At 62.1% G+C, this 115,343-nt stretch carries 66 protein-coding genes (2 of these 66 only partly in view); 40 read left to right on the top strand and 26 right to left on the bottom strand.

Features of this window, described 5'->3' with window-relative positions:
• The 7 genes from H3U89_RS01705 to H3U89_RS01675 form a co-directional block, all read left to right on the top strand.
• Positions 1-1,049, top strand: the 3' portion of a protein-coding gene (locus H3U89_RS01705; protein WP_198178794.1) for an NADH:flavin oxidoreductase/NADH oxidase. Its footprint begins 313 nt before the window's first position; the window shows 1,049 of its 1,362 coding nt (coding positions 314-1,362); its start codon lies beyond the left edge, outside the window; its stop codon occupies positions 1,047-1,049.
• An 8-nt stretch (positions 1,050-1,057) separates the two neighbouring features.
• Positions 1,058-1,801: a polyprenol monophosphomannose synthase gene (locus H3U89_RS01700; RefSeq protein WP_198178796.1), complete on the top strand. Its 744-nt coding sequence runs from the start codon at positions 1,058-1,060 to the stop codon at positions 1,799-1,801.
• 218 nt (positions 1,802-2,019) lie between these two features.
• Entirely contained in the window at positions 2,020-2,877 is an 858-nt protein-coding gene (locus tag H3U89_RS01695) for a DeoR/GlpR family DNA-binding transcription regulator (protein WP_044097693.1), read from the top strand.
• 82 nt (positions 2,878-2,959) lie between these two features.
• Complete coding sequence (gene galT / locus H3U89_RS01690) at positions 2,960-4,243, top strand: galactose-1-phosphate uridylyltransferase (protein ID WP_198178798.1); 1,284 nt, start codon at positions 2,960-2,962, stop codon at positions 4,241-4,243.
• Positions 4,240-5,502, top strand: a complete 1,263-nt coding sequence (gene galK, locus H3U89_RS01685) for a galactokinase (protein WP_198178800.1) — start codon at positions 4,240-4,242, stop codon at positions 5,500-5,502. Before galT ends, galK begins: the two co-directional genes overlap by 4 nt.
• Before the next feature lie 117 nt (positions 5,503-5,619).
• Positions 5,620-5,892, top strand: coding sequence for an ACT domain-containing protein (locus H3U89_RS01680; protein ID WP_015021435.1), 273 nt, complete (start codon positions 5,620-5,622; stop codon positions 5,890-5,892).
• Positions 5,893-5,902: 10 nt separating this feature from the next.
• Positions 5,903-7,267, top strand: coding sequence for a PFL family protein (locus H3U89_RS01675; protein WP_198178802.1), 1,365 nt, complete (start codon positions 5,903-5,905; stop codon positions 7,265-7,267).
• A 15-nt stretch (positions 7,268-7,282) separates the two neighbouring features.
• On the opposite strand, the gene H3U89_RS01670 is transcribed toward H3U89_RS01675, so the two are convergent.
• Positions 7,283-7,936, bottom strand: a complete 654-nt coding sequence (locus tag H3U89_RS01670) for a tRNA (cytidine(34)-2'-O)-methyltransferase (protein ID WP_198176798.1) — start codon at positions 7,934-7,936, stop codon at positions 7,283-7,285.
• A gap of 111 nt (positions 7,937-8,047) precedes the next feature.
• Here H3U89_RS01670 and H3U89_RS01665 point away from each other — a divergent pair, with 111 nt between their 5' ends.
• The 4 genes from H3U89_RS01665 to H3U89_RS01650 all read left to right on the top strand — a co-directional run bounded on the left by H3U89_RS01665 (position 8,048) and on the right by H3U89_RS01650 (position 17,785).
• Entirely contained in the window at positions 8,048-9,082 is a 1,035-nt protein-coding gene (locus H3U89_RS01665; protein WP_415873553.1) for an A/G-specific adenine glycosylase, read from the top strand.
• Positions 9,083-9,112: 30 nt separating this feature from the next.
• Positions 9,113-9,775, top strand: coding sequence for a hypothetical protein (locus tag H3U89_RS01660; protein ID WP_198176797.1), 663 nt, complete (start codon positions 9,113-9,115; stop codon positions 9,773-9,775).
• 194 nt (positions 9,776-9,969) lie between these two features.
• Complete coding sequence (gene rpoB / locus H3U89_RS01655; RefSeq protein WP_198178806.1) at positions 9,970-13,536, top strand: DNA-directed RNA polymerase subunit beta; 3,567 nt, start codon at positions 9,970-9,972, stop codon at positions 13,534-13,536.
• An 88-nt stretch (positions 13,537-13,624) separates the two neighbouring features.
• Positions 13,625-17,785, top strand: coding sequence for a DNA-directed RNA polymerase subunit beta' (locus H3U89_RS01650; RefSeq protein WP_198178808.1), 4,161 nt, complete (start codon positions 13,625-13,627; stop codon positions 17,783-17,785).
• A gap of 171 nt (positions 17,786-17,956) precedes the next feature.
• Here H3U89_RS01650 and H3U89_RS01645 read toward each other — a convergent pair whose 3' ends face one another.
• The 5 genes from H3U89_RS01645 to H3U89_RS01625 form a co-directional block, all read right to left on the bottom strand.
• On the bottom strand, positions 17,957-20,368 hold the full coding sequence (locus tag H3U89_RS01645; RefSeq protein WP_198178809.1) for a transglutaminase-like domain-containing protein: 2,412 nt from the start codon (positions 20,366-20,368) through the stop codon (positions 17,957-17,959).
• Complete coding sequence (locus H3U89_RS01640) at positions 20,365-21,612, bottom strand: DUF58 domain-containing protein (protein WP_198178811.1); 1,248 nt, start codon at positions 21,610-21,612, stop codon at positions 20,365-20,367. The genes H3U89_RS01645 and H3U89_RS01640 overlap by 4 nt, the downstream gene beginning before the upstream one ends.
• Before the next feature lie 3 nt (positions 21,613-21,615).
• On the bottom strand, positions 21,616-23,166 hold the full coding sequence (locus H3U89_RS01635) for an AAA family ATPase (protein ID WP_232345424.1): 1,551 nt from the start codon (positions 23,164-23,166) through the stop codon (positions 21,616-21,618).
• 2 nt (positions 23,167-23,168) lie between these two features.
• Complete coding sequence (locus H3U89_RS01630) at positions 23,169-28,601, bottom strand: Ig-like domain-containing protein (RefSeq protein WP_198178814.1); 5,433 nt, start codon at positions 28,599-28,601, stop codon at positions 23,169-23,171.
• Positions 28,602-28,810: 209 nt separating this feature from the next.
• Positions 28,811-30,397 (bottom strand): serine/threonine-protein kinase, encoded by a 1,587-nt coding sequence (locus H3U89_RS01625; protein WP_198178816.1) that lies wholly within the window; start codon positions 30,395-30,397, stop codon positions 28,811-28,813.
• 155 nt (positions 30,398-30,552) lie between these two features.
• Here H3U89_RS01625 and H3U89_RS01620 point away from each other — a divergent pair, with 155 nt between their 5' ends.
• The 11 genes from H3U89_RS01620 (at position 30,553) to H3U89_RS01570 (ending at position 49,182) form a co-directional block, all read left to right on the top strand.
• Positions 30,553-35,172 (top strand): PD-(D/E)XK nuclease family protein, encoded by a 4,620-nt coding sequence (locus tag H3U89_RS01620; protein ID WP_198178817.1) that lies wholly within the window; start codon positions 30,553-30,555, stop codon positions 35,170-35,172.
• Positions 35,169-39,209, top strand: a complete 4,041-nt coding sequence (locus tag H3U89_RS01615) for an ATP-dependent DNA helicase (protein WP_198178819.1) — start codon at positions 35,169-35,171, stop codon at positions 39,207-39,209. The genes H3U89_RS01620 and H3U89_RS01615 overlap by 4 nt, the downstream gene beginning before the upstream one ends.
• A 128-nt stretch (positions 39,210-39,337) precedes the next feature.
• Positions 39,338-40,078, top strand: coding sequence for a GNAT family N-acetyltransferase (locus H3U89_RS01610; protein WP_198178821.1), 741 nt, complete (start codon positions 39,338-39,340; stop codon positions 40,076-40,078).
• On the top strand, positions 40,065-41,375 hold the full coding sequence (locus tag H3U89_RS01605) for an MFS transporter (RefSeq protein WP_198178824.1): 1,311 nt from the start codon (positions 40,065-40,067) through the stop codon (positions 41,373-41,375). The genes H3U89_RS01610 and H3U89_RS01605 overlap by 14 nt, the downstream gene beginning before the upstream one ends.
• A 28-nt stretch (positions 41,376-41,403) precedes the next feature.
• Positions 41,404-42,141, top strand: coding sequence for a 4-hydroxy-tetrahydrodipicolinate reductase (gene dapB, locus H3U89_RS01600; RefSeq protein ID WP_198176787.1), 738 nt, complete (start codon positions 41,404-41,406; stop codon positions 42,139-42,141).
• A 514-nt stretch (positions 42,142-42,655) separates the two neighbouring features.
• The gene (locus H3U89_RS01595; RefSeq protein ID WP_198178825.1) at positions 42,656-43,486 is read left to right on the top strand and encodes a hypothetical protein; all 831 of its coding nucleotides are present in this window, start codon (positions 42,656-42,658) and stop codon (positions 43,484-43,486) included.
• A gap of 110 nt (positions 43,487-43,596) precedes the next feature.
• Positions 43,597-44,166 (top strand): DUF805 domain-containing protein, encoded by a 570-nt coding sequence (locus H3U89_RS01590; protein WP_198178827.1) that lies wholly within the window; start codon positions 43,597-43,599, stop codon positions 44,164-44,166.
• 42 nt (positions 44,167-44,208) lie between these two features.
• Complete coding sequence (locus H3U89_RS01585) at positions 44,209-45,012, top strand: hypothetical protein (protein WP_198178829.1); 804 nt, start codon at positions 44,209-44,211, stop codon at positions 45,010-45,012.
• Between the two features lie 457 nt (positions 45,013-45,469).
• Complete coding sequence (locus H3U89_RS01580) at positions 45,470-46,114, top strand: hypothetical protein (RefSeq protein ID WP_198178831.1); 645 nt, start codon at positions 45,470-45,472, stop codon at positions 46,112-46,114.
• A 240-nt stretch (positions 46,115-46,354) separates the two neighbouring features.
• The gene (dapA, locus tag H3U89_RS01575; protein WP_154313112.1) at positions 46,355-47,266 is read left to right on the top strand and encodes a 4-hydroxy-tetrahydrodipicolinate synthase; all 912 of its coding nucleotides are present in this window, start codon (positions 46,355-46,357) and stop codon (positions 47,264-47,266) included.
• Positions 47,267-47,328: 62 nt separating this feature from the next.
• A complete protein-coding gene (locus tag H3U89_RS01570) occupies positions 47,329-49,182 on the top strand; it encodes a ribonuclease J (RefSeq protein WP_198178832.1) in 1,854 nt (617 codons plus the stop codon).
• 89 nt (positions 49,183-49,271) lie between these two features.
• Here H3U89_RS01570 and H3U89_RS01565 read toward each other — a convergent pair whose 3' ends face one another.
• Together H3U89_RS01565 and H3U89_RS01560 are read right to left on the bottom strand one after the other, a co-directional pair.
• Complete coding sequence (locus H3U89_RS01565; RefSeq protein ID WP_045935109.1) at positions 49,272-50,336, bottom strand: 2,3-butanediol dehydrogenase; 1,065 nt, start codon at positions 50,334-50,336, stop codon at positions 49,272-49,274.
• A 116-nt stretch (positions 50,337-50,452) separates the two neighbouring features.
• Positions 50,453-51,250 carry a hypothetical protein gene (locus tag H3U89_RS01560; protein ID WP_198178834.1) on the bottom strand — a complete coding sequence of 266 codons (798 nt, stop codon included), beginning with the start codon at positions 51,248-51,250 and terminating at the stop codon, positions 50,453-50,455.
• A 174-nt stretch (positions 51,251-51,424) separates the two neighbouring features.
• On the opposite strand from H3U89_RS01560, the gene pepN reads away from it, so the two are divergent.
• The 3 genes from pepN to H3U89_RS01545 all read left to right on the top strand — a co-directional run bounded on the left by pepN (position 51,425) and on the right by H3U89_RS01545 (position 56,200).
• Positions 51,425-54,040, top strand: a complete 2,616-nt coding sequence (gene pepN, locus H3U89_RS01555) for an aminopeptidase N (RefSeq protein WP_198178836.1) — start codon at positions 51,425-51,427, stop codon at positions 54,038-54,040.
• A 99-nt stretch (positions 54,041-54,139) separates the two neighbouring features.
• Positions 54,140-55,516, top strand: a complete 1,377-nt coding sequence (gene glmM, locus H3U89_RS01550; RefSeq protein ID WP_029677825.1) for a phosphoglucosamine mutase — start codon at positions 54,140-54,142, stop codon at positions 55,514-55,516.
• Between the two features lie 30 nt (positions 55,517-55,546).
• Entirely contained in the window at positions 55,547-56,200 is a 654-nt protein-coding gene (locus tag H3U89_RS01545; RefSeq protein WP_198178838.1) for a peptide deformylase, read from the top strand.
• Between the two features lie 14 nt (positions 56,201-56,214).
• Here the strand turns inward: H3U89_RS01545 and H3U89_RS01540 are convergent, their stop codons facing one another.
• Positions 56,215-56,898: an SOS response-associated peptidase gene (locus H3U89_RS01540; RefSeq protein ID WP_198178840.1), complete on the bottom strand. Its 684-nt coding sequence runs from the start codon at positions 56,896-56,898 to the stop codon at positions 56,215-56,217.
• Between the two features lie 225 nt (positions 56,899-57,123).
• Here H3U89_RS01540 and H3U89_RS01535 point away from each other — a divergent pair, with 225 nt between their 5' ends.
• Positions 57,124-58,242, top strand: coding sequence for a zinc-binding dehydrogenase (locus tag H3U89_RS01535; RefSeq protein WP_052323105.1), 1,119 nt, complete (start codon positions 57,124-57,126; stop codon positions 58,240-58,242).
• 613 nt (positions 58,243-58,855) lie between these two features.
• Here H3U89_RS01535 and H3U89_RS01530 read toward each other — a convergent pair.
• On the bottom strand, positions 58,856-59,848 hold the full coding sequence (locus H3U89_RS01530) for a LacI family DNA-binding transcriptional regulator (RefSeq protein WP_198178842.1): 993 nt from the start codon (positions 59,846-59,848) through the stop codon (positions 58,856-58,858).
• Positions 59,849-60,093: 245 nt separating this feature from the next.
• Between H3U89_RS01530 and H3U89_RS01525 the strand changes: the two genes are divergently transcribed.
• From H3U89_RS01525 to H3U89_RS01515, 3 genes are all read left to right on the top strand, one after another.
• A complete protein-coding gene (locus tag H3U89_RS01525) occupies positions 60,094-61,377 on the top strand; it encodes an enolase C-terminal domain-like protein (RefSeq protein WP_198178844.1) in 1,284 nt (427 codons plus the stop codon).
• Positions 61,378-61,563: 186 nt separating this feature from the next.
• Complete coding sequence (locus tag H3U89_RS01520) at positions 61,564-63,000, top strand: GntP family permease (protein WP_154313104.1); 1,437 nt, start codon at positions 61,564-61,566, stop codon at positions 62,998-63,000.
• Between the two features lie 95 nt (positions 63,001-63,095).
• On the top strand, positions 63,096-63,989 hold the full coding sequence (locus tag H3U89_RS01515; RefSeq protein WP_232345422.1) for a dihydrodipicolinate synthase family protein: 894 nt from the start codon (positions 63,096-63,098) through the stop codon (positions 63,987-63,989).
• A gap of 328 nt (positions 63,990-64,317) precedes the next feature.
• On the opposite strand, the gene H3U89_RS01510 is transcribed toward H3U89_RS01515, so the two are convergent.
• Positions 64,318-65,040, bottom strand: coding sequence for a DUF4391 domain-containing protein (locus H3U89_RS01510; RefSeq protein ID WP_198178848.1), 723 nt, complete (start codon positions 65,038-65,040; stop codon positions 64,318-64,320).
• A 150-nt stretch (positions 65,041-65,190) separates the two neighbouring features.
• Here H3U89_RS01510 and H3U89_RS01505 point away from each other — a divergent pair, with 150 nt between their 5' ends.
• Together H3U89_RS01505 and H3U89_RS01500 are read left to right on the top strand one after the other, a co-directional pair.
• Positions 65,191-66,225 (top strand): alpha/beta hydrolase, encoded by a 1,035-nt coding sequence (locus H3U89_RS01505; protein ID WP_232345420.1) that lies wholly within the window; start codon positions 65,191-65,193, stop codon positions 66,223-66,225.
• Positions 66,226-66,338: 113 nt separating this feature from the next.
• Positions 66,339-66,542, top strand: coding sequence for a hypothetical protein (locus H3U89_RS01500; protein ID WP_015021464.1), 204 nt, complete (start codon positions 66,339-66,341; stop codon positions 66,540-66,542).
• Between the two features lie 74 nt (positions 66,543-66,616).
• Here H3U89_RS01500 and H3U89_RS01495 read toward each other — a convergent pair whose 3' ends face one another.
• On the bottom strand, positions 66,617-67,987 hold the full coding sequence (locus tag H3U89_RS01495) for a sugar porter family MFS transporter (protein ID WP_198178852.1): 1,371 nt from the start codon (positions 67,985-67,987) through the stop codon (positions 66,617-66,619).
• A 321-nt stretch (positions 67,988-68,308) separates the two neighbouring features.
• On the opposite strand from H3U89_RS01495, the gene H3U89_RS01490 reads away from it, so the two are divergent.
• On the top strand, positions 68,309-69,265 hold the full coding sequence (locus H3U89_RS01490; RefSeq protein ID WP_154313098.1) for a nucleoside hydrolase: 957 nt from the start codon (positions 68,309-68,311) through the stop codon (positions 69,263-69,265).
• Between the two features lie 51 nt (positions 69,266-69,316).
• Positions 69,317-70,705, top strand: a complete 1,389-nt coding sequence (locus H3U89_RS01485) for an MFS transporter (RefSeq protein ID WP_198178854.1) — start codon at positions 69,317-69,319, stop codon at positions 70,703-70,705.
• A gap of 198 nt (positions 70,706-70,903) precedes the next feature.
• Here the strand turns inward: H3U89_RS01485 and H3U89_RS01480 are convergent, their stop codons facing one another.
• The gene (locus tag H3U89_RS01480) at positions 70,904-73,936 is read right to left on the bottom strand and encodes an InlB B-repeat-containing protein (protein ID WP_198202395.1); all 3,033 of its coding nucleotides are present in this window, start codon (positions 73,934-73,936) and stop codon (positions 70,904-70,906) included.
• Between the two features lie 435 nt (positions 73,937-74,371).
• Between H3U89_RS01480 and H3U89_RS01475 the strand changes: the two genes are divergently transcribed.
• Positions 74,372-75,382 carry a LacI family DNA-binding transcriptional regulator gene (locus tag H3U89_RS01475; RefSeq protein ID WP_332460517.1) on the top strand — a complete coding sequence of 337 codons (1,011 nt, stop codon included), beginning with the start codon at positions 74,372-74,374 and terminating at the stop codon, positions 75,380-75,382.
• Positions 75,383-75,387: 5 nt separating this feature from the next.
• Here the strand turns inward: H3U89_RS01475 and H3U89_RS01470 are convergent, their stop codons facing one another.
• The 12 genes from H3U89_RS01470 to H3U89_RS01415 all read right to left on the bottom strand — a co-directional run bounded on the left by H3U89_RS01470 (position 75,388) and on the right by H3U89_RS01415 (position 105,708).
• Positions 75,388-77,811, bottom strand: a complete 2,424-nt coding sequence (locus H3U89_RS01470) for a beta-L-arabinofuranosidase domain-containing protein (RefSeq protein WP_198178858.1) — start codon at positions 77,809-77,811, stop codon at positions 75,388-75,390.
• A gap of 240 nt (positions 77,812-78,051) precedes the next feature.
• Positions 78,052-81,489: an RCC1 domain-containing protein gene (locus H3U89_RS01465; protein WP_198178859.1), complete on the bottom strand. Its 3,438-nt coding sequence runs from the start codon at positions 81,487-81,489 to the stop codon at positions 78,052-78,054.
• A gap of 375 nt (positions 81,490-81,864) precedes the next feature.
• A complete protein-coding gene (locus H3U89_RS01460) occupies positions 81,865-85,506 on the bottom strand; it encodes an RCC1 domain-containing protein (protein ID WP_232345418.1) in 3,642 nt (1,213 codons plus the stop codon).
• Between the two features lie 341 nt (positions 85,507-85,847).
• Positions 85,848-89,525, bottom strand: a complete 3,678-nt coding sequence (locus H3U89_RS01455) for an RCC1 domain-containing protein (protein ID WP_332460518.1) — start codon at positions 89,523-89,525, stop codon at positions 85,848-85,850.
• Between the two features lie 464 nt (positions 89,526-89,989).
• Positions 89,990-93,520, bottom strand: coding sequence for an RCC1 domain-containing protein (locus H3U89_RS01450; protein WP_198178871.1), 3,531 nt, complete (start codon positions 93,518-93,520; stop codon positions 89,990-89,992).
• 516 nt (positions 93,521-94,036) lie between these two features.
• Complete coding sequence (locus H3U89_RS01445; RefSeq protein WP_198178873.1) at positions 94,037-94,702, bottom strand: TetR/AcrR family transcriptional regulator; 666 nt, start codon at positions 94,700-94,702, stop codon at positions 94,037-94,039.
• A gap of 6 nt (positions 94,703-94,708) precedes the next feature.
• Positions 94,709-95,476 carry an ABC transporter permease gene (locus H3U89_RS01440; protein WP_232345676.1) on the bottom strand — a complete coding sequence of 256 codons (768 nt, stop codon included), beginning with the start codon at positions 95,474-95,476 and terminating at the stop codon, positions 94,709-94,711.
• A gap of 5 nt (positions 95,477-95,481) precedes the next feature.
• Positions 95,482-96,453 (bottom strand): ABC transporter ATP-binding protein, encoded by a 972-nt coding sequence (locus H3U89_RS01435; protein ID WP_198178877.1) that lies wholly within the window; start codon positions 96,451-96,453, stop codon positions 95,482-95,484.
• Between the two features lie 449 nt (positions 96,454-96,902).
• Entirely contained in the window at positions 96,903-100,736 is a 3,834-nt protein-coding gene (locus H3U89_RS01430) for an RCC1 domain-containing protein (protein ID WP_198178879.1), read from the bottom strand.
• Positions 100,737-101,852: 1,116 nt separating this feature from the next.
• Positions 101,853-102,926 carry a hypothetical protein gene (locus H3U89_RS01425; protein ID WP_198178881.1) on the bottom strand — a complete coding sequence of 358 codons (1,074 nt, stop codon included), beginning with the start codon at positions 102,924-102,926 and terminating at the stop codon, positions 101,853-101,855.
• Between the two features lie 339 nt (positions 102,927-103,265).
• Complete coding sequence (locus H3U89_RS01420; RefSeq protein ID WP_198178883.1) at positions 103,266-104,270, bottom strand: hypothetical protein; 1,005 nt, start codon at positions 104,268-104,270, stop codon at positions 103,266-103,268.
• Positions 104,271-104,637: 367 nt separating this feature from the next.
• Complete coding sequence (locus tag H3U89_RS01415; RefSeq protein WP_198178885.1) at positions 104,638-105,708, bottom strand: hypothetical protein; 1,071 nt, start codon at positions 105,706-105,708, stop codon at positions 104,638-104,640.
• 874 nt (positions 105,709-106,582) lie between these two features.
• On the opposite strand from H3U89_RS01415, the gene H3U89_RS01410 reads away from it, so the two are divergent.
• From H3U89_RS01410 to H3U89_RS01385, 6 genes are all read left to right on the top strand, one after another.
• A complete protein-coding gene (locus tag H3U89_RS01410) occupies positions 106,583-107,623 on the top strand; it encodes a hypothetical protein (RefSeq protein WP_198178887.1) in 1,041 nt (346 codons plus the stop codon).
• Between the two features lie 682 nt (positions 107,624-108,305).
• The gene (locus H3U89_RS01405; RefSeq protein ID WP_198178888.1) at positions 108,306-109,169 is read left to right on the top strand and encodes a hypothetical protein; all 864 of its coding nucleotides are present in this window, start codon (positions 108,306-108,308) and stop codon (positions 109,167-109,169) included.
• Positions 109,170-109,767: 598 nt separating this feature from the next.
• Positions 109,768-110,787 (top strand): hypothetical protein, encoded by a 1,020-nt coding sequence (locus H3U89_RS01400; RefSeq protein ID WP_198178890.1) that lies wholly within the window; start codon positions 109,768-109,770, stop codon positions 110,785-110,787.
• Positions 110,788-111,172: 385 nt separating this feature from the next.
• A complete protein-coding gene (locus H3U89_RS01395; RefSeq protein ID WP_198178892.1) occupies positions 111,173-112,246 on the top strand; it encodes a hypothetical protein in 1,074 nt (357 codons plus the stop codon).
• A 510-nt stretch (positions 112,247-112,756) separates the two neighbouring features.
• The gene (locus H3U89_RS01390; protein ID WP_232345412.1) at positions 112,757-113,809 is read left to right on the top strand and encodes a hypothetical protein; all 1,053 of its coding nucleotides are present in this window, start codon (positions 112,757-112,759) and stop codon (positions 113,807-113,809) included.
• Between the two features lie 7 nt (positions 113,810-113,816).
• Positions 113,817-114,884: a hypothetical protein gene (locus H3U89_RS01385; protein ID WP_198178894.1), complete on the top strand. Its 1,068-nt coding sequence runs from the start codon at positions 113,817-113,819 to the stop codon at positions 114,882-114,884.
• 428 nt (positions 114,885-115,312) lie between these two features.
• Here the strand turns inward: H3U89_RS01385 and H3U89_RS01380 are convergent, their stop codons facing one another.
• On the bottom strand, positions 115,313-115,343 hold the 3' portion of the coding sequence (locus tag H3U89_RS01380; protein WP_198178896.1) for a hypothetical protein. Its footprint extends 548 nt past the window's final position; 31 of the gene's 579 nt are visible here — the last part of the coding sequence; its start codon lies beyond the right edge, outside the window; its stop codon occupies positions 115,313-115,315.

Genomic DNA, 115,343 nt, shown 5'->3' with positions numbered 1-115,343 from the left:
GCAACAGGATCTGGATGCCGCCCATGGACACCTATTCGGCCCTGCGGCACGACGGGGTTCCTACCAACTTCCACTACCAGCACTATGTGTCCCGGGCCCTGGGCGGCTTCGGAGTCGTCATCGGGGAGGCCACTGCCGTCAATCCCCAGGGGCGGATCTCGCCCTGCGATGTGGGACTGTGGAACGACGAGCAGACCAGGGCCTGGCAGGGCATCGTCCGTGATGTCAAGGCCGCTGGGGCGGTGCCCATCGTTCAGCTCAACCACTCGGGGCGCAAGGGTTCCTCCGGGTGCTCCTCCATGGGCTACATCAACGCCACCGTGCCTGTGGCCGAGGGCGGCTGGCAGCCTGTGGGCCCCAGCCCCATCGCCTTTGGCAGGATGGCGGTCCCGGTCCAGCTCTCACGCGCTCAGATAGCCTCCATTGTGGCCGACTTCCGCTCTGCTGCCGTGCGAGCCGTTCAAGCTGGCTTCCTGGGAGTGGAGCTGCACGCCGCCCACGGCTACCTGCTCTCCCAATTCCTCGATCCCCTGATCAACCGACGAAACGACGAGTACGGGGGCGACCTGTCCGGCAGGATGCGCCTGCTGATCCAGGTGACCGATGCCGTGCGCGAGGTCATTCCTTCGGGGATGCCCCTGCTGGTGCGCATGTCCGCCACCGACTGGGCCACTGGCGGATGGGGCCTGGACGAGACCATCCGCACTGCCAAGGTGCTCAAGCTGCACGGGGTGGACCTGATTGACGTTTCCACCGGGGGTCTGGTCCCAGGTGTGAAGATTCCAGCCGCCCCCAACTACCAGGTGCCCTTCTCCTACCAGGTTCGCAGCCAGGTGCTGATTCCCACCACGGCGGTGGGACTGATCACCAAGCCCAGGCAGGCCGACCGGATCGTGCGCAAGGGCCTGGCCGATGCGGTCGAGATCGGTCGAGCCAGCCTGCGCGACCCCTACTGGCCGCTCAGGGCCGCCTACAAACTGGGGCTGTCCGCTCAGCAGGCCCCCTACCCTGAGCCTTACCGGCGCGGGGCCTACGGCATCGCACGCTGAGAGCGGCCATGGACGTTGTTCGCGGCGGAGCGGGGACCGTTGTGGTCATGCCCACCTACCAGGAGGCCGACAACATTGGGGTGACCCTCCCTCAGATCTTGGATTGCTGCCCCGAGGTCGATGTCCTGGTCGTCGACGACAACTCACCGGACGGCACCGGTGCCCTGGCCGAGGATGTGGCCAGTCGCAATCCTCGCGTGCACGTCATCCATCGGCATGCCCGTCGTGGGTTGGGTCCAGCCTACGTGCAGGGGTTCCGTTGGTCGCTGGATCAAGGCTATGACCTGATCTGCGAGATGGACATGGATGGATCCCATCGGCCCCAGGATCTGGCCAGGATGCTGGCAGTGGCCCGAGGCCATGCACATCCGGGCCTGGTCATCGGTTCGCGCCGGGTGCGCGGAGGCCGCACCCAACATTGGCCCTGGTATCGGGATCTGATCTCCCGTGCGGGATCCTGGTATGCCCGCACCGCCCTGGGGTCCTCGGTAAGGGACATGACCGCCGGCCTGCGGGTCTATCGAGCGGACGTGCTGAGACGGATCGATCTGGGAAGGGTTCGATCCAGCGGATACGTCTTCCAGGTGGATATGCTGCGTCGAGTCCAGGCCATGGGTGTCAGCGTAGTCGAAGTGCCGATAGTCTTTGTGGAGCGGGTTCGCGGCAGTTCGAAGATGGATGCCGGGATTGTGCTGGAGGCCATGGCCCAGGTGACCTTGTGGGGACTTGCACGGTTGACCCGTCGAAACTGACATGGGCTCACATTCGTGTTCGCTTTCATAAGCGACCCAGCAGCGTTATTTGAGCCCTGAAGGATAAACTGCGCCTTGATGGATGGATTCCTGCAAGAGCTCCGGCAGGCCTCAGATGTATGGAAGAATGGTTCCAGCACCTGAAAAATGTCGATTTTTCGCCCCTGCTTCGTGATGGCGACCGCAGTCCGATAGCCGGCTTGCCAATTTGGGCGAATGTGTGCGATAATGTTCGAATGATATCGTCACAACGCCAACACCTGATATTGAACCGGTTGCGTACTCGTGGCGCAGTCCGTATAACCGCCCTCTCCAAGGAGCTGGGGGTCTCCGCCATGACCATCCGCCGTGACATTGCCGACCTGGCGGACAAGGGCCTGCTCAAGAGGGTCCACGGAGGGGCCGTCACCACCAGCTCGCTTCTGGCTGAGCCGCTTTTCTCGGTCAAGTCGCAGATGGACATGGGCCTCAAGGACACCATCGCCCGTCATGCCATCGACTACGTCTCCCCGGGCGACGTCATCGCCATCGGGGGAGGGACCACGGCTTATGTCTTTGCCCAGCACCTGCTGGAGAGTCGCCAGTGCGCGGGCGTGACCCTGTTGACCAATTCCATACCCGTGGCCGAACTGGTCCAGGCCATGGAGAGCAAGGATGTGGAGGTCATCGTCACCGGCGGTGTAATTACCCGGTCCAACTCCCTGGTAGGTCCCATTGCAGACAAGGTCATCGCCTCCCTGCGGGTCAACACGGTTTTCCTGGGGACCCACTCGGTCTCCATACCCCGCGGCTTCCTGATGCCTAACTCCCTGGAGGCGGCCACGGATATGGCCCTGATGGACATCGCCGACCGGACCATCATCCTGACCGACCACACCAAGTGGAGCTGCACCTCCCTGTCCCTGTTCGCCTCCTTCGACCAGGTGGACACAGTCATCACCGACGACCAGCTGGACCAGGAGTCGGCCGAGGCCACAAGGTCCCTGGTCAAGCGACTGGTTCTGGTGCCGGTCAACCCCGAGGAAGGCCAGGCTCAAGAGGGGTCCTCCGACGGGACCGAGGCCCAGGTTCAATGATCGACCAGTTGCTCAAGGGTGCGCAGGTTGTCATAGCGGGTTGCCATGGATTGTCAATCATCACGGACGATGAAGGAGCAGCATGAAGTCAGAGCAGTATGTCCCCCAACGGTATGTTCCCGGCGACTACGCCAGGGAGCACATCCGCATCACCCCCACCAGGCTGGCCGACGGGCGTCGGTTCTTCTACCTGGACGATGATCCTGAGTACGTCTCCGGCCGCAGGACCAGGCGTCTGGACGATCCTCGTCCGCTGACCGACCGGTTCGCCCCCCATCAGGATCAGGAGGGCAGGACGGTGCCCTTCCAGCCGCCGCAGATGCGCCGGGACCCTCTGACCGGAGACTGGATCCCCATGGCCACAGCCCGGATGAACCGGCCCATCACCGCCGGTCCACAGGCCACCGCCAAGGGCAACCCCCTGGCCGCCAGAAAGCTCGGAGACCCCTACCAGGATGGGGAGATCCCCGATGTGGACTACAACGTGGCCGTCTTCGAGAACCGCTTCCCCTCCATGATGCAGGTGCCCAATACGCAGGCGGCCAACCAGTCCTCCCTGGTGGATGGCAACCCTCTATGGCCGGTACGCGAGGCCAACGGACGCTGTGAGGTGGTCTGCTTCGACCCTGACGAGCACGCCCTCCCTGCCGATCTGCCGGTCTCCCGTCTGCGGACGGTGGTGGAGGCCTGGGCTTTCCGCACTGCTGAGATCTCGACCATGGAGGGCATCGAACAGATCTTCCCCTTCGAGAACCACGGCCAGGAGATCGGCGTCTCCCTGGCCCACCCCCACGGACAGATCTACTGCTACCCCTTCATCGCCCCCCGGCTGGAGCAGGAGTTGAGGCAGTGCGCCGCCTACAAGGAACGCACCGGCGGCAACCTGCTGGCGGACATCCTCAAGGCCGAGCTGGACTCCGGTACACGTGTCGTCTTCCGCAACGCCACATGGGTTGCCTATGTGCCCGCCGCTGCCCGCTGGCCCCTGGAGGTCCACATGGCCCCCGTCCGTGACGGAATCCTGAGCCTGGACCAGCTCAACGACCAGGAGCGCTGGGATCTGGCCGTCATGTATTCCACCCTGCTCAAGCGGGGCAATGCCTTCTTCGACAAGGGAGACGGCAAGGGTATGGATCTGCCCTACATCGCCGCCTGGCACCAGGCTCCGCTGCACGATCCGCGGCGTGAGGACTACCGACTCAACCTGCAGTTCTTCTCCTTCCGTCGTGCCGTGGACAAAATCAAGTATCTTGCCGGGTCCGAGTCAGGCATGGCTGCCTGGGTGTCGGATACCACCCCCGAGCGGATCGCCGATCGTTTCCGCCAGCTGGGGTCCCTGGATCTGGGGAATGGAGAGAATAAATGACGACGACAGTTCAATTCATACAGGCCTGGACCCAGGGCGCTGACGGCCAAGGGGCGACCAAGGCCCGCGAGCTCTTCCAAAAGGTCTATGGCCAGGATCCCCAGGGTGTCTGGAGCGCCCCCGGCCGGGTCAATCTGATCGGTGAGCACACGGATTACAACGCCGGGCTCTGCCTGCCCATCGCCCTGCCCACCCGTACCTATGTGGCCGCCAGCCCCAGGACGGACAGTCGGGTCCGCCTGGTCTCCACCATGGATCCGGAGCATCCGGTCCAGGCTGACCTGGATGGGCTTCAGGCCCGGGGGGTGAGCGGCTGGGCGGCCTATCCGGTCGGAGTGGCCTGGGCCCTGCAGCGGGATGGCTTCCCCCAGGTCCGTGGGTTCGACCTGGCCCTGGCCTCCTGTGTGCCCGTGGGGTCCGGGTTGAGCTCCTCGGCGGCCATGACCTGTGCCGTGGCCCTGGCCCTGGATGACCTGTTCGCTCTGGGGCTGGGCGGTGACGAGGCTGGCCGGGTCAGGTTGATCCAGGCTGCCGTCACGGCTGAGAACGATATGGCCGGCGCATCCACCGGCGGTATGGATCAGAGCGCCGCCATGCGTTGTCGATCCGGCTGCGCCCTGCGGCTGGACTGCCGGCCGGAACTGGATGCCATGAGCAACGTGCGGCAGGTTCCCTTCGATCTGCAGGCTGCCGGCCTGGAGCTGCTGGTCGTCGACACCAGGGCCCAGCACCAGCTCAACGATGGTCAATACGATCAGCGGCGGGCCACCTGCGAGCAGGCCGCCCGTCTGCTGGGGGTGGCCAACCTGCGCCAGGCGGCTGACAAGGTCAATGGCGCCGCTGATCCGCCATCCGCCCTGGCTGCCCTGCTGGAGCAGCTGCCCGATGAGACCATGCGTCGGCGGGTCCGTCACGTCGTCAGCGAGATAGGAAGGGTGGACCGCTTCATCGAGGCCTTCGGCAGGGGCGATTACGTCCTGGCCGGCCGCCTGTTCAACGCCTCCCATGACTCCTTGAGGGACGACTACGAGGTCACCTGCCCGGAGCTGGACGAGGCCGTGGACGCGGCAAGGCAGGGCGGGGCCTACGGGGCTCGCATGACCGGCGGCGGGTTCGGCGGATCCATCATCGCCCTGGCTGAATCCGGCAAGGGCTCCGATCTTGCCTGCGACATCGCCGAACGATTCGGCTCCAGGGGATTCAAGGCCCCCAGAGCCCTGATCGCCCTGCCCTCCTCGGCGGCCGCGCGCGAATCCTGAATCAGGCTGCAGACCTCTACGACCCCGCTTCTCCCGGCGCTCCTCTAAGCTGGGGGAGCGGGGTCCCGATTTTCAGGGGGGGTCCGGTCAAGGGTGAGGTGGATGAGGAGGACGGTCATGGACAAGGCAATCATCACGGTGGTGGGCAAGGATGCCATCGGCATCATCGGCAAGGTCTGCACAGACCTCTCCCAGCAGGGTGTCAACGTGCTGGACATTTCGCAGACCATTCTGGACGGCTTCTTCACCATGATGATGATCGTGGACTGCACGGCCTGCCGGGATGATTTCGATGCACTGAGCCAGCGGATGGAATCCCTGGGAGAGGACATCGGAGTCTCCATCCGCTGCCAGCGCGAGGAGATCTTCACCAGGATGCACCGGGTCTGAGGAGGCAGCCATGATCACACGTGACGAGGTCCTGGAGACCAACGACATGATCGACCGGGAGCGCCTGGACGTGCGCACCATCACCATGGGCATCAGCCTGTTGGACTGCGCCAGCCAGGATGTGGACATGCTCTGCCGGAACATTCATCGCAAAATCGTCTCCCTGGCCGGCGACCTGGTGTCCACCGGGGACTCCATCGCCCGCGAATACGGCATTCCCATCGTCAACAAGCGCATCACCGTCACCCCCATCTCCCTGGTGGCCGCCGGAGCCTGCCACACGGTGGAGGACTATGTGGCTGTGGCCAAGGCCCTGGACCGCTCGGCCCAGGAGGTCGGGGTCAACCTGATTGGCGGCTACTCGGCGCTGGTCGGCAAGGGCATGACCCCGGCCGAGCGGCTGTTGATCAAGTCCCTGCCCAGGGCGCTGAGCCAGACGGAACGTGTCTGCGCCAGTGTCAACGTGGGCTCCACCAGAACGGGCATCGATATGGACGCCGTGGCCCTGATGGGCCGGGTCGTCAAGGCCACTGCCGAGGGCACCGCCGACTCGGACAGCTCCGGCTGCACCAAGCTGGTGGTCTTCTGCAACGCCCCGGATGACAACCCCTTCATGGCCGGCGGTTTCCATGGGGTCAGCCAGGGGTCGGCCGTCATCAACGTGGGGGTCTCCGGGCCCGGCGTGGTCAAGACCGCCCTGGAATCCGCCAAGGGAGCGGATTTCGGGCAGCTCTGCGAGACCATCAAGCGCACGGCCTTCAAGATCACCCGGGTGGGGCAGCTGGTGGCCCAGGAGGCCAGCCGCCGCTTGGACGTGCCCTTCGGGATCATCGACCTGTCCCTGGCGCCCACCCCGGCTGTCGGAGACTCGGTGGGCGAGGTCCTGCAGACCATGGGCCTGGAGCAGGTGGGCGCCCCGGGAACTACCGCCGCACTCGCCATCCTCAACGATCAGGTCAAGAAGGGCGGCATCATGGCGTCTAGCTCGGTGGGTGGGCTGTCCGGGGCCTTCATCCCCGTGTCCGAGGACGCCGCCATGATCCAGGCTGCGCAAGAGGGGAGCCTGACCCTGGAGAAGCTTGAGGCCATGACCTGCGTCTGCTCGGTGGGGCTGGACATGATTCCCATTCCCGGGGACACTTCCGCGGAGTCCATCTCCGGCCTGATCGCCGACGAGGCGGCCATCGGCATGATCAATCAGAAGACCACCGCAGTCAGGGTCATTCCTGTCATCGGCAAGGAGGTGGGCGAATGGGCCGAGTTCGGCGGGCTCATGGGCGGCGGCCCGGTCGTGCCCGTCAATACCCGCTCCTGCGCGGACTTCGTCAATCGGGGTGGACACATCCCGGCGCCCATCCACAGTTTCAAGAACTGAGCGCGTTCGCGGTGTTCAGCGGCCGCCTTGGAATCCCAGCTGCCGCCAGGCTTCGTAGATGGCTATGGAGGCGCAGTTGGTCAGGTTCAGGCTGCGCAGGCTGGGCCGCATGGGCAGCCTGACCTGTTCGGCCACGTGGGGGCCGGCCATGATGTCCATTGGGTCGGGGATGTCGCCGGGCTCGGGGCCGAATAGGAGGATGTCGTCCGGCCGGTAGTCGACCTCGGTGTAGAGCTTGTCGGCGTGGGCGGTGAAGGCGATGATCCGGCTGTCGGGCATGGAGCGGACCAGGTCGTCGAAGTCCGGGTGCAGGACCACGTGGGCCATGTCGTGGTAGTCCAGGCCTGCCCGGCGCAGCTTGGTGTCTTTGAGGTTGAAGCCCAGGGGCTCTATCAGGTGCAGGATGGTGCCGGTCACGGCGCACAGGCGGATGGCTGAGCCGGTGTTGCCGGGGATTCGTGGCGAGTAGTAGCACAGGTGGGGCGTGGAGGTCTTGACCCGGCTGGCCTGATCGGCCTTCATCATGGCGTCCACCACGGAGATGGGGTTGCCGTGGGCGTCGGTGACCAGCTCGTCGGGACCATAGTTCGATTTGCGGTATCCATACTCGTACATGCTTTCGACGGCCTTCGAGGGGTCGCCGGGCCGCACCTGCTCCTGCCTGTTCATGAGGCCAACCTACCGTCGCCAACCGACAGGCCGGGCAGTGCCGGTCGGCACCGTCGGGCAGAATACGGCGGTTGAATGAGGCAGAGTCGGATGGCGAAGGGTGGTGTGACCATGGTGAACGCGGATACGGTCTTGGCGGAGACGGAGCCCATCCGCCTGCGGCTGTTCGACTGGTGGAGCCGATACGCCCGCGATCTGCCCTGGCGCTTCGGACGAACCACGCCCTGGGGGGTTCTGGTCTCCGAGGTTATGAGCCAGCAGACCCAGATGAGCCGGGTGGTGCCCTACTGGACGGCCTGGATGAAGGTATGGCCGGATGCGGCCTCCCTGGCCGCTGCACCCAAGGCCGAGGTCATCACGGCCTGGGGTCGGCTGGGCTACCCGCGCCGGGCCCTGCGCCTTCAGGAGTGCGCGAAGCAGGTGGCCGGCCGGTACGCAGACCGGCTGCCCCGTGACTACGACCGGCTTGTGGCCCTGCCCGGCATCGGCGACTACACGGCCAGCGCTGTCATGAGCTTTGCCTACGGCGAGAGGATCGCCGTCATCGACACCAATATCCGCAGGGTGCTCTCCAGGGTCTTTCTGGGGCGCGAATCCACGGGGGGCGCTGCCAGCCGAGAGGAGCGCCGGCTGGCCTGGCAGGTCCTGCCCGAGGACGAAGGGCAGGAGAGTGCTGGTACCGGCGACGGAGGGCAGGAGGATGTCGATGCCGAGGACAGCGGTGCCCAGGGGGATAGTGGTCGTCTGGGGCTGGCTGATCCGAAGGTCAGGTCGGCAGCCTGGCGGGAGTCGCCCTCTGCCCGATGGAACCAGGCCGTCATGGAGCTGGGCGCCACGGTCTGCATGGCCCGCAAGCCGGCCTGCGACATCTGCCCTTTGGCCGGCCATTGCCGCTTTCTCAAGGCTGGACTGCCTGGTTTGGGCGCAGGCAGGACCAGGCCCCGGCAGCGCTTCGTAGGCACCGACCGGCAGGTCCGCGGTGCCATCCTTCAGGCCCTGCGGCGGGCTTCGGGCGCACCCGTCTCCAGAAAGGACCTGAAATCCCTGTGCGAGGACGAAATCCGACTTGATCGGTGCATCGCCTCCCTGGACGAGGACGGCCTTCTGGAGATCGGCCAGGACGGCCGCCTGAGTCTGCCGCAGTGAAGGCCGCCCCGGCGATTAGACTGGACAAGTATGGCCAAGCGACGCATGAGCGAGAAGAAGCGGCGGATGTACCGTCGCCGGAGGATTGCGGCAGCCCTGCTGGCGGTGCTCTTCCTACTGGTCTGTGCTGGTCTGGTCTGGGGCGTGGGGGCCGGCATCAGAGCCCTGCGGGGAGGCGATGGGGGGCAGGGAGCCTCGACCAGCGCCCAGCAGGAAGCAAAGACCAAATCCAAGGACAAGGACAAGCAGGGCAAGGATGAGAAGAAGGACGCGGGCAAGAAGCGTTCCTCCGGAGCTCCTGACTGCGACAAGGGGGATCTGGCTCTGGAGCTGGCTGCGCCCGATCCCAGCACTGGGGTCGGTGGATCCATCGACTTCACGGTGACCATCCGGCACAAGGGAACGGGTTCATGCTTGGTGGACGGTTCCGACGGCGGCCGGGTGCTGGTCATCACCAGCGGTCAGGATACCGTCTGGCGCTCCGATGCCTGCCCGGTGGGGGCCCGCACCCTGCTCATGGCCACCGGCGACAAGGACGTGCAGACCATCACCTGGCATGCCGACAGGAGCCAGGAGAGCTGTCAGCCCGACCAGAAGCTGCCTCGGGTCAAGGCCGGCTCCTACCAGGCCAAGCTGGTGCTCAAGGCCGATTCGCACGTGGTCTCCCAGCCAGTGCCGGTAATGGTCCAATAGCAGCTTTTTCAAAACGACACGCCGATTGCGTTCAGAGTCCTTGTCTGCTATAGTTTTGTCTTTGCATGAGGTGTGTCATATAGCGGGCATGCATCATCGAGGAGATGCCCGCGAATAGGCATATGGCGGCCATTCGGCATCTCCCTGGGGTAACAGGAATGATCGAGTACGGCGAGCGATAAGGAACGTCCATTTTGGCTGCCAATAAAGCTGTAAGTAGTACCACCGCCACGCAGGCACGCGCTGACGAACACGACATCAAACTGCACAAGGCCACCGATCGTGTCAATTTCGGATCCATCCGCGAACCCATCGAGGTGCCCTACCTCCTGGGCGTGCAGACCGATAGCTTCGACTGGCTGGTCGGCAATGACCGCTGGAAGAAGCGGGTTGAACAGGATCAGGTCAACGGGACCCATACCGTGGCCCCCGTCTCCGGCCTGGATGAGGTTTTCCAGGAGATCTCTCCAATTGAGAACTTCGCCCAGACCATGAGCCTGACCTTCTCGGATCCTTACTTCGAGGAGCCCCGGCACACGGTCCAGGAGTGCAAGGAGAAGGACTACACCTACTCCGCCCCCTTGTACGTGAACGCCGAGTTCGAGAACGGGGACACCGGCGAGATCAAGTCGCAGACCGTCTTCATGGGCGACTTCCCGCTGCAGACCCCCCACGGCACCTTCATCATCGGCGGCTCGGAGCGCGTCATCGTCTCCCAGCTGGTCCGCTCCCCGGGCGTCTACTTCGACCGTACCCAGGACCGCAACTCCGACAAGGAGATCTTCGGGGCCAAAATCATCCCCAGCCGGGGCGCTTGGCTGGAGTTCGAGATCGACAAGCGCGATGTGCTGGGCGTGCGCGTGGACCGCAAGCGCAAGCAGTCCGCCATCGTCTTCCTCATGGCCATCGGCATGACCAAGCCGCAGATCCGCAAGGCCTTCAAGGGCTACCCGCTGGTTCTGGATGCCCTGGAGAAGGAGACCATCGAGACCCAGGACGAGGCCCTGACCGACCTCTACCGCAAGATCCGTCCTGCTGACACCGCCTCGCCCGAGGCCGGCCGCAACCTGCTGGACTCCTTCTACTTCAACACAAAGCGCTACGACCTGGCCCGGGTCGGTCGTTACAAGATCAACCGCAAGCTTGGGCTTGAGGCCGACTTCAACGATCGCAGCCTGCATCCCGAGGACATCATCGCCACCCTGAAGTACCTGGTGACCCTGCATGCCGGCGGGCAGACCTTCCCCGGCCGCCGCGACGGCAAGGACATCGAGCTGCGGGTGGACGTGGACGACATCGACCACTTCGGCAACCGCCGCATCCGTCAGGTGGGCGAGCTGATCCAGAACCAGCTGCGCACCGGCCTGAGCCGTATGGAGCGTGTGGTCCGCGAGAGGATGACCACCCAGGACGCGGAGGCCATCACCCCGCAGTCCCTGATCAACATCCGCCCGGTCAATGCCACCATCAAGGAGTTCTTCGGAACCTCCCAGCTGAGCCAGTTCATGGATCAGAACAACCCGCTGGCCGGCGTGACCAACAAGCGTCGTCTCTCGGCCCTGGGCCCCGGCGGCCTGTCCCGCGACCGCGCCTCCATGGAGGTGCGCGATGTGCACCCCTCCCACTACGGACGCATGTGCCCCATCGAGTCCCCTGAAGGCCCCAACATCGGTCTGATCGGCTCCCTGGCCACCTTCGCCCGGGTCAACCCCTTCGGCTTCATCGAGACCCCCTACCGCAAGGTCATCGATGGCCAGGTGACCGACGACGTGGTCTACATGACCGCCGACCAGGAGTCCGAGCACACCATCGCCCAGGCCAACCAGGAGATAGACGAGACCGGACACTTCGTCGAGGACGAGGCCCTGGTCCGTGATGCCGAGGCCGAGGCCAAGGATGTGCCCGTCTCCCAGGTGGATCTGATGGATGTCTCCCCCCGGCAGATGGTTTCGGTGGGTGCCTCCCTGATCCCCTTCCTGGAGCACGACGAGGGCCACCGAGCACTGATGGGCACCAACATGCAGCGTCAGGCCGTCCCCCTGGTCAAGTCCGAGCGTCCCCTGGTGGGCACCGGTTCCGAGTGGCGCTCCGCCATCGACTCGGGCGATGTCATCCTGGCCGAGAAGCCGGGCGTGGTCACCTACGTCTCCGCCGACATCATCCGCGTCATGAACGACGACGGCACCCAGTCCTCCTACAAGCTGGCCAAGTTCCAGCGGTCCAACCAGACCACCTGCTACAACCAGGTCCCCCTGATCGAGGACGGGGAGCGGGTCGAGGCCGGCACGGTCCTGGCTGACGGACCCGCCACCGAGAAGGGCGAGATGGCCCTGGGCAAGAACGTCCTGGTGGCCTTCATGCCTTGGAACGGCTACAACTACGAGGACGCCGTCATCATCTCCCAGCGGCTGGTCCAGGACGACACCCTGAGCTCCATCCACATCGAGGAGTACGAGACCGACGCCCGCGAGACCAAGCTGGGCGCCGAGGAGATCACCCGCGACCTGCCCAACGTGGGCGAGGACGCTGTGGCCAACCTGGACGAACGTGGCATCATCCGCATCGGCGCCGAGGTCGAGGCCGGGGACATCCTGGTCGGCAAGGTCACCCCCAAGGGCGAGACCGAGCTGACTCCCGAGGAGCGGCTCCTGCGGGCCATCTTTGGCGAGAAGAGCCGCGAGGTGCGCGACACCAGCCTGCGGGTGCCCCACGGTGAGACCGGTACGGTCATCGAGGTCAAGGAGGTCACCCGCGAGGATGCCGAGGAGGACGGCGACGAGCTACCCAACGGCGTCAACCGGATGATCCGGGTCTACATAGCCCAGCACCGCAAGATCACCCAGGGCGACAAGCTCTCGGGCCGCCACGGCAACAAGGGCGTCATCTCGAGGATCCTGCCCGAGGAGGATATGCCCTTCATGGCCGATGGCACCCCCATCGACATCATGCTCAACCCGCTGGGCGTGCCCTCCCGTATGAACCTGGGACAGGTCCTGGAACTCCACCTGGGGTGGATCGCCCACTCCGGCTGGGACATCAGTCTGGATCCCGACCTGGAGGCCGAGTGGAAGAAGCACATCCCGGCAGGTGCCGAGAAGGCCGAGCCCGGCACCGCCGTGGCCACCCCGGTCTTCGACGGCGTGCGTGAGGACGCCCTGAACGGTCTGCTCAAGACCACCCTGCCCAACCGTGACGGCGAGCGCCTGGTGGGCGACGACGGCAAGGCCGTGCTCTACGACGGCCGCACCGGCGAGCCCTTCACCAAGCCCATCTCCGTGGGCTACATGTACATGCTCAAGCTCCACCACCTGGTCGACGACAAGATTCACGCCCGGTCCACCGGTCCCTACTCCATGATCACCCAGCAGCCCCTGGGCGGCAAGGCCCAGTTCGGCGGCCAGCGCTTCGGCGAGATGGAGGTCTGGGCCCTGGAGGCCTACGGCGCCGCCTACACCCTGCACGAGATGATGACCACCAAGTCCGACGACGTGGACGGCCGCGTCCGGGCCTATGGAGCCATCGTGCGCGGGGAGAACCTGCCGGCGGCCGGCATCCCCGAATCCTTCAAGGTGCTGCTCAAGGAGATGCAGTCGCTCTCCTTGAACGTGGAGGTGCTCAACGCGGAAGGCAACGTCATCGAGATGAAGGACGAGGACGACGACCCCAGTGCCGCCTCCGACGACCTGGGCTTCAACATCGGTGCCCGTCCGGACGCCGCCGCCAAGGCCGACCAGTCCGCTCCCGAGCCGGAGTACCGCTGAACCACCAGTCACAGGGATGCCCGCCTGAAGGGCATCCCGCCAAGAGGCAAACTTCAGAGCAGTTACAAGATCAGAGACAGGACACAGAGTGCTGGACGTCAATGCATTTGACAAACTGAGAATCGGACTGGCCACGGCCGACGACATCCGCGGCTGGAGCTATGGCGAGGTCAAGAAACCCGAAACCATCAACTACCGTACCTTGAAGCCCGAGAAGGACGGCCTGTTCGGCGAGCAGATCTTCGGACCCACCCGCGACTGGGAATGCGCCTGCGGCAAATACAAGCGCGTGCGCTTCAAGGGGATCGTCTGCGAACGCTGCGGCGTTGAGGTCACCCGCTCCCGCGTCCGCCGCGAACGTATGGGCCACATCGAGCTGGCCGCCCCCGTCACCCACATCTGGTTCTTCAAGGGCGTGCCCTCCCGGCTGGGATACCTGCTGGACATCGCGCCCAAGGACCTGGAGAAGGTCATCTACTTCGCGGCCTACATGGTCACCAAGGTGGATGAGGAGCAGCGCCACAAGGATCTGCCTGACCTGCAGGACGAGTTCGACAACGAAATCAACCAGCTGGAGAAGAAGCGCGACCTGGAGATCGACAAGCGCGCCAAGAAGCTGGAGGAGGACCTGGCCGAGCTGGAGAAGACCGACGAGGTCAAGGGCTCCATGAAGGCACGTCTGCGCAACGGGGCCGAGCGGGACATGACCGCCATCCGCAAGCGCTACGACGACCAGATCCAGCGGATCACCGCCGTCTTCGACCGCTTCAAGACCCTGAAGCCCGGCGACATGGAAGGCGATGTGGATCTGTGGCGGGAGATGCAGGACCGCTATGGTGACTACTTCGAGGGCTGCATGGGTGCCGAGGCCATCAAGAAGCGCCTGCAGGACTTCGACCTGGAGGCTGCCGCCAAGGAGCTCCGCCACGAGATCGACACCGGCTCGGGCCAGCGCAAGGCCCGTGCCCTGAAGCGGCTCAAGGTGGTCTCCGCCTTCCTGAACACCGGCAACAAGCCCGAGGCCATGGTCCTGGATGTCGTCCCGGTCATTCCGCCCGACCTGCGCCCCATGGTGCAGCTGGACGGCGGCCGTTTCGCCACCTCCGACCTGAACGACCTCTACCGGCGCGTCATCAACCGCAACAACAGGCTCAAGCGTCTGATCGAGCTGGGCGCCCCCGAGATCATGCTCAACAACGAGAAGCGCATGCTCCAGGAGGCTGTGGACTCCCTCTTCGACAACGGCCGTCGTGGCCGCCCCGTCACAGGAGCCTCCAACCGTCCCCTGAAGTCCCTGGCAGATATGCTCAAGGGCAAGCAGGGCCGCTTTCGTCAGAACCTGCTGGGCAAGCGTGTGGACTACTCCGGCCGTTCCGTGATCGTGGTCGGGCCCTCCCTGCGCATGCACCAGTGCGGCCTGCCCAAGCCCATGGCCCTGGAGCTCTTCAAGCCCTTCGTCATCAAGCGGCTGGTGGACCTCAACTACGCGCAGAACATGAAGAGCGCCAAGCGTCTGGTCGACCGCGGCGACCCCGAGGTCTGGGGCGTGCTGGAGGAGGTCATCTCCGAGCACCCCGTCCTGCTCAACCGTGCGCCTACGCTGCACCGTCTGGGCATCCAGGCCTTCGAGCCCATCCTGGTCGAGGGCAAGGCCATCCACCTGCCCCCGCTGGCTTGCGCGGCCTTCAACGCCGACTTCGACGGCGACCAGATGGCAGTCCACCTGCCCCTGTCGGCAGAGGCCCAGGCTGAGGCCCGTTCGCTCATGCTGGCCTCCGACAACATCCTCAAGCCCGCCGACGGCCATACGGTCACCATGCCCTCCCAGGACATGATTCTGGGTCTGTACTACCTGACCACCGTGGTTGACGGTGCCAAGGGCCAGGGCCGGATCTTCTCCAGCCTGGCCGAGGCCCGGATGGCTCTGGATCTGGGAGAGATCGACATGCAGGCCAAGATCCTGCTTCGGGTGCCCGCCGACTTCGTCATGCCCAAGGACTGGAAGCCCGGTGACCTCAAGGTCGTCGACCCTGAGCCCGGCAGCCCTGACGTGGTCAAGGAGGAGGTCTTCAAGGACGGTTCCAGGCTCTTCGCCACCAACTATGGGCGGGTCCTGTTCAACCGGACGCTGCCTGTGGACTACCCCTTCATCAACGAGCAGGTACCCAAGGGCAAGCTGTCCGGCATCGTGGACGACATCGCCACCCGGTACTCGACCGCCCAGGTGGCGGCCACCCTGGATGCCCTGAAGGATCTGGGCTTCACCCGGGCCCAGTGGTCCGGCGTGACCATGGCCTTCTCCGACATCGTGGTGCCGCCCGAGCGCGGCGAGATCGTCAACGAGTACCAGGGGCAGGCCGCCAAGGTCAACTCCCAGTACGACATGGGTCTGCTGACCGACGAGGAGCGCCGTCAGGAGCTGATCAACCTGTGGACCGAATGCACCGACAAGGTGGCTGACGCCATGCAGAAGCACTTCACTCCGGACAACAACGTGAACATCATGGTCCAGTCCGGGGCACGAGGCAACTGGATGCAGATCCGCCAGATCGCCGGTATGCGAGGCCTGGTGGCCAACCCCAAGGGCGAGATCATTCCTCGACCGGTCAAGTCCAACTACCACGACGGTCTGTCGGTGCTGGAGTACTTCATCTCCCAGCACGGTGCCCGCAAGGGTCTGGCCGACACCGCACTGCGTACCGCCGAGTCGGGCTACCTGACCCGTCGTCTGGTCGATGTCTCCCAGGACGTGATCGTGCGCGAGGAGGACTGCGGCACCATGCGCGGTCTGACCATGAAGGTGGCCGAGCGCGACGAGCAGGGCAACCTGGTCCTGGTCAAGGCCGCCGACGGCGGACCCTACTCCAGGCTCTTGGCAGCTGATGTCATCGACCCCAAGGACGGCAAGACCGTGCTCTACAAGCGCGGCGATGCCCTGTCCATGGATGTGCTTCGCGACATGGTCGCCCACGGCGTGGAGGAGGTCAAGGCCCGTTCGGTCCTGACCTGCGAGTCCACCCGCGGGGTGTGCGCCAAGTGCTACGGCTGGTCCTTGGCCACCAACAAGCTGGTGGACGTCGGCGAGGCCGTGGGTATTGTGGCCGCCCAGTCCATCGGCGAGCCCGGCACCCAGCTGACGCTGCGTTCCTTCCACTCCGGCGGTGTGGCTTCGGCCTCCGACATCACCCAGGGTCTTCCCCGTGTCACCGAGCTCTTCGAGGCCCGTACCCCCAAGGGCGAGGCTCCCATCGCGGAGTTCCCCGGCACCGTCAAGGTGGAGGATACCGACCGCGGCCGTCAGGTGACCCTGACCCCCGACGACACCTCCGTGGAGGCGCTGACCTACCCGGTCACCCGCCGTGCGCCCATGATGGTCAAGGATGGACAGCACGTCGAGGCAGGCACCCAGCTGATCGAGGGCTCCGTGGATCCCAAGAAGATCCTGCGCATCCTCGGCCCGCGCGCCGCCCAGGTGAACATCGTCAACGAGGTGCACACGGTCTACCGCTCCCAGGGCGTGGACATCCACGACAAGCACATCGAGGTCATCGTCCACCAGATGCTCCGCCGTGTGACGGTCATCGACTCGGGCGACACCGACCTGCTGCCCGGCGAGCTGGTCGACCAGGCCAAGTTCAAGGCCGCCAATATGAAGGCCGTCAAGGCCGGAGGCAAGCCGGCCGCAGGACGCCCCGAGCTCATGGGCATCACCAAGGCCTCCCTGGCCACCGACTCCTGGCTGTCGGCCGCCTCCTTCCAGGAGACGACCCGCGTGCTCACCGAGGCCGCCCTGAACCAGAAGGTCGACGACCTGAAGGGCCTCAAGGAGAACGTGATCATCGGCAAGCTGATCCCTGCCGGCACCGGCCTGGCCAGGTACCGCAACGCCACCGTGGAGCCCGACAAGGCAATCCGCGACACCATCTATCCCAACTTTGGCCTGGGTGGCGGCGACGTGGATCTGAGCGACGCCGACCTGAACGATGTGGACTTCTCCAACATCGACTTCGGGGACCTGAAGCTGGGCGACGACTTCAACCCGGACGACTTCCTCAACGACCAGGGTGGCCAGAGCCATCTGGACACCCCCAACGTACAGGATCCGTCAGCCGGGGCCGGCGATCAGACGGCTGCCACAGGCACGGGATTCCCGGATGCCGCCGATGGCAGTGACTCCGATCAGAAGCCGTCCCAGCAGCCTGGTTCAGCCACCTTCTCCTCCTCGGAGGACCAGCACTCCAACCAGTGAGCGCATGCAAGGCCAGTAGCCGCAGATCCGCTTGGGCCGGATGACCCGGCCTGGCGGATTCGGCTGCAGGTTACTGCAGGTTACGTGATACCAGATGAGGGCCCGTGTGATCTCAACGATTGCACGGGCCCTCGTTTTGTTTTTCTCGGGGTCCAGGTTATTGGCAGCAGGTCAGCGCAGGTGCCTAGGGGAAAGCAGAGCCCGCCAGCGTCGGGTCCGTGGCAGGGATGTCAGGATGGCGGATCGAAGCTTGTCCACCAGCTGCCAGCAGTCCTCGGCCTCCTGCTCATCCGAAGGGTGCTGGTCGAAGGAGGCCTGATCGGCCATGCTCCGCAGTCGATCCAGATCGCCGCACAGTCCGGCCGACGAAGACCCTGTGGGGTCGGTCAGCAGGTTCCGGGTGATCAGAGCCTCCTGCTCGCTACGGGTGCCGTCCAGGGAAAGACCGGTCTGCCTGCCTAGGTTGCTGATTTGTCGCCAGCCGGCACGGATACGTGTCTTCGGGTCGCCGGTCGACCGGGCCCGTCGGCGCAGCCAGGACTTGACCGCCAGCAGGAGCAAAACCAGCAGAGCAGGCAACCAGAGCGGCATGGTCCAGAGCGTCACTTTGGCTATCAGGGGTCCGTACCGCTTCCAGAAGGAGGGCGAAGACTGCCGGGATGCGTCCTGCCCGCCAACGGTGGTTCGACCCTGGGTGGTCCGGTCGTCACGGGGAGGATCGACCAGCGGGGGAGGCGGCTGGCGGACCAGGGTGCGCGGATCGGGCGGGGTGGAATCCAGTGACTTGTCCGGGGTCTTGGTCTCCGGTGGCGTGGGGTAGAAGGGGACCCACCCGAGTCCCTTCAGATTGACCTCCACCCAGGCCTGGGCATCGCGTCCTGTGAAGTCGATTCGGGTGCTCCCGTCCGCCTGGGTCCTGGTCCTTGCCCGGCTGATGGAGCCATCGCGGTTCTTGGGCACGAATCCCAGGACCACCCGGGATGGCAGACCCATCTGCCGGGCCAGGAGGGCCATGGCCGAGGCGTATTGTTCGCTGTCACCAACCATTGCCTGGCCCTGCAGGAGCTGATTGATCCGATAGTCGCCATGCCCGGAGGGCGAGGGATAGTCGCCGGCCAGACCGTGGGAGAACCATCCCTCCCGGTGCAGCCGCTCCTCGATGGCCAGCGCTCTGGCACCGCCGCGCGCCTGCATAGAGGTCATGGAGGCCGCCGCCTTGGGCAGACTCTCAGGGGCATCTGCCAGGGGAGGCACCTGTGCATCCCCCGGATCGCTGTCGGCTATGCGGCGGGTTGCGGGTCGGTCTTCGGCCACGCCGTGCACTACATACTCGGCACCGGCCTGCAGGGCCTGATCGGCCAGTGCGGTGTCTGTGGCCTTGTTGAAGTAGATGTTCTTCCGTTGCAGGCCCTGATCCGTATCGATGCTGTCGACCTGTCCGGCGGAGGGCAGCCAAGCGTGATCGAATCCCTTCCGAATCAGAAAGGTCGCGGTAAAAGAGCGTCCGGTCTGTTCGCCGTCTTTGGTCTTCCCCTGCTGGGTTTCTGTGCGGATCTGGGCGCCGATGCGCCGGTAGTCGGCGGCTCCTGCGCCTGAGGAATCGGACAGGTTCCAGACCTTGCCGTCATAACGGTCCATGACGGCCATTCGGACCGGCGTGCCGGCGGGCAGGTTGCGAACTGTGACCAGGGTTTCGTCCCGGTGGTGTTTGATATAGGCGCGGTAATCGCTCAAGGGGCTGGTGAACTGGTAGGGGTCCATAGGGGGCTGATAGTGGTCACGAATGACCAGCCGCGGCGGGGCGGGCAGGAGTCCAGCGGAGAAAATCAGTCCGGCTGCCAATGTCAGGGTCACAAGAGTGGATGCGAGTCCTTGCAGACGCAGCAGACCCAGTCCGCTGGCGCACCAGATCAGCAGGAGCAGCCAGAGGATGCCGCCCGTCAACGCCGGGTGGAGGCCGCTGCTGGTTCCTAGGGCGGCTGAGACGGCCATGGTGGCCAGGATGGGTAGGGTGGCTGTCAGGACGGCTACGGGATGCTCCGGCCGTCCCGGATTGCGGCCCAGGCCCTGACGGGCCAGCAGCACGGCCAGATAACAGGTCCAGAGCATCAACGTCCATAGGGCCATCAGCCCGCCGGCTTCCTGACCAAGTGGTGGATCGATGGCTGCCAGGGTCTTGAAAGCGCCGAAGGTGGCTGACCACCCTTGTGTCAGGGTCGTCCAGGTGGGCAGGACATGGGCCAGGGTGGTTCCGTTCAGAGCGAGGATGGGGCCCAGCAGGAATTGGGCCGCAATCAGCAGCAGAGGTTGCAGGAGGGCTGTGACAATGCCGCGGCGGGGGAGCAGGGCGATCAGCAGTCCGGTCAGGCAGGCTGCGGCTCCCACTGTCAGCCAGAAGGGCAGACTGCCGTAGACCGGCAGCAGCTGTAGTCCTGCCAGCAGATCGAGGGGTGCCAATGCGGCGACCAGAATGATTGGGGAGTGTCGCCTGGTCGGGTCGACAGTGGATTGCAGACCTACCCTGTCAATCAGGCGAATCGGCTCCCTCTGGGCTTGCTCCATCCATGATGCAGATGTGCTCATGGCTGGGTCTCCAAGAGGATGGGAAGGTCCCTCATGTTGCCCAGAACGGCGTTGACCAGGCCCGGCTGCGTCTGCAGACTTGGACGGGCATCCAGGTCGGCAGCCAGCAGCATGACATGGGAGGCGCTCTGGGCCGAATCGCCCATCAAGGTAGAGGGCTGACGGTCGCCCAGCGAACCGGTCACCAGAATGGTCAGGCTGATGCGCTCGGGAGCGTCAGCCAGGTCAGGCTTGCCATAACTGTTCTGGCTGGGGCGGATGGCACTGCAGGCATCGAGAAAGCTCCGGGGATCCTCCGTGGGCAGGATGGTTCCATGGGCATCGGAATCGTCAGGTTCCGGGGCCAGCGCTTGCAGACGACGGCCATCAAGCAGGCATCGGCAGCCCAGGGAGGCGAAGAGTTCAACTGCCAGCTCGAACTCATCCGCATTCCGGTAGGAGGCAGCCTGGCCATCCAGGATCAGTTCGGTTTTGGTGCGCAGGGTGGGCTCGTACTGGCGGACCATCAGGGTGCCGGCCCGGGCAGTGGACAGCCAGTGGACCCGTTTCACATCGTCGCCCGGCGCATAGGGGCGGAGGGCATGGAATTCCAGGTCGTCGTCGACAATGCCGGGACCAGGATCCCCCTCCAGGTCGCGTTCCAGTCCGGCTTCAAGGGGCGGCAGGGCCACCGTGCGGGGATGGATGTAGAGTTTTCGGGCGCCGGTCAGGATCCGACGGCGTCGGATGAGTCCCAGCGGATCCCCCGCCTCCATGGTCACCGGACCCAGGTCAATCACCCCACGGGACCTGGCTTCCAGTTTCAAGCGGATCTGGTGACTCTGGCCGGGAGCCAGGGCCGGCAGCGACGCCATGATGGTTCCTTGGCCTAGAGCCAGACCGATTCGGCCGCTGCGGGTGGAGCGGCTGCCCGGATTGGTCAGAATCAGGACCAGCTCGGCCTGGCCGCCTACCTCCAGATGTCCCTGGTCCAGACTCGTCACAGCGCTACAGGACAGGTTGCCCAGGCTCATCAGCAACCCCAGCAGCAGCATGCCCGCACCCAGCAGGGTGCCCGCCAGCAGTTCACGCCAGCCTGTAGGGACGAAGGCCAGAGCGCACAGGAGCGCGGCCAGAGCCATGGCCCGGCCCAGGGCAGTGATCGACTGCCACAGGTCAGCGGCCAGGGTTCGCAAGATCGGTCTGGATTCTGTCGAGGATGCCGGTCTTGCCTCCGGGGCAGGTCGGCGGGCGAAGGCGGTCATGGCTCACTGCTCTCCTGTGGGGACGGGGACTTTGGCCAGGGCTTCGGCCAGCGCCTGGTGTTCATCCATGTCCGCCAGCCTGCTCTGGGCGGTCAGAATCAGCCGGTGGGCCAGAACGGGATCGACCAGGTCCTTGACATCGTCGGGGATCACGTAGTCGCGGCCCTGAGCGCAGGCCCGAATCCTGGCGCAACGGACCAGAGCCAGTCCGCCTCTGATGGAGGAGCCGACCCGGATGGCGGAGCTGTGTCGTGTGGCTTCGATGATGTGAATGACGTATTCCATGATGGAGGAATCGCAGAAGACCTTGGAGACGCAGGCGGCCATGGCCTCCACCTGATCGGCATCGACCACCGGTTCGACCAGGCCGGCCCGGTCGCGGATGTCGGCCTCTTGAAGAATGCGCATGCTGGCATCGTGCCCCGGTGCCCCAAGCGAGGTTCGGATCAGAAAGCGGTCCATCTGAGCTTCGGGCAGGGCATAGGTGCCCAGCTGCTCGATAGGATTCTGGGTGGCCATAACCATGAATGGCCGGGGGAGGCGGTAGGTACGGCCATCCACGGTCACCTGGCCCTCCTCCATGACCTCCAGCAGGGCCGACTGGGTCTTGGGGGAGGCTCGGTTGATCTCGTCAGCCAGAACCAGGGAGGCGAAGACCGGCCCGGGCCGGAAGGAGAATCGTCCTTGAGACTGGTCGTAGAAGGTCACGCCCAGCAGATCGGAGGGCAGCAGGTCGGGGGTGAACTGGATCCGCTTGCAGTCCACGGCGATTGAGGCGGCCAGTGCCCGTGACAGCTGGGTCTTGCCGGTGCCCGGATTGTCCTCCAGGAGCACATGGCCTCCTGCGATCAGGGCGGTGACGCACAGGGCGATGGTCTCCTCCTTGCCCAGCACCGCCTGGCCGACGTTGTCGACTATGGAGCGGAAGAGGCTGGCGAAGGTCGACACATCCACGGCGGCTTGGCTGCGGTCTACTGCCTGGCTGCTGCCTCCTGCTTGGTCTGATCGTCTCTTCCGCCTGGCCTCTTCTGCCTGATCTCCTGCTTCGGTGAAAGACCGTTGGTTCTGACCGGTCTTTTCTGCTCCCCTGGGTTCGTCGGTCCTGACTTCGTATCTGGGAGCCGAGATCCGCTCCAGTTGGGGGTGTCGGGACTGATCGGTGACATCGACGAGGTCGGGCCTGGCAGGGGTTGATGAGGACCGGGTGAACAGGTCACGGACCGGCTGGTGGACGGGGATGGTCCCGTCTTCCACCATGGTGCGATCCGATGGGACGGATTCCGCCTCGGACTCCTGAGTCCTTTCCTGCCTGGCAGCCACAGGGATGCGGCCGGGGCGGGTCCGGTCGTCGCTCATCGCCTGGGAGGATTCCTGCTGGCCCAGACCGGCCATGAGGGCCTGGCGCTGTCGCTTCAGTACATCCAGTCGGTCGGCAGGGATCCGTCGGCCTTTGCTGCCTGCTTCGCGGGCGGCCTTGGGGGTACTCCTCCTGGTCGCGTCATCGGGGATGGTGCCGTCCTGCTGGATGGGTTCCTGTGCGTTTCGTTCATCCATGGTCATTCATCCTTGTCTGCTGAGGGGACCACTGACGGGTTAAGGGTCTTGTCGCTTGGCTTGTCGGCATCCTTGGGCAGGGTCAGCTCCTTGGTGGCGGCGGGCGAATGGCCTTCGGATCCCACCCCACGGATGCGGGCGACCGCCCGGAAGTTCAGCGTGTCGCCCGGTTTGGTTGACCCGGCGGGCAGGGTGATGACTTCACTGACCTCCGGCTGGTTGCAGGGCAGGGTCCAGGAAGCCTTGTCGGTGTCGAGGCCATCGATGCTCACCTGGATATCTGCGCAGGGTCGGCCGTGTTCGGAACCGGGGTTCAGGACCAGCTTGACCTGGTCCTTGCCCTGGTACTCCAAAGTCTGGAATGCAGGCGGATCCGGATGCGACCAGGTGGCTCCAGAGGCTGAGGCCACAGGTCCTGATCCGGCCATATTGGCGGGGGTCACACTCACTGTGCAGGTGCCTCCTGCCTCGTCATGGTCCACGTCGAAGACCGCCTTGGTGGCGGTGGCCGACCGCCATCGCTGCGAACCGCATCCGGAACCCTCGCCGTGGACCGTATAGCCCTGGATGGGTGAGCCATGATTCTCCGGCGGACGCCAGGTGACGGTCAGGGTTTCCTTGCTGCCGCCGTCCACGGTCAGTGCCTGCACGCCTCCGGGAAGCGCATCAGGTCTGGCTGCCGCCGGCGAGGAGGCGGGGGACCAGCCGACCTGGTTGTGGGCTTGGACTGTGAATGAGTAGTCATGGCCGTTGGCCAGTCCGTCGATTCGACAGGTGACTGCATTGCCGCAGGAGCGTTGTCCGGAGCCTGCCGATGAGGTGTAGGTGACCCGGTACTCGTCCACCGGACTGCCGTTGACTGCGCCCGGCTCCCAGGACAGGAGAACCGTTCCGTCGCCTGCCTGGGCGGCGCCTGCCAGCATTCTGGGGGCCTGCGGGCGGTCGATGATGCCCACGGTGATGGTGGCGCTGACCCGGCGTCCCGGATCCCGGCTGCCATCCTCGATCGTGGCCAGAATGGTGTTGGTGGAGGCGCCGATGTCGCGATCGGCTTTGATGGCGATTCTTCCGTCGCCCAGGCTGGTGGCTGTCAGTCGTGAGGTGTCGTCGCTGACCAGGCCGACCAAGCGTAGCGGAGTGTCAGGGAAGGGGTTGAGGGCGCCGTCGAACAGGTCCAGTTCCAGACTCTGCCCGGCCTTGAGCCCTAGCTGACGCGAGGGGACCGAAGCCAGGGGTCGGGTGGTGGCGACGATGCGGAAGACCAGGACCGTATGCACATCGCCGGAGGAACTGGTGATGGTCACCGGCAGTGTGGCCTTGGTGCCGGGCGTCGCGGTCTTGTCGGCGGCTACGTTCAGTTGGCCCCGAGGACTCAGCTTGGCATGGATCGGCCCCTGTGGGTCCCCGGAGGAGAAGGTGCTGTCGGCCGGGTCGCTTCCCTGGGGCCAGCGGATCATGGCGGTCAGGGAGATGGTCTGTGCCGGCTCCCCGGCCTCCAGATCGATGACCGGTGCAGAAAGGACCGGCGGGGAGGCTCTGCCGCCTACCACGGTGATGGGCAGGGTCAGTACCGACTCGTTGACGATGGCCTGGCCCCCTGGATCCCCGTCACGGACGGCAAAGGTCAGTGAGGCTGGGCCGGCATAGTTCCTGGCGGCGGTGAACTTCAGGGTGTGCTCGTCTACGTAGGGGTCGGATCCGTCGGACTTGGTGGCCGAGACGGACTGGCGGGAGGCGATCCGTGCGGTCTTGCCTGCGCCCACCCTGACTTGGTCGGCGATGTCGATGGTGATGCTCTGCCCGGCCCGCACTTTCAGAGCCGGAGCCCGGGGTCTTAGCATCGGGGGGAATACCCCGTAGGCGGGGACCTTCACAAAGGCCATTGAAGTGATCTTGTACCGGGTGTTGGTCACGGTGTAGGGCACCGCCCTGGCCTGGTCGGTCAGGTCGATGACCAGCTTGGTGGAGCCGGCTTCGCCCACGATCCTGGCATGGGCACGGGCGCTGGGATGAATCCCAAGGCGCAGGTCATCGAGGGTGCCGGACGGGTTACTGATGGAGTCGGCCAGATTGACTTCCACACTGCGCTTATCCACCGTGTCCTCGGGAGCCACCTGGTAATCCTGGGCTATGGGCGGCTGGATGGGGGCCTGGGGATCCGAGACCACGGTCAGGGTGGCCTGGTCGCTCAGCCCTGCCCGGTTTCGTGCCCCGTAGACCAGATAGGAGGTGCCTGGCTGCGAAGGAGCAGTCAGCCGGATCATGTCGTCCTCTGTACTGGCCTGGTCCAGCCCCTGGCGCTCCAGGTGGGGGTCCAGGCTCAGGGGGTCGTCGTCCCCGGAGATGTCGTTGAGCAGGACCGGTACGTCGGCGACGGTCCCAGGCCGCAGCCTGACCTTGTCGTCCCGGGCGAAGACTCCGGTCACTGACGAGTCGGGGAAGACACCGATACGGACGCGCGCCTGGGCACGCTGCCCCACCCAGTCCTCCACGGCGTAGGTGAACTCGTCGGTGCCGTGCGAGTCGGGATAGGCCTCATAGATCAGGTAGTCGGCCCCGGCTTTGACAATCCTTCCCAGCCTGGGCGCCTGGTTGCCCAAGCCGGACAGGGTGTCACAGTCTCCATCCGGATCGATGCCGGTCAGCGGGACGGGGATGCGTACCTTGGTCCCGGCAGCCACCTGGGCCCGCAGGTCCTTGGGGGTGGGTGCGGGCTTGCTGGCGGGGTCGGAGGCATGCACCCGGAAGGTGATGGTGCCAGAGGCTGCGTTGCCCAGATCATCCCTGACCGTATAGGTGACCGGGAAGTCCCCGGTGCGCTCGCTGGCCTGATACCTGACCGTATCCCCGGACACGAAGGTCAGGCCTGCAAAGGTCCGTTGGTCCGTTGTCAGCTGCTGGTCCAGGGTGACGCTGGTCCCGTCAGCGTGGGCGACCTTGTCCATGACCGGAACCGTGACCAGGCCCGATGATCGGACCCCAACCGTCAGATTCGGGGCTTTGGGAGCCGAGGCTGCCCTGCTCAGGGAAGGGGGCTGCAGGACGATGGTCCCCTGAGCGCTGCCCTCTGCGTTGGCGACAGTGTAGGCGATGCTCAGTGGGCGTGTGGGAATTTTTCTGGCTGACAGATAGACCCGACGGTGGTCCACGATGCCGACCTTGATGCCGGAGTCCGGGTCCACGCGCACATCGGTCAGGGCCAGCACTCCACCCATGGGATCCAGGTCGTTGTCGAGCGGATCGACGATGGCGGTCTGGTCGGCCCCAAGCAGGGCCACGTCGTTGACAGGAACCGGCGGCGCGGATCCGCCCTGGTCGTGTTCCACCTCCAGCCTGACCAGCCCCTGGGCCTCCTGGTCGCCTTGGGCCACCCGGTAGGGCACATAATAGGTGCCCGGGTTGGCGGCGGTGGCGGTGAAGGAAAGGCTCTCGGCGTTGACCTCCACCTGGATCCCATCGGGCTTGTCGACCCGGACCAGGCGGAGGGGCTGAGCGGCATTGGCATGCACGCTCCTGCTCAGGTCCACGGTTACCTCTCGGCCGGGAGTGGCCTGGCGGATGACCGGATCGACCAGTGGGGCCAGGGTGTTGACGGGTCGGACGGTGAAATAGATGAGTCCCTGGCCACTCATGAGTCCGTCCGAAACGGTGACTTTGACAGCCAGCCGAGCGGAAGTGGCCGACCCAGCGCTCATGGTCAGCTGCCCATCAGCCCTGGTGGAAAGGGATATTCGATCGGAGTTCACGGATTCGGCACCGACCAGTGTCAGCGGGTCTCCGTCGGGATCCTCGAAGCCGGCCAGAGCGTTGACGGTTGTCGTGGCGCCCTGCTCCACCTCATACTCGGGTGGGGTATCGTTCTGGACCGGTGCTTGGTCGCCTCGATCCATCTTGGCCGGGGCGATGTTCAGGTCGATGCCAGCCGAGGAGACCTGGCCGCGGCCGTCGGTGATGGAGTAGTTGATTCGAGCCCGGCCGGCAGGTGCGTCGCTGGCATCCACCTGCAGGTAGCGGCCGTTCATGACCGGAGTCAGGCGCAGATTGCCCTGCGAGCTGCGCGCATCCTCGATTCGCAGAACCGAGCAGTCGGTCTGCCGATCGTTGCGCAAGGGATCCAGCAGGGCTCTGGAACCGGCACGAATGCCCAGGCTGTCGTCCTCGGCCTGGATGGGTTGGGAGCCTGATCGACAGGTGGCCGCGAACCGCTGGCGATTGTCGGCCGAGTCCTGGCGCTGATCGGTTTTGTCTGTGTGTTTGACCTCCATGGTCTGCCACTGTGGCCGGATCACCTTGGTGGAGGATTGCGGGTTCCAAACATCACCGGTCAGCACGTCGTTGAGGATGACCCTCCGGTGGTTGGCCCGAAAGACCAGATCCGAGGTTGGGCTGATGGCCTCCAGGGTGGTGGGGCGCGGCTGGGGTGACCGAACCTGGGGCACGGCTGTCCCTGTCGAGCACAGGCGCAGGAAATTGCTTCCCGAGGAGGCCCAGGCCGTCCAAAGGCATCCGCCCGAGGAGACCGGCTGGGCGGGTTGGCCGCTGCCTCCGGTGCGTACGGTTTCGACCTGATTCCGGGGGTGGTCCAGATCAACCAGGTGGACGCTTTCCTGATCGGTCAGCCCCACCCAGGGTCCCTGGCGGTCCATATCCACAGGAGTGGACTGGAGCTGCAGGTCTCCCCGGTGCGGTATCCGGACGGATCCCTGGGGCCAGTAAAGCCGATCGCCGGCCAGGAGGACGGGTCTTCCACCAATGACGCTGAATGCATTGGCCCGGACGGGGGTGTGGTCCGTCAGGGAGTCCAACTCACGATGGGCCCTGGAGTCGGGTCCGTCGATTTTCAGCACGACCCCGTCCGAGGGCCGGTAGGCGTAGACGGTTCCGGAGGCATCCACGGTAGCGGCGGCCCCGGAGCCCAGGGTCAGCACGGGGTCGCGGCGCTGCTGGTCCATATCTCCCGGAGAAGTGGCCTGACCAACCCAGACCTTGCCGGTCCGCGCCTGGAAGAGGACCAGAGTGGGCCCGTTGACCATCCGCTGGACCCTGGCATCCGATCGGGTGGTGTCTCCCAGTGTGGCGGTGGAGGCCGTTATTGGGGCCATGCCTCCTTCACGGCCCAGGATGACCGCGTATCCGCTCTGGGCCAGGTCGAAGTGGTCCGTGCCTGTCGACAGGGCCACGTCCGCCTCGCCGATGTCGGGCTTGAACCGGGCGACCTTGCGCTCGTTTTCGGAGGTGATCCAGATGCTGCCGTCATCCACCTGAACGGCACGGCGGTCCACTCCATGCATGAACAAGGCGCCCAGTATGAGCAGGACCAGAGCCGTCAGCGTGACGGCCAGGATGGTGGCAGGGTTCTTGGCGCGGACGGCCAGGGCATGCCGCAGACGCAGCCCGGCCCGGCGCATCCGCAGGAAGCGTCCCTGCAAGTCCATAATCCCCTGGGTTCCTTTCCTGTTCTGCCGCACAGGCCAGGATGCCTGACCTATACCTTTCCTATACCTTTACCTTGTGCCCTTGTTGGTTAATTGATCCCGGACCGCCGTCGATGCCCTCTCTGACGACTGATTTTAGCTGGTTTGCCAGGTCTTGGCGGTCTGTGAGAGTCGGGGTGGTCGAATGTGGAAATTCATCCACCGAAGGCTCATTGGACGGCGCAGATGATCGTGGGTTCCTGGGACATGCTCCTGTCGGCCCGCACCAGGGTGACGCTGATGCAGGTCTGACCCCCCTGCGGGCTGTCGATACGGGCGGCCGGCTGTCGGGTCTGCACGCTGCGGCCACGGTCTCCGGCGCCGCCCTGATCCAGGGGATGCCAGACATAGGTGTCTCCCGGTTTGGGGTTAGGATTGGCCCAGGTGAAAACTGCCGCGGTGCCTTGGTAGCGGCCTTGGCCCTGGGTGGGTGAGGGAACCGGGCCCTCCTGCAGATCCTGGGGGTCGCTCGAATCCGTCGGGTCCGGGGACTGCGCCTGTCGGGATTGAGCCTGGGAGGAACCTGTAGTAGTCGGCTGTGAACGACGCTCGGATCTGTTTGGCAGGCCGACAACCAGGGCCCAGACCAGTACCAGGGCCAGGATGACAGCGAGGATCAGTCCCAAAAGGACCACACGGCGGCGGCCGCCAAAAAACCGCTTGGCCTGGCTGCCTTCATAGTCAGAGAACGCATCCCTGTCTGGGCGCAGACGCGGTTGGGAGCTGGCCCGTGCACCAGCCCAGGGGTGGCCGGATTCCTTATTCTCTGGTCGCTTTCCCCCTCGGCCTGCAATGGGTCGGCCAGCAATGTCTCCGATCCGGGAGTGTGAACGTACATCCTCCGTGGGGTAGGGGCCGATTCCCTCGCCGATGAAGGGCGTCGCATGCCCGTAGAGCTCTTGTTGGACCTCCTGGAGGGCCCGCCCGAACTCCAGCGCCGAGTAATAGCGGTCGTCTCGGTCATGGGCCATGGCCTTCTCCAGGACGGCGGCCAGCATGGGGGAGGCCTCGTCCATGTGCAGAACCGGGGTTTCCGCTGTCAGGATCAGCCGGGTCAGGTCATCCTCATCCCGGGCCCGGTAGGCATATTCGTAGGGGGAGCGGCCGGCCAGCATGCCGAAGAGCGAGGCTCCCAGGGAGTAGATGTCGCTTGCCTCCGACCCTCCCGAGCGGTTCGCCAGGACCTCCGGGGCAGCCCAGGGTATGGAAAGCCCACCGGCCCGTTCGCTTCCATAGATGCCCGAGGAGATGCCGAAGTCGGCCAGGACCGGCAGACCCTGGTCGGTGATCAGAAAGTTGCTGGGTTTGACGTCCCGGTGCAGGATTCCGCGCCCATGGGCGCAGCAGAGTGCCGAGGCCATGCGCACACCCAGGTCCAGCACGCCTTCCTGGTCCATGCCCCCGTGAAGCATGATGGTCTTGCAGCTGCCGCCCGGGGCGTATTCGAGCACCAGGCAATCCCGTCCGTCATCGCTGACCAGGGCCTGGTGGATGCTCAGGATGCAGGGGTGGGTGGAGAGCTTGGCCAGGGTCTTGGCCTCCCGCAGAAAGAGCTGATGGGTCTGCTGGTCCATGCTGCCTCGGAGGGCCACCTTGACCGCCACGGGTCGGTTGAGCCCCTCCTGCTCGTACAGGTAGACGGCGGCGGTGCCTCCCAGATCCAAGGGGCGCATAAGCCGCAGCCCGGGCAGCGTTGGCGCCTGGTCCATGGATGGGACCGCACCCGGGCGCCGGGCCTGGGAACCATTCTGCTGCAAGGGACATCACCTCCTAAGGAATGCCTGGGAACTGCTATCCACGATAACAGCACGCCGCTCCCGATCGGTCATCCTTTCAACCGCCCAAGGATGGTCCCGGACCAGCGGCTTCCGGGGCCTGCGGATGGACCATGCCGGACCCTATTCTTGTAGCTATGAGCAAGCAGCCACCGGTGGATCCGCAAGAGGCCATGGAACCGGTCCGCGCCCTTATCGGCGATCGGCTCCGGAACGGGGAGGGTCGGCCCACCCGTGCCCTGGTGGTGGCTGGTCCTCCCCGTAGCGGCAAGACCATGCTGGCTACCCGGGCCCTGCTGGCCGGCATGGAATGGTTCGGCGACGGTGCCAGCATGGCCGTATCAGGTAGGACCGCAGCCGACCAGGTCAGCCGCCAGGTCATTCTTGAGCGGGGCAGGTCCGACCGTACCCGACCTGTGGGCACCCTGCAGGCCCTGGCCTTCCGTCTGCTGACACGGTCCCGGTTGGCCCAGGGAGGCCGCGATCCGCTTCTGCCCAGGCTGCTCAACGGCGCCGAGGAGGATGCCCTGCTCAGGCAGGTCATGACCGTCCACCTGGAGCATGTCCAGGCCGGGGACGACTGCGCGGTCTGCCGACTCCTGGAACGCTACTTTCACAACGGGGCGGGTTGGTCCTCCGTCCTGATCGGCGACGGACAGGGCCGGGTCGTAGGGGTCGCCGACAGGTTTATCGCCCAGCTGCGGGATATGTTTGCACGCATGACGGAATTGGGACTGGACAGGGGGGACCGGGACCAGCTTCTGGATGCCCTGGCAGTCCAACCCATGGACCCCGACCGCCGCGACCGGCTGGGCCTGCAGTGGCGGCTGGCCTTCGCTCTGGAGGACGAATACCGCCAGAGCATCACCGAGAGTTACCCGGATGAATTCCGTCTGGACCACTCCATGCTCATGGTCGAAGCCTCCCGCAGCCTGGACGGACTTGCTGATGACGACCTGCCCGACCTGTTGGTCGTGGACGATTGGCAGGACGTCACCCTGGCCGGGATGGGCCTGTTGCAGGGGTTGAACCGGGCCGGTTGCCGACTTCTTCTGGTGGGCAATCCCGACCAGTCGGTCCAGTCCTTCCGTGGCTCCTATCCGGAATTTCTGGCCACTCGTCTGACGACCCTGGCCAAGCCTGTGCCAGGTGACGCCGCCCCCCTTCTGGCCCAGGACTTCGCCTGCCTGGGCGCCGCCCCCCTGACCCTGAAACCCCGGAGGATGGTGGTTCCGAAAGCAGTCGAAGAACATACCGAAGGCCGCCAGGGTTCAGATTCGGCGGCTCCGGGTTCCTACGCCGACCTGGTGGCTGCCAGGGTCAGCCTGGGCATCGCCGGGGTTGAGGAGGACGATACCCCCCTGCCTGCCAGACCTGGCAAGCTGCCCGCCTGGCCCGGCGCCGGACCGGTGGCGCCTCTGACCGACGGCGACAGTCTTATCCGCGACGGCAGTGTGCAGACCAGGCTCTTCCGCACCCCCGACCAGGAGGATGACGACCTGGTCTGGCAGGTCAAGCATGAGTTCCTGGCCCAGAAACGTGACTGGAACGACATGGCCGTCATCGCCCACGACAACATGACCCTGCGCACGCTGGGCCGCAAACTGCGTGTGCAGGGCGTGCCGGTGCGCTTCTCCTCAGTGACCCGTCCGCTCAGCCAGGAGCCAGCCATCCAGGGTCTCTTTGCCCTGGTCGAGCTGGCCCAGTCGGTACTGGACCCTGGAACTGCCGGAAGCGATCCTGACGATCCTGCCCAGGTGGCCGCCTGGATCCGTTCGCGCCTGCGCACCCTGATGGCCGGCCCCCTCTTCCGGGTCCCCGCCACCGCCGCTCGTGCAGAGCGTCCCGTCAGGATGGAGCGCCTGGAGTCCATCATGGAGACCATGGCCGCATTGGTCCCCCTGTCCGGTCAGCAGGGAAGCGAGGCGGACTCGTCGCGCTCCTTGCAGGACCTGCCGCTCCTGGGACAGGCCTGGCAGAGCTGGGCGGAGGATCTGGCCGAGCGGCGGGCTCAGCGGGATCGTTCATCTGGTATCAGTGTCGACGATTCCCTGTTGACCAATCACGATTCTTCCCAGTCAGGGGTCGGGTCTGGTCCATTCTCCACTGCCTCGGCCCCCGACCAGCCGGTGGATCTGGGCGACCGGGATGCTCAACGGCCGGCCATTCTTTCCGTTCAGGCCCTGGAGACCCTGCTGGTTCTGGACCCGGATGACCGATCCTCGGGAATCATCCTGGAGGCCATGACCGCCATCGCTGGAGGCCGCCGGGAGGATCCTGACGTTCAGGTCCTGGACAAGGCCCTGCAGGTTCTGCGTCTGACGGCCACCCGCATCAGCGCCCTGGAGGACCGTCAGCCCCAATACGTGCTCTGGGAGGCCTGGCGGAGTCTGGACCTGGCCGATGACTGGCAGCGAAGGGCCCTGATGGCCACCCAGGAGGGGGAGGAGGTCAACGACCGTCTGGACGCGCTCATGCGGCTCTTCCAGTACGCGGCCGGCTCCCGTCGTTTCCCCACGGTCGAGGCCTTCATGGACCAGGTGCGCACCATGCAGATCGAGGCCGACTCACTGGCGCGGATCGGGCCTATCGAGCACGCCGTCACCCTGACCACACCCGCCGGCGCTGCCGCCCTGGCCACAGACTGGCCCCTGGTCTGGCTGCCCGCCGTCCAGGACGGGGTCTGGCCCAACCTGATTCCCCGCGACACCATGTTTGGAGCCGAGGAGCTGGCCGACCTGGTTCTGCACGACCGTATCGGCGACCCCCTGGCGGATACGCTCAGCCACGATCCTGCCCTGCGCTCCATCCTCTACGCTGAGAAGAAGGGTTTCCTGGAGGCGCTGACCCGGGCCAGGACCCAGGTGCGCATCAGTGCGGTCTGGAACGATGACCTTGTTCCTTCGGACTTTCTCTACGGCTATCTGCCGGAACGCTATCCACGCACTGCAGATATGAGCCAGGCCGAGTTCAGCATGGTCGGCTCTGGCTCAGGCGACGGTGAGCGCTACGGGGGGCTGGAGGTGTCTCCTAGGGGCCTGACGGCGGCCGCCCGGTCCATCCTGGCTGTCCAGGCGTTGCTTCCGCAGGACCAGGTCGACTGTGACCGAGTGGACGATGCCGTGCAAACCCTGCGGCTGCTGGCCGACCAGGGCCAGGATTCGGCCGATCCACGGCATTGGCCTTTCCTCTACAACAATGGTGAGGAGGGTGCCGGCGAGCCGACATCGGATCAGCATGTCCCAGACGAGCAGTCCACGGTTGGGCCGGCCTCGGATCGGCATGCCCCAGATAAACAGTCCGCAGTTGGCCAAGTCCCGGATAAAGAGGTTTCGGTTGAACAGGCTGCCGGGTCGAGGACTGTGGCCGCTGCCGCGGGCGTCGCATCGGTTACTGAAAGAGACCATGCCTCCCGGCCCGCGCCTACTTCCATCAATCAAGCCGGTCAGGCAGATCGAATACAAGACCGTGACCGGGGTCATGAGCAGCGCCATGAACACCGATCAGACCGCAAGGTGGTTCTGCTTTCGCCCTCGGCGGTCGATGCCATCTGGAACTGTCCGCTGGAGTGGGCCTTGGGCGATCAGTTCTCCGGCCCATCCCCATCCAGGGTGCCTACGGAGTTCGGCTCCCTGATCCACAAGGTGGCCAGCGAGGGCACAGCCCAGGGCCTGGATCGTCCAGGCCGGGGCGACCCTGATGTCCGCCAGCAGCAGGTGCGGAATGCACTCCTGGGCATCTACCAGGATCTGGCTCCCCAGGAACAGCGGCTGCGGGACCCGGACGAGCTCTATGACCAGCGCGGCCGCAGCAGCCGGGTGGAGTCCATCCTGGACAACCTGGCCTCTTATTTCGTTCGCTCCCCGGATTCCGAATACGGCCTGGAGGGCAGGAATCCGGTCCCGGTCGGCGATCTGCTGGGGGTGCAGAGCGAGCGCTCCTTCGACGTCAGCCTGTCCGTGGAGGCCCTGGTTCCACTTTGGAAGGCCACCTTCCCCGATAGGCCTCTGGATGCCGACGGACTATTCGCCCTGATGTCCGGCCTGGTAGACGGCTTCCCTTCAGCCCTGGATGCCAGGACGACGGTCAGGCTGACCGGCCGTATCGACCGTCTGGAGGTCAGGTCCCTGCCCGAGGGCATCCGTCTGCGACTGGTGGATTACAAGACCGGCAGAGTTCCCTATACCCAGGGGCAGCTCTTCAACGACCTGCAGCTGGTCTGCTATCAACTGGGCCTGGCCTTCCCACCCACGCCCGGCAGCAGCCCGGAGGTGGGGGCGGCCTGGAGTCTGCCCCAGGCCCCCGACCTGGAGAGGACCGAGGGGATGAAGCTGAGCCAGTCCCTGCTCCTGCAGCTGCAGACCCCGCCCAAGGATGCGCAAACGGGGTTGCGCCGGGAGGAGATGGCCTACCAGCCTCCACTGTTCGAGCGCGACAGGCTGGTCACCATCGCCCAGCCCAGAACCGGCATGCCCTCCCCGCTCAAGTCCAAGGCCGAGCCTGCGGACCTGTCCGAACAAATTCCGCCCGGGGTGGATGCGGACCTGTGGGGCATGATCCGAGCCTCCAGAGTCTCTTCCCAGGCTGTGTGGGGGCTGACCATGATAGCCAGGGTCTTCTTCGCTGCCGGGGTCAAGCTGACGGCTGGCCGGGATGACGCGGTCTTCGACCCTGCCCGCTGCCATCGGGCCGGCAATGGTCAGGAATGTCAGGCATGGCAACTGGTGGCGCCCAATCTACTGGAGGATCAGGAATGAAGCAGACTGCCGAACAGTCCGCCATCGTCGATGCGGATGTCAACGAGGATCTTCTGGTGGTGGCCGGGGCCGGCTCGGGCAAGACCATGACCATGACCAGCCGGATCATCGCGCTGATCCGTCGGGGAGTGCCCTCCGAGCAGATTCTGGGGTTGACCTTCACCCGTAAGGCCGCCTCCGAGCTCCAGTCCAGGGTGGGGGCGGCGGTCATCCGACGCGACCAGGGCAGAGGAGCCTCGGGCGTGGACCCTGAGCGCAACTTCCTCAAGCCGACCGTGTCCACCTATGACGCCTTCTTTCAGTCCATCGTGCGCCAGTACGGCCTGCTGGTGGGCATGGACCAGGACACCCGTCCCCTGAGCTCGGCGGGGGCCTACCAGCTGGCCTCCCAGGTGGTCGCCGACCATCTGGATCTGATCTTTCCCGCCGATTCCTCGGCACATGATGGCGAATCCGACGACCTGGGCTCCGCGACCTTCTCGACCACCGTCAACCGGGTCCTGGGGCTGACCGGGGCTGTGACCACCTCCATGATCAGCAGCGACTGCCCGGATTTCGACCAGGCCGTGGAGCGGATCCGCGCCTGGGACCGCGCCTTTGTGGATCGTGCGGACCAGTTCATCGGCGACCAGCCCGTGCCGGCCGCCGAGCCCACAGTCAGCACCTCGCCGCCCAAGCGAAGCAAGAAGGAGACCGACGAGCACTACCAGGGCAAAATCAAGGACTTCCGAGACAAGCGGCGGAGCATTCGCCTCTACCGGGTGGATACCATGCGACGGGCGGTTCTGACGCGTGAGAAGCTGCTGACCCTGGTCCAGGACTACCAGCGGGCCAAGCGTCAGGCCAACATGGCCGAGTTCGGCGACTTCACCCTGGCCGCCTTCCAGCTGGTCGAGCGTTTCCCCTCCATCAGCGCCCAGCTGCGACGCCGCTACAGCCACGTCTTTCTGGATGAATACCAGGACACCTCCACCACCCAGTCCCTGCTTCTGGCGGCCATCTTCCATCCGCAGCGTCTCAAGGAGGATCAGGGGAGTGCTGACCAGGCTCCCGGCAGGTCGGCCGTGACCGCCGTGGGCGACCCCTTCCAGTCCATCTATGCCTGGCGCGGGGCCAGTCCCGGTGCCTTCCGCACCTTCCAGGCCCAGTTCGGCATGCTGGCCGACCGACCCGACTCCGGCAGCGGCCCCTTGTCGGGGGTGGCAGCCTTTGGGCGCTCGCAGGACCAGGACCCGCTGACCCTGTCGCGCACCTTCCGCAACTCCAGCTGGGTGCTCAAGGCCGCCAACCAGCTGACCGTCCCCCTGCGCCATCGGGGCCAGGAGAGCCGATCGGAGACGGAACTGCGCGAGGTGGACGTGGCCAGGCTCCGTCCCCGCGAGGATGCCGACCCGGGTACCGTGGGCCTCCTGGGCTACAGCACCGGCGGCCAGGAGATCGATGGCGTGGTCAGGTTCGCCCTCAGGGCCCGCGAGCTCTATGGCAATCAGGGCGACGCACCTCACGTGGCTGTTCTCTTCCGCTCCAAGGCCTCCCTGCCCAGGTACCGTCAGGCCCTGGAGGCTGCAGGACTGAGCTGCCAGGTCGTCGGGTACTCCTCCCTCTTCGACAGGCCCGAGGTCATGGACCTTAGAGCCCTGCTCTCCCTGATCTGCGACCATACCGACAGCGATTCCCTGATGCGTCTGCTGGCCTCGGCCCGGTTCGGCATGGACGCGTCCGACCTGAGCGCCCTGGCCTCCCTGGCCGCCAAGGTCAACGAGGACAGCCAGTATCGGGCCCTGGTCCGTGCCGGTCTGGTCGAGTCCGATTCCGATCCTCGCCGTCGTCGCGAGGATCTGCACCGTTACCGTGACCAGGTCCCCAACGACGTCTTCCTGGTGGACCTGTTGCTGCGTGACGATCTGCCAGACCTCTTGAAGAACTCCGGGCTTTCCCCCAGGGGACGGGTCCTGGCCGCCGAGGCCGCCCGGGTCATCTGCCAGGTCCAGGCCGAGTCCTCGGCCCCCCTGCGCCAGGTGGTCATCGCCGCCATCCGTGCCTTGGACCTGGACGTGGACCTGGTATTGGCCCGCTCCCTGGCCAATCCTGAACGGCCACTGGAGCCCAGCCAGGCCAAGGCGGGCATCCAGGCCCTGCTGGATCAGGTGGATGTCTACCTGTCTGAGCTGCCCCAGGGCCTGGGGCCCAGCCTGCGCGGGTTCGTCTCCTGGCTGTCCTCCCTGGATCAGAGTCCCGAAATGCCCACTGACGGGGACGACCGCCGGGCCGACGTGGCCCTGATGACCGTCCACCAGGCCAAGGGACTGGAGTGGGATGCCGTGGCGGTTGTCGGGCTCAAGCGTGGAGCCTTCCCAAGCAGCCAGGGCGACCGGCTCACGGTCAAGCCCGCCTTGGACCAGTCGGTGGTCCGATCCCCGGACGGCCCGGTCTACCAGTACAGCTGCACGGCCCGTACCTGGCTGGTTGATCCCCAGTCCGTGCCGGTGCCGGTCCGGGCTGATGCCATGATTCTGCCCCGCTTTCCCCACGACGCCCCCCTGGGAGCCGACCCTGAGGATCTGCTGGGTCGGCTGGATCTGACAAGCCTGGAGGAGGAGGCCATGGGTCTGTCTCGGGAGAGCGGGATGGACGACCAGGCCCGCCCGGTCCGGGCCGATGCCATCGCCCCCTCTCAGCGTGAACAGTACGGCCGTCGGCTGCTGGACGACGAGCGACGGCTGATCTACGTGGCGGCGACAAGGGCCCGGCATGACCTGCTGCTGACCTTCAGCCAGGATTCCCAGGCGGAGGCTGCCGCCCTGAACACGCCTGCTCCGGACCCGGATAAGGCCTCCAACTTCTGGACCGAGCTGGTGGAGCTCTTCCAGGAAGAGCCCGATGCGGTCAAGCTGGAGCAGACAGAGGATGCCCAGGAGGGCCAGCCAACGCCGCCCTTGGGGCTCTTTGTCGGTGAGCATGCCCAGTCCTACCGCCAGGCTACCGTCGACCGCGCCCTGGAAGAGGTGGACCAGGTCGCCGCCCGCGACGGTCAGCGGGATCAGGCGCTATGGCCCCCGGTCCTGAATGCGCGCACACGCGCAGCTTTGAATCGCTCGGCCGCCTGGGTGCGCGCCGGGGAACCAGGCGACCCCGCAATGCCTGAGGAGGGCGATGACGGGCTTTACGCCAATGCGGTCCGCGTCCTGCAGGTCAGCACCGGCCGCCTGGGGGTTGCCGACGACCAGCTGCTTACGGACCTGGATCTGCTGCGGCGCACCGGCCGTCGGATTCTGGGGCATGGGGCGAGCAGCGTCACCGCCATCCAGGCCGGTTCGGCAGGGGGCGATCCCAAGATGGAGAGGGACTACTGGCAGGGGCTGGTCAGGCCCATACCCCAGGTGGCCTCCCCGCAGGCCGAGGCAGGCACCCGCTTCCACGACTGGGCCAGGCGCTTCATCCTGCCCGAAATCTCCGCCCCCCAAGGACTGGTGGACCTGCCTGATCAGGCGGAAGCACCCAACCTGCTCGATGGCCCACTGGGTCCTGGGGCCATGGCTGAGCGGGCCCGCATGCTGGCCGGGCTTGACCAGGAGCGGGAGTCCCTGGATTCCAAGGCCGATCCCGTTAAGGCCCGTCTGCTGACCTGGGAGCAGCGGTTGGCCGAGTCCGACTGGGCAGAGCGCACCCCCGTCTGGGTGGAACGGCCCATCGTGGCGGTGCTGGCCGGCTCCATCGTCAAGGGCAAGCTGGATGCGGTCTTTGCCGGCGGACTGGACCCTGATCGCCCGGATCTGCGCTACACCATCGTGGACTGGAAGACCGGAGCACGACCGCACGGAGAGGAGTCGACCAACCGCCGTCTGGTCCAGTTGGACTTCTACCGGCTGCTCCTGTCACGCTTGGAGGGTATCGGCCTGTCGACCATCGACGCCTGCCTTTATTATGTAAGCGAAGACCGGCCCCAGGATCGACTCATCAGGGCCCGTGCCAGGACCGAAGAAGAAATTCTCGCAACCCTGGCCGAGGGCATACCCGAGCAGTCGGACGAGGACTGAGTCTGCGGCAGACCCCGCCAGACAAGGGCGATGGGTGCCGCGCATCAGCAATCATGAACAGCAGGCGATCGGCGGACGGCCAAGGGCCGTCGTGGGGCCGGGCACGCCCGAATGGAGCAATGAGACAGATGACTACGTCCAGTAATCACGACCAGGCCTCCCGGCGGAGGGGGAGCGTGGCAATAAGACCCATGGTCTGGGCGGATATGCCCGACCTGGTGGGGACCTTCGACGCCACCTGGAAGGTGCAGGAGGATCCCGAGGGGACCGTGTCCCGGCTGAGCGCCGCACATTTCATCCTGCACTACCTGGTGGGTGCCACCAGGGCCCGGATAGCCGTCGATGGGCAGGACTTCCTGGGGGTGACCCTGCTGGCCGAGGGGCGCGGCGAAACCTGCTTCCCCCAGGCCCAAGCGGAGCTGGAGCAGGTGGACCAGCAGCTGTCTGCCACGACGTTGGGCGCCCAGACCCTGGACCGGGCCCGCCAGTGGCAGCTGACCGAGGTCAAGCTCGAGGAGAAGTGCGGTCTGGCCGTCCCGCCCCAGGCTGAGCTGAGGCTCTTCCTGGTCTCCAGCCGTGCCCGGGGACGCGGCGTGGGCGGCGCGCTATGGCGGGACACCCTGGAGCATCTGGACCAGGCGGGCATCGAGCGCTTCTACCTGCATACGGACTCCTCCTGCGATGTGGGCTTCTACGACCACAAGGGCATGGAGCGGCTGGCCGAGCTCAAGGGGCGGGACCATGCCGCCTTCGCCGGGCGCGACCCCTCCGACGACCCGCAGTTCTTCGAGGGAATCGACGACATCTTCATCTATGCCGGCCGTGTGAGCGATCAGCTGGGCAAGGACGGTGATCATGGCGGCCGCTAAATCCCCCTTCCTGCGCCTGTTCACCTACCCTGGCGCCGCCGGCTTCTGCTTGTCGGCCGTCCTGGCCCGCCTGCCTCTGGGCATGATGGGTCTGGGCATTGTACTGGCCTTGAACCACATCTATGACAACTGGACCTCGGCCGGTCTGATGAGTGCCGTCTACACGCTCTGCGCGGCCCTGGTCACCCCCTTCTACGCCCGCCTGTTCGACCGGTTCGGTCAGCGTCGGGTCGGCGTGACCGCCCTGATCGTGCAGGCTCTGGCCATCCTGGGATTCGCCGTGGGTGCCATGCGCCGGGTTCCCCTGGGTGTGCTCTTTGTGCTGGCGGCCCTGATGGGCCTGACCCAGTTCGCCTTCGGAGCCCTGGTGCGCACCCGCTGGGCCTGGGTGCTGCGCGACGACAAGACCAACCTGCTCAACACCGCCTATGCCCTGGAGTCGGGGCTGGACGAGTGCGTTTTCATCCTGGGGCCCATCCTCTCCGCCTACCTGGCCACTTCGGTCAGCCCGGTCTCCCAACTCTACCTGCCTGCCCTGGCCCTGCTGATCGGCGGACTGACCTTCTTCGCCATGCGTTCGACCGAGCCTCCGGCCGTCGTTCGCATGGAATCCGTCAGCCAGTCTGCGGCGGATCATTCCCCGGTGGACGCCCACGGGGACGTCCTGCCGAGTGATGCTGACAGCCACCAGGGCTCCCGCTCGGCTCTGGTCTACCCGGGCATCCTCCTGTTGGTCGTGATTTTCGTCGTCTTCAACATGAGCTTTTCGGCGGTGGACGTCTCGGTGACCGCCCTGACCAAGTCCATGGGCCGCGAGGGTGCTGTGGGCCTGCAGCTGGCCCTGTTCGCCCTTGGCTCCCTCTGCGGGGCTCTGATCTTCGGCTCGGTCAGGCTCAAAGGATCCCGCTGGCGCTATCTGGCGACCTTCCTGGTGCTGCTGACCCTGGGCTACGTGGTCTTCCGCCTGGTCATGGACAACCTGGTCCTGCTGGGTCTGGCCGAGGTGCTGACCGGCCTGTGTGTCTCGCCCATCTTCGCCACCGGCAACCTGATCGTGCGCGAGAACGTGGATGCCCGGGCCCTGACCGAGGGACTCTCCTGGCTGTCCACCGGCGGATCCATCGGCACCTCACTGGGATCCACCCTGGCCGGTGTCGCCCTGGATCAGTTCGGGCCCCACGGTGGCATGAGCATTCCGGCTGTGGTCACCTGCTGCGCTGTTCCTCTGGCTCTGCTGGGCTGGGCCAGGAGCCGCAGGAGGGGTATGGTCGTGGAAAAGACCGAAAATGCACAGTGAAATGAATTAGGCAAGAAGGAGGCAGCCGATGATCCGCGTATCGGTGCTGGGCGCAGGCGGACGCATGGGAACCGAGGTGGTGCGTGCTCTGAAGGGCGCGCAGGATATGCAGACGGCCCTGCTGCTGGGTCCGGATGACGATCCGGCTGCCATCAATCCGAGCAATACGGATGTGGCGGTCGACTTCACCAGCCCTGATGCCGTCCTGGGCAACACCCTGACCCTGATAGGGCAAGGGGTCCACTCCGTAATCGGTACCACCGGGTGGACCAAGGAGCGCCTGGACCAGGTCAGGCAGGCCTTGGACGAGCATCCCGGGCTCAGCGTCTTCATCGCTCCCAACTTTGCCATCTCAGCAGTGCTGGCCGACCGGTTCGCAGCCATGGCAGCCCGCTACTTCGAGTCGGCCGAGGTGGTCGAGCTGCACCATCCCGACAAGGTCGACGCCCCCTCCGGCACTGCTCTGGGAACCGCTTCCGCAATCGCCGAAGCCCGTCGCCAGGCTGGCATGGGTCCCATGCCTGACGCGACCCAACAACCTGATCCCTCCAGGGGCCGGGTGGTTGACGGTGTCCACGTCCATGCCGTCCGGCTGCGGGGACTCAACGCGCACGAGGAGATCCTCATGGGCAACCCCGGCGAGCAGCTGACCATTCGCGCGGATAGCTTCGAGCGTGTCTCATTCATGCCCGGAGTCCTCCTGGCAGTCCGCCGTGCCGGAAGCATTCCCGGACTGACCGTGGGCCTGGACCATTATCTGTTCTGATATCCGCAAGAGCGTTCCCATCTGCAAGGGCTTTTGGGTGACCCGACGCAACAAGGTGTTTATTTGGTTTGCCGCCTTTCGATGATGCTGGGTAAACCGAACGGCATTCTGCCGGTTTCGAAGTGGGCGGAGGGAGCCAAATCCTTGACGGCGGCTTCACCCAAGCGTATGGGCATGCCCCTGCTGTGGATGGAGGTATTCGGGCGCGGGGTGTGGTCATCTGCAAAAGCTGCCGGTCTGTATACATATGCGAAGTTCGACAACGAGGTGTTGAAATTCGTTTCTTTCGATCTGGGAAAATCCTCTGTACGGGACCGTTACCCGCGGAATCCGTTCCGTGGCCAAAGACGATGTAAATGCCTTGAAGTGTCGGGACTATAATCAGAATAAAGGCGGTGTCGGGCGGAAGACGTCGGTGTCTGAGGGCCGTGGTTATTTGAAGCCTTTCTCGCCTATAGCCGGGTCTTTGGGTCCCGTGCTAGCGAAGGTGCAGGGCGAAGGGTGAGTGGTGGTGATGTCTGAGCCGAGCGGCGGGGGTGCTGATGCCGGTGAGGTGTCGGATGACGTTATCGATTGGATTGATAAGGTTGATAAGTTTGCCCTGTCGTGGTTCTTGTCGAGCATGCTCGAGAGAGTCCCGCATGCGCGGCTTGGCGCCGTTGAGTTCTCCCTGGGAGGGGTCCTGTGGAAGACGGTGCTGTACGGGCTGGCCTATGTGGCCGGGTTCGCCTGCGGCTGGTACTACCTGTTTGACCAGGACCAGGATTGGGTGCGTACCTGGATAGTTTGCCTTCTTTTGCTTGCTTTCTTTGTCGGATTTGCCGTTCGGAACCTGTTGGGGCGGTATGAGTATGGAAAGGAGCGTCCGGGGCCTTGGTTTGTGGTGTTGTCTTTCTTGTTCGTTCCGTTGCTCGGTGTCATATTCGGGGCTGCCAGTTCTACCCCGGGTGGCGTGTTCCGGTGGGTTCTGGTGTCGGTGGCTGTGCTGGTGGTTGTTGGGGTGTTGGTGTTTCCGGTGGTGATGCGGCTGGTGCGCAACAGGTTTGCGTCGTGGGCGGTGATGGTGGTGTTGTGTGTGGTGCCGTCCTGGATGCTGGTCAAGCCGACGGGGTCGGCTGGTGCGTCCTTGTTCTGGTGCTGCTTGGTGGGCGTCGTCGGCGCCTTATGGTTTGTGCTGAACATGTTGGGGATCGAGAAGTGCGCGAGCATGCATCGTGATGCGGCCTTCGAGTGGCTGGCGGCATGGGCGCTGGCGTTCGATCTGACCCTGACGATCGCCTCCATTATTGGAAGCTCCAATTCTTATATGGGAGTCTACAAAGATGACGATGATGCCGGCCGGTGATGCCGGACGGCGGGTTGTGCCATGGGTGTGCTCGGGTTGATGTCGATATCGGTTGTCCCGTCCCGGCGGACCGTCGGGACGGGTTTATGAAGAAAGGAAAGGTGGGGATTATGGCCAGTGCCTTGTTCTCGAAGAGGCCGCGTCGTGTGGATGTGATGAAGGGGCACGAGCCCATGTATGATGCGACCTTGCAGGAGTGCCTGCAACGGCCCTTCTACCTGTATGCTAGGGGGAAGGGGCGTTCCTGCCGCAAGGAGATGTGGGTTTTCTCCCTGTTCGTCTCGTTCATGGACACCAGCCTGACCCGCGTGTTCTCTTCTGGTCCCTTGGTCGTCATACCGGCGCTGTTCTCCCTGGCGATGCTGGTGCCTATGTATGCCCTGACGGTGCGGCGTCTGCATGATCTGGCCCTGTCGGGGTGGCTGGCGCTCGTCCTCTACGTGTTGATTATGGTGGGCTTTGGTCTGGTTGTCGGTTCGATGGTGTCGGATGCCTTGGAAGGGCTGGATCCGTCCACCCCTTCCCCCCTGGGGATCATCATCCTCCTTCTGGCCGTGGTCATCCGGCTGGTCATCATGTGCGTCCCCTCACGTCGCCGTCATCCAGTTGTCGACAACAAAAGCCTCAGTGCGAGTCAGCCTGGCACAGCACAGTACCCAGTGGACCCAAACGGACAGTGACCCCCCTGCAGTAGCGGAAAGAGTGAAAGACGAGTGGTGGTGATGTCTGAGTCGAGCGGCGGGGGTGTTGGTGCCGGCGGGGTGTCGGATGGCGCTGGGGATCGGGTTGATGCGTCGTATGTCCTGTCGTCGGTGATGTCGCGTGTGGTCGGGAGCGTCCCGCATGCGCGGCCCGGCACCCGTGAGTTCTCCCTGGGCGGGGTCCTGTGGAAGACGGTGCTGTACGCGTTGACCTATGTGGCCGCGTTCGCCTGCGGCTGGTACTACCTGTTTGACCAGGACCAGGATTGGGTGCGCACCTGGATAGGCCAAGGGTTGCTGCTTGCTGTGCTTTCCGGACTTGCTGTGGTTGTCCTGTTGGGGCGGTATGAGGATGGGAAGGGGCGTCCGGGGCCTTGGTTTGTGGTGTTGTCGCTTCCGTGCGCTCCGGGGTTCGGCATCATATCGGGTTCCGGCGCCCGCTATTCCGGTGGCGTGTTCCGGTGGGTTTTGGTGTCGGTGGCTGTGTTGGTGGTTGTCGGGGTGTTGGTGTTCCCAGCGGTGATGCGGCTGGTGCGCAACGGGTTCTTGTCGTGGGCGGTGATGGTGGTGTTGTGCGTGGTGCCGTCCTGGATGCTGGCCAAGACAACAGGGTCTGCTGGCGTGTCTTTGTTCTGGTGCTGCGTGGTGGGTGTCGTCGGCGCCTTGTGGTTCGTGCTGGACATGTGGGCGATCGGGAAGTGCGCGAGCACGCATCGTGACGCGGCCTTCGAGTGGCTGGCGGCCTGGGCGCTAGTGTTCGATCTGATTGTGCTGATCGCCTCCCTCATGGGAGCCTCCAAAGATGACGACGATGCCAGCCGATGATGTCGGCTGCGCGGGGAGGGCTGGATCCGTCCGTCCCCTCCGTGGTCAAAGACGATGTCGTACCTTGAAGCGGCGAGTCTATAATCAGGATAAAAGTGGTGTCGGGTGGAAGACGCTGGTGTCTGTGGGCCTTGGTTATTCAAAGCCCTTCTCGTCGCTGGCCGGGTCTTGGGGGTCCGTGCTTGCGCAGGAGTAGGACGAACTCCGACGATGCGAGATGGGAAGAGACCAGCATGAACGGCACTGATACAAGACCGGAATCAACGCTCTGGCGGGTCGAGTGGCGGATTCGATGCTTTGAGCGGGAGGGTGGTGTGTGATGGCTTATGGTGTTTCTGGATCCTTGCGGCTTCCTGCGGGGAGGTCCTGGCTGGAGAGCGCGTCTTCGGTCATGTCGCGGGTGGCGGGGTGTGCGCGTCATGCGCCTGCGGGGGAGCGTGCCTTTTCGCGTGCCGGCGTGGTGCGCAAGCTGGCGGTGTACGGGGCGGCCTTCCTGGCGGGGTTCGTGCCGGGCTGGGCGTTCCTGTACGACCAGGAGGAGCAGTGGGTACGGTACCGTTTTGTGGAGTTCGGCCTGGCGGGCCTGCTCTCGGTTTTTACGATGTGGTGGTTTTTGGACCGGTTCGAGAGCCGTGGGGGGCGTCCGGGGTTCTGGTGCCTGGCGCTGACGATGCCGACGATGCCCTGCTGGGGGGTGATGTTCGGCGCGATGACCGGCGCGAATCCGGGGGTGATGCGCTGGGTGCTGGTGTCGGTGGCCGTGCTGGTGGTGGCCGGGGTGACCTGGCTGCGGTTCGTGTCGGATCTGGTGCGTGGCCGTGTGGCGGCGTGGGCGGCTGCGGCCGTGTCGTGCGTGGTGCCGTCGTGGATGCTGTGCCTGCTGTTCGGTGGTTCCCCCCTGTCGTGCCTGCCCTGGTGCGTGGCGGTGGGCGCAACGGGAGCCTTGTGGTTTCTGCAGGACCTGTGGGCGATCGACTATTGTGCGGGCGACGACCGTGATGCCTCCTTCGAGTGGCTGGCGGCCTGGGCGCTGATCTTCGACCTGATGACCCTGGTGGCCGCCCTGTATCGCGGCGGCACCGCCGTGCAGGATCAGCAATGAGCTTGCCCCGGGATGCTGCTCTCTGCTTATAGGCACGGATCGAACGCACATCGTGGGATGCGGCAGGGTGACCGGGCTGGCTCTGCCATCTGGCTTATGCTACTAGGGACCGTCTCTTTCCCACTCTTGTTGATTGGGCAGGGATTGAGGAGGTACGGCACACGTTGCTTGTCTAAGACTGACAGTGGGGGAAGGGTGTCGTGAGGGTGATGAGTCCCCGTCTGCAAGTAGCGTTGAAGTATGTCTGAGCTCCAAACCCATCTGTTGGACAAGGCCCCATTCGGGCGGGTCGTGCCGGCCATGGTCACCCCCATGAACCATGACGGATCCGTGGATTACGAGGCTGCCGCCAATCTGGCCCGGACCCTGGTGGCCGATGGGGCCGACGGCATACTGGTCAACGGCACCACCGGCGAATCTCCGGCCACCCATATGGAAGAGAAAGTCGATTTGGTGCGAGCAGTAAAGGATTCGGTGGACGTGCCGGTCATCTCGGGTGCGGGCTCCAATGACACGGCCCATACGGTCCGCATGGCCGAGATGACCCAGGAAGCCGGGGCAGATGCGCTCCTGGTGGTCATGCCTTACTACTCCAGACCCTCCCAGGATGGGGTTGTAGCGCATTTCAGGTCCGTCTGCCGGTCTGTGGATCGTCCCATCGTGCTCTACGATGTACCTGGCCGCACAGGGTTGCACGTGACTGTGGATACCTACCGTCGTCTTGCCGAATTGCCGCATGTCGAGGCAGTCAAGGATGCCACTGGTGACCTGGCCGCAGTTCCCATCAAGCGTAAGGAGACGGGGCTGACCTGGTACTCCGGCGATGACGGGCTGTACCTGCCCTTCCTGGCCTTGGGTGCCGTCGGCGTCATATCGGTCATGGCCCATGTGGCCAGCGGTCCTATGCAGGACCTGGCGACTCGGTTCGATCAAGGCGACCTGAAAGGGGCGCGGAGGTTGTCGACCGTCTTGGCGCCGCTGGTCCAGGCTCTGAACGGCCAAGGGCAGCAGGCGGTCATGGCCAAGGCCGCTTTGAAGGTGGCCGGCGTCTTGGACAGCACGACGATGAGGCTCCCTAATCTTGGGCCTGGCAAGGACCAGCTGATTCAAGCCGAGAAAGGCATGAAGGCCGCAGGGCTGATGCGTTCCTGACAAGCAACCAAGCGTCGCCCCTGTATCAGACGGGGGTACAGATAATGGAAACACAAGTGAGAATGGCAAGAAAACAAGAAGAATCAAACACGACCGGCAAGAGCAGAAATCGTCGGTACTCCTCCAAGAACGGTAAGCAGGGGTCGGGCAGGTCCCGGGGTGAATCCCGCAGCCGCCGCAACGGCGCTATTGCCCGCGGCAAGGGCACCCAGACCGAGCAGCGTCTGGTGGCGCCCCCCAAGTACCGTAAGGGCTCCATGCGTATTGTCCCCCTTGGTGGCTTGGGGGAGATCGGCCGGAACATGAATGTGATCGAGTACAACGGCCACATTCTGCTGATTGACTGCGGTGTGCTCTTCCCGGAGGAGGAGCAGCCGGGCGTGGACCTGATTCTGCCCGACTTCAGTTACATCAAGGACAAGCTGGATCAGGTGGATGCCCTGGTGCTGACCCATGGGCATGAGGATCATATCGGCGGCGTGCCCTATCTGCTCAAGCTGCGTCCTGATATCCCCCTGATTGGCTCCAAGCTGACCCTGGGGTTCGTGGATGCCAAGTGTGAGGAGCATCATCTCAAGCCCACCGAGGTTGAGGTCAAGGGCCGCGACAAGCTCAAGGTGGGCCCCTTCAGCCTGGAGTTCGTGGCGGTCACCCACTCCATTCCTGACGCCCTGGCTGTCTCTGTGCGCACCCCGGCGGGTCATATCATCGACACCGGCGACATGAAGATCGACCCCTTGCCTTTGGACCATCGTCTGACTGACCTGCGGGAGTTCGCCAAGTTGGGTGAGTCCGGCGTGGACCTGCTCATGGTCGATTCCACCAACGCCGAGGTCCCCGGCTTCGTCAAGCCCGAGATTTCAATCGCCCCCGCCTTGGACAAGGCCTTCGCCGAGGCTCAGCGCAAGATTATCGTGGCCTCCTTCTCCAGCCACGTCCACCGGGTGCAGCAGGTGGTCGATGCCGCCCACAAGTTCGGTCGCAAGGTGGTCTTCGCCGGCCGGTCCATGGTCCGCAACATGTCCATCGCCTCCGACCTGGGCTATCTGCACCTGCCCGAGGACACCGTGGTTGACCTCAAGGATGCCCACAGCATTCCCGACGAGAAGATCGTCTACATGTGCACCGGATCCCAGGGCGAGCCCATGGCGGCTCTGGGCCGCATCGCCGACGGGACCCACCGTGACATCACCATCAACGAGTTCGACACGGTCATCCTGGCCAGCTCACTGATCCCCGGCAACGAGCACGAGGTCTACAAGGTCATCAACAAGCTGGTGCGTCTGGGCGCCAAGGTGGTCAATCGAGACAACGCGGCCATCCACGTCTCCGGCCACTCCGATGAGGGTGAGCTGCTGCATTTCTATAACATCGTGCAGCCCAAGTGCGCCATGCCCATCCACGGCGAGAACCGGCATCTGGTGGCCAACGGCCTGATTGCCGTCAAGACCGGCGTGGATCCGCAGAATGTGGTCCTGGCCGAGGACGGCGACGTGGTTGACCTCTACCACGGCCAGGCCGCCGTGGTCGGATCCGTGCCTTGCGGATACGTCTATGTGGACGGCGACTCGGTGGGTCAGCTGACCGACGACGAGCTGGAGCAGCGCCGGATTCTGGGTACCGAGGGCTTCGTCTCCGCCTTCGCCGTGGTCGACACCGAGACCAGCAAGGTCGTCTCCGGCCCCAAGCTCTACCTGAACGCCGTGGCCGAGGACGAGAGCGAGTTCAAGTCCATCAACTCCCAGATAGTCGATCAGCTTGAGGATGCCATGTCCAAGGGGACCACCGGCACCTACCAGCTCCAGCAGATGATGCGCCGCACCCTGGGCGGCTGGATTTCCCGCAAGCTGCACCGCCGGCCCATGATCGTGCCCGTGGTGGCCGACATCGCCACCGACGTGCAGCCGCAGGACTGATCGCCGCTGCCTGCATACTGAATACTGAAGGCTCCGGTCGCCCAGAAGGACGGCCGGAGCCTTCAGTGTTATCAGCAGAAGGGGAGCGTTTACATGCTCACGATGATCTTGACGTGGTTTTCCGCGTCCTCACGCAGCGGACGGAAGCCCTTGTCCACGATGTCCTCGACCTTGATCCGGTCGGTGATAAAGGTGGACAGGTCGATGTTCCGGTCATGAATGAGCTTGATGGCGTCGGCATGATCGTTGGCGTATCCCATGGATCCTGACATCAGCTTCTCGCCGAAGCCCATCTCCATGGTCAGGTTCAAGTTGACGGGCTTGACGTGGATGGCCACGACGACCAGGCTGCCCTGTGCCTTGAGTGCCGACAGAAGCTGGTGGACCACTGGTTCCGCGCCGGCCGCGTCGAAGGCCACATCGGCGCCACGGCCATCGGTCTCGGTCCTGACCCGCTCCAGCAGATCCTCCTTGCTGGGGTCGATGACCAGGTCAGCCGCACCGGACTGCAGGGCCTTGTCCTTGCGGGCATGGGAGAGCTCGGACATTATGACCTTGAGCCCCTTGGCCTTGAGCACGGTTCCCAGCAGCAGGCCGACAGGTCCTGCTCCGCCGACAAGGGCGGTCTGCCCGGGTTCGGTATGGATCAGACGCACGGCGTGGTAGGCCACTGAGAAGGGTTCGATCAGGGCTGCCTGATCCAGGGGCAGGTCGCCCACGGGGAAGACGCGCTCGGCGGCCACCACCATGTGCTCGCTCATGCCACCGCCCCAGCCGTTGATGCCGATGAAGCCCAGCTTGGGGCAGTCATTGTAGTTGCCGGCCTTGCAGGCGGGGCATTCTCCGCAGGCCATCTCGGCCTCGACCACCACGGAGTCGCCCACCTTCATATCGGTGTGCACGTCATCGGCGATGGCCTCGATGGTTCCGGAGATCTCATGGCCGAAGACCACAGGCAGGGTCTCCCCGGAAAGAGGGTGCGGGGTGTCTTTGGAGTTGCCGCCGTTTTGCTCGCCGTCAAAGTAGAGGTGAAGGTCGGAACCGCAGATGCCGGTGAAGGCGGGGTGGATCTTGATGGTCCCCGGTTTGAGCTCAGGCTCGGGCACGTCCTCCAGACGTACATCTTCCTTGCCGTAGTACATCAATGCTTTCATATCGTATATCCTCTCTGATATGCGTGTAAGCCCTGCACGGACGAAGTTGAATAACCCAACATGACATCCCTGCGGGCGGGTGACGCTCCCTCATTGGAGACCGCCCAATTTCCATATTACCGTGGACATGTGGCCAACGTAAGGGGAGTTTCGGCCAGGACCTCGCCGCCCTGGTCGAAGTCGAAATCGCCCAGCCAGTGTCCGAACCTGCTGGGTCCCTTGCCGCACCAGACCACACAGGCGCTGCGGTCGGCCTGTCCGCTCAGCAGACGGTTGGCGGTTCCGGTCACCCGGTCGTTGCCCAGACGATAATCCAGGAACTTGCCGTCCCTGTGGTGACGGGCCACCCGCTGACGCTGCTCCTGGTCCAGCACCCGCCAGGGGTCGGCGGCGCAGAAGACCCGAGCGGGCAGGTCCTGCTCCGCCGCCTGGATCAGGGCCAGGCCTCCGCCCAGACTATGCCCGGTAAAGAGCACCCCACGGTCGGTTCCCGCCCTGCGCCGGGCCAGGTCAAGTGCCTGCTCGGCCAGGATGCCTGCCTGCTGTGTCTGTCCCGGCTCCCCGTTCAGCGGCGGCAGGAAGCAGGTCAGCGCGGCGTGGATGTCGTGGCGGGGGTCGTCGCGCAGGTTGGTGCCTGCGTAGACCACGACCAAATGGGCATGGTCCGGGCCACCCTCCAGGTCCGGGGCAGTGATCATCCCCTCGAAGCCGTTTTCGGGGCAGTAGCGGGACCGCAGTACCCAGTAGCTTCCCAGGGCCGGATCCTCGAACAGGTGCAGGCCCGGCCGGGTCTTGACATCCCCCCGACCGATCCCGTAGGAGTATTGGCAGAGCATGTTGAGCTGCTGTGTGGTGAACCCGGCCCGGACCTGCATGACGTTCCCTTTCTGCCAGACTCGTGAGGCATGGACCATGAACAACCGCCTCAAGGACCGACTATTCCCGTCCGGACTGCGCCGTCAGAAAAGAGGGAAACCGTCCTGCTGGCCCGTCGGCTGGTGCCCGCATTAGACTTGACATGCCATATCCATACAGGACCTATGCCGATGCCGGTGGGGGCACCGACATCCATGCGCGAAAGGAAATTCATGCCCGGAGCCAATCTGACTCGTGTGGAAGCCGAAGAGCGAGCCGTCGTCGTATCCAATGTCAGCTACAAGGTCAATCTGGACCTGACCAAGGGGCCTGCCACCTTCCCCTCCACGGCCCTGATCGACTTTGATGCCCGGCCGGGGGAGTCCACCTTTGTGGATCTGATCGCCGACCAGGTGAGCCTGATCGAGCTCAACGGCCAGCGCCTGGACCCGGCCCTGGCCTTCCGGGAGGACCGGATTGAGCTCAACGACCTGCGCCAGCACAACCAGCTGCGGGTGGAGGCCCTCTGCCGCTATTCGCGCACAGGCGAGGGACTGCATCGCAGCGTGGACCCCTCGGACGGCAACGTCTACCTCTACTCCCAATTCGAGGTGCCCGACGCCCGCCGGGTCTATGCCGTCTTCGACCAGCCCGACATCAAGGCGGTCTTCGACTTCACCGTGGATGCCCCGGCATCCTGGAAGGTCCTGTCCAACATGCCTCCCGCCTCCCATCAGGACCTGGACAGCCGTACCGCCGAGGGAACTCTGGAGGGCGGCCGCACCGAGGGCGTGACCCGCTGGATCTTCCAGACCACCCCTGTCATGAGCTCCTACCTGACCGCCTTCGCCGCCGGCCCCTACGCCCAATGGACCAGTGAGTATCAGAACGAGGACGGACGGACCATCCCCATGGGTCTGTACTGCCGCCAGGCACTGAAGGACTCCCTGGACGGGGACGCCGAATACCTCTTCGACGTGACCAAGAAGGGCTTCGCCTTCTATGCCAAGACCTGGGACCTGCCCTTCCCCTGGGCCAAGTACGACCAGATCTTCGTGCCCGAATACAATGCTGGCGCCATGGAGAACATCGGCCTGGTCACCTTCCGTGACTCCTACGTCTTCGAGTCCAAGGCCACCGGGGCCCAGATCAACCGCCGTGTGGAGACCGTCCTGCATGAGCTGGCCCACATGTGGTTCGGCGACCTGGTGACCATGAAGTGGTGGAACGACCTGTGGCTGAACGAGTCCTTCGCCGAGTTCATGTCGACCCTGGCCACCGCCGAGGCCACCGAGTGGACCGACGACTGGGCCACCTTCTGCTCCGGCGAGAAGAGCTGGGCCCTGACCGAGGACCAGCTGCCTACCACCCACCCGGTGGTGGCCCCCATCCGTGACCTGCACGATACCGAGGTCAACTTCGATGGCATCACCTACGCCAAGGGCGGCTCCGTCTTGAAACAGTTGGTCGCCTACGTGGGCCGTGAGCGCTTCTTCCAGGGCATCCACAACTATCTGACGGCCCATGCCCATGGCAACGCCACCCTGAAGGATCTGCTGACCGAGCTGGAGAAGACCAGTGGCCGCGACCTGGGCAACTGGTCCCGGCTCTGGCTTGAGGAGGCCGGCATCACCACGCTGACCAGCCAGGTGCAGACCGACGAGCAGGGGACCATCACCGCCATGCGGATCGACCAGACCGCCCCCGAGGAGCATCCTGTACTGCGCCCGCACCGCCTGGCTGTGGGCTTCTACGACGAGGACGAGTCCGGCAAGGTGGTGCGCACGGACCGGTTCGAGCTGGATCTGGACGGCCAGGGAGCCGAAGTGCCCCAGGTCGTCGGCAAGAAGCGTCCGGCCCTGATCCTGATCAACGACGACGACCTGACCTACGCCAAGCTACGTCTGGACCAGGATTCACTGGAGTATGCCACGCAGAATCTCTACCGGATTGAGGACCGTCTGGCCCGGGCCGTGGTCTGGCTCAGCCTTTGGGACATGACACGGGATGCGCAGTTCCCTGCCGAGCGCTTCATCAGCCTGAGCCTGAAGGCCCTGGCCACCGAGCATCAGTCCACCACCTTCCGCTACGCCCTGTCTCAGATCTCCACGGCAGCCCACCACTTCACCGCCTCCCGTCGCCGCCAGCCCATGCTGCAGCTGGTGGCCGGCACGCTCTGGGATCTGGCCATGAAGGCCCAGCCCGGTTCGGACGAGCAGTTCCAGCTGGTCCGCGCCTACCTGGGCTACGGGGACGACGCCGACTTCGAGGATCACGCCCGTGGTCTGCTGAGCGGCGACCTGAAGCTGGAGGGGCTGACCATCGACAACAACACCCGCTGGCTGATCATCCACGCCCTGTCCGCCCACGACCTGCTGGCAGACGGCGAGATCGACCGGGAGCTGGCCGCGAAAGACACCACGGAGAACCGGGAATTCGCCATGGGAGCCCGGGCAGCCCGTCCGACGGATCAGGCCAAGGCCTGGGCCTGGGATCAGGCCCTGCACAACGAGGATCTGACCAACTCGCAGATCGAGGCCCTGGCCGACGGCTTCTCCGGTTCCGGGGACCAGGAGCTCTTCGCGCCCTACGTGGACCGTTTCTTTGCGGCTGTGGACCAGGTCTGGACCCATAAGACCTTCCACATTGCGGAGACCCTGCTCAACCCCCTGTCGGCAGGCGGGCTCTACCCGACCAAGGCCGACCCGGCCGCCCTGGTCAAGGCGGGCGATGCCTGGCTGGCCGACCACGCCGAGGCCCCCAAGGCCCTGCGCGGGATGATCATCCAGAACACGGAGTCCTCCAGGCGCATCCTCAAGGTCCGCGAATACAACGAGCGGCTGCGCTGAGTATTCCGCCCGACCCTGGCCCGGGTGGCGACGGGTCAGGGTCGGGGCCATAATGAATCTGTTGCCTGCATGCAGGATGGTACGTTCGGAGGAGAGCAAATGCCCAGATTATTCGGTACCGATGGTGTACGCGGTTTAGCCAATAGGGACCTGACTGCACAACTGGCCCTGGATCTGGGCGATGCGGCAGTCCGTGTCCTGGGCCGTGGCGCGGATCGGTCCGCGGGCCGCCGACGGGCCCTGATCGGCCGTGACACCCGGGTCTCCGGGGACTTCCTGGCCTCGGCCCTGGCCGCTGGCATGTCTTCGGGTGGCTTCGACGTAATCGACGTGGGCATCATTCCCACTCCGGGCATCGCCTACCTGACCAGCGTGCTGAACGTGGAGATGGGGGCGGTCATCTCCGCCTCCCACAACCCCATGCCCGACAACGGCATCAAGTTCTTCGCCCGGGGCGGTTTCAAGCTCCAGGATTCCAAGGAGGACGACATCGAAGCGGTCCTGGGCCAGGACTGGGAGCGCCCGGTGGGCGAGGGCGTGGGCCGTGTCTCCCATGACACGGTGACCGCCACCAACATGTACATCGACCATCTGGTGGAGGCCGTGGCCCCTGTCGCCCCCGACAAGACCCAGCCCAAGCCCCTGGACGGTCTGCGGATCGTGGCCGACTGCGCCAACGGAGCCACCTCGGTGGTGGCCCCCGAGGCCCTGCGCCGGGCCGGAGCGGACGTGGTGGTCATCAACGCCTCGCCCGACGGTTACAACATCAACAAGCACGCCGGGTCCACCCACCCTGAACAGCTGCAGGCCATGGTCAAGGCCTCGGATGCGGTCATGGGCGTGGCCTTCGACGGGGATGCCGATCGCTGCCTGGCCGTGGACGAAGAGGGAAACATGGTCAACGGCGATCAGATCATGGGCATCCTGGCCCGCGCCAAGCAGCGCGAGGGCAAGCTGGCCAACGATACCCTGGTGGTCACCGTCATGAGCAACCTGGGACTCAAGCTGGCCCTGAAGCAGATGGGCATCGTCACCGTACAGACGGCTGTGGGCGACCGCTACGTCCTTGAGGAGATGCTGCGCGGGGGCTACACCCTGGGCGGCGAGCAATCCGGGCACGTCATCAACCGGGAGTTCGCCACCACCGGAGACGGTACCCTGACGGCCCTGACCCTGGCCAAGGAGGTCGTGCGCTCGGGCAAGAGCCTCAAGGAGCTGGCCGCCGACTTCCCCCAGCTGCCGCAGCAACTGATCAACGTCTCAGGCGTGGACAAGAATGCGGCCCGCACCAACGCCAAGGTCCAGGATGCGGTCGAGGCGGAGGAGCGGATGCTGGGCAACACCGGCCGGGTCCTGCTGCGGCCCTCGGGCACCGAGCCCCTGGTCAGGGTCATGGTCGAGGCGGCCACCCAGGAGCAGGCCGACCAGGTCTGCCAGCGGCTGGCCTCGGTCGTGGCCGACGAGCTGGCCATCTGAACCGACGACCCAGGAAAGGCGGAATCATCCATGTTCGGCAGAAAGGCGGCCTTCGACGCCGATCTCAACCACCGGGTGGAATCCATGCTGGCCGAGGCCGGCAAAGAGGAGCTCCTGCCTATCGTGCAGATGGGCGAGCCCGTCCTGCGCCAACAGGCCCAGCCCTACAAGGGTCAGCTGGCAGCTAAGACTCTGAACAGGCTGCTCAAGGCCATGCGCACCACCATGCTTGAGGCCCCGGGCGTGGGACTGGCAGCGCCCCAGGTGGGCCTGGGCCTGGCCATCGCCGTCATCGAGGACCATGTCCGCGACGACGAGGACGATCCGCGCCAGATCGACGAACTGCCCTTCAGGGTCATCATCAACCCCTCATATGAGCCAATCGGGCAGGCGACCGCGGCCTTCTATGAGGGATGCCTGTCCCTGGAGGGATTCCAGGCGGTCCGGCGGCGCTGGCTGGACATCACGGCCAGCTGGGAGGACCGTTCCGGGCGCAAGCACCGCCAGCGCATGCACGGCTGGCCGGCCCGCATCTTCCAGCATGAGACCGACCATCTATGGGGCGAGGTCTACATCGACAAGGCCGAGATTCGCAGTCTGTCCTCCGACGACAACCTGAGCGAGTACTGGGCCTACGACCCGGTCCCCACCGAGGCTGCGCGGGAGCTGGGCTTCACCATCTGAATCCTTCGAACCCTCTAAATTCTCTTGACCCTCTGGTCCAGGGCCATGGCCTCTGTCAGCTCCGGACCGTCGCCTTTTAAGGGTGCCACGGGGTGCATAGTCAATGTTTCAGAGGCATGGTGGCCAGGCTCCACAGCCTTGGGCAGGATCGTACTGCCCTCTGTGCCTGGGTCCAGCCAGGGGTCCACGTTCTCATCAGTGATCAGCAGGGGCATCCGGTCGTGCACCCGGGCGGCCTCCGGCGTGGCTTGCGTCGTCAGGATGGTGGCGGTCAGCAGCCAGGGTTGACCAGGCCTGGCACGCCACCAGGAGTAGAGTCCGGCGATGTTCAGGGTGTGGCCGTCGGGAGCCTGGAAGTAGTAGGGCTGGTGGTCAGGTGTCCACTCGTAGTAGCCGCTGGCCGGAATGATGGCCCTCTGACTCCTGGCCGAGTCCGCGTAGGTCCGCTTGGTCAGGGCGCTCTCCACCCGGGCGTTATGGGTGGGGTAGGCCATCTGATCGCTTTCGGACCAGGAGGGGACCAGGTTCCAGCGGGCCGGATGCAGGTGCCGTTGCCCATGTCGGTCCTGGGCCACCAGGGCGATGACCGACCCGGGGCTGATGTTCCATGAGGGTTCGGGCAGTCCCGGAGCCTGCCGGGCACTATAGTGTTGGGCCAGGCTGGAGTAGTCCAGGTCGGCCGCGAATCGTCCACACATGAAGCCCATTCTATGGATGCCCGGAGTCCCCGTCGAGGAAACGCCGGTGGCCTCTTCCCGGGCCAGTCTAAATGCTGTTTGGCCCCTCTTTCCTGCTAGCATGAAGGTGGTCTGCGGCAGCGGTGCATACATTGAGGATGGCCGTGGCCACAGCAAAATATTCAACGTTGTTTTTGCCCTGTCTGGCATGAGGCCGGTGGTGGCATTGTGATTAGGAGATGGTTTATGCCTCAGAAGATCAAGGCGTCGATTGCCTACGGCATCGGCAAGGGCTTTGCCCAGCCCGAGGAGATCATCATTGACGACCCCATTGGCGCGGAGGTCCTGGTGGACGTGCAGGCCTCGGGTCTGTGCCATTCGGATCTGCACCTGGTCGAGGATGACGACAAGTTCTTCCCCTTCCCGGCTGTGATCGGCCATGAGATCTCGGGCATCGTCGAGGCCGTGGGCCCCGAGGTGTCCGGCATCAAGGTGGGCGACCACGTGGTGGCCTCCCTGGAGCAGGTCTGCGGACATTGCGCCAACTGCCTCAAGGGCCAGCCCCAGTCCTGCACCCAGCAGCAGGAGTGCGTGCGCGGCGCAGGCGAGAAGCCCCGTCTGTCCTTCCCGGACGGCCGGCCCATCACCCAGGCCTTCGGCACCGGCGGTTTTGCCGAGAAGGCCCTGATTCACGAGAACCAGCTGGCCGTGGTCAACAACCAGGTCAAGTGGGATGAGGCCGCCTGCATCGGCTGCGCCACCATCACCGGAGCCGGAGCGGCCATCAACACCGCCCATGTGCGTCCCGGCGACACCGTGGCCGTCATCGGCACCGGCGGCATCGGCCTGAACATCATCTCGGGAGCCCGGATTTGCGGCGCCAAGCGGATCATCGCCATCGACCTGCTGGACAACAAGCTGGAGTTCGCCCGCAAGTTCGGCGCCACCGACGTCATCAACTCCAAGAACGAGGACCCTGTGGCCAAGGTGCGCGAGCTGACTGACGGCGGCGTGGACCAGGCCTTCGAGGCCATCGGTCTGCCCGTCACCATGAAGCAGGCCTGGGACATGCTGGGCGTGGGCGGCACCGCCTACCCGATCGGCCTGACCAAGCCGGATGCCACGGTCTCCCTGGAGATCAACCCGGCCGATCTGCTGGTCCACCAGCGCGGCTTCAAGGGTGTGTGGATGGGCTCCACCAACATCAAGCACGACATCCCCATGTATGCCGACTTCGCTGTGGACGGCAGGCTGAACATGCATGACATCGTCAGCCAGCACATCAAGCTGAGCCAGATCGACGAGGCCTACAAGCAGCTGGTCAACGGCGAGGTCATCCGTTCGGTCATCACCGAATTCGACTGATCGGCCTTTGGGGTTTATAGAAAAATCAATTTATTTCAGATCCCTGGGTTTAATTGAGTAGATTCTTGATATGGATCTATGAGGGGTTGTCGGACCGCTGCAGTCCAACAACCCCTTACCTTTCCTGAGTTAGGATAATCTGCACTACGTGATGATTGATCCGACGGTTTCCGCGCTGAATCAGGAAGAGGTGATTCCTTATGCGCAGACGGTACATGAGGTTTTTTAGAAAGACTGCATACTACTTATAATTGAGGTACGACGAACTAAATTTTCTAATTTTCCCTAAACTTTCGATTGGCAAAAATTATCTTTATGCTGTGAAATTCGACCAGAAGGATCATGTTGGATGTCGGCATTTCGCGCACTGTTAAGCATCGGTCCTTTCACACTATAGCTTCTTTTTGCTAGGACGCAGTATCGCGGCAAGCTTTGCACATGCGCAGTTTGCGGCTAGATTCCTGTGACTGTGCCCTTTGTGCATAGATAATATATGACTGCCATGGATGATCCTCAATAAAAAATGGACTAGTCTGTGATGATGCCAAATACTATACACTGCCTACATTGGGATTATTTTCATTAAAATAAAATTGTACATTAAACTGTATTGCTATTGTTCTTTGGGGCGCATCACGCTTCCACGCTTAACTATAGTCATAGGTAATACCACGTGATTTTCTGTTTTTCGATTTCGTCGTTGATCGATAATCATTTCTATGGCCTTACGTGAAGCAGAGTTGAAGGGTTGATGAACTGTCGTCAGAGGTGGATCCAAGTAATTTGCAGGGAATATATCCTCAAAACCAACGACAGAGAGATCATCGGGTATAGATAGGCCCCTTTCGTATGCTGCACGGTAGACGGCCGTTGCTACCTGGTCGTTGCAGGCAAAAATCGCAGTAGGTCGATTAGAACGGTCAAGCAAGTGACAGGCAGCCTCATATCCGCTTTGAGGAGAGAGATCAGTCGTCTCTTCGAGCTCATCAGAAATATCAATGTCCTCATGATGTGCTGCGGTGAGGAAACCTCCATATCTAGAAATGGTAGCCTGCGCATCTGCGGGACCATTGATTATGCCGATGCGTCTATGTCCCATAGATATCAGATACTGAGTTATTTGAAAGGCGCCAGTCCACCTATCAAAGGAGACCCACATTGCTTTGTCATCCAGAGGTGTGACTGGATTTAATATAACATATGGAATATTTCTAGATTTTAAAAGCTTCTTTTCTGCTTCAGGAATTTGAGTTATCTGGTGTATCACCACACCCATGGGGTTGCGGTCAATGATGCTGCGGAAGCAGTGCTCTATGCTGAGGCCCGCCTCTAGCTGGGTTACGGTCAGTGCGAAACCGGCCTGCTGCACCCAATATGAGACTTCTTTGGTAAAAGCTGTTGTACAGTCTGAATCGAGATGGTCTAGAACCAGCTCAATTGTATGAGATACTTTAGTGCTGACCAGCGGTTTGAAGTATCCATTTTCATCAAGCACCTCTTCTACATGTCGCCTAGTGTCAGCAGCGATTCCCGCTCTGCCATTGATGACCTTGGAAACTGTCGACGCCGAAACGCCAGCGAGCTCTGCTATTTCGGAAACCTTCACTGCAAGTCACTTCCTTCCCCCATTGATCGATCCTTGCAAGGACGGGACTCAGAAACTTAGGGTTACAAAAGCAGACCTGTGCAATTGCAGGTTGACGCAGAGCCTGCTTAGTTCATAAGTATATAATAAAGATCTCCAGCTTAGAAATATTTCCAAAGCGTGTTTGTACTTTTCGAACTATATCGCTATAGTCTGAACTGTCATTAAAGAAATAGATCGCGGTATATATGACGAAGGAGTCTATCGTGAGCACAATTACCAAAGTCCAAACATATGATTTTCGCTTTCCCACTTCTCAAACCCTATCCGGCTCTGATGCCATGAATCCTGATCCTGATTATTCCGCCGCATATGTAGAAGTTCACACTAATAAAGACGACGGTATCGTAGGTACAGGTTTTGTCTTCACCATCGGTCGGGGTAACGATGTGGTCTGCCGGGCCATTGATTCCATGTCGCAGGTCTTGGTAGGGCGTAATGTTGAGGATTTTCTTGATAACATGCGAAGTGCTTGGGATCTCTTGGTCGGTGACTCCCAATTGCGATGGCTTGGTCCGGAAAAGGGAGTGGAACATATGGCCATTGGCGCTGTACTTAGCGCTCTTTGGGACATTAAGGCTAAGAGGGCAGGCAAGCCCCTGTGGAGGCTCCTCGCTGAGATGGAACCAGAAGAATTGGTAAGCACACTTGATTTCCGTTATCTTACTGATGCTCTTCGTCCAGAGGAGGCTACAGAAATCCTCAGGCAAGGGCAGAAAGGCAAGGAAGAGCGTATCAAATATCTGCTCAAGAACGGCTATCCCGGATACTCCACTGCAGCAGGGTGGCTGGGTTACGCAGACGAGAAGATGGTGGAAATAGCCAAGAAGGAGACCCAAGAAAAAGGCTTCAAGCAAATCAAGCTTAAGGTTGGGCATAATGTTGACGACGATCTGCGTCGTCTCGCATTGGCTCGTGCGACAGTTGGTCCTGAAGTTCGCTTGGCGGTTGATGCAAATCAAGTATGGGATGTTCCTGAGGCCATAGAGTGGATCAATAAGTTTCATGATTTTGATTTGGCTTGGGTGGAGGAGCCGACTAATCCAGACGATATCATTGGTCACGCGACTATCGCCCGTGCTATCAACCCCATCCCTGTAGCAACCGGCGAGCAGATGCAGAACCGCATCATGTTCAAGCAATTCCTACAAGAAAATGCCTTCGGCGTCATGCAGATAGACGCTACCAGGGTTGCTGGCCCTCAGGAGATCGTGCTCGAGTATCTTATGGCAAAGAAGTTCAATAAAATTGTATGCCCGCATGCCGGAGGAGTCGGGTTGTGCGAAGCTGTCTGCCATTTTGCCATGTTCGATTACTGCGCAGTGTCTGGTACCATGGATGGCCGGATGATCGAATACGTTGATAACCAACATGAGTATTTTGTCCATCCCACTGAGATACGTAATGGCAATTATGTGGCTCCCACAGCCCCAGGTAATGGCACTGAGATGACGATAGAGACGGCCGAAAAGTATATTTACCGCGGTTGATGTTCGGTTGGGAAGGCAATGATGCCCCCTCGCCCTCACTCCCTTCTATTTGATTCTGCTGAATTCATGCCTTTCGCTCCAAAGTTCTGAGCCCCGGACTTTTCCATTAGGAACATTTATGTGGTGAGCTCGAATGAAGCATGAATTTAATCATACATTGCACATCGTTTCACAGAAAGACGTCTCATGAATTCAATTATCGCAGCGGCTCCTTTACTCTTGGCAGCTGCTTCAGAACAGCCTCCACAGGTTCATCTGAACCCCGTGGCTCTATTGATCAGCATTATCGTGGGTGTGGTTGTGTTGATCATGTTGGTCTCTGCCGCACATGTTCACCCATTCATAGCCATAATGATTGCGTCGATGATCACAGGCATCGGATCAGGCTATGGTTTGATGAATACCATCAATTCCTTTCTTGATGGGTTCGGTTCGACGACCAAAAGCGTGGGCATATTAGTTGGAATCGGTGCCATGCTAGGTCAAACACTCATGGTTACGGGTGCGACTGGTGTGCTTGTAGACACACTGGTTGATCATTCGTCAACAAAATGGTTGCCCTGGACTATGGCTTTGATTGGTTCGCTGATAGGGTTGCCCATGTTCTTCGATGTGGGCCTGATTATTATGGTTCCGGTCATTATCATGGTTTCCAAGCGTTCCAAGTTGCCCATTATGATGATTGCAATGCCATCCCTGGCTGGTTTGTCTTCCATGCAGGCTCTTGTACCGCCTCATCCTGGACCTACGGCTGCCTTAAAGACGTTTTCTAACGGAAGCATGGGCATAACCATGGGAATTGGTGTGCTGATCGCTATTCCCACTGTCATTATTTGCGGCCCTCTCTTTGCGCGCTATGCTACAAGGATTGTTGGTAGAGGGGCTCCAGATACTTTCGACATGTCGAGTTTGGAAAATCGACCAGAGGGTAGCAGGCGTCCTTCGTTCTTGCTCTCTCTTATGTGCATTATTTTCCCAGCCCTTCTGCTGTTGATCACATCCATTGCAACAATGATCGATCCTAAGCTTGGCACTTCAAAAGCGATGGGTCCGCAGATATTGCAGTTCGTCGGCAATCCTGAGGTCGCCTTGCTGATTTCGCTCATTTTCTCGGCCCTTGTCCTCTTCAAGGTCACCAATTTCCCATGGAAGAAAATTCAAAGCGAGGCAGGCAATTCTCTGAAGCCCATCGCAGGAATCGTCTTTATCCTAGGCGCGGGTGGTGGTTTCAAGACAGTCCTTATTGATACCGGGATTGGTGATATGTTAACTGAATTTGTGAAGACCTCCCATATTTCGGTGCTGCTTATCGCTTGGGTTATCGCTGCGTTTGTTAGGATCGCGACCGGCTCTTCTACGGTATCCGCCATAACTACTGCAGGAATCCTTGAACCAGTGGCTGTAGCGATGGGCCTGAACCCCGTTGGTGTAACTCTTCTGGTATTGGCCATTGGTGCCGGTTCCATCGTATTCTCATTCGTCAACGATGCCGGATTGTGGTTGGTCAAGGAATATTTCGGATTCTCTTTGACCGAGATGTTCAAGACATGGACCGTGATGCAAACTCTCTTAGGGGTTGTGGCGTTCATCTTCGTGATGCTCTTGAGCATTGTCCTGATGTAAAGGAGCGATTGGTTGGTTCGGGGATGAGCCCGTTCATCATAAACTTCTTGCCAGAAGCATAGGGGTTCATTATTTAACGAATGAGGAGTATTGGTATGGCGAAAAAATTCCACGGTATTTACTGCCCTTCGATCACGATTACAAAAAAGAACGGTGACATTGATTACGATCTTTGGGGCCGTCATCTCGACCATCTGATCGATGCCGGAATTGACGGAGTACTGATCTTTGGCAGCATAGGTGAGTTTTATGCATTCGATTTGGAGACCAAAAAGAAGGTCATACAGTACGTTTCAGATCACGTGGCGTGCAGAATGAAGGTGCTGGTGGGGATTGGCGGAACAAATCCTGATGAGGTGGTCGACTTCGCGATAAATGCCGAGGAATCCGGAGCTGATGGTGTTGTTGCTGTAGCTCCCTATTACTTCGGCCCCTCGAATGAGGCAGCTGAAGACTACTATGATATGATTTGCAGATCGATCAAACTCCCGGTCCTCCTTTACAATTTTCCTCCCCGAACAGGAATGGATTTGTCCCCAGACCTAGTTGTCAAATTGGTTTCCAGCCATCCCAATATCGTGGGAATCAAAGATACGGTCGATACGATCAGCCATACTCGCAAGGTAATCGCAGCTGTTCGCAAGGTTAATCCTGATTTTTGTGTACTCTCGGGGTTTGATGAATACTACACAGCTAACAGAATTGCCGGTGGCGATGGAGTGCTTTGCGGGCTAACAAACGTTGAACCAGAGACCTTTGTCGCCATGCATTCTGCATATGAGCATGAAGATTACCAGACGGCTCTGCGATGTGCGGAGCGTGTCAATGCCTTAATGCAGATATATGATGTGGCCGATCTGTTTATTTCCTCTATTAAGGGAGCGGTAAAGGCCAAGGGATTGCCGATTTGTACAGATATACGAAAGCCTGCTGTCCAACTTACTAGTGACCAGGAAACAAAAATTGCTGATATTCTCGAATCCCGCTGATGTTTTAGCTTGGCGCATCATGACTGGGTAAACAATGCTAAGTCAGCTGATTGTTACGACTAATGCGGACGTTGCAGGAAATGATAACTCCAGTGACGTCCGCACTCGTTGAGCTCTAGTGCTTTTAACTAGTGCCAGTTAGATTGTTTCTTCAATACGCATAAGATCAGAAAATTTGCAGCGACCAAAGCACTTTTGGCTATTTGGCTGCGGGATTATCCGCTTCTTTGCCTCTGCACAAGGTGGGATTTCATTGCAGTTGCACGAAAGATTCCGTTGCGGAAACCCGGCTGCTCTGATCTAAGTGCATAAGGTTGCTGCTGGTTGATTAATTATCTTCTGCCGTCTGATTATCGGCGGAAAGCTGCTTCAGCTCTGCACGGACCTTCTGGAGCTTGGCGAAGGCCGTGTTGCGGTCCTGGGTGGTTTTGGCCCGGCCGTGGTCCCCGGTCAGCTTGGCCTCCTGGGCCTTGAGCAGGTCGATGCGCTCGCGGACGGCGAGGCGGCTGTCCAGATCCGTGCCGTCAGTCTGGTCCAGGGTCACCTGGGCACACAGGCTGTCCCAAACCTGGTCCATATCGTCGCCGACCAGGGTCAACTTGGTCTTATCGGCAGGGCGTGGCCTGCCCAGGTGGAGCGTATGTCTGGTCTCATGACCGGCTTTGGTGGGCAGGGCCCGGCGGACGGCCGGGGTGCAGGCCAGACCCTCTTCGCCCTGGTGAATGGTGATGAAAACCATACCTGAGGAGCGCATGGCGGCGATATGTTCCAGCACGTCCTCCGGCACATCGGGGGTCTTCAGCCCGATGGCCATGACCAGCACCTCATGGCAGTGCGCGCCATCCGTCACAGGGATGGTCCCGGGCCGCAGCAGGGCCAGCATGACGATCCTGTCGACGCTGGTGGAGAAGTGCTGGCGCAGCCGTGAGGAGACGGGCGGTCGCGTGGTGAAAGCTCGTATGGGCAGTTCGCCCTTGGCTGCTGGAATGGCAGTGGTGGGCGGCAGGCCCAGGGAGAGCGCGGATACGCCTTCGTAGCTTGCGATTGTCATCCTTGGCCTTTCTGTCGCTGTTTCCGTCATTCTACCGGCAGGAGCGCGACCAGGGGCAGGAGTGTCCGTTTGCCGGCAAGGTATATTGGCTGTAAACCCGCAAGACCGGATGCGAGAAGCTGTGCGGGTTGGAGTGATGAGGGCTGAATGATGAGCAAGGATGCACAGATGACCGTAACCGACGAGGAACGTGAACTGTTGGAGGGATGGACCGAGGTCGACGGGGACCTGGATGGTTGCAGTCCCGATATGGTTCGGGCCGTTCTGGGATCCCGGCTGACCTTCGGGCGCATGGATGCTCCCCGTTCCCGTCACTGGCAGGTGCCCGAGGGGGTGGACTGCTTCAACGACATCGCCTATGTGGACGATGGTTTGCGAGCCCACAAGCTGGATCTCTACCTGCCTCATGATGTACTGCTGCGCAACGGCAGGGTTACCCCGGTCTACATCGACATCCACGGCGGCGGGTTCATGTACGGCTACAAGGAGCTCAACCGGAACTTCTGTACCCACCTGGCCCAGCGTGGCTTTGCGGCCTTCTCGGTCAACTACCGGCTGATCCCCAGCACGGACTTCATGGGCCAGCTGTCTGACGTGCTGACCGCTCTGACCTGGATCAAGAACCACCTGGACGAGTATCCGGTCTCGCCCGACAGGATCTTTCTGACGGGTGACTCGGCCGGAGGCACCCTGGCGCTCTATATGCTGGCTGTGGAGTCCGATGACCAATTCGCGCAGAGGCTGGGGCTGAAGCCTGCCGGGCTGCGGCCCCGGGGTGCTGCCTTCGTCTCAGGCCTGTTCGATCTGACTCCTTACTTATCGGTGGATCCGGAAGACTCCGATACAACTGGATCCGCCACCAATGCCCTGGCCATGGTTGCTCCATCCTTCTTCAGAAGCTTCGTGCAGGCTGGGGGCGACCAGGTGGCCGACCTGACGACCATGGTCGACATGGTCCGCCTGCCGCCGGTATTCCTGAACACCAGCGCCGACGACTTTCTGCAGGGTGACGCGCTCAAGCTGGCCGAGATTCTGTGCGGGAAGGGCCGCGACTTCGAGCTGCATGACCTGAGGCCCAACCGCCTGCAGACCCTGGGACACGTCTATCCGGTGGCCATGACCTGGCTGGAGGAGAGCCGGCAGGCCCTGGACCAGATCCACGATTTCTCCTACGACCTGATTTGAGCCTCTCTGCGCGCCTGGTTCATCCGCTAGTTGGCTATGATGGGAGGGGAAAGGTGGGCATCGATGGCGCAAGGCCCCCGGTGTCTGCACCGCCGCTTACAGAGGAGTGATTCATGGACGAGAAGACCTTGGTAGAGAAGCTGAGCAACCTGGAGACCATCGACCAGCTGGTTGACCTGTCCAAGGAGATCGGCCAGCCCCTGTCATACAACGACGCGGACCAGCTCTTCGGCAGGATCAACCAGTGCAAGAATGATGTCGCACAGCTGGGCGGCGACACCATCGCCAAGCTGGCCAAGCAGGTCTTCAACATTTGAGGCATATGAATCTGAAGTATCAGATTCCATAAGGGCGGGCCGGTATCCGGTTCCGCCCTCTTCTTATGCCGGTTTCATGCCCGGGCCCGGGCCTCCTGCTCGATCTGGGCCAGGCTCTTGCCACGGGTCTCGGGCACCATGACCCAGGCGAACACCAGGGCGCACACATTGATCAGGGCGAAGAGCAGGTAGGTGCCGGTGCCGCCCAGTCGGGCCAGCAGGGTGGGGAAGACCAGGGAGAGCCCGAAGTTGGTCAGGTTCATGGCCACGTTGGCGTAGCCCATGCCACGGCTCTTGACCTGCTGGGGGAAGATCTCGGACAGGAGCAGCCAGGTGACCGGGGCCACCAGGCCCTGGACGAAGACCACGTAGATCATCATCATGCCGATCATGATCCAGGCGGCAGTCCGTGACCCGCTGCCCGGGGCGCCGACGAACCGGTAGCAGACCCCGATGGCCGCCAGAAAGATGATGGTGCCTGCAAGTCCCACAGCCAGAATGGCGCGGCGGTCGAAGCGGTCGATCAGTCCCAGCCCTCCGATGGTTGCCGCTATGGCGGAGACCAGGATGACGGGCACGGTGGCCACCATGGACAGGGAGGGGTCGAAGCCCAGGGTGTCGGTGAAGATGGTCGGCGCGTAATAGTTGACGATGTTCAGCCCGGTCAGCTGGTTGATCATGGCCACGCCGATGCCCACGATCAGCACCCGCCGGAGCCAGGGGGCCTTGAAGCCGGCGGTCTTCGCGCTCGCCGGATCCGACAGCTCCCTCATGGTCACCCGGGCCTCTGCCTGGTCGCGGGTGGACTCCAGGAAGACTGCTGCCTGGTCCGATTGGCCACGGCGGATCAGGTGGGCCGGGCTGTCACGCAGGAAGCAGGCCAGCAGGGCCAGCAGGATGGCGGGCGGCACTAGGGCCCAGAGCATGGTCCGCCAGTCGGCACCCATCCGGTCCAGGATGGCGTTGACACTGACGGCCAGCAGCTGCCAGACCACGATCATGACCGAGTTGACCGAAACCACCCGTCCGCGTTCCTCCGTGCCGACCGTATCGGCCAGGTAGATGGGCACGATGGTCGAGGTCATGCCGATGCCAGCTCCGATGATCAATCTTCCCAGACCAAGCAGGATCAGGCTGGGGGTCAGGGCGCTCAGCAGGGCTCCGGGGATGGCCAGCAGGGCGCCGGCCAGGATGATGTGCTTGGGGCCGAAACGGTCGTTGAACTTGCCAGCCAGGTAGGATCCCAATGCAGCTCCTATCAGCAGGGCTGAGGTGACCATGCCCTGTTCGCCGGCAGTCAGATGCCCGCCCGGGCCGGAGCCTAGATTCATGCTGATCAGCGCGCCAGAGATGACGGTCAAGGTATAGCCATAGAGGCCGCCGGCCAGCACACCCAGGGCGGTCATCAGTTGCAGATTGCGCCGCCGCCCTTGAATCGCAGCCATGGGCTCCCCTTTCGCCAGATCATCCGGGCTTAATCAGGGTAATCATAGGCATCTGGGGGAGCGGTCCGTCGACCAGGCTCGCCATTGTGGACAGGGGAATCAGCCGGAGAACCAGCTGCTGGATTCGCTATCCGGATTCGTTATCCGGGCCCTGGTTGCGGGCTATATGAACATTTGCGGATATTGTCCACGACTTGCGCATGTCATAGGGGAGCGAAACCGCTCGATTTCGCATATGATAAACAAGCATCCACCACAAGGACATCGTGGATGCATACGGCCATGGTTCCATACAGCCATGGCGATGAAAGGAAACATTGTATGCGTAAGCTGATTCTCGATCTGGACACTGGTGTCGACGACACTCTGGCTATCTCCTATGCCCTGGGCAGCCCCGAAGTTGAGCTGATCGGCATAACCGGCACCTATGGCAACGTGCTCCTGGAGCAGGGCATCCGCAACGATCTGGCCATCACCGACCTGCTGGGTCATCCTGAGGTCAAGGTCTACCCGGGCTTGTCCCACGCCTGTAAGGCGGACTCCTTCGAGGTGCTGCCCGTCTCCGCCTTCATCCACGGCGAGAACGGCATCGGCGACGTGGCCATCCCCGACTCGGACCGCAAGGCTGAGACACAGTCGGCCGTGGACTTCATCATCGATGCGGTCAACACCTACGGCAAGGATCTGGTCTACGTGCCCACCGGCCCCATGACCAACATCGCCGCCGCCCTGGCCAAGGAGCCTGACATCGCCCAGCGCATAGGCTCCATTGTGCTCATGGGCGGGGCCCTGACCGTGCCGGGCAATGTGGACGCCTGGCAGGAGGCCAACATCTCCCAGGACCCGGACGCGGCCGATGTGCTCTTCCGCTCCGGCGCTCCCGTGACCATGGTCGGCCTGGACGTGACCCTGCAGACCCTGCTGACCTACAAGGAGACCGCCCGCTGGAGGCAGCTGGGCACTGCGGCAGGCAACTTCCTGGCGGACATGACCGACTTCTACATCAAGGCCTACGAGACCACCTCGCCCCATCTGGGTGGTTGCGGCCTGCACGATCCGCTGGCCGTGGGCGTGGCCGTGGATCCGACCCTGGTCACCACCCTGCCCATCAATATGAAGGTGGAGACCGAAGGCGCCACTCGCGGGCGTACCATCGGGGACGAGCAGCGGCTCAACGACCCGAACAAGACCATGCGCGTGGCCGTCGGCGTGGACGTGCCCCGCTTCCTGGACGAGTTCATGACCCGGATCACCAGGCTGGCCTCCCAGGCCGACTGAGGTCCTCCATCCCCGGCAAGTTCACGCAAAAGAAAGAGAATTGAAGACATTATGTCCGAAAAGCAATCCACCGAGGATTCGACAGCCGTACGATCGCTGATCCTGCTGCTGATCACCTTCGTCCTGGGCACCCTGTGCCTGCAGGGCTTCAACCTGGTCTTCCAGCAGGTCGGCAAGGATGCCGGCGCCCCCGACCAGGCCTCGCTGATCACGGCCCTACCCAGCATCGTCCTGGGCATCGTCTGCTTCATCTACGGGTCCCTGGGTGACTTCGTATCCCTGCGCAAGCTGGTCACCTTCGGCCTGTGCATACTGTTCATCGGGTCCGTGTATGGATACGTGGCCAACACGATCATGGCCCCCAACATCTGGAATGTGATCGCGGCCCGGCTGCTGCAGACCGCCGGCGAACAGGTGGCTGGCTCGGCCTACCTGGTCGTGGCCACCAAGTACCTCAAGCCCTCACTGAAGGTGATCTTCTTCGGCATCTTCACGGCAGGCTACCAGGTGTCTGCAGCCATCGGCATCTTCGCCGCCGGCCTGCTCAGCTCCATAGCCTGGCAGTACCTCTTCCTGATTCCCGCGGTCACCATCATCTTCCTGCCCATCCTGCTCAAGAGCCTGCCCACCGGCGGCGGCAACGGCGAGAAGGTGGACTGGCTGGGCTTCGTCATCTTCGGACTGGCCACGGCCCTGCTGACCCTCTTCTTCTCGTACACGGCCTGGTGGCTGCTGGTGGCCTCCGCTGTCTGCTACCTGATCTTCGCCGTGTACATCAGCCGGGCCAAGAGCCCCTTCATCACCCCGGACTTCTTCCGCAACAAGCGCTGGCTGATGGGCATCGGGCTGATTCTGATCTTCTACTTCATGAACTACTGCATGTCGCCCATCTTCAACGCCATCGGACGTGACGTCTACAAGGTGTCGACCACCACGGTCTCCCTGCATGTGGTCTGGGCCTTCCTGGTGGCCGCCGTGCTGGGCACCACCTCGGGCGCCATTGTAGATAAGATCGGCCGAAAGACCGCCATCATCATCGCCGCCTGTCTGATGATTCTGGGCTTCTCCGGGACGGCTCTGGTGGTCAATTCCGGCCTGCTGGCCCTGACGCTGACTGCCTGCGTCTACTATGCCGGGGTCGGACTGATGTATTCGCCCATCGTCTCCACCGTGCTTGACACCCTGCCCCAGGACCAGTCGGGCCGCGGCGTGGGCATGAACGATCTGGTCATGAACGTGACCGGCTCCATCGGCATCGCCATCATCGGCGGTCTGATGGGCAAGCCCAGCCTGGAGGGTTTCAGCATCATGGGCGCCACCGGCCCGGCCGCCAACTACAGCAACCTGCTGCTGATCGGAGCTGCCGTGTCCCTGCTGGGCCTGGTCGTGTACTTGGCCTGCAAGAAGACCATCTACGCCACGACTGCCGACCAGCAGTAGAACAGTTGTAGTCGACCGTCCGAGCTGGATAAGAGGAGTCGATTCCTCTGTTGCGTTCGGGCGGTCGACTGATATGTGTGGTGGGGGCGCGGGAGGAAGTGTCGGCTCTCTTGGGGTTGGGCCTTAAGTGACACTTTTCCTCCCTGCCCCCTATATGGGCCGGGGGCGGGGGGATTGATACGCGCCCCAGGCCTTTTCTTACTCGTGCGAAGCGTAAAGCAGTCGGTGCGTTTCCCTCCGGTGGCGGCGGGATGCGAGGACTCCGCCCATGCCGGTCATGCCGGTGCCCAGGGCGAGCAGGATGCCTTCCCCTCCGGCCTTGGGGAGCACGCCTGCGGGCAGGTACGTGTATCTGAGGGAAGTGTCGGTCAGGGTGATTCCTGTGCCACCCATCGTGTAGTCGACGCTGACCGTGACCGTGCCCGGCAAATGTGCGGGCGTGGTCACGGTGACGCTGCTGCCGTCGCCGCGCGTCAGGTCTGATGCGGGGGTCTGGTCGAATCTGACGCCGGTGATCACCAGAGCCAGGTTGAACGACACCGGCACAGGAGCCGACTTGTTGTTTGTGCTGTTGTTGCCGAGCTGGCCAGCGCTGTTGTCTCCCCATGCCCAGGCGTTGCCGTCGCTGCCCACGGCCAGCGAATGAGTGTATCCGGCGCTGACTTGCACGGCTTGCAGTCCTTTGCTCGTGTCGGTGGGGCTGGCGGGGTCGCGCACGCGCATAGGAACAGGATTCGCGTCACTGGTCCCGCTGGCGGTGTTGTTGTCGAGCTGGCCATAGGTGTTGGATCCCCATGCCCAGGCGTTGCCGTCGCTGCCCAGGGCCAGGGAATGATCGCCTCCGGCGCTGACCTGCAGGTAGGTGAAGTCCGCTGGCAGGTCCGGGTACGTGCTGCGGTCGGGCGTCTTCACCCTGACCGGCGCATGCCGCTCGCTGGTTGTCCCGTCGCCGAGCTGGCCACTGTAGTTCCATCCCCAGGCGTAGGCGTTGCCGTCGCTGCCCAGGGCCAGGGAATAATCGCCTCCGGCGCTGACCTGCAGGTAGGTGAAGTCCGCTGGCAGGTCCGGGTACGTGCTGCGGTCGGGTGTCCTCACCATGACCGGCGTAGACCGGTGGCTGCGGCCTGTCCCGTCGCCGAGCTGGCCATAGTAGTTGCCTCCCCAGGCGTAGGCGTTGCCGTCGCTGCCCACCGCCAAGGAAAAACCAGCGTATGTTGATCCGCTGACCTGGCTGAACCTGATGCCCCGGCTGGCGCTGTCGGGCGGGGTGATGGTGGTGGATTCCCTGCCCAGCTGGCTGCCCTTGTCCGGGCTGATGCTCCACGTGCTGTTCCGGCTTGCCGGCGTCCACTTGGCGGTCAGGGTCAGATTCTTAGTGACGGGCTTGCTGAAGTCGTAGGCTACCTCGCCGGTGAACCATCCGTCGAACAGGAAGCCTTGGCGCGTAGGGTCGGGGGAGGGCCGCTTCACCCTGCCGTTGGTGGTGGGGAAATGCTGGTCTGCTGGTTCGGGTTTTCCTCCGCCCGTGTTGAATCGGACCGTGAGCGTGGATCTTGGTTCCGCGCCTCGTATCAGCGGCTGGTCGACCGTGTACTTCAGGCTCTTGGTGAAGGGCTGGCCGTCTTGACTACCTGTGATGAGAATGGCGGCTGGCCCCGGCTTGCGTGCGGGCAAGTCCGCCTGCCATGAGCCGTTGTTCCTGGTGAGTTTAAGCGGCTGGCTGTCCATGCTGGCTGATTCCAAGGTGGATTCTATGATGGTGCTGATTCTTACTGGCTGGCCGGGCTGGCCCTGCCCGTCCAGGCTCCACCTGTAGATGCCGCCCTGCCTGTCCCAGGCGGTGATCCTGCTGCCGATGCGAACCGCTTGCATGTAGCGTTGGTTCTCTTTATTCGCACTGGTGGGTGTTTCGCCGGGCTTCCAGGCCCAGATATGGCCGTCCTTGTCCACGATGAGGGCCTGGCTGTCGTTGGTGGTGATCCGGCTGGCTTTCATGCTTTTTGGCAGGCTGAAAGCTGTGATGCTGGTTGTGCTGTCGGCCAGGTGATGGGTATGACCGTCTGTGTCCAGCAGGAGGAATCCCTGGTTGAGGGCTTGGACTTGGACGATGTGCATGCCCGGGTCCTGCTTGATGCGTTCTGGTTTGGCTTTCCCGGTGTTGATCGTCTCCAAGGTCCAGGCTTGTCCGTCCGCGTCCACGATGAGGGCCTGGATGCCGGAGGCGACGGCGGTGACGGCCTGCGCCTGCCCGGGCAGGCTGAACGTGGCCCGCTCAGTGGATTTCGGATCTTGGCCGGCCTGGTGGCTGTGGATTCGGCCCTGCCGGTCCACGGCCAGCAGCAGGTCTCCGTTCATGCTGATGCTGGTGAACCCGACATCCTGTCCGGTGTCGAAGAGCGTAGGCGCGGGCTGCTGGTTGTCCCAGGTGTATATGTGCTGGTCGGATCCGAGTGCTGCCTGCAGGTGGCTGCCGGCTGTGGCCTGCTGGTAGTGGAACCCTTCGTGAGCCTGGGCGGGGAAAGGAACCTGTTTGGGTGTGTGGTCCTGCGTCCAGGTGTGGATGCGGCCGTTGCCTGTCAGGCCGATAACCTGCTCTCCTGCGGTATGGACGTTGACATAGTAAGGCTCCTGCAGGCTGGGCGGCTTGATGGTTAGCCTAGTGCCGGTGGCGGGCCCGTGCTCCGGGCTCAGCGTCCAGTCCGTGGTTTTCGACCAGTGTGCTTTCAGGGTGGTGTCCTGGAGGATGGGGGTCTGGAAGTCGTAGGGCTGGCCGTCACGTGTCCACCCGTCGAACCGGAAGCCGGGACGTTGCGGGTTCTGCTGCGGGGGAGTGGCGAGGGTGCCGGTTTTCACAGTTGATTGGGTAGGCGTGTTGCCGTCGGCCGGGTCGAAGTTCACCACATGCGAAGTTTGATCAGCGGTATCGGACGGCTTGGTTGAAGTGAATCCTGTGTTGTCGGGTGTCCCCGTCGTCGATGACGGAGTGTTTGGGCTTGCTGTTGGACTTAATGATGTGGTGGCTTGTATTGGCGAGGGTGAGGGCAGTGGGGTGCTGGTTGTGCTGCCGGGGGGGATGCTGGGGGTTTGTTCAGCTGTGTGGGGGGTCTGACGACCCCACTCGATGAATGGGGGAGCGTCCGCGTTGGCGGATGCCGTTGCCAGGCCTGTCAGCAGGCCCAGCAGGAGGATCGTCGTCGCCGAGGCGCGACGCAGACGGGTACCCAGATGCATAAGCCGACAACCTTTCGCCCGCACCGGACACAGTCACCTCGAACATCCCCAGAAACGTGCCGATGAATCCCTGCTTACAACGTCCTATCCGTCAGGATGCCGTCCAGCTCTCCACTGCTCAAGCCAGCCCCCACGCCGGCGTACAAGCCATATCGAAACCCAGCCAACTCCCCAACACCACTACACTCATCATGCTACCTGAAAAAACAAGAACACACGACGCCGTTTGTGATATCGGATCCATATAGGTCAAGCCAGCCTCGGGCTTCGTGCCAGCACAGCATCTCTGTTTACCGCCTCACTGAAGACAAAGCAAGCAAACATCGTATTGCAACCCGTATTTCAGCTTCAAGTTCCTTGTCTGCCCGGCGATAGAATGGGCTGGCGAATCAGGCGCGAGGGAAGCGACGGCTAAAAGTAACGACTCTGGATGATGTGGCCGGCGAGGCCGGGGTGTCGCGGATGACGGCGTCCAACGCCCTACGGGGCAAATCCTCGGTCAAACCCTCCACGGCGCGTCGTGTGCTGGAGGCGGCTCAGCGGCTGGGATACCGGCCCAATCTGGCGGCCCGGCGGCTCAGCTCGGGCAGGTCCGGGATCATCGGCTTCTCCACTGTGGAACTGGACCGTTCGCCCTTCTCGGCGGCCCTGGCGGCGGCGGTATCGGATCAGGCCTTCAGCATGGGGTATCAGACGCTGATTCAGCAGACCCGGCAGATGGCCAGCTACGAGTCATCCATGGTGGCAGACATCGCCACCCAATTCTGCGAGGGAACCATCCTGTCCGCGCCGGCCCTGTCCGCTGACTCTATCGCCGCGCTCAATCGACGCTATCCCCTGGTGGTTTTCGACGGGCCTCGACTGGACCGATCAGTAGACACCGTGCGCAGTCCTAACCGCCAGGGTGCCCAGGCGGCAGTTGGGCATCTGATAGACCATGGTTGCCGGCGGATTCTGGTTCTTGGCGCCGCCTACAAAGCCCCGGACGAGCTGGCTCAGTCCAGCCTAGGGCAGGACCAGCGTCTCCTGGGGGCCATACAGGCAGCACGAGGCCATGGAATCCGCATAGGGCCCGAAGATGTGGTCGATTGCGACTGGGATCAGGGCAGCGCCGACCAGGCCATGGCCGCCTTGTTGACCCGCCGCAGGGATTTTGACGGGATCTTCGCCCTGACGGATGTGGTGGCCATCGGGGCCCTGCACGCGCTGGGGGAGCATGGGGTTCGGGTGCCCGGGCAGGTGGCCCTGATCGGTTTCGACGGGCTGGAAGTGTCCCGCTTCCTCACACCCGCCCTAACGACCATTCGCGTGGATACGGACCGGGTGGCGGCCGAGTGCATGCGACTGCTCATGGCTCGGATGAAGGATCCGCCCGGCAGACATCAGCCCGAGCAGGTGGTCCTGCCCTTCTCACTGGTCGTGTCTGGCAGCACAGCCCGGTCCTGAGCCCTTCAACCGCGAATCAGTGCCAGAGTCAGCAGGTCAGGGGTGGGGCCCTCGGCTTCTGCCTGAATCTGCACCCTGACGGCCCGGTCGGGCAGGGCGTCCAATCCATGACCGGTCAGGGGGTAACGGTCCAGTATTCTGCCGTTTTCGCGGCTTCTTACGGGCTGGCCCAGTTCCAGGCCTTCCGCCTGCAGGGAGTAGGGCGCAGTGCTGCCTTGGTCCCGCATGGCCACCTCCAGCATTTTCGCACCGCCGGTGGCATCCCGCAGCCGGTACGAGAAGCAGCCTCCGGCCAGGGCGTGACGGGTGTTGATTCCCTCAATCAGCTCCTGCCGGTCATTCCTGCCCTGATACTCGTGGTCGATTTCGGACTGCTGGGACCCGCAGTCCACCCGGTCGCAGACCTGGAGCTCGTGGGCCTGCTCCTGTGCATCAATTTCTTCCAGGGCCCGGTGAACACGGTCCTTATCGCCATCCTGCGCCCAGGGCAGGTAGACCGAATATCGGGAGGCCTCGATGGAGGTGAAGGGGACCAGCAGCAGGCGTGAATCGGTCCACCCTGGTTTTCCGTCCTTTGGTCTGGAGACGGCCACCTCTATGGCACCGTCGTCCTGGGGATGGGGCAGCAGGAAGTCTTGGGGTTCTCCCTGGAGTACAGGCAGGTCGCCCAAGGGACGCAGGGGGCCGGAGGCGATGTGTCCGGCACGGGAGTCGTCAGCCTTCAGGCCTATCAGGTCGGCATCGTCGCTGCGGGCGGCCATGACCTTGACGCCGCGCAGCAGGCTGACCCAGTCCGAACCATCCGGCAGGGGCTCGGCAGTCACCCGGACCCGATGGCACAGCTCCAGGCTCATTCGGCCGGTCCAGGTCAGATGCAGGTGGTCGAAGCAGGGGCTGCCATCCGGATCGGACTTCGCCGGCTCGACGGTCATGTCCGCCTGGCCTTGCGCGATCCGGTAGTCGGCATCCTCCAGCCACCAGGGATGGCGTATGTAGAGGTCCAAGGTCTGCTGACTCTTGTCGCTGGCCTCCAGATCCAGATGGCCCAGGTTGGTGGCTCCAGGGCCGGGAGCGTAGGCCAGGCTGACCTGTAGTCCGCGCTGGAACCAGTCCAGGCTGGCGGGGATGAAGAGGTTGACCGCCAGGGACTCGGATTCCTGGCTGGATTTCTTTCCGGGCCGATGCTCGAAAATCATGGCACCGTAGCGGGCGTGGTTTTCCAGGCCGGTGCCCACACAGCACCAGAAGGAGCGCTGGGCGCTGGAATAGACCCTATAGTGCCGGGGTCGCATGGGGGTGAAGTAGACGAAGCCATGCTCGCGGATGCCCACTGTGGAAACCAGATGGTTGACCAGAACCCGCTCATAGAAGTCCAGATAGCGGGCCTGTCCGGTGCGGTCGTAGAGGCGCAGGGCCAGCTTGGCCATGTTGTAGCTGTTGCAGGTCTCCAGGCCCTCGCGGGAGGTGACCATGGCCGAGAAGTCGTCCGGAGGATTGAAATGCTCGGAGATGGAGTGGGCCCCGATGGAGACTGTGCGCTTGTCCGCCACACCATGCCAGAAGGTGTCCACGGCTGTGCGGAAGGCCTTGTCCCCGGTGATCTCGGCCAGACGCTCGTAGCCCAGGACCTTGGGTATCTGCGTATTGGCGTGCAGGCCGGTCAGCTGGTCCTTGCCGGCGGCCAGCGGCTCGAAGAAGGGACGGTCGGTCAGGCGGCGGGCCTGGCGAAGATAGCGGTCCTCTCCGGTCAGCTGATAAAGGCGGGCGAAGGCCTCGTTCAGACCCCCGTACTCGCAGGTCAGCATGGTCTGAAACTCCTGTTCGTCGATCCTGTCTGCCAGGTCGCACCACCAGTCGGCCAGGCGCAGGACCATGACGTGGGCCATTTCGGAGGCGCTCTTGGTTTGGAAGGACTGCCAGCAGTCCAACAGGCCGGCGAAGAGCTTGTGCAGGTTGTAGAGGGGCACCCAGGCGCCCAGAAGATTGAAGGACTGGGCCTGCACGTGACCCTCCCGCAGGTTCCGGAAGAGCTCGGCGCTGTGAGGCATGCCGCCCAGGAAGCCGTCGCCCGAGGCCTCCTGGCACTCGAGCAGGCCGGTCAGCATGCGGGTGGCGCGCTCCAGGAAGGGCCAGGTTCGCAGAGTCTGCCAGTAGGCCGCAAGTCCGGACAGGTAGTGGCCGCCGATGTGGCCGTCCAGACCCATGGACTCCCAGTTGGGGTATGGATCCGCTGTGGCGGTTAGGCCTGCCTCGCGCCGGTAGGGGGCAAGAAGGCGATCGGGATCCAGGCTCAGCAGGTAGTCCGCGCCGGCCTGCTGTGCATCGGCGTAGACGCTGCCGGGGGTCAGACGGACCTGCGACGGGTTGAAGTGGGCATCCGACCCGGGACGGTTCTGCATGGACTGGGATTGATGGCGCGCATCGGTCATGGCTCCTCCTTGCGGTGCCGTTCGGACAGGCCTGCGATGGCGGAGTCGGCGGCATTGCTGATGATAATTGTAGCGCTACATATATTGTCCATTCCGGCAATGCCGCCATGCGGTGCCAAAGCCGTCTGGCGGAAGAATATGGGTGGCCCCGTTGCGTTGGGGGAGTTGGGGCCACCCGTGTGGTCCGGGCCTGTGTTTGGGGATAGTGATAACCCGGACCTGCTTACACGAGGGAAGTCTTTATTGTTGTCGACTGAGGGTTTCCAGCCGGTGGCGCCTGGCTGCTGCGGCGCATGCGAAGGCGAGCAGCCCGGCGATCAGCAGGGGGACCAGGCCGCCTCCGCCGGCCCTAGGCAACACGCTGATGGAGTTGTATCGATACGTGTTGCTGGTGTCGGGGGTCTGGTCTGCTCCGTTCAGCCTCCATTCGATGGTGACGGTTGATATGCCGGGCATATGCGCCGGCGTGGCAACCGTCCAGGTGCCATCGGGGTTCCTGGTCAGGTCGGAGGCTTCAACATTGTCGAACAGGACATGCGTGGGGATGCCTAGTTCGGGGAAGTTGTCCTTGGCTGGACTGGCGGACTGGGTGTCGCCGGTGTCGCGGCCTAGCTGGCCCTTGGCGTTGTCCCCCCAGCTGTAGAGGTTGCCGTCAGATCCCAGGGCCAGGCAGTACGATGCACCTGCGCTGGCCTGGGTGAAGGTGATCCCTGCCGGGGTATCCACCTTGTTGGGCCTGCCTGCCGAGGTTTTGCCGCTGTCGCCCCAGGTGTACAGGCTGCCGTCGGAACCCAAGGCGATGGAATGCTTGCCTCCTGCGCTGGCCTGGGTGAAGGTGACGCCAGCCGGGGTGTCGACCTTGCCGGGCTTGTCTGCGGGGGTGCTGCCGGTGTTGCCCCAGGTGTAGAGGCTGCCGTCGTCGCTCACGGCCACGGAGTGGCTTCCGCCTGCGCTGGCCTGGGTGAAGGTGACGCCAGCCGGGGTGTCGGCTCTGCCGGGCTTGTCTGCCGGAGTGCTGGTGGTGTTGCGCCCGAGCTCGCCGTGGGTGTTGTCTCCCCAGGTGTATATCTCGCCTTGTGTGTCCACGGCCACCGTGTGTCCCTGGCCTGCACTGACACTGGTGAAAGTAACATCTGCCGGGGTGTCGGCCTTGTCGGGTTTGTCAGCGGGGGAGCCGCTGGTGACGGTACGTCCCAGCCGGCCGGCGCCGTTGTCACCCCAGGTGTAGATGTTGCCGTCCGAGCCCAGAGCCACGGCATGAGATCCTCCTGCGCTCGCCTGGACGAAGGTGATGCCTGCCGGGGTCTCAACCTTGTTGGGCCTGTTGGCTGGGGTGCCGCTGGTGACTGTGCGCCCGAGCTCGCCGTGGGTGTTGTCTCCCCAGCTGTAGAGGCTTCCGTCGGAGCCCAGGGCCACGGAAAATCCGTAGCCCGCGCTGACATGGATGAAGTTGACGCCTGCAGGGGTATCCGCCTTGCTCGGGTGGCTGTCCTGCTTGCCGGCGGTGTCGCGGCCCAGCTGCCCATGGCTGTCGTTGTCCCCCCAGGTGTAGAGGCTGCCGTCGGAGCCTACGGCTGCGGAATGGATGTCTCCTGCATCGGCTTGGCTGAGCCGGATGCCGCGTTCCGGTGGCGGGGTCAGGGTGACGGTTTGGCCACCGGTCTCAGGCCCGTTGTCCTTGTCGAGCTTCCACCTGTTGCTGTCGGCACTGCTCCAGTGGGCGGTCAGAGTCGCCGAGCCGGTGACCGGCCTGCTGAAGTCATAGGCTGTGTCGCCGATGAACCAGCCGTCGAACAGGTGTTTATTCTTGGTTGGATCCTTGGCGGGGGGTTTCAGTCGGTTTCCCTCGGTCACGGGTTGGAAACCGAACCCAGTGCCACCGTCGGGGTCGAAAACGATAAGGTAATTGCCCAGGTATCTGTAGGACAGACGCGCGTCTGGACGCTCACCGTTCATCTTCCAGGTGATGACTACATCAACTCTGCCATGGTCATGTGGGGGCGTGGTGACGCTCCAGGTGCCGTCCGGGTTGGCGTCGAGGTTGCTGCCGGGCGTCCCGCCGAAACTCACATTATCGGGCTTGGGATCCTCGGGGAAGGCGACCATGCCGGGGCGGCTGTCGTACCTGCCACTGGTGGGGCGTCCCAATTCGCCGTACTGGTTGTATCCCCAGCTGTAGAGGTTGCCATCCGAGCCGATGGCCAGGGAGTGGGAATAGCCGGCGCTGACCTGGGTGAATTTTGCGATGCCCGTCGGCATGGTCACCTTGCCGGGTTTGGCCTCATATCTGGCTGATCCGGTGTCGCGACCCAGCTGGCCGCAATCGTTGCTTCCCCAGCTGTAGAGGTTGTCATCCGAGCCGATGGCCAGGGAGTACCTGCGTTCTGTGCTGATCTGGGTGAACTTCTTGACGCCTGCCGGCATGTTCACCTTGCGTGGTCTGCGGTCTTGTGTTGCTGATCCGGTGTTGCGTCCCAGCTGGCCAGATTCGTTCCAACCCCAGCTGTAGAGGTTGCCATCCGAGCCGATGGCCAGGGATGTCCACTCTCCAATCGCGATCCACGTGTATTTCTTGACGCCAAGCGGGGTGGAGACTTTGCGCGGTGTGCGGTCTTTGAAGTCAAGGTCGCCGGTGTAACGTCCCAGCTCGTCATAAGTATTGTCTCCCCAGCTGTAGAGGTCGCCGTCCGAGTCCAGAGCCATGGAGTAGAAGGTCCCTGCGCGGATCTGGGTGATTTTCGCGACGCCTGTCGGCAGGTTCACCTTGCCTGGCTTGGCATCATATGTGGCTGAACCCGTGTCGCGTCCCAGCTCCCCGTAGCTGTTTGCGCCCCAGCTGTAGAGGTTGCCATCGGAGCCTAATGCAAGGGAATGCCAGGATCCTACGCAGGCTTGGGTGAAGTGTACGCCGGCCGGAGGAGTGACCAGCCCCGGCTGATTGTCTCTCTTGGGTTCGCCGGTTGTCTCGCGTCCCAGTTGGCCTTGTTTGTTGTATCCCCAGCTGTAGAGGTTGCCGTCCGATCCCAGGGCCAAGGAATGAGAGGATCCTCCGCTGACCTGGGTGAAGCGGACGCCGGCCGGCGGGTTGACCAGGCTCGGTGTGCGTTTTTCTTCTTCGGGGGTTCCCAACTTGTAGTTGTTGTCCCCCCACCGGTAGAGGTTGCCGTCCGAGGCTATGGCCTGGGACCCGTCTTCTTCTGCCGGGATGATGTGGCTGAAGCGTATGTCTGGTTTGGTGGGCGGGGTCAGGGTGATTTTGGCGTATCCTTTGGTTTTCCCGGAGGCGGGGGAGAGGCTCCAGGCGCTTGTGCCCTTGGTCCAGTGGGCGGTCAGGGTGAGATCTGTGGTGACGGGCTGGGTGAAGTCGTAGGCCACCTTGGAGTCGCCGTTGGCGTCTTTGGCGAACCAGCCATCGAACAGGTATCCGTCCCTGGTCGGGTCTTGTTCGGGACGGCTGGCCAAAGCACCGTCCTTGACGTTCTGGGAGTCGATGCCGCTGCCGTCTGCGCTGTCGAAGACGACCCGATACGAAGTTGAACCTGCCTGAGCACGGCTTGCTGCCGTACCGGCGGATGCGTCTGTTTGCCGGTCTGCTGTAGTTTCTTCCAGTCTGGTCGGCTGGGCCGGGCCGATCGGTTTCGCGATGGCGTCGGCCGCAGTGAGGCCGCCGATGATCATGCTGGCTGGAAGAATGACAATAACTTTCAAAATGTCTACAACAATGGCTGACCGGGAAGACGCGTCCGGATGGCACATGATCGCTACAAACCCCTTTCCCAAGGTAAGGCGGTCCGATGATGAAAACCCCAAGTTTTTTCATCGGCTGCTTGCCGGGCACGTTCCCGGTAGCTAGAAAGAACGCTAGCATGCAGGTTCGGGTCTGACGGGGAGCAACACTCGGATAAAACGAGTAAAAAATATTATGTCAAGTTGGGATGAAGATATTTTCCTCTAGGCGCAGAGATAAAAAATGAAAATGGGTGGCTCCATGATGTTGGGGGGTGCGGAGCCACCCATCATGTCCGGGCCGTTCTTGGGATGCGGCCCGACCGCTTACTCGAGCGAAGCGAATTCATGCCTGTGGCGTCCGGCTGCTAGGGCGCCGGCGGCGGCAAGCAGGCCTGAGGCGAGCAGGAGGAGTACTCCCGTTTCGCCTGTGAGGGGCAGGATGCCTTTGAAGGTGTAGCTGAGGTGGATCGGGGTCTGGTTGGCGGCCCCCAGGGACCAGTCCACGATCACATCAGACAGTCCCGGATTGTGGGCTGGCGTGGTCAGGGTGACCGACCCGTCCGCGTTCTGCTGCAGGCTGTTGGCTGCCGTTTGGTCGAACCTGACGCCGGTAATCAGCGGCGGCGGATATAGCGCCACCAGCGTCGGCGTAATGATCTTCGTATCGCTGTTGCTGCCGGTGCCGAGTTGCCCACGGTAGTTGTATCCCCAGCTGTAGCTCTTGCCGTCCTGACCGATGGCCAGGGAAGAAGCCGATCCTGCGCTGATTCGTGCGACCGCGAACCCCTTGCCTGCGTTGTCCTGGCCCGCTGGGGGTGACACTTGTGAGGGGACGAGCAGCTCGGAGGTGCCCTGGTTGCTGCCCAACTGATCAAAGGTGTTTTCTCCCCATCCCCAGGCTGTGCCGCTCTGGTCGATAGCCAGCGAATATGTGGCTCCGGCGATGATTTGGGCGGCCTGGAATCCCTGGCTGGAATCGGCAGGGTTTTTTACCTGCGTGGGTGTGGACCGGTCGGTTAGCGTGCCATCGCCGATCTGGCCATCCGCGTTCATTCCCCATGCCCAGGCTGTGCCGTCCTGACCGATGGCCAGTGCGTGGACTTCACCGCTGCTGATCATCCTGGCCTTAAAGGTCTTGCTGGCGTTCTTGGGATCGGGCACGGGAGCTGGGTCGGCAGCATATGCGGTGCTGTATTTTCCTGTGCTTTGGCCGTTGCCGAGCTGTCCGTGGTTGTTGTATCCCCAGGTGTATACGTTGCCGTCGGCGTCCAGGGCCATGAGGAAGCTGTATCTTGCGCTTACCTGGACCGCCTTCAGCCCATTGTCGGAGCCGCTCGGATCCTTGGCCAGGGCCGGCGTCAGTTTGGGCGCGCTATAGGTGTCCGGGCCGTAGGTTTCGCTGCCCCAGACGTAGACGCGCCCATTCAGGTCGATGGCTGCCGAGTCGGTGAATCCGGCGGTCACCTGGGTGGCCTTGAAGGGTTGTCCGTCTGGGCCCTTGACGGGCTGTGGCTTGGAGTGGTCTTGTCTGCTGCCGTCGCCAAGCTGGCCATATTGATTGTGTCCCCAGCTGTAGACGGTCTGGTCGGAGCCGATGGCCAGCACGTGGGTTCCGCCTGCGGCGACCTGCGTGTAGGTGAACCCGGTAGCTGCGCCGTCAGGCAGGGGGACCTTGGTCGGCGCGTACTGTGTGGCCGTCGTACTCGGATCCTGGCCCAGCTGCCCGTAGTCGTTGCCGCCCCAGGCATAGGCATTCCCATCGCTGGTCACCCCTATAGAAAAACCGGCAAAATTATCGCTGGCGCTTATCTGGTTGAAGCGGATGCCCCGGCCTATTTTTGGCGGAGTAATGGTCACCTGCTGACCGCCCTGGGCATCGCCGTTATTCGGGCTGATTGCCCAGCTCCCGATGTCTGCCGGGCTCCAATGGGCGACCAGGGTGATGCTGCTGGTGACGGGCTGGCTGAAGTCATAAGCCACCTTGGATTCGCCTTTTGAGTCCTTGAGGAACCAGCCGTCGAACAGGAAGCCGTCTTTGGTCGGGTCTGCGATCGGGCGTGTGGCCTGCCTGCCTTCGGTGACGGACTGGGGTCCGGGCATGCCCGAGGGTGCTGTAGGGGAGTCACTGTCGGAAGAGAAAGTGACATGGTAGGTGTTCACGTATTGGTAGGTCAGGTGGGCGTCGGGCTGCTGGCCGTTCATGCCCCAGATGATGGTGACATCGGTCTTGCCTGCTGCATGCTGGGGCGCGGTGACGCTCCAGGTGCCGTTTGACTGGGCGTTGAGGTTGGTGCCGGGCGTCCCGCCGAAGCTGACGCTGACGGGTCTGGGATCCTCGGGGAATGTGACTGTGCCGGGGAGGGCGTCAGAACGACCAGTGGTCGTGCGTCCCAACTGGCTTCGGCTGTTGTCTCCCCAGCTGTAGAGGTTGCCGTCCGAGCCTAGGATCAGGGAGGAGGTATTTTCTGCGTTGATCTGGATGCAGCTGATGCCTGCCGGCAGGGATACTTTGCCCGGTGTGACATTTCTCAAGCTGTTGGCATCACGCCCCAGCTGGCCGAATTTGTTGCTCCCCCAGCTGTAGAGGTTGCCGTCCGAGCCTACGGCCAGGGTGTGTTGGTTTCCTGCGCCGAACTGGGTGAATCTCGTGACGCCTATGGGCAGCGTCACTTTGCCTGGATCGATGTTTTGTGTTGGTGTGTCGGTATCTCGTCCCATCTGGCCGTAGCTGTTGTAACCCCAGCTGTAGAGGTTGCCGTCTGAGCCCATGGCCAGAGAACACCATCCCTGTGCGGCAATCGCGGTGTATTTCGTAACGCCTTTCGGCAGGATCACTTTGTTCGGCAGGGTTCCTGGCTGTTCGCTGTTGGTGTTGCGTCCGAGTTCGCCCTGAGTGTTGTCTCCCCAGCTGTAAATGTTGCCGTCCGAGCCCAGAGCCAGGGAATAGAAGGTTCCCCCGCTGATCTGGGTGCAGGTGATGCCTGTCGGCATTGACACTCTGCCTGGCGTGGCGTCGTAGGTCGCTGATCCCGTGTCGCGTCCCAACTGGCCTCGGCTGTTGTCTCCCCAGCTGTAGAGGTTGCCGTCCGAGCCGATGGCCAGGGATTGCGAGTATCCGGCGGTGAACTGGGTGAAGTGGACGCCGGTCGGCGGGGTGACCAGGCCCGGTCTGTCAGCTGGCGTGATGGTGGTGCTGCGTCCCAGCTGCCCGTTGTCGTTTAGTCCCCAGCTGTAGAGGTTGCCGTCCGAGCCCATGGCCAGGGAAAGGCTCATTCCTGCGCTGGTCTGGGTGAAGTGGACGCCGGTCGGCGGGGTGACCAGGCCTGGGGTGCCTTCTGGCGCCTTGCTCGCTGCGGTGGCTGGTGTCTCATTGGTGTCGCGTCCCAGACTTGCTTTGTTTTGTCCCCAGCTGTAGAGGTTGCCGTCCGAGCCCGTCGCCAAGGTGTGCCATAGACCCGAGCTGATGTGGCTGAATCGTACGCCGGGTTTGGCGGGTGGGACCAGGGTAATCTTGTCGCCTCCGGCGGCTGACCCGGAGGTGGGGGAGAGGCTCCAGGCACTGGTTCCCTTGGTCCAGTGGGCGGTCAGAGTGAGGTCTGCAGTGACGGGTTGGGTGAAGTCGTAGGCAAGATTGCCGGTGAACCAGCCGTCGAACAGGTAGCCGTCCCGGGTCGGGTCCTTGGCGGGCCGGCTGGCCAGTGCGCCGTCATCGACGTTTTGAGGGTCGATGCTGCTGCCGTCGGCGCTGTCGAAGGTGACGGTGTGCCTTGTTGAGCGTGCTTGGGGGCGGCTGTCAGGTGTTTGATCGTGTTCGGGTGTGGTGTTCAGTGGCGATGGTGTGGTGTTCAGTGGCGAGGGTGTTGGTGTCAATGGGGACTGGGGTGTCGTCGGCGTGGCCTGCAGCGTTGGCTGGCTTGTGTCGGTGTCGGTGTCGGTGTCGGTGTCGGCTGTGGCGAGGCTGCCCATGATCAGACATGCGGGCAGGATGATGGCAAGCAGAAGGCTCGCGGCAATGCATGGCCGGGCAGAAGCATCCCTATGGTGCATGATGGCTGCGAACCCCTTTCCCCAAACAGGTGGCTCGATGATGAAAATCCCCAAGTCGCTTCACGAGACGTGTGCCGGGGACCATCCCGACAGCTGTATTGCAGTCTATCACGCGCGGACGGGCAAGAGTGGGAGCAACACCCGGGTGAATAAAGAAGGGTGGCTCCGCTGTGTTGGGGGATTGCGGGGCCACCCTGTAGGGCCAGGATCGTCATAATTTGGGGATAGACGTAATCCGGGCCTGCTTACTCGTGCGAAGTCTACTGATTCAGGCTTCCGGCCTTTCTCAGGCGTCGCGCTGCCATGGTTGCCGTGATGATGAGCAGACCAACGGCGAGGGGCAGGAATATGCCGATGCCGCCGGCCCGAGGCAGGACGCTGATGGAGGTGTACAGGTAGGTGTTGCTGGTGTCAGGGAGTTGCGTAACCCCGTTCAGCGTCCAGTTGATGGTTACCGTAACCGGCCCTGGTGTGTAAGGCGGCGTAGTCACATTCCAAGTGCCGTCATTGTTGGCTGTCGGATAAATTCCGCTCGTATTGCCGAACTGAACGAGTTTGGGAATGCCGACTCCAGGGAAAATGATCTTGCCTGGATGCGGATCATGGTCACCGCTGATGTCGCGTCCCAGCATACCTTGGTCGTTCTTTCCCCAGCTGTAGGTGTTGCCGTCCGATCCTATGGCTGAAGAGTGATTGCCTCCTGCCTGAGGCTGGATGAGGGTGATGCCGGCTGGAGCGTCCACTTTGGTGGGCAGATGGTCGGATTTGCCGCTGGTGGTGCGTCCGAGTTGTCCGCAATCGTTGTATCCCCAACTGTAGAGGTTGCCGTCAGATCCTGTGGCGAGGGCAAAGTAACTTCCCGCCACAAACCGGGTGAAATGAACATCTGACGGCATGACGACCCTGGAAGGGGTCGCAGAAATCAGTGCCGTGTTTCCCAACTGATCTTTGTTGTTGCCTCCCCAACTGTAGAGATTATTGTCGGAGCCGAGAGCCAGCGAGAAGTTCAGGCCCGTGCTGGCTTGTGTAAATGTGACGCCGGTTGGGGCCTTTACTTTGTAGGGCAGAGGGTCATATAGGTCAGTTGTCGTACTACGTTGGCGGCCCAGTTGGAACGAATTGTTGTATCCCCAGCTGTAGAGGTTGCCGTCCGAGCCCAGGGCGAGGACATGCTTGCTGAATGGACCTGTGAAAACCTGGGTGAATGTGATGCCTTCGGGTGCAGCGACTCTAAGAGGGTCTCTGCTCTTTAATCCTGACCTGCCTTGCCCTAGTGCGCCTTCCCTATCGTCTCCCCAGGCGTAGAGGTTGCCATCGGAGCCTAATGCCAAGGCGAAGCTATCGCCCGCGTAGACTCGAGTGTAGTGGATTCCCGCAGGCGGTGCCACTTTGTCTGGGGGATTGCGATTGTTGGCGAAGGTGTTGCGTCCCAGCTGTTCACAATCGTTGCTTCCCCAGGTATATACATAGCCGTCTGAGCCAAGGGCCAAGGCGAACTTTTGTCCTGCAGCGGCCTGGGTATAGCGGACTCCGGCGGGAGTTTCCACCACGACAGGCTTATCTGAGGGGGTGTGTCCAAGTTGGTAATTATAATTTGTTCCCCAACTGTAAAGGTTGCCGTCTGAACCGAGAGCCAGGGAAAAATCCTGTCCCGCTTGGATCCAAGAGAAGCGGATTCCACGTGGGCCTTGCGGCGGGGTGAGTTTGACGCTCTGGCCGCCGGTTTGCGGTCCTTCCTTCTTGTCGATGGTCCAGTGCGAGAGGGGACTGAAGTGGGCGACCAAGGTGATGTCGCCGGTGACGGGCTGATTGAAGTCGTAGGCTATATTGGAGTCGCCCTTGGAGTCTTTGAGGAACCAGCCGTCGAACAGATAGCCGTCCTTGGCCGGATCCTTGTCGGGCCGGACGGCCTGATCGTCATCCATGACCCGCTGGGCATCTGGTGTTGGTGTACCGCCTGCGCTGTCGAAAGTGACTGTGTACGTGGAACCATCATACTTGTAGGGCAGGTGTGCATCGGGCTGATGGCCGTTCCTGATCCATGCGACTGTTAAGTCCACCCGGCCCTTTTCGTGCGCTGGGGTGCGGAAACTCAAGGTGCCGTTCTGGTTCTTGGTCAAGTCGGTAATCGGGGTTCCATCCAGCTTGGCGCTGATGAATTTGAATGCTTGTGGGAAGTCGGCCTTGTTTGGTGTGGTAACTGGCACACTGCTGGTGTTCCCGGCACCCAGCTGGCCGCTGCTGTCGTCTCCCCAGTCGTAGAGGTAGCCGTCCGAGCACATAGCCAGGATGTGCCTGTACCCCGCACTGAATTGAGTATAGGTGATGCCGTCGGGCATGTTCGCTTTGTCCGGCTGGTTTGTGGTTTCACCACCCGTATCTCGTCCCAGCTGGCCGCTGCTGTTGTCTCCCCAGCTATAGATGTTGCCGTCGGAACCAGTCGCCAGAGAGTAGTCGTATCCCGCGCCGACCTGCCTTGTTCTGATGCCGTCAGGCAGGGCTACCTTGCTGGGCTGGCTGGTGCTGCCATACCCCCAGTTGTATGCATTGCCATCTGAATCAATAGCCAGTGTGTGGCGATATCCTGCGCTGACCTGGGTGAAGCTCAAACCGTCCGCAGTATCCATCTTGTATGGCTGATTGGCCGGTTCGCTGGCGGTGGGTGTGCGTCCCAGCTGGCTGTTGCTGTTGTCTCCCCAGCTGTAGACGCTGCCATCAGAGGCGAGTGCAAAGGAAGCCGTGCCGCCCGCGGACACCTGGGTGAACTTTACGTCTTTTGGAAGCGGTATTGGGTTCGGGTACGCGTGCCCATAAATCGACGAGTCACCATGGAGTTCGCCGGTTTCGCGTCCCAGCTGGCCGTTGCTGTTGTCTCCCCAGCTGTACACAGTTCCGTCCGAGCATGTGGCCAGCGCATAGTTTGGTCCTGCGCTGACTTGAACAAAGCTTTTGGAGGAATTTGTAGATGGGACCACCTGATTTGGCACGGGACTTGATGAGTGGACGAGACCTAGTCCTGACTGGCCTTTTTCATTGCTTCCCCAGCTGTATAGATGGTTACTGATATCGATGGCCACAACAAATTCGTCTCCTGCGCTGACCTGGATGAAGCGAGTGCCACCTGGAACGTCTACTCGTCCAGGCCGATCGGCAGGTTCGCTGGCGGTGGGTGTGCGTCCCAACTGCCCCTCGCTGTTGTTGCCCCAGCTGTATAGCACTCCGAGCGAGTCAAGGGCTAGTGAAAAGTCTTTTCCTGCGCTGAACTGGCTGAAGCGAATATCTCCTATGGCCGGCGGGGTCAGGGTTGCTGTCGTGTTGCCGGTGGCAGGACCATGGTTGGGGCTGAGACTCCAGGAATTGAGACCCTTGACCCAGCGGGCTGTCAGCGTGAGGTTTTCGGTGACGGGCTGGGTAAAGTCATAGGCGACATCCCCAATGAACCAGCCGACAAAGGAATAGCCTTTGCAGTAGGGGTCTGGGGGACGTACCACCCTGCTTCCACGGCTGAGCGTTGACTTTTGTGTTGACGAACCTATTGTGCTGTCAAAAGTTACTGTGTATGTTGTGGCCAAGCGTGGCTGGACCGAGTTTCCGTTGCTTTCGTCTGCCTTGTCAGCATTATTGGAATCACTGTCAGACGGGGTGGCCGTAGGAGCAGGGGAGGAGTCGGAAGAGGGAGTCGGCTTGGTGGGATTCTGGGATGCGGTAGTAGCCGACGGCGATTCCGATGTGTCTGGGGCAGTGGAAGGCGTTGATGGTGTTGCTGAGGTGTTTGGGGTTGCTGTAGGTGAAGAAGGTGTCGCGGGTTTTGTTGACGGGCTCTGCGAGATTATGGTGCTGGAGGAAGTGCCGGGGTTTTGCTTATCTACCCGAGCGGTCGGTCGACCCCCCCCCCCCGGTGCCTTCCAGAGCAGTCTGCGCGCTCGCGCTGGCTGCACTGGAATCGTTCGTGACCGGCTCGGCAGTGGCAGCAAGGCCAGTCAGAAGGCTGGTAGGCAGGATAATCGCGAGCAGAAGGCCAGCAACAGTGGATGACCGAATCTGCTTTTTCCGACGATGACGCATGATGGGTGCGATCCCCTTCCTCAAAATCAACGGCCCGTTGATAAAAATCCCAAGAAAACGAGCTGCATGCCGGGAACGGTCCCGGCTTCTATCTCATCATGCTACCACGCTCTACACACATTGACTGCGGGACTGGAATTCGGCGGAAGTGCCGGTGTCAGCCGCTGCCTTGTTGGTGTCTATATTGCGTTGTTTCCCTTTTGCTGCTGGGGTTGATGTGACAGGGGAATGAGATAAGGGGGGGGTAGGTGGCTCCGCTGAGTTGGGGTCTGCGGGGCCACCCTGTTTGACCGGGCCACCTTGGGGTATGGCCTGGCTGCTTACTCGTGTGAAGTCTTCAGGCTTGCGGGCTGCGTGCTTCCCGCTGGTGGCGTCCGGCTGCGATGGCACCAGCGGCGGCAAGTATTCCAGCGGCCAGCAGGATCATGGTCCCGCTGCTGCCTGCGCGAGGCAGCATGCCTTCGTAGGTATAAGCCAGGTGCGCCTGGGTCTGGCTGGTACCGCCAAGTGTCCAATCCACAATCACGTCAGCCAGGCCCGGATTATGGGCGGGGGTGGTCAGGGTGACGGAACCGTCAGCGTTCTGCCGGAGGGCATCGATCACTGTCTGGTCGAAGCTGACGCCGGTGATCAGCAGCTCCGGGTTGAAGGTGATCAGGGCCGGGGTGCTGCTCTGAGTCGTGCCCCCGTCGCCAAGTTGGCCGTATGCGTTGTCGCCCCAGGCGTAGGCGTTACCGTCCTGGCCGATGGCCAGGGAGTGGTTTCGTCCTGCGCTGGCGCGCGCTGCTGCGAGCCCGCTGCCGGCCTTGTCTTGGCCGGCGGGCGTCGATACTCGCGTAGGTGTGGGCTGGTCGCTGGTGGTGCCGTCGCCGAGCTGGCCGTCGGTGTTCCATCCCCATGCCCAGGCTGCGCCGTTCTGGTCGATGGCCAGGGAGTGATGCACGCCGGCGCTGATCCATGCGGCCTGCAATCCTTGGCTGGAGCCTGTGGGGCTTGGCACCCGCCTGGGGGAGGGCTTGCTGGTTTTCGTGCCGTCGCCCAGCTGTCCGTGGTCGTTGTAACCCCATGCCCAGGCTGCGCCGTCCTGGCTGATGGCCAGGGCGTGGTTGGCTCCTGCGCTGATCTGCGCGGCTTTGAAGGTCCTGCTGGTGTTCCCGGGGTCGGGCACGGGTGCCGGCTCTGCGGTGTATGTGGTGCTGTACTCTCCTGTGGCCGCGCCGTTGCCAAGCTGCCCGTAGTTGTCGTATCCCCAGCTGTAGAGGCTGCCGTCCGTGTCCATGGCCATGATGAAGCTCCATCCGAGGCTGACCTGGGCCGCGTGCAGTCCCTGGTTTGAGCCATTGGGGTCCTTGGCCAGTGTCGGTGTCGGTTTGGACCTGCTGTATGCGGTGTAGTTGTTGTTTTCGCTGCCCCAGGTGTAGACGCGTCCCTGCTGGTCGATAGCGGCTGAGTCGTAGGCGCCGGCGCTCACCTGGACGGCTTTGAAGGGCTGGCCATACTCGCCTTTGACGGGTTGCGGCTTGGAATGGTCTGTGGTGGTGCCATCGCCCAGCTGCCCGTGGTCGTTGGCCCCCCAGCTGTAGACGATGCCGTCGCTGCCTACGGCCAACACGTGGTAGCCGCCTGCCACGGCCTGCGTGTAGGTGAAGCCGGCTGGCACGCCGTCGGGCAGCGGGACCTTGACCGGCGTTTTCTGCGGGGTGCTGTTGGTAGTGCCCTGGCCGAGCTGGCCCTGCTGGTTGCTGCCCCAGGCGTAGGCGTTCCCGTCGCTGGCCACGCCCACGGAGAATCCGCGGAAGTCTCCGGCCTGATAGCCGCCGGCGCTGACCTGGTTGAAGCGGATGCCTCGGCTTATCTTGGGCGGTGTGATGGTCGCCTGCTGGCCTCCCAGGGAGCTGCCCCTGACCGGGTTGATCGACCACCCGCCGGTGTTGGCTGGGCTCCAGTGCGCGACCAGCGTGATGTCACCGGTGACCGGCTGGCTGAAGTCATAAGCCACATTGGAATCACCTTTGGCGTCCTTGAGGAACCAGCCATCAAACAGACAGCCATCTGCTTTTGGATCTGGATGAGGGCGCTTGACCTGCCCGCCCTCTATGACGGACCGGTCTGCCGGCATGCCGGAAGGCGTCGGACAGGCAGCGTCCGTGGATGTGAATCCTACCTTGTATTTGGGCCCGGTGTATGTGTAGGACAGGTATGCGTCCGGCTGCGGTCCGTTCATGCTCCAGGAGATGGTGACATTCACCCATCCCTTGCTGTGCGGCGGAGTGGTGACGCTCCAGGTGCCGTCTGCGTTGGCGGCCAGCCCTGTGCCCGGTGTCCCGCCGAATTCGATGCTGGTGATCACGGCATGGTTGGTCAGGGGAATCGTACCTGGCTGATAGGAATCCCGTTTCTTGGTGTCTCGTCCCAGTTGGCCGTTGGAGTTGCGTCCCCAGCTGTAGAGGTTGCCGTCGGAGCCGATTGCCACAGCATGATCGCCGCCTCCGATAACCTGGGTGTAGTTGACGTTCTTCGCTGGCGGGTCGATTCTGGTTGGTCGGTAATCTGTCGCACCCCAATATGGCCTTGCCAGTTGCGCATGGCTGTTGTTCCCCCACGTGTATAGGATCCCTTGGTCGTCCAAGGCGAAGCCATTCCAGTCTCCCGCACTGATTTGGATTATGCGTGTCTTTGTGGGCACGTTGACCTTGCCTCGCGGGTTGATCCTTGCGCTGCCGGTGTTTCGTCCCAGCTGGCTGAAATTGTTGTATCCCCAGCTGTAGAGCACCCCATTCGAATCCAAGGCCAGGCAGTGCATTCCTTTGGCGATTACTTGCGTGTAGTGGACTCCGGCAGCAGGCGGATCCACCTTTCCGGGCTTGTTGATCGGCGTGGTGCTGGCGTCGCGGCCCAGCTGACCATGACCATTGCCTCCCCAGCTGTATAAGTTCCCATCAGTGTCGAAGGCCATGCAGTAGTCATATCCGGAGGTGATCTGGGTGAAACGGATTCCGGTCGGGGTGTCCACTTTGCCTGGCCTGGTGCTCGGCGTGGTGATGGTCTCGCGTCCCAGTTCGCCGTCGCTGTTGTATCCCCAGCTATAGATGCTGCCGTCCGAGGCTAATGCTTCTGAGTGGTACTTTCCTGCGCTGACCTGGGTGAAACGAATTCCTGCAGGGGCGTCCACCTTTCCCGGAGTGTCGGCTGGCGTGGTGCCGGTGCCACGCCCAAGCTGACCATAACTGCTGCTGCCCCAGCTGTACAGGTTCCCATCCGAATCAAGGGCCAGGGAGTGATCGTAACCTGCACTGACCTGGATGAAACGAAGTCCGGCTGGGGTGTCTTCCCTGCTTGGCTGCCAGTTGTAGTCGGAGCCATACATTTCTCCCCAGTGGTAGATGCTGCCGTCTGATCCCACTGCCACTGAGTATTGGTATCCTGCACTGAACTGGCTGAAGCGGATGGTCCGGGCAGGAGGTGCAGTAAGGGTGATAAGAGTGTTGCCGGCTGTGGGGCCTTGAGTGGGTGAGAGGTCCCAGACATCACCGTTTTTGGTCCAACGGGCTTCCAAAGTCATGTCGCTGGTGACAGGCTGGCTGAAGTCGTAGGCGGTCAATGTGCCGCTGATGAACCAGCCATCAAACGAATAGTCGGGTCGGGCTGGGTCGACAGGTCTCTGCGCTTGGGCGCCTTCGTCGACGGTCTGATCGGGTGTGGTGGTCCCGCCCTCTGTATCAGTGAACCTGATGGTGTGCTGAGTGGTTGAGCGGGTCTGGAGATTTTCGACGTTCGTGCTTGGCGCAGCGGATGCTGTAGGTTGAATTGGCTCTAGGGGCGACGATGTGTGTAAAGGCGATGGTGTGGCCAGTGGTGGCTGGGGCATCGAAGGTACGGTTGTCGGCGTTGCCTTGCTGGGGGAAATGCCGGAATTTTGCTCAGCTACGCCAGGGGTCTGCCGACCCCCCCCCCCCCTGTGCCTCCTGCTATGGCTGGCGCGCTCGCGCTGGCCACAGCAGGCTCGCTGGCGGTGGTGCTGGCATCGGCGCTGGTGCCGGCGAGGAGGCCTAGAGGCAGGACGAAAGATAGCAGAAGACTGACGGCTGCGGCCGGTCTGATCGAGATGTGCTGATGCTGACACCTATTAAGCATGATCCCCTTCCCCAAAGGCTGACCCACCGGCCCCTACCGGTTGAAATACCCTTGGAGGCTTCCATGACGTAGCGTATATCCCCATCCCTCTGTGCGAGGGTACAAGCAGGAAGCCTTGCGTCTTTCAACTATACTACGTGCCGATAAGGTTCTCTCAGGTGGAATGTCGGGGAAGTAATTCTGAGTAGAACATGAAGTTTATGAGTGCGTGTTATGGGTGCGTGGCTGGGAACGATCCATTGGTCACTAATCAGGTGCGCCATCCGGCGATGAGGGCGTGCAGGCCCTTGCGGTAGCTGGTCTCCATAAGGGCACTGATTCCATTGTCCTTAGAGGCGAAGAGCGTTTTCAGATCATCGAATCCTTGGGTATCCTCGGCCAGTCTTTTGGCCAGATCCGTGTTGGTCTGGCCGCCCACCCCGCCGACCGGGGGAGAGGCCTGGGCGATGGCGCTGCCCAGGGTCAGTCCGGCCAGGCTGTTGAGCAGGTGGATGGTGTCGGAATCGACCTTGAGCCCGTGGGCGGTCAGCTGGTTCAACCAGGTGCTGACCATGTGGAAGGACTGGTCGGTGTTGATGGGATGCGTGGCCATGAGCGGGAGCGCCCGGGGATGCGAAAGCAGCGTCCGGTGAACCTGAAGCATGACATCTTCAAGCGCTTGCCGCCATCCCATGTCCTGGGGTATGGAGTCCAGGTCGGTGGCTGACTGCCAGATGAGCTCAACGATTCCATCAAGCAGGGCGGCCTTGCTGGGTACATGGCGGTAGATGGCTGGTCCTGACACCCCCATTTGCTTGCCCAAGGCGCGGATGTTCAGGGCCTCCAGTCCGTGCTCGTCGACGAAATAGAGGGCGGAACGCAGAACGTAGTCTCGGTTCAGCGTCGTCTTGACGGGTGCCTTGGGTGGGTCAGCCATGCTTCCTCACTCCTTCCGCTGTACTCCTCTCTTGAATAATACCGTTGCCAGAAGAGCCAGGGCGAGCAGGAAGGCCAGCAGGATACGCAGGTCAGGCCATACATCCGCCATTCCGGCATGGTCGAAATTGATTTTTCCTACGGCATCCATGGCCCAGTAGACGGGACTGCCCTTGGCCAGCTTCTGTGCCCAGTCCGGGAATCCGGAGACAGGACTGAGGGCTCCGCCCATGCCAGCCAGGAGCATGCCAAGAATGTTGTTGAAGGACATGGCTATGTTTTGCGAGGACGAGAAGATGTAGAGCAGCAGGCCGAAGAGGGTCAGCACAATCGAAATGAGCAGGCAGACCGCGGCCAGGGCCAGGACTGATCCATTGGGCCGATAGTGGTAGAGCGCCGTCCCGATCAGCATGACTAGAGCGACCTGGACCACCTGCACCATGAAGGACGCGCTCAGTTTGGCCATGACCAGGTCGAAGAGGGAGACCGCCGACACCCGCATCCTGTCCCAGGTGTGCCATTCATGCTCCTGAAAGAAGAGTTGGAGGACCAGCTGCAGGGAAAACATGGCGAAAAGGATGGCGAACCCCGGAAGCGCCTGCTCTGATCCGTTCGCGCCCAGATGCCCCTGGGCCCGCAGGGAGTCACGGTAGGAGGGCAGCATGAAGGGGATGATGATCAGGGGAATGGCCACGATGACCGCCTGCAGCCAGATGCTCCGCAACTCGATTTTGAAATTCAGGCGGAAGGCTGCCAGGTAACCGTTGAAATGCATGGCGCTCACCTGTCTTCCCATGCTGGTGACCCGGCAGGATTGCTTGAGGATACACCCATGACTGCCATGTAGGCCGACTCGATGTCAGGCTGGACGATGGTGACTGACGACAGACGGGCCTCTTTCATGACCGGCTTCTGCAGGAGGCGGGCCAGCTCCTGCTCCGGACTGGACACTGGGTGGTCGGGCTCCAGGAAGCCGTCTGTCATCCGCCAACCGGGGATCTGGCCTGGGGCCTGACCGACGAAGCTAATACGCAGGGATGCCCTGGCGTATTTGTGGAGCACCTCCTGCAGGGAGCCCTGTACCTTGATCCGCCCGTCGATCAGGAAGGCCAGGTCCGCGCCTATCTCCTCCAACTCCTTCAGATAGTGGGTGGTGTAGATGATGGTGGTGCCATGCCGGCTCATGGCCTTGACCATGTCCAGTATTCTGGCGCGGGCCTCTACATCCGCTCCGACCGTCGGCTCGTCCAGGAAGAGCACCGGGGGATTGTGGACCATGGCCATGGCAGTGTGGAGGCGGCGCTTTTGTCCTCCCGATAGATTCTCGGCTGCTGTTCCTGACTGGGATCCCAATCCCATGAGCTCTATCAGTTCGTCGGCCCTTCTGCTGCCCTGCTTGGTGTTCAGCCCTTGCAGGCCGGCCATGCCACGTAGGTTGTCCCGGACGCTGAGGTGGGGATAGATGCCCAGATCCTGGGGAGCAAGTCCGATGACTCGGCCGAAGATGCGCGAGGGGGTTCGATAAGGGTTGTGCCCCTCGACAGTGATGTGGCCTGAGTCCGGCTCGCCCAGCCCGGTCAATGCCGAGATCAGGGTTGACTTGCCTGCCCCGTTCCTGCCCAGCAGGCCCAGGATGCTTCCGCGTCTGACCTGAAGATCCACACCCTTGAGCACCTGCCTGCTCCCGTATGATTTGCGCACCTGGTGACAGGACAGGGCATATTCCCCTGAGTCGTTTTTTGCAGGTTGCAAGGTATACCTCCTGACGATCATTAGTGATTAACAATGTAAACTATAATAACATTGTTAACAACCTGGTCTCGCCGAGGTTTTCATGGGCCGCATTGTGGTCTGCGTCAGCTTTCGGATATTCTGATGTGGCTTGGCGGGGATATACGCCTTGCATTGACTTGCAAATACTATGATTTTCGTTAGCAGTGTTGGGAATCTGGTAATTGCTCTTCAACGAAGAAGACCCGGGGGATTGATCGACCATGCAGTGGGATTGCTCAACTGTGAGCGGGACGCCTTTTTCGTTCACTGGGTACGATTTTGTACACACCATTCTGCATATAGTTCGCCATCACCCTTGTTCAGCGATTACGCAGCTCCAACTGGAGAGTGAAACAGCAGGATAAGGAAATGGGTGGCCCCGCAATCTTGGGGTTTGCGGGGCCACCCCGCTTACTCGTGCAAAGAGTTTAGTGGCGACGGTTGCTGCTTTCTCGCTGGTGGGAGGCTGCTGCTGTGGCGCCTGCGGCGGCGAGCAGTCCTGCAGCGAGCAGGACCAGAAGTCCGGTGCTGCCGGCCCTGGGCAGGATGCCCTCATAGGTGTAGCCCAGGTGGGCGGTCGTCTGCACGGCTTGGTCGATGGTCCAGTCGACGGCCACGTCGACGGGTCCTGCGTCATGGGGCGGGTTGGTGATGCTCCAGGTGCCGTCCGTGTTCCGATACAGGCTGGTCCCGTCGATGCCGCCGAACTTGACCCCAGTAAGAACCAAAGGCGTCGGATCAAATGCAACCGCTATGGGGGTCGTGCTTTTGGCTGCCGTTTGGTTGTTGCCCAACTGCCCGTACTGGTTGTCTCCCCAGGCCCAGAGGTTGCCATCCTGCCTGATGGCCAGTGAATGGAGCTGTCCGGCGCTGCTTCGAGCGGCCTTGAACGTTTGGGTCTTGTTTGCTGGGTCCTTGATGGTCGCAGGCTTGCTCTGATTGACGGTGCTGCCGATGCCCAGCTGGCCGTTGCTGTTCCATCCCCATGCCCAGAGGCTGCCGTCCCGGCCGACGACAAGGGAGTGGTTCACACCTGCGCTGATCTGGGCTGCTTTAAGGTTTTGGCTGGTATTGGTAGGGTTCTGCACGGTTTGTGGCTTGTACTTGTCGCTGGTGCTGCCATCCCCCAGCTGGCCGTACCCGTTGTATCCCCAGGTCCAGATGTTCCCGTCCGTATCGATGGCCAAGGCGTTCCAACTCCCCGCGCTGATTTGGGTGGCTTGGAAGGACTGATTGGGCAGTCGGGCCGGATTGGATGAGTAATTGGTGCTGTCGCTGGTGCCGTTGCCGAGCTGGCCGTTCGTGTTGTATCCCCAGGTGTACACGTTGCCATCGGCGTCCAGGGCCATGACGAAGCTCCAGTTGAGGCTGACCTGGACCGCATGCAAGGTCTGTCCCGGATTGTCCGGGTCGGCGGCTGGAGTCGGGTTCTTCCTGGCTGCGCTGTATGCGGGCGTCTGTCCCTTGCCGGTGCTCTCGCTGCCCCAGGTGTAGACGCGGCTTTCTGAGTCGATGGCGGCCGAGTCTGCCACGCCGGCGCTGACCTGTACGGCTTTGAATGGCTGGCCGCTGGTGTCCTTGACGGGCTGGGGCTGATACCGGTCCGTGGTGGTGCCGTCGCCCAGCTGTCCGTGATCATTGCGTCCCCAGCTGTAGAGGATGCCGTTGGATCCGATGGCCAGGACGTGCGAGTCACCGGCTGCAACCTGCGTGTAGGTAAAGCCGGAGTCCGCGCCGTCGGGCAGGGGGATTCTGACTGGAGTTTTCTGCATGGCGGCATCAGCCGGTTTCTGAGCAAGCTGCCCGTACTTGTTGTTTCCCCATGCGTAGGCGTTTCCGTCGCTGGCGACGCCTATGGAGAAGGAGCCTCCGGCGCTGGCCTGGTTGAAGCGGATGCCCCGGTTGATGGTGGGCGGGGTGATGGTTATGTGCTGGCCGCCGAGCACGTTGCCTTTTTGTGGGTTCAGGGCCCAGTGGGTGTCCATTATGGTCCAGTGGGCTGCCAGGGTGATGTTGCCGGTGACCGGCTGGCTGAAGTCGTAGGCGATCCAGGAATCGTTGCTGGCGTCCTTGATGAACCAGCCGTCGAACAGGCAGCCGTCCGCTTTCGGATTGGGGAAGGGGCGTTTGGCCTGTCTGCCTTCGGTGACGGTCTGGTTTTGGGGCATGCCGGAGGGTGTCGGGTAGGAGCTGTCCGTGCTGGTGAAAGTGACGGTGTAGGAGTCCAGGTATCTATAGGCCAGGTGGGCGTCCGGCTGCTGGCCGTTGAGAGTCCATGAGACGGTTGTGTCCACTTTTCCCCGCACATGCGCGGGTGTGGTGACGCTCCATGTACCATTCGAGTTCTTGGTTATGTTCGTACCTGCCGTCCCGCCGAAGCTGACCGCAGTGACTGTGGTGGTACCGGGCAGGTTCACCCGGCCGGGGATATGCCGATCGTTGGTGGTGTTGTCGCCCAGCTGGCCGTTGGCGTTTTTACCCCAGGAGTACAGGTTGCCGTCCGAGGCCAAGCCGAAGGAGTTGTTGTCCCAACCGGCGCTTGCCTGGACCCAGGTCAGTCCGGTTGGCGCGTTCTGCGGCGCAGCAACCCGGATAGGGGTGTTTCGCTGGGTAGTGGTGTTGTCGCCCAGCTGACCATTGTTGTTGGCACCCCAGGAGTAGAGGTTTCCGTCTGAGCCAATGGCCAGTGATGCAACAGATAGGAGGCTTACTTGTTTCCATGAGAAATTAGGTAGCACTCCATTGGGTTTATGCGCTTGAGTTGGCCCGTACACGTCAACGGTGGACCCATTGCCAACGTTGCCGTTTCCGCCGTAACCCCATGTATATATGTTGCCGTCGGATCCGATAGCTTGCGAGTAGTAGTCCCCCATTTGGAACTGTCCCCAGGTGAAATTGGAGGGAACACCTTGCGGTGTGGCAATTCGGACGGGCGTGATCTTATTATCGGTGATTGATCCTGTACCCACTTCACCACGGGTATTTGCGCCCCAGCCGTAGAGCCAGTTATCCGATCCCAGGGCCAGAGAATGCCATCCCCATCCGCTCATCTGCTTCCATTTGAATCCGGAGGGTACTCCGTTTGGCATCTTCACTTGGATGGGGGCATGCCGTTCAGTGGTAGTGCCGTCCCCCAGTTGGTTATGATCGTTGTCGCCCCAGCTGTAGAGCTTGCCGTCTGATCCCAGACCAAGAGCATGCAGGCTACCTACCGCTTCCTGCTTCCATGTGAACCCGGACGGGGCATTTTGTGGCATGTTAACTTGTTCGGGGGTGTAATGCGCGGTTGTAGTGTTGTTCCCCAACTGGCCATAGGTGTTGTCGCCCCAGCTGTAGAGCTTGCCGTCTGATCCCAGAGCCATGGAGAACAAGTATCCGGCTGAGGCCTGGACCCAGGTGAAATCCTGGGATACGCCCTGGGGTTTCTTCACAGGGACCGGCTCATGACGTTCAGTGATGGTCCCGTCGCCGAGTTGGCCATGATCATTGCTTCCCCAAGAGTAAAGGTTGCCGTCCGAGGCGACTGCAAGAATGTGCCCCCTTCCAGCGCTGACCTGGCTGAAGCGTATTCCTCGGGGTCCGGGCGGGGTCAGGGTGACTTTCGTGCCGCCGGCGACCGGCCCCTGCACAGGGCTCATGCTCCAGGCATCCGCCTTGGTCCAATGAGCGGTGAGCTTCAGATCGTTGGTGACGGGCTGGTTGAAATCGTAGGCGACGGGTGTTGAACCGATGAACCAGCCGTCAAACAGGTAGCCATCTTTGGTCGGATTCGCTGGACGTTTCGCGCGCTCGCCGTCAGCTATGGTTTGCGTCGTGTCGGTGCCTTGGGGGTTGCTGAAGGTGACGGTGTGCGATGTGGAGGCGCGTGATTGCAGTCCAGCGTTGTCTTTGTCGTCGGGAGTCCCGGTCTTATCCGGCGTGGGGAAGATGGAGGGGGTCGGTTGTGTGAGATTCACAGGGGAGGATGAGGCCAGCGGAGAGGGGGAAATAGGAGAAACGGGAGTTGTTGCTGTTTCTGTTGGCTGGGTGGTGATGTCAGGAGCATTGCTGGACTGTTGCTTAGCTTCACGATCCCCCTCCTCCCCGCTATTCCCATATGGGGTCGGCGCTACTGCGCGGGCCGCACTGGATTGGGTTGTGGCGCTGTCTGCCGTGGCATAGGTGCAGACCAGGAGGCTTGAGGGCAGAATAACTGCCAGCAGGAGGCTGATCAACAAGGCCGGTCGAGCGGATACAGTTATATTGGAGTGCTGACGAGGCATAGTATGATCCCCTTCCCCAGGAATCGCAGCCATATTGTCAAGAATCCCCAACATCCGGCGAATCACGTGCCGAAGACAACTTTGGCCGCTAATGACACAGTAGCATAAGCGCTGATGGTCTAGAACAAATAAAATTGAGAAATTTCTGTTTACTTTCTGACGATTTAATGGCGCTCGTCGGCTTTTCATTCGTAGCCGACCTTTCGCTCCCTAGGGGTCCATTACCGATCTGGTAAGCGAAACAGAAGGAATACCAGGGGAATAGATATGGTTATCACTGCAACGACGAAGAGAGCAAACTCAAAACGGTGTTATGTATGCTAAGAGTTCAGTAGGGAAAACCGATAGCCATGGAACCTTGTAGCACTATGTAGGATGGCCACCAAGAGATTCGTGGCGGAGATGATATGGGTTCGTCGATGTGTTAAGTATGCGGTGTTGGCAGTAATACAGGACATGGTTGATGTATCGCCCAGGTTTTTTATTCGTGTGCTAGTACACACGTTCTGATTGCAGTTGATCTTACGCTAGATGGTCATAGTTGATTACTCGATCAAACCTGGTTTCCGCGCCAGCAATTTATCGAGGTAGTGGCAAATACCGATACAAAGTGCAGCGACTCGGTATGCTTCCGTTCCAAAGCTTGTTGGTCAAATGCCGACTCTTTCTGCCGTTATACGCCAGGCAGCCCAACAGTATGCGGCAGCGCCCGAGCGACGTTCAGGGTGATGATTTGGGTGTGAGGCCCCAAGAGCAGACTTTCGGTCTGCGCTATCCTCATACGTCCAGATAGGACTGCACCGAGATCTTCTTGAGACGAGACTCCAACGGCGGTAGTTCGTCTCAAGCCTGAAGGTCTGCGGCAAGATATCATAGAGACAGGCAAAGGGGTAGCGAGATGGCACTGAAGACGTCGACTCACTTGCCTTCTATTTCCATGGTCGTCCCATGTGGTCGCTGATATTTGGCCGAGTTCAGCAAAAGGGCGAGGCTGGCGTTGGGTGCCAACGAGATGGAGCACCAACAGATGGATGGGATGGTTTTGCAGTGCATGCCGAGCGGAGGGTGGGTCTTTAGAATTAGCCATTCCGGCAAGCCACCTGACTCTGTAAAAGCCTAATTAGAGCCTGTCCATCCATAACAATCGGCGATACAGTTCCCCTGGTTGTCGATGGCCGGCCCCTCGTGGCCCTGCTGCAGCTGGTTCCACAGGTTGGGGTAGTCCTGAAGATTAAATCCACCACTGTGTTGAGTAGATGGGGCGGATCCGCCTCCTCCGCCGCCGTGTTGACCGGTGGTTGGACGGGATTGTGTGTAGCCTTTCCGCCTGTTGCTGGAGGTCGCCGACTTTCGTTGCGGAGATCCTGACCTTTGGGATGCCTGCTGCGCGGCTTGCGCCTGCGCCGCCTGGGCTGCGGCCTGCTGGTCGGCCTGGCTCTTGGCCTGCATGGAGGCGTTCACCCGGTCGATGACCGCCTGCAGGGCGGCCGCCGCATCCCGGTAGGCCTTGGCTTGATCCCCCTTGACCTGGCCGGCCTGGTCGATGACCTGCTGCAGACCGTCGCGGGTCGCATTGTCGGCAACCTTCCCGTCCGAATCGGCCAACAGCCTCGCCGCCTCGCCCTTCTTCCCGTCCAGGGCGGTCCTGGCATCATCCAGGGTCTTCGCATCCCGGGACGCGGTCACCGCCTTGGCAGCCCTGGCCACAGCCGCATATTTGCCGTCGATTTTTCTCGCCTGGTCGGCCGTCGCGTTCAGATCCCCGGTGGACATGGAGGCCTTGCACCGGATCGTCGGCTGCCTGAGCCCTTCGGCGTCCTTCACGCTGCGGGCCATGGCCACCACGGTTTTCGCATCCTTGACCTGGTCCGTCTTTATGCCCGCCGCCTCACGGTACTGCTCCAACCGGTCCGGGCCGGTCTTGTCCTGCAGGGTCTTCACCGCCCGGCTGCAGGATTCAAACGCCTCATCATGCCGGCGGTTTCCAACCACGCGCCAGCCCACAAGACCGGCAACCACCACCACAGCCACCACCACGGCGACAACCACCGGAACCAGCCACCTCGGATGCCGCCCGCCCGACTGGTCTACACCCTCGGGCACAATCGCCGGCAGGGTCGCAGCCTCGCCCCCGACCGGAGCGGACACACTCCCCAGACCCGCAGCCCCCTCATCATCCTGATCCGCCATGACCTTCCTCTCTTCCCATCCGCGCGGATTACTGCCGTCCTATCCCAGCGTAACCGCCCGCACATTTCTAGATTAAGCTGCTGCACTTAAGCCAGATATGCATTTTTTGCTGATAAGTCTCCATTTTGCCCAAGGGTCGGATATGCACCTCCCGGCCAAGCTGGAGCTCGCATTTAGCGGCCGAACGAACCAGTATCCAAGCTTTCCAAGAGTTATCAGTTATCGGTTATGTTTCCCATACATCACTGTAAATGCGGTAACCTTATGGTCGCTCACAAGTAAAGCCGGCGGGATGGGAGACCTTGCAAGCAACCGGTCCCGCTGGCAAATACCAATCAATCAGCCAATGCCGCACACGCCAGCCGAATTACAAGCTTCTCCATATGGCTTTTGACTCTTTAATTCATCAATCCAGCTTTTGTCTCCATCGCCGCCCTGGTTGCCGGACGGCCGGGAGGCGGGTCGGCGGGATTGCGTGGAGCCTTTCCGTCCACTGTTGGAGGAGGCCTGACGGCGCTGGGTGGCGCCCTGCCGTTGCGCCTGCTGCTGCGAGGCCTGGGCCTGCGCGGCCTGCTGGTCGGCCTGGCTTCTGGCCTGCATGGAGGCGTTCACCCGGTCGATGGCCGCCTGCAGGGCATCCGCCGCATCCCGGTAGGCCTTCGCCCCATCCCCCTTGGCTTGGCCGGCCTGATCGATGGCCTGCTGCAGGCCGTCACGGGTCGCATTGTCGACCACCCTCCCGTCCGAATCGGCCAGCAGCCTCGACGCCTCGTCCTTCTTTGCGTTCAATGCCGCCTTCGCATCATCAAGGGCCTTCGCATCACGGGACGCGATCACCGCCTTGGCCGCCTTGTCCACGGCCGCATATTCACCGTCCAGCTTTTTGGCCCTGCCGGCCTCCGCGTTCAGCTTGTCGGTGGACATGGAGGCCTTGCACCGGACCGTCGGCTGCCTGAGCCCACCGGCAGCCTTCACACCGCGGCCCATGGCCGCCACCGTCTTCGCATCCTTGACCTGGTCGGACTTTATGCCCGCAGCCTCGCGGTACTGCGCCAACCGGTCCGAGCCGGTCTTCCCCTTTAGGGCCTTCACCGCCCGGCTGCAGGAGTCCAGCGCCGCATCATGCCGGCGGTTTCCAACCAGGCGCCAGCCCACAAGACCGGCAACAACCACCACCGCCACCACCACGGCGACAATCACCGGAACTAGCCACCTCGGACGCCTCCCGCCCGACTGATCTCCACCGTCCTCCGGCACGATCGCCGCCGGCGCCGGGTCCTCCCCCTCGACCGGAGCGGACATGCTCTCCAGGTCCAGGGTCCCCTCATCATCCTGGTCCGCCATGAACATCCTCTCTAACCATCCGCGCGGATTACTGTTGCCCTCCTCTAAGGCAACGGCCCGCACTTTTCTAAAGTATGCTCCCATACTTAAGCCAGCCATTCTTATCCCAGAATCCTGTCGATGTTAGACAGGGATACGTCTTGGCTGGGAAATCTCCGACTCGCGGCAGGGCTGGATATGCGCCTGCCGGCCGAGCCGGAGCCCAGGCGCAGCAGCCGGCGCGCCCAGTGCCGATCTTTCCGGGATTCATCATTTATGTTTCCCTTCCACTATCATGAAGGGGACGGCCGTATGGTCGCCCACAAACAACGCCAGCGGGATGGGAGACCTGGTAAGAAACCGGTCCCGCTGGCAAATTCTCAATCAATCAGCCAAGAACACACACGCCAGCCGAATTACAACCATTACCGCCTGTAGTATTCCCTTTGGACCATTCCTCAAACGCTTGTTCCGACCAATTGTCCTGAGCTGGAGCCAGAGCTGATCCGCCGCCTCCGCCGCCCCGGTTGCCGGACGGCCGGTAGGCGGGCCGGCGGGATTGCGTGGAGCCTCTCCGCCCATTGCCGGAGGAGGCCTGCCGGTGTCGGGTGGTGCCCTGCCGTTGCGCCGGCTGCTTCTGCGCCTGCTGCTGCGCGGCCTGCGCCTGCGCCGCCTGGGCTGCGGCCTGCTGGTCGGCCTGGCTCTTGGTCTGCACGGACGCGTTCACCCGGTCGATGGCCGCCTGCAGCGCATTCGCCGCATCCTGGTAGGCCTTCGCCTTGTCGCCCTCGGCCTGGCCGGCCTGGTCGATGGCCTGCTGCAGGCCGTCACGGGTCGCATTGTCGGCCACCTTCCCGTCCGAATCGGCCAGCAGCCTCGACGCCTCGCCCTTCTTCCCGTCCAGGGCGGTCCGGGCATCCTCCAGGGCCTTCGCATCACGGGACGCGGTCACCGCCTTGGCAGCCCTGGCCACAGCCGCATATTTGCCGTCGATTTTTCCGGCCTGGTCGGCCGCCGCGTTCAGCTCACCGGTGGGCATGGAGGCATTGCACCGGATCGTCTGCTGCCTGATCCCCTCGGCGTCCTTCACGCTGCGCGCCATGGCCACCACGGTCTTTGCATCCTTGACCTGGTCGGACTTTATGCCAGCCGCCTCACGGTACTGCGCCAACCGGTCCGGGCCGGTCTTCCCCTTTAGGGTCTTCACCGCCCGGCTGCAGGAGTCCAACGCCGCATCATGCCGGCGTGATTCCACCACGCGCCAGCCCACAAGACCGGCCACGACGACCACCGCCACGACCACGGCGACAACCACCGGCACCAGCCACCTCGGGCGCCGCCCGTTCGAAGGGGCTCCACCGTCCTCCGGCATGATCGCCGCAGGAGCAGAAACCTCACCCCCGACCGGGTCGGACACGCTCTCCAGGCCTGCAGCCCCCTCGCCATCATGGTCCGCCATGAAACACTCCCTCTTTCCCTCAGCCTCTGTCTCTTTTCAGGATCAGTGATTGATTGGTCAGGCGCGCATTGCCACCTCGCATATTTGTGGCGATGCCACTCTGTCACCCATCAGAGTCTGCCTCTGCTGCACAGTCTTCGTGGTCTCGTCAAGGCTGCAAACAACTTCCGTGCGCTGCTGTGCAGTGAATCATTGATGTATTGATATTCAATACTTTATCAGGAAGCCGATTATGAATCCTCTGACGATACAAAATTTGGTGTAATTCGATAGGTGAAAATGAAATGAATATGAAAATTTTAGTCAGAAGATATATGAATGTACCAAATTCAGAACAGCTTTACGGCCGTCTCTCATACATAAGTATGAGCCTTTGAAAGGGGAAATGCTAAAATAGAACTGTTAACCTTTCTCATACAATCTATGTCTTCTTGTTCAGCCTTTCTGTCTTTGTTGATATAGCTTGGTTTGGCTGACAAAGTGAGGGCATTGTCGACCATAGAGGTTTGGGGCAGAGAGTCGGTCAACGCTTTTCAATGCTTTCATGTTCACATAGGAAAACAAGGTCAATTGTCAGCTTTAGCTTCTCGCAGTACCGTCATCTGTACGTCTAGGTACGAACTGTGATTGGACCCGACTATTAATTTGGAATTTAAACAATCGCATTCCGACATCACCAATTACGGGGATCTGCGATGCAGGCACGAGACTTAAACCTTGTCGGGGGATGGGCTCGCAATAGTTGCATACATATCTTTATTGGTGATAGCTCGAGGCCTCTTTTGATTTTGCATGAGTGATAATAAATTCGTAGTTATCTTTCAGCCTGGTACGTTGTGTGTGATGCTCGGCGAAGAGAATCGGAGAAAGGGTTATGGGCGATAAGGATCAGGAATCAGAAGTTGAGGAAGCAGACGAAGAGGCCAAGGTCGATAAGGCTCCGCCGAAGGTCGTGTCGGGAGATGAGGATACCACGTCAGGCAGGCGACATCGGAAGTGGCTGGTTGCGTTGATTGTCGCCGTTGTGGTGGTGGTCGTGGCTGGTCTTGCGGGCTGGCGCGTGGTGGAGAACCGCCGGCATGGTTCGGCGCTGGAATCCTGCAACCGGGCTGCCAAGAGCCTGCAGGAAAGGACTAGCTCTGCAAAGATGGCCCGCTACCGTGAAGCGTCAGGTGTGAAAGCAGACGAGGTCAAGGATGCGAAGACCGTGACAAACATGAGCAGTAGCGTGAAGGCTGCCGACGGGCTCAAGCCTTCTTTGATTCAGTGCAATGCATCCATGTCCACAGGCGAGCTGAACACTGCAGTCAGTAAGGCTAAGAAGCTGGACAGCGATTATGCGGCCTTGGCTAAGTCGGCTAAGGCAGTGCTAGCCTCCAGAGATGCGAAAACCCTCGATGATGCGAAGGCGGCGCTGAACACGAAGAAGGACGAAGCGTCAAAGCTGCTAGGTGATTCTGACGGGAAGGTGGCCGACAATGCGACTCGCGATGGCCTGCAGCAGGCCATCGATCAGGCCGGCCAGGTCAAGGGGGATGAGGCGAAAGTCTACCAGGAAGCGGCTGGATCCTTGCAGGCGGCCATTGACCGGGTGAACGCTTCCATGCAGGCCAAGAGCCAGGCCGACCAGCAGGCCGCAGCCCAGGCGGCGCAGGCTCAGGCCGCGCAGCAGCAGGCGCAACGGCAGGGCGCCACCCAACGCCGTCAGGCCTCCTCCAGCAATAGGCAGAGAGGTTCCACGCAATCCCGTCGGCCCGCCTATCGACCGTCCGGCAACCAGGGCGGCGGAGGCGGCGGATCTGCTCCACAAAACCAAGGGAATGATAAGTCTTGGGAAGATGAATGGAATGATTTCATACATCGACCTCAAGTTGGTACCGGTTGTAATCCGGATGGTTCCTGTGGCATTGGCTGATTGATTGAGAATTTGCCAGCGGGACCGGTTGCTTGCAAGGTCTCCTCTCTCGCTGGCCTTATTTGTAAAAGGCCATCGGGCAGTCGCTTCTCATATTCAGATGTAGGGGAATCTTAAACGATGGCTTTTGGAAGATTGGACGTTAGGTCGGCCGAATTCTGCATCTGGGCTCCGGCATAGGTGGGCTTAAGGCTACTCCCGTCGCTGTCTTTGAGGAATAGATCGCATACGGAGCTGTATCGACAGTGTGGGCTGTGAGCATGACATGTGCCTAGCTCCGCATACAGGAAGAGAACGATTGAAAAGGGAAACCACGGTTTTGCCTGCGGTGTGGTCTACATTTTCTACCCTTGTGTGGATTGAATACTTATCGGCCAAGATTCATCTTTGATTTCCGCCAACGGGGTCTTGTAGGTGGGAATGGCTGGCTTTTGGGCTTGAGCCCACTTTAGATTTGTGCGGGCCGTTACGCTGGAGGAAGACAGTAGCTCGTTTCAGTAAGAAAAAGGGATTTGTCATGGTGGATCACGGGGATGAGGGGACTACAAATTTGCGGGGTGTGTCAGACACGATTGAGGGTGAGTCTTCGACTCCGCCGAGAATTGTATCGGAGGATGGGGGTGCTCCGTCTGGCAGACCGCATTCCAGGTGGCTAGTTCCGGTAATCGTGATAGTGATTGTGGTGGTGGTAATAGCAGGCCTTGTAGGCTGGCGTGTGGTTGAAAACCGTCGGCACGATTCGGCACTCGAATCCTGCAATCAAGCGGTGAAGCCCCTGCAGGAGAAGACCGGATCGGCCAGGATGGCCCGCTACCGTGAAGCATTCGGCGTGAAGAGGGACCAGGTCAAGGATGCGAAGACGGTGGCGAACATGAGCCGCAGCGCGAAGGCCGTCGGCGGGCTCAAGCAGCCGACTGTAGCGTGCAAGGCCTCCATGTCCACCGGTGATCTGAATGCCGAGGCTGGCAGGGCAAGGAAGCTAGACGGTGAATACGCGGCCGTATCCAAGGCGGCTAGGGCAGTTCTCGAATCCAAGGATGCGAAGACTCTGGAGGATACTAAGACGGCCTTGAACGCGAAGAAGGACGAAGCGTCAAAGCTGTTGGGTGATTCTGACGGGAAGGTGGCCGACAACGCGACCCGCGACAATCTGCAGCAGGCCATCGATCAGGCCGGACAGGTCAAGGGGGATGAGGCGAAGGCTTACCATGATGCGGCTGGATCCTTGCAGGCGGCCATTGATCAGGTGAACTCCTCCATGCAGGTCAAGAGTCAGGCCGATCAGGAGGCCGCGGACCAAGCGGCCCAGCAGCGGACACAACGGCAAGGTACCACTCAACGCAGGGCAACTACCTCCAACAACAAGCGGGAAAGCAATATGTCCCACCAGCCAGCATCCAACAAACGAGGTGGCGGATCCTCACAGGCGCCTGCAACTCCATCAGTCCCACAAGGAGATGACGGAGGCTTCGATTGGCACCAATGGTTCGAAGAACATAAAACTCCGAGCCGCTGTCATCCCGGGGAATTCTGCCCTATTGGCTGATTCATTGAAAATTGAGAATTTCCTAGCGAGACAGGTTGCTTAGCAGGCTTCCTATCTTGCTGGCGTTTTGTATGCGCCCGTAATGGAGTCCTCTTTATAACATAATGGAGTCCTCTTTATAACAGGAGATGCAAACCTCTATAAGTGTTCTGAAAGATCAGAAAGTAGGCTGGTTAGTTTTTGCACCCGGGCTCCGGCATGGTGGGCTCAAGCGCCTGCTATGGCCGCCTCTCTTGGCCGCTGTGATCGTTATTCAGAAATAAATTGTATGTGGGGGGGGGATCTGCAGTTTGCGTTGTATTCCCAGCACATAGGTCAAGGACGTGAGCTGATTCCCATTCCTGGGAGAATGGATGCGTAAAGAGATCCCCTCAACTTTCGCCGGAGCTACATATACGGATTATGTGAGAGCTAAACGCTCAATGGTCAAGATCGTTTTTGTTTTATGCCGAAGGTCTTTGTGGTAGGAGCTGCTGCTTATGTATTTGGGGACACTCTAGCTTTGTGCGGTCGGTTACGCTGGGAGAAGGAAGTAGACAGCGCAAATGGGAAGAAGAGTTACCTCATGGCGGACCAGGGAGATGAGAGGAGTACGGACTTGGAGAGCTCATCTGATCTAGTTGAAGACGAGGCTTCGACTCCGCCGACGGTCGTGCCAGAAGATGAGAAAGCCGCGTCTAGGAAGCGGCGCCCCAAGTGGCTGGTTCCGTTGGTGGTGGCAGTAGTCGTAGTTGTTGTTGTGGCTGGTCTTGTGGGCTGGCATCTAGTGGAGTCTCACCGGCATGATTCGGCGCTTGAATCCTGCAACCAGGCCGCCAGGTCCCTGCGGGGCAAAACCGGCTCGGCGCAGTTAGCCAAGTATCAGGAGGCTTCTGGTGTAAAGGTGAATCAGGTCAAGGACGCGAAGACCGTGACGGATATGAGCCGCAGTGTGAAGGCTGCCGGCGGACTCAAGCCTCCTACTATTCAATGCAAGGCCTCCATGTTCACCAGCGAGCTGAACACCGAAGCCAGTAAAGCCAAGAAGCTTGACGGTGAATATGCGGCCGTATCCAAGTCGGCTAAGGCGGTGACCGCGTCCCGTGATGCGAAGACACTTGAAGGCGCGAAGACAGCCCTGAACGCGAAGAAGGACGAAGCGTCGAAGCTGCTGGGTGATTCTGACGGGAAGGTGGCCGACAACGCGACCCGTGACGATTTGCAGACAGCTATGGATCAGGCCGGCCAGATCAAGGGGGATAAGGCGAAGGCCTATCAAGAGGCGACGAATTCGTTGCAGGTGGCCATTGATCGGGTGAACGCCTCCATGCAAGCCAAGAGCCAGGCCGACCAGCAAGCCGCAGCTCAGGCGGCGCAGACACAAGCCTCGCAGCAGACTGCCAAGCGCTCAAAATCTTCGCAACAAGGATTATCGTCCTCACACAGCAGAGGGAGGAGAGGCTACACGCCCTCTCGCCCAACCACCAGTCAACGTGGCGGCGGAGGCGGCGGATCAGCTCCAGCACCTGCGACACCGCAGGAAGATCATTCAAACTGGAGAGAAAGGCTTCAAAATGGCACTGTTTCAAATGGCGGAAAGCCGGTCTGTCAAAAGGGTCAGGCTTGTGGCATTGGCTGATTGATTGGAAGATTGAGGATTTGCCTGCGGAGCCCGCTGTTTGGAAGCTCCTCTGTCCTGCTGGGGTTGCTTGTGGGAGGCTATGGGGTTGTTGCATTTACGGTGAGGTATGGGAACCATGACCGGCGACTGATGTCTCTTGGGAAGTTTGAATGCTGGGCGGGCCGGCTGCTGCGCCTGGGCTCCGGCTTGGCCTGTGGGTGCATATCCAGCCCCTGTGTGAGCCGGAGACTCATTAGCTAAGATTTATCTCCGGTTTACGCACTGGGTTCTGTGGTAAGGATGGCTGGTTTATGTACAAAAATTTACTTTAGTACTGTGCAGGCGGTTATCCTAAAGGGGGAGGGGCAGCCATAATCCGCGCGGATGAAGAGAGAGGATGGTCATGGCGGATCAGGATGATGAGGGGGCTGCGGGTCTGGAGAGCATGCCCGCTCCGGTCGGGGGTGAGGTTTCTGCTCCTGCGGCGATCGTGCCGGAGGACGGGGGAGACCCGCCGGGCAAGCCACGACCGAAGTGGCTGGTCCCGGTGGTTGTCGCCGTGGTCGTGGCGGTGGTCGTCGTGGCCGGTCTTGTGGGCTGGCGCGTGGTGGAGAACCGTCGGCATGGTGCGGCGTTGGACTCCTGCAGCCGGGCGGTGAAGAACCTAAAGGGGAAGACCGGCTCGGACCGGTTGGCGCAGTACCGTGAGGCGGCTGGCATAAAGTCCGACCAGGTCAAGGATGCGAAGACCGTGGTGGCCATGGCGCGCAGCGTGAAGGACGCCGAAGGAATCAAGGAGCCGACGATCCAATGCAAGGCCTCCATGTCCACCGGGGATCTGAACGCGGCGGCCGGCCAGGCCGGAAAGATCGACGGCAAATATGCGGCTGTGGCCAGGGCTGCCAAGGCGGTGATCGCGTCCCGTGATGCGAAGGCCCTGGAGGATGCCAGGGCGGCCCTGGACGGGAAGAAGGGCGAGGCGTCGAGGCTGCTGGCCGATTCGGACGGGAAGGTGGCCGACAATGCTACCCGTGACGGTCTGCAGCAGGCCATCGGCCAGGCCGGCCAGGCCAAGGGGGATAAGGCGAAGGCCTACCGTGATGCGGCGGATGCGCTGCAGGCGGCCATCGACCGGGTGAACGCGTCCGTGCAGGCCAAGAGCCAGGCCGACCAGCAGGCCGCAGCCCAGGCGGCGCAGGCCCAGGCCGCACAGCAGCAGGCGCAGAAGCAGCCGGCGCAACGGCAGGGCACCACCCGACACCGTCAGACCTCCTCCGGCAATGGGCGGAGAGGCTCCACGCAATCCCGCCGGCCCGCCTACCGGCCTTCCGGCAACCGGGGCGGCGGAGGCGGCGGATCCGCTCCATCTGCTCCGCAAGGCGGCGGTGAGGATAATAGCTGGATTGAAAAATTAAAAAACCAAAAGCAGATTGGAAACCATGGTTGTAATTCGGCTGGCGTGTGTGTCCTTGGCTGATTGATTGAGAATTTGCCAGCGGGACCGGTTTCTTGGAAGGTCTCCTATCCCGCTGGCGTTGTTTGTGGGCGACCATATTGGCCGTCCCCTTCATGATAGTGGAAGGGAAACATAAATGATGACTCCCGGAAAGATCGGACGCTGGGTGGGCAAGGCGGTGGTTGTGACAGTTGCTGTCAGCTGTTGTAGCCGTCATTACGAAATAAATTGCATGCGGGAATGTACTCGGAGTTCGGGTTGGAGGTCCTGTATATGCCAAGGATCTGTGCCGACTCCCCTTCCTGGTGAGACTGGTTGGGCAAAGAGACCTCTTTATTATTTGCCGGAGCTGTATATCCAATCCCTATGCGAGTAGAAGATTTCATTGGTCAGGATTGATCTTTGGTTTTACAGGGAGTGTTTCAGATAGGAACGGCTTGCTTCTGTGCAGGAGGAGGCTTGAGTTTTGTGCGGGCAATTACGCTGGGATAGGACGGCAGTAATCCGCGCGGATGGGAAGAGAGGATGGTCATGGCGGACCAGGATGATGAGGGGACCATGGACCTGGAGAGCGTGTCCGGACCGGTCGGGGGTGAGGCTTCTGCTCCTGCGGCGATCGTGCCGGAGGACGGGGGAGATCCGCCGGGCAAGCCACGACCGAGGTGGCTGGTGCTGGTGGTTGTCGCCGTGGTAGCGGTGGTTGTGGCTGGTTTTGTGGGCTGGCGCGTGATGGAGAACCGTCGGCATGGTGCGGCGTTGGACTTCTGCAGCCGGGCGGTGAAGAACCTAAAGGGGAAGACCGGCTCGGACCGGTTGGCCGGTTACCGCCAGGCGGCGGGCATAAAGGCCGACCAGGTCAAGGACGCGAGCACCGTGGTGGCCATGGCCCGCAGCGTGAAGGACGCCGAAGGGATCAGGAAGCCGACGGTCCGGTGCAAGGCCACCATGTCCACCGGGGATCTGAACGCGGCGGCCGACCAGGCGAGAAAAATCGACGGCAAATATGCGGCTGTGGCCAGGGCTGCCAAGGCTGTGACCGCGTCCCGTGATGCGAAGGCCCTGGAGGATGCCAGGACCGCCTTGGACGGGAAAAGGGAGGAGGCGTCGAGGCTGCTGGCCGATTCGGACGGGAAGGTGGCCGACAACGCGACTCGTGACGGTCTGCAGATAGCTATTGATCAGGCCGGCCAGGTCAAGGGGGATCAAGCCAAGGCCTACCGGGATGCGGTAGGCGCCTTGCAGGCGGCCATCGACCGGGTGAACGCCTCCATGCAGGCCAAAAGCCAGGCCGACCAGCAGGCCGCAGCCCAGGCGGCGCAGGCGCAGGCCTCGAAGCAGCAGGCGCAACGGCAGGGCACCACCCGACGCCGGCAGGCCTCCTCCAACAATGGGCGGAAAGGCTCCACGCAATCCCGCCGGCCCGCCTACCGGCCGTCCGGCAACCGAGGCAGCGGAGACAGCGGATCAGCTCCAGCACCATCAACGCCACAAAATGGAGATGTCTCAGATTCGGCGGTCAATGATTGGCTTCACCATTTCAATCCCAGCCCTTGCAAAAAGGGTGAGGCTTGTGGCATTGGCTAATTGATATATGCAGGTACCTTCCACCCAGCCTGCGGTAATTGTTAAATTTGGTAACAGTGAATTGACAGAATTGATTGTGAACGATATGAATCAGGGAATAGAGCGGCTCGCAGAAATGGATAGTCAGGACAAGTCCAAACCTAATTCTGACGAAGCGAAGGAGCGTCGTCCGAAATGGATGATTCCCTTAATTGCAGTGGTAGTAGTGTCGGTGCTGGCCTTGGCTGGTGTTTTCGCCTGGCGTGCCTATGAGCATCGCCAACATGATTCGGCGCTTTCCTCGTGTTCGCAAGCTGTTAGCAATTTACATGGGCTCACAAGACCGTCTCAGCTGGCCAGATATCATGAAGCCGTAGCTGTGCGGGCCGACCAAGTGAAGGACGTGAAGACCATAAAAACTATGAACCGGAGCGTCAAGGCTGTCGGCAGTCTTCGCCCGCAGACTCTCCAATGCAAGACATCCATGTCAACAGAGAGTTTGGAAGCAACTGCCAACAAGTTTAAGAAGTTAGATGCTGGGTACCACGCTGTATACAAGGCTGCCAATGCGGTTCTGGCTTCCCGCGACGCCAAGACCCTCGATGATGCGAAGGCTGCTCTGAGTGGCAAAATAAACGAAGCAAAGAAACTGTTGCAGGACAGCGATGGGAAGGTAGCTGACAATACCGCTCGTGACAATTTGCAGAAGGTCATAGACCAGGCTGGTCAGGTTACGGGAGGCGAGATAAAGGCTTATCAGGACGCAGTGAGCGCGTTACAAGTGGCCACTGATCGGGTGAACGCTTCCATGCAGGCCAAGAGCCAGGCAGACCAGCAGACCGCTGCTCAGGCGCAACGGCAAAGCCGGCCAACATCCTCCAACAATGGTCGAAGAGGCTCCGTGCAATCCCGTCGGCCTGCCTCCCGGCCTTCCGGGAACCGGGGCGGCGGAGGCGGTGGATCCTCGCAGGCGCCGACAGCCCCATCATCCCCACAAAGAGGTGATGGTAATGGAACCGGCGGGCATGCCGTATTGCCCCCGTTAGATACAACGCATCATGGTTGTAATCCGGATGGTTCCTGTGGCATTGGCTGATTTATTGGGCATTGAACATCTGCCATAGGTGCTGATCGCCTGGAGGATTTTCTACCCTGCTAGTATTGCTAGTGGGGCCCATGAGGCTGTCTCTTTCACAGTGCTTTGCTATATTCGCTGGGGAATGCGATATGGCTCGGCCTACGTCTGAACGTTGTAGGTGTGGATAAGGATATCAGTGGCTTTTTGAATATGCCCCAGGCCACACAAGTGAGAGAATTTATTCTCAGATTCTGGTATCGCTTTTGATTGATGCTACCTCACTGACGGGGGTTTAGGTAGCAGCTTGTCACCGGGGATGATCCGCACTGAATGCGGGCCGCTACTGTTGGAGCGAGTGCCGAATACCCGCAGGGCTTTGCGTCGCACTTTCTCCATCGCATCAATAGGACGACGTGCCGAATCAGTGCAGGAGGCTGTACCCGGAATTATGCGGTCTGCTTCGGCAAACTCCGAACA

Origin of the sequence: Bifidobacterium sp. W8104, assembly GCF_016100735.1 — a bacterium.
GTDB classification, from domain to species: domain Bacteria; phylum Actinomycetota; class Actinomycetes; order Actinomycetales; family Bifidobacteriaceae; genus Bombiscardovia; species Bombiscardovia choladohabitans.
This window is presented reverse-complemented; position numbering and strand designations above follow the sequence as displayed.

Bases quoted from the DNA above. Each gene is read 5' to 3' on its own strand.
- H3U89_RS01485 (WP_198178854.1), top strand. From the start codon at position 69,317: ATGTCCGAAAAGCAATCCACCGAGGATTCGACAGCCGTACGATCGCTG.
- H3U89_RS01590 (WP_198178827.1), top strand. From the start codon at position 43,597: ATGGCCAGTGCCTTGTTCTCGAAGAGGCCGCGTCGTGTGGATGTGATG.
- H3U89_RS01500 (WP_015021464.1), top strand. From the start codon at position 66,339: ATGGACGAGAAGACCTTGGTAGAGAAGCTGAGCAACCTGGAGACCATC.
- H3U89_RS01620 (WP_198178817.1), top strand. From the start codon at position 30,553: ATGAGCAAGCAGCCACCGGTGGATCCGCAAGAGGCCATGGAACCGGTC.
- H3U89_RS01615 (WP_198178819.1), top strand. From the start codon at position 35,169: ATGAAGCAGACTGCCGAACAGTCCGCCATCGTCGATGCGGATGTCAAC.
- H3U89_RS01665 (WP_415873553.1), top strand. From the start codon at position 8,048: ATGGTGAACGCGGATACGGTCTTGGCGGAGACGGAGCCCATCCGCCTG.
- H3U89_RS01385 (WP_198178894.1), top strand. From the start codon at position 113,817: ATGCAGGTACCTTCCACCCAGCCTGCGGTAATTGTTAAATTTGGTAAC.
- H3U89_RS01635 (WP_232345424.1), bottom strand. From the start codon at position 23,166: ATGGATGAACGAAACGCACAGGAACCCATCCAGCAGGACGGCACCATC.
- H3U89_RS01670 (WP_198176798.1), bottom strand. From the start codon at position 7,936: ATGAACAGGCAGGAGCAGGTGCGGCCCGGCGACCCCTCGAAGGCCGTC.
- H3U89_RS01700 (WP_198178796.1), top strand. From the start codon at position 1,058: ATGGACGTTGTTCGCGGCGGAGCGGGGACCGTTGTGGTCATGCCCACC.
- H3U89_RS01420 (WP_198178883.1), bottom strand. From the start codon at position 104,270: ATGGCGGACCAGGATGATGAGGGGACCCTGGACCTGGAGAGCATGTCC.
- H3U89_RS01610 (WP_198178821.1), top strand. From the start codon at position 39,338: ATGACTACGTCCAGTAATCACGACCAGGCCTCCCGGCGGAGGGGGAGC.
- H3U89_RS01445 (WP_198178873.1), bottom strand. From the start codon at position 94,702: ATGGCTGACCCACCCAAGGCACCCGTCAAGACGACGCTGAACCGAGAC.
- H3U89_RS01560 (WP_198178834.1), bottom strand. From the start codon at position 51,250: ATGGTCCATGCCTCACGAGTCTGGCAGAAAGGGAACGTCATGCAGGTC.
- H3U89_RS01645 (WP_198178809.1), bottom strand. From the start codon at position 20,368: ATGAGCACATCTGCATCATGGATGGAGCAAGCCCAGAGGGAGCCGATT.
- H3U89_RS01390 (WP_232345412.1), top strand. From the start codon at position 112,757: ATGGCGGACCAGGATGATGAGGGGACCATGGACCTGGAGAGCGTGTCC.
- dapA (WP_154313112.1), top strand. From the start codon at position 46,355: ATGTCTGAGCTCCAAACCCATCTGTTGGACAAGGCCCCATTCGGGCGG.
- H3U89_RS01505 (WP_232345420.1), top strand. From the start codon at position 65,191: ATGAGCAAGGATGCACAGATGACCGTAACCGACGAGGAACGTGAACTG.
- H3U89_RS01510 (WP_198178848.1), bottom strand. From the start codon at position 65,040: ATGACAATCGCAAGCTACGAAGGCGTATCCGCGCTCTCCCTGGGCCTG.
- H3U89_RS01565 (WP_045935109.1), bottom strand. From the start codon at position 50,336: ATGAAAGCATTGATGTACTACGGCAAGGAAGATGTACGTCTGGAGGAC.
- H3U89_RS01415 (WP_198178885.1), bottom strand. From the start codon at position 105,708: ATGGCGGACCATGATGGCGAGGGGGCTGCAGGCCTGGAGAGCGTGTCC.
- H3U89_RS01520 (WP_154313104.1), top strand. From the start codon at position 61,564: ATGAATTCAATTATCGCAGCGGCTCCTTTACTCTTGGCAGCTGCTTCA.
- H3U89_RS01535 (WP_052323105.1), top strand. From the start codon at position 57,124: ATGCCTCAGAAGATCAAGGCGTCGATTGCCTACGGCATCGGCAAGGGC.
- H3U89_RS01515 (WP_232345422.1), top strand. From the start codon at position 63,096: ATGGCGAAAAAATTCCACGGTATTTACTGCCCTTCGATCACGATTACA.
- H3U89_RS01570 (WP_198178832.1), top strand. From the start codon at position 47,329: ATGGCAAGAAAACAAGAAGAATCAAACACGACCGGCAAGAGCAGAAAT.
- H3U89_RS01425 (WP_198178881.1), bottom strand. From the start codon at position 102,926: ATGGCGGATCAGGATGATGAGGGGGCTGCGGGTCTGGGGAGTGTGTCC.
- H3U89_RS01585 (WP_198178829.1), top strand. From the start codon at position 44,209: ATGTCTGAGTCGAGCGGCGGGGGTGTTGGTGCCGGCGGGGTGTCGGAT.
- H3U89_RS01440 (WP_232345676.1), bottom strand. From the start codon at position 95,476: ATGCATTTCAACGGTTACCTGGCAGCCTTCCGCCTGAATTTCAAAATC.
- H3U89_RS01630 (WP_198178814.1), bottom strand. From the start codon at position 28,601: ATGGACTTGCAGGGACGCTTCCTGCGGATGCGCCGGGCCGGGCTGCGT.
- H3U89_RS01395 (WP_198178892.1), top strand. From the start codon at position 111,173: ATGGCGGATCAGGATGATGAGGGGGCTGCGGGTCTGGAGAGCATGCCC.
- H3U89_RS01465 (WP_198178859.1), bottom strand. From the start codon at position 81,489: ATGATCATCGGCGGCCTCACTGCGGCCGACGCCATCGCGAAACCGATC.
- H3U89_RS01490 (WP_154313098.1), top strand. From the start codon at position 68,309: ATGCGTAAGCTGATTCTCGATCTGGACACTGGTGTCGACGACACTCTG.
- glmM (WP_029677825.1), top strand. From the start codon at position 54,140: ATGCCCAGATTATTCGGTACCGATGGTGTACGCGGTTTAGCCAATAGG.
- dapB (WP_198176787.1), top strand. From the start codon at position 41,404: ATGATCCGCGTATCGGTGCTGGGCGCAGGCGGACGCATGGGAACCGAG.
- H3U89_RS01470 (WP_198178858.1), bottom strand. From the start codon at position 77,811: ATGACCGATGCGCGCCATCAATCCCAGTCCATGCAGAACCGTCCCGGG.
- pepN (WP_198178836.1), top strand. From the start codon at position 51,425: ATGCCCGGAGCCAATCTGACTCGTGTGGAAGCCGAAGAGCGAGCCGTC.
- H3U89_RS01430 (WP_198178879.1), bottom strand. From the start codon at position 100,736: ATGCCTCGTCAGCACTCCAATATAACTGTATCCGCTCGACCGGCCTTG.
- galT (WP_198178798.1), top strand. From the start codon at position 2,960: ATGAAGTCAGAGCAGTATGTCCCCCAACGGTATGTTCCCGGCGACTAC.
- H3U89_RS01450 (WP_198178871.1), bottom strand. From the start codon at position 93,520: ATGCCCCAGCCACCACTGGCCACACCATCGCCTTTACACACATCGTCG.
- H3U89_RS01605 (WP_198178824.1), top strand. From the start codon at position 40,065: ATGGCGGCCGCTAAATCCCCCTTCCTGCGCCTGTTCACCTACCCTGGC.
- H3U89_RS01660 (WP_198176797.1), top strand. From the start codon at position 9,113: ATGGCCAAGCGACGCATGAGCGAGAAGAAGCGGCGGATGTACCGTCGC.
- H3U89_RS01495 (WP_198178852.1), bottom strand. From the start codon at position 67,987: ATGGCTGCGATTCAAGGGCGGCGGCGCAATCTGCAACTGATGACCGCC.
- H3U89_RS01545 (WP_198178838.1), top strand. From the start codon at position 55,547: ATGTTCGGCAGAAAGGCGGCCTTCGACGCCGATCTCAACCACCGGGTG.
- galK (WP_198178800.1), top strand. From the start codon at position 4,240: ATGACGACGACAGTTCAATTCATACAGGCCTGGACCCAGGGCGCTGAC.
- H3U89_RS01460 (WP_232345418.1), bottom strand. From the start codon at position 85,506: ATGGGCAGCCTCGCCACAGCCGACACCGACACCGACACCGACACCGAC.
- H3U89_RS01675 (WP_198178802.1), top strand. From the start codon at position 5,903: ATGATCACACGTGACGAGGTCCTGGAGACCAACGACATGATCGACCGG.
- H3U89_RS01595 (WP_198178825.1), top strand. From the start codon at position 42,656: ATGTCTGAGCCGAGCGGCGGGGGTGCTGATGCCGGTGAGGTGTCGGAT.
- H3U89_RS01540 (WP_198178840.1), bottom strand. From the start codon at position 56,898: ATGTGTGGACGATTCGCGGCCGACCTGGACTACTCCAGCCTGGCCCAA.
- H3U89_RS01480 (WP_198202395.1), bottom strand. From the start codon at position 73,936: ATGCATCTGGGTACCCGTCTGCGTCGCGCCTCGGCGACGACGATCCTC.
- H3U89_RS01640 (WP_198178811.1), bottom strand. From the start codon at position 21,612: ATGACCGCCTTCGCCCGCCGACCTGCCCCGGAGGCAAGACCGGCATCC.
- H3U89_RS01410 (WP_198178887.1), top strand. From the start codon at position 106,583: ATGGGCGATAAGGATCAGGAATCAGAAGTTGAGGAAGCAGACGAAGAG.
- H3U89_RS01680 (WP_015021435.1), top strand. From the start codon at position 5,620: ATGGACAAGGCAATCATCACGGTGGTGGGCAAGGATGCCATCGGCATC.